This is a genomic window from Nocardioides sp. (assembly GCF_044226765.1).
Classification (GTDB): Bacteria; Actinomycetota; Actinomycetes; order Propionibacteriales; family Nocardioidaceae; genus Nocardioides.
The window spans coordinates 1-115,343 of sequence record NZ_JBGAGJ010000002.1; the positions used below are offsets into that span (position 1 = coordinate 1).

The following is a 115,343-nucleotide window of genomic DNA, read 5'->3' on the forward strand; positions in this document are numbered from 1 at the left end:
AACCTCCAGACCATCGCCGAAAGCCTCAACACCAAGTGCGGCGGCCGGGCCTGGGTCTTCGTGACCTCCCAGGAGGACATGGACAAGGTCGTCGGTGACCGCACCAAGCAGCAGGGCAATGACTTCTCCAAGATCCAGGCACGGTTCAAGACCCGCGTCCACCTCACCAGCGCCGACGTCGAGGAAGTCATCCGCAAGCGCCTGCTTGAGAAGAACGACGACGGAGCCGCCGCGCTCCGAGAGATCTACGCCTTCGAGTCGGCCAACTTCAAGACACTGTTCGATTTCGTCGACGGCGCGAAGAAGTACCGCAACTACACCGACGAAGAGCACTTCGTCGGCACCTACCCATTCGTCAGCTACCAGTTCCCACTCTTCCAGGCCGCGATTATCGGGATCTCCGACCACAACGCCTTCGAAGGCCGCAACAGCTCCGTCGGTGAGCGGTCCATGCTCGGCGTCGTCCAGGACGTCGCCAAGGTCGTCGGCACCGGCGAGCTCGGAACGCTGGCCACCTTTGACCGCATGTTCGAAGGCATCCGCGCCTCGCTCAAGGCACAGGCCCAGCAGCAAATCCTCGTCGCCGAGCGCAACCTCGACAACGAGCTGGCCATCCGGCTCCTCAAGGCACTCTTCCTCGTCAAGTACGTCGAGAGCTTCCAAGCCACCGCCCGCAACCTCACCGTGCTCGTCTACGACCGCTTCGGGCTCGATCTGCCGGCGCTAGCCGAGGACGTCAAGGAAGCGCTCGCCGAGCTGGAGCGGCAGACCTACATCCAGCGCAACGGCCAGGTCTACGAGTACCTCACCAACGAAGAGCAGGTCATCGAGGAGGAAATCAAGAACGTCGACATCGACGCCTCCGAGGTCAGCTCCCAGCTGTTCAAGGTGCTCTCGGTCGAAGTCATCAGGACCAACAAGATCCGCTACGCCAAGAACGGCCAGGACTTCCCGTTCGGGTTCAAGCTCGACGACCAGGTCCACGGACAGCAGAAGGAACTCTCCGCCCACTTCATCACCCCGGACTACCCCTACACCGCGGACGAGACCCGGATGCACAGCGCCGGCAAGGACGAGCTGCGGGTGGTGCTTGACCCCGACGAGCGCGTGCTGACCGACCTGCGGCTGCTTCTCAAGACGGACAAGTACATCAAGCGCAAGCGCACCAGCTCACTCTCAGCGATCGAAGAGCAGATCCTCCAAACCAAGGCGACCCTCAACCGTGAACGCGAGAAGGAACTCGCCCAGCGCATCCAGACCGCCGTCGGCAAGGCAGGGCTGATCATCAACGCAGCCGACGTCCCCGCCAGCTCGACCGACGCACTCGGACGAGTGACAGAGGGCTTCCAGGAACTCATCAGCCGCACCTACACCCAGCTCAAGCTGCTCGGCGGCATCACCTACAGCGAGCAGCAGGTGGCGGGCGCCGCGAACCCCGACAGCGGCCTTTTCGACGCCGACGCACTGATGAAGATCGACCAGGCCGCCCAAGAGGTCCTCTCGACGATCCTGCGCAAGACCGGCCAAGGCGAACAGGTAACGATGAAGACGATCGTCGACACCTTCCAGGCCAAGCCCTACGGATGGGACCTCGCCTCGATCGAGGTCATCGTGGCCTCCTTGGTCGGCGCCTCGAAGGTAACGCTGACGATGGATGGCAACGTCCTCAAGCGGACCGAAATCGCAACCGCGCTGCGAAACACGCAGAAGCACGGCCACCAGGTCATCGCGGCGCAGAAGACGTTCGACGAGCGCAAGGTCGCAACCTTCCGCAAGTTCTGCATCGACTTCTTCGACGAGCCCAGCGCTCCCAAGGACCCACTCGAGCTGGCCCGCCATGGCGGCGACAAGCTCAAGGGCAAGCTCGACGAGATGCGGGCCGCCTTGAACGTCTCGCGCTACCCGTTCGTCCAGCAGCTCGGCGGCCCGATCGACCTGCTGGAACAGGCGGTCGGCAAGAGCGACGACTGGTACCTCAACGACTTCGACCTCGGCGACGACCTCCTCGAAGCCAAGGACCACGTGATCGACCCGATCCAGTCCTTCGTCAACGGACCACAGCGGACGATCTACGACGACGCCGCAGCTCTCCTCACCACCCACGCCAGCAATCTCAACTACCTGCCCTCGGGCAGCGATGAGGCCATCAAGACTGCGCTCGCCGACCCCAACGCCTTCCGTGGCAGCAAGATGGCCCAGCTCAAGCAAGCAACTGACGCCTTGCGAGGCCAGATCGACAGTGTTGTTGCGGACAGTCGGGCGGCGGTCGCCAGCACCGTGGAGCGCCGCCGCAGCGAGCTCACCGACACCGCGTATTACGCGGCCGCCACATCGGAGGCCCAGCAGCGCGCCGTCCAGCGGATCGACCAGACGCTCGCCCGGATCGCCACCGAGAACCAGGTCGCGCTCATCCAGCAGATCGGCTCGAACTTCGAGTCCAGCGAGTACCCGGGGCTACTCGACCTACTCGCATCGTCGCCGGCGACCCCGAGCCCCGATCCAGAGCCGGTCAAGCAGACCGTCTCTGTGAAGACCGTCCTGGTGCCAGGTGCGTCTGGAGTCCTCGAGACCGAGGCAGACGTCGACAACTACCTGACCGCCCTGCGCAGCGCGCTCATTGAGACCTTGAACGACGGAAAGCGAATCACCCTCTGATGGAAACCGCACCGCTGAAGAACTTCGCGACCTGGGCACGTACCGCGCTCATCCGCGAGGTCACCGCCCGCGTCGCTGCCGTGCTCGCCCCAGGCTCATCGGAGCGCGTCGAGCAGGCCAAGGCGGTCTATGCCCTGGAGAGGGCCGTCACCGCTGCCGGCGGCGGCGATGAGGGTCGCTCGGCCGTCGCAGACAAGGTCGCCTACACCTGGTTCAACCGGATCGTCGCGCTTCGCTTCATGGATGCCAACGGCTACACCGGCATCGGCGTCGTCTCTCCCCAGGCCGGCGTCGAGGTCGGCCAACCCGAGATCCTCGCCGAAGCCAAGCGCGGAGTTATCGACACCGAGGTCGCGAGTCAAAAGACCTGTACGGCGGTCGCCGCGCTTCTTGACGGCACGCGCGCAAGCGCCAGCCCCCAGGGCGAGGCATATGCACTCCTGCTGGCCGACTACTGCCGACACTGGAACCGCGCCATGCCTTTCATGTTCGAGCGCGAGGGCGACTACACCGAGCTGCTCATCCCGGCCAACCTGCTCGCCGACGACTCAGTCCTTAACCGCTCGGTCAAGGTACTTACCGAAGAGGTCTGCAGGGACGTCGAGGTTATTGGCTGGCTCTACCAGTTCTACATTGCCGAGCGGAAGGACGAGGTATTCGCCGGGTTCAAGAAGAGTAAGAAGGCGGGCGCCGGAGAGATCCCCGCCGCCACCCAGCTTTTCACCCCGCATTGGATCGTCCGCTACCTCGTGGAGAACTCCCTAGGCCGACTCTGGCTGCTCAACCGACCGTCGTCTGGCCTGGTTGACCAAATGGAGTACTACCTTGCACCTGTCGAGGAGGTGACAGACTTCCTCAGGATCGCCAAGCCCGAGGACCTCAAGGTCATCGACCCAGCCTGCGGCTCGGGCCACATGCTCACCTACGCGTTCGACCTCCTGTACTCGATCTACGAGGAGGAGGGATACGGCCCCGCCGAGATTCCTAGCCTCATCCTCACCAACAACCTCTACGGCACAGAGATCGACCCGCGCGCAGGGGCCCTCGCCGCGTTCGCGCTCACGATGAAGGCCCGCGCCAGACAGCGGACGTTCTTCACCAAGCAGGTCGAGCCGAACATCTGCGTGCTGGAGCCCATCTCGTTCAGTCCAGACGAACTCGACTTCCTCCGCACTAAGGATGGGGATCGCCACGCTGAAGAAGCCTTCTGGAATCAGCTTGCCGAGGCGGACACCTTCGGCTCATTGATCCAGCCTGACCCCGACATCACGTCGCAGTTGGCCGCCCATCTGGCGACCTTCGACCACGGGGATGAGTTGCTGAGGGCTGAGACCATCGAGCGGGCACACCGGCTGGTTTACCAAGCAGAGTTCCTCCTTCCTCGGTACGGCGTTGTCGTCGCGAACCCGCCTTACATGGGCAGCAGCAACATGGGTCCGCTCCTCGCGGGCTTCGCCAGGGAGAAGTATCCGGCCGCGAAGTCGGACCTCATGACGATGTTCATCGAGCGCGCGGCGTCACTGGTGCCTGAAGGCGGCGTGTTCGCGATGATCACGCTCGCCAGCTGGATGTTCAATCAAGATGCGGCGAACTTTCGCAAGGACCTCCTGGGTCGTTCGACAATCTCGTCCCTCCTGCACCTAGGGCGAGGAATCTTCGGCGTCGACTATGGAACGGTCGCCTTTGCCGCCACCCGCGGTCACGACGACCGGTCCGTCGGCGTCTACCGCAAGCTGTACGACGTCTTCTCCAGTGTCAGGACGCCCGAGGAGATCAGGGACCTATTCCTGGATCACTCACATGCTTCATACCTTGTTGCGCAGCATGCGATCGAGTCCCTGCCAGGGAAGGCGTTCGCATACTGGGTCGACCGCGAGGTCGCCGACGCCTTCAGCCGCTGCGGTCCGATTGGAAAGCGCTTCTCCTCAGGGAATGGCATCACGACGTCCGACAACGGACGCTTTCTCCGGTACTGGTGGGAGGTCGGCGCCCGCGACGTTCGCACAGAGGATTCCAATGGGCCGTGGGTGCCGATCAACAAGGGAGGTCCGTACCGGAAGTGGTCGGGCAACAGAGAGTTCGTTCTTGACTGGCGCCACGACGGCAAAGAGCTTTTCGACCTGCGGCCTACAGCGACGATGCGGAACGTAGACAAGTTCTTTGCCCCATCCGTCAGTTGGTCGGATGTGTCTATCGGGTCCGTGGTTGGGCGAGCATACGGAGCCGAGTACGCGTTCGACGCCTCTGCAAATTCGGTGTTCCCCCAGAAGCTCGAGGACCGCCATGCGCTTCTCGCGTTCTTGAACACCCGGGCAGTTGCAGAGATCTCCCTACTCCTCAACCCGGGTACTCATTTCAAGATCGGCAACTTCGAGGCGCTCCCCGCCATGCTGCGTTCGGATCCAGATCTGGTCGGAGACGTCGAGGAACTGATCGGCATTTCAGACGAAGATCTCAGAACTACCGAACTTGATCGAACCTTCGAGCGGGATCAAGTAGCCCACTACGGGGTGAGTGTCGAGGCGTCAATCGAGAGGGTGCGTGGCGACTGGGAGAAGCGCATCTCACGCATGACCGAGCTAGAGGAACGAAACAACAGGCTCGTTGCTTCGGCAGAGTCGCTCCCGGCACGAATGGCTGAAGCACCTACACCTGAAGATGTCACCCTACGGAACAACCCAGAGTTTGAGTTTCGCAAGTTTGAACGCGGGACCAGGATTGAACTCGATACGAGGGCCAAGATCGACAACCTCGTGTCGTACGCGGTCGGATGCATGTTTGGGCGCTACAGCCTGGACGAGCCCGGGCTGATCCTCGCTGACCAGGGCGCGACGTTGCAGGACTACCTCGCAAAGGTCCCGTCGCCCACGTTCATGCCCGATACCGACAACGTGATTCCGATCGTGGATGGCGAGTGGTTCGAGGACGACATCGTGGAGAGGTTCCGGACGTTTCTTCGCGCGGCGTTCGGCCAACAGCACTTCGAGGAGAACTTGCGGTTCGTCACTGAGTCTCTTGGCTCGAAGAACCTGCGCGACTACTTCGTAAAGTCCTTCTACAAGGATCACGTCCAGCGGTACAAGAAGCGGCCGATCTATTGGTTGTTCTCTAGTCCCAAGGGCTCGTTCAACGCGCTCATCTATATGCACCGCTACTCGCCATCGACTGTGTCGACGGTGCTCAATGAGTACCTACGAGAGTTGCAGGCCAAGCTGAAGGCGAGCCTGGAGCACGCCGACCGCTCCAGCAATGCGAAGGAGGCCGACCGGCTGCGCAAGGTCTTGCTGGAGCTCGATGAGTACGAGCACGACGTGCTCTACCCCCTCGCCTCGCGGAACGTCGCCATCAACCTCGACGAGGGAGTGAAGACGAACTACCCCAAGCTCGGAAGCGCATTGAAGAAGATCGCCGGCTTGGAGGCGAGCGAATGAGTGACGTCGCCAACATCAAGCCGCACCTGGAGCGCCGCTTCGTTGACCGCCGAGTCGTGTTCTGGCACGACCCGCAGGGTCAATACGCCTCCGTCGTCGACAGCCTTGGCCTGCCGGGTGTCACGACGCTACGCGTCGCAAACGACGAGTACGCCGTCAAGTACCGACTGCTGCACGAGCAGCCCGCTGACAAGTTCTTGATCTACCGATCGGGCCCGCTGCCAGCGGGCGTCGGGAACTGGCTCTTGGATCTCGAACTCGCGTACGGCGTCTTCACCGCAGACCGGAGCTCCTTGGTCTCGGAAGAGCTCGGTCTGACCGCCGAAGGCATCGACGCGGTCGTGGCGCGGCACGAGAAGTTCTTCAACGCGGGGAAGCGCGTCGAGACCCTCAAGGGTCTGCTCACGGCCGACGATGACGTGGCCCGCCTTCGCGCCAAGATGTCCGCGGTGGTGCTCGGGCAGAAGGAGCACAGCCTCCTTGAGATCATGCGGACGCTCTTGGTTGAGAAATCCAAGGGCCAGCACTCCAAGTACAACGCCCTCGGCGATCTCGAGCTCGCGGACTTTCTCTGGCTCGGTGCGGCTTCGATCTACGGCTACGAGTCGACCGCACCGAGTGTCGATGACTTCGTCTTGTGGATGTTCCGCGCGGCTCTCGGAGGCTTCAAGTCCGACCGCCCTGGGGGGCTGCAGAACATTCAGCTCGACTTCGCCAGCTTCCGCAACGATCGCCGCAGCCAAGCCGCGATGTCGATCCTCGCCAAGCAGGCATCGGCAGACCTCGACTACACGGCGAGCATCGAGAACGCGACGTTCCGAGATCTCGTCGCGGATGACCTGTTCGAGGAGACCGACCGCAAGATCATTGCGGACCTTGCTCGAGCGGTCACGGAACAGACTGTCACCGCTCGTGAGGTGGCCGATGTCGTCCGGGCCCGCCAGAGCAGCGTGTGGATCGATGGTTACCGCCAGCTGTATGCGGCGATCGACGCGGCCGCCGACCTGCTGTCGCGGCTGAGCACGATCGATTTCACGATCTCGGCCTTCGACGAGGGACTTGAGCGCTACCGGAGCGACTGGTTCCGCATCGACCAGCTCTACCGCCAGTTCACCTACGCGCGCCGCTCCTTCGAGGGACCGAACCCACTCGACGCGTTGCGAGACCTCGTCGAGAAGACGTACACCAACAAGTTCGTCTACGAGCTCGGCAACGCCTGGCAGAAGCAGGTCGACGCAGCAACCAGCTGGCAGTCGGTCGTCCTGCGCTCCCAGCGGTTGTTCTACGGCGACTACGTCGAACAACTGCTCCGCGAGGACAAGAAGGCCGTGGTCATCGTCTCCGACGCCCTCCGATACGAGGTCGCCGACGAGCTACGCTCCCGCATCCGCCAGGAGGACCGGTTCAACGCCGACCTCGAGGCCGTCCTCGGCGTCCTGCCGAGCTACACCCAGCTCGGCATGGCCGCGCTCCTGCCGCACCGCACTCTGAAACACTCCGTTGACGGCAAGACGGTGCTCGCCGACGGCCTGCCCACCAACGGGGTGGGCCCTCGCTCGAAGGTGCTCGAGGCCGTGGGCGGCAGTGCCATCCAGGCTGAGACCTTCCGAGCCCTGACCGCCGACGAGCGGCGGGACATGTTCAAGAACAACCGGGTTCTGTACATCTTCCACGACGTCATCGACGCGATCGGCGACAAGCCGGGCACCGAGCGCCGGGTGTTCGAAGCCGCCGAGCTGGCGCTGGCCGAGCTGGTGGACCTGGTCAAGAAGACCGCCAACGCCAACGCCACCAACATCTTCGTAACTGCCGACCACGGCTTCCTCTTCCAAGACGAGGCACTGCCCGAGCAGTTCTTCCTCTCCGAGAAGGCACACGGCGACAAGATTCTCGTCGCCAACAAGCGCTATGTGCTCGGTCACGGGCTGAAGGTCGACGACGCCTTCGCCACGTTCACCGCTGAGCAACTCAATCTCGACGGCGACATCGAGGTCCAGATTCCCAAGTCGATCCACCGCCTCAAGCTCGCTGGCGGGGGAACACGATTCGTCCACGGCGGTGCGACTCTGCAGGAGATCGTCGTACCGGTGCTCGTGATCAACAAGAAGCGCAAGAGCGACACCCGCCTGGTCAACGTGAAGGTTCTCCCGGACACCGACAAGATCACCACCGGCCAGCTGGTCGTGAAGCTATTCCAGGCGGAGCCCGTCAGCGACAAGGTGCAGGCCCGCGTGCTGCGCGCGGGGCTGTACGTGGGGGAGACGCTGATCTCCAACGACCCGCCGCCGGTGCTGACCTTCGACTCCTCCTCTCCCGAGCAGCGGGACCGTTACCAGAGCGTCCAACTGCTGCTCAACCAGGACGCCAACGACTACAACAACCGCGCCGTCGAGCTCCGCCTCGAGGAGCTCATTCCCAACACGAACCAATGGCGTGTGTACGAGAAGGCGATGTTCACCCTCAAGCGCTCCTTCACCTCGGACTTCGACTTCTAAGGGCGGCCGACATGACTGAAGAGACCGATCTCGACGTGATCGCCGCCGACCTCCTCCTCGACGGCAACATCGAGGGGCAGACGGAAGATCAGACCCCCGAGCAGACGGCGCTCGACAAGAAGATCAACCAGCACTTTGCCGGCCTCGTGGTCCGCAAGGACCTCGTCAAGGCCGTCAAGGGCAACGCGATCGTGCCCTCCTACGTCCTGGAGTACCTCCTTGGCCAGTACGCAGCCTCGGACGACGAAGCCACCATCCAGGCTGGCATCGACTCGGTGCGCAAGATCCTCGCCGACCACTACGTCCAACGGAACCAGTCCGAGCTGGTGAAGTCGACGATCAAGGAACGCGGGCGCTACAAGATCATCGACAAGGTCTCTGTCTCTCTCAACGACAAGGACGATCGGTACGAGGCAGAGTTCTCGAACCTCGGCATCAAGGGAGTAGTCGTGGAGTCGGCCACGATCAACGCTCACCCCAAGCTCCTCGTCGGCGGCGTCTGGTGCATCTGCGACATCGACTACTTCCATTTCGACGACGCCCGCGTCGTGCCCTGGCAACTCGGGTCGCTGAAGCCGATTCAGCTCTCGAACTTCGACTTCGACAGCTACACCACCTCGCGCCGTGAGTTCACCACCGACGAGTGGATCGACCTGCTGATCCAGTCGATCGGTTTCAACCCTGCCCTGTTCGGACGTCGCGCCAAGCTCATCCAGCTCGTTCGCCTGATCCCGTTCGTCGAGCGCAACTACAACCTCGTCGAGCTCGGCCCCAAGGGCACCGGCAAGTCACACATCTTCTCGGAGTTCTCACCCCACGGCATGCTGATCTCCGGGGGAGAGGTAACCGTCCCCAAGCTCTTCGTGAACAACTCCAACGGTCGCATCGGCCTGGTCGGATACTGGGACGTCGTCGCATTCGACGAGTTCGCAGGCAGGAAGAAGCGCACCGACAAGGCGCTCGTCGACATCATGAAGAACTACATGGCGAACAAGTCGTTCTCGCGCGGTGTGGAGACGCTCGGCGCAGAAGCGTCGATGGTCTTCGTCGGCAACACGTCCCACAATGTGCCGTACATGCTGAAGCACTCCGACCTGTTCGACGAGTTGCCCGAGAGCTATCACGACGCGGCGTACCTCGACCGCCTCCACCACTTCATCCCGGGCTGGGAAGTCGACACCATCCGCGGAGAGATGTTCTCCGAGGGCTACGGCTTCGTCGTCGACTACATTGCCGAAGTCCTCAAGTCGATGCGCAACGCGGACTACTCCGACCGCTACCAGCAGCACTTCACGCTGGGTTCGGACATCTCGACCCGCGACCGGGACGGCATCCACAAGACCTTTTCCGGACTGATGAAGATCCTCTACCCCCACGGGGAAGCGACCCAGGAGGAGATCGAGGAGACCCTGCGGTTCGCCATCGAGGGCCGCAAGCGCGTCAAGGACCAGATCCTCCGAATCGACGCCACCATGGCCGAGGTCAAGTTCGGCTACCTCGACAACGACGGCGGCTGGCACCCTGTCACCACCCTCGAAGAAGACGAGTACCCCACGCACTATCACCGCACCCGCCACGCCGAGGGCGCCGACGCCACCGACTCAACCGGCGAGGAGGGGAGCGGCGCCACCGCCAGCGCGGCCGACGGGGTTGCGGGCACTCCCGTTAAGCCGGAGCTGTACGCCGGGCACCGCGAATACCAGGAGAACCAGCGCGGCGTCTCCTACGCCACCGTGCTGATCCCGTATCTGCGGGGGGCTACCGAGATCACCCTCACCGACCCCTACATCCGCCAGTTCCACCAGGCGCGCAATCTGATGGAGTTCGTGGAAGCGCTAGCCGCGGTCAAGGACCCGGCCGACGAGGTCGAGCTCAAGCTCATAACCACCGAGTCCTCCGACGGCCCCGAGAAGGTCCAGAAGCAACTGGAGTTCCTGCTACGCGTCAAGCAGGCCGCAGCCGTCGCGGGCATCACCCTCGACGTCGAGCTCAGCGACACCATCCACGACCGGTCGATCCGCGCCAACTCCGGCTGGCGCATCAATCTCGGCCGCGGCCTCGATATCTTCCAATTCGTCTCTAACGACACCTTCGACATCGCCGCCAAGATTCAGCAGTACCGTCAAGTCAAGGCCTTCGGCATTACCTACATCAAGGAGCCGACGACCCAGCCGATCGACTAACTCCTCCTGGGTGAGCATGATCGGCTGGCTTCACGCGCACCAATGTGGCCGCGGCGGCTCCCGTCTCATTCGATCTCACGCAACTGGCACGGACGGGAGTTGATGAGACGGGAGTAGCCGGCCGCTGGCGTCCTAGTGTGGGCGCATGACCGACGACGGGCTCTCCTCGGCTGACGACCTTCTCCCAGAGGACCCAGCTGAGATGCTCTTGGGCGCGGTCGGCTTCGACGCACTCAGCCCGACCGACTTCGAAGAGTTCTGCTTCGACCTGATGTCAGAGACGGGTTTCGTGAACGTCGACTGGCGGAAGGGGACGCCCAAGGAATCCTCGCCGGCCGATCGCGGGCGCGACATCGTGGCTCAGCTCGAACGCCGCGACGTTGACGGGCACCAGTATCACGAGACGTGGTTCGTCGACTGCAAGCACTACACACGTGGAGTGCCGCCCGAAGCGTTACAAGGGACGATCGCCTGGGCCACGGCCGAGCGGCCGGACACGGTGCTGTTTGTTGCCTCAGGATTCTTCACCAACGGAGCGAAGGACTGGATCTCGAGCTTCAACCAGACGAGGCCGGCGTTCCGCGTGAGAACGTGGGAAATGCCGCAACTGCGGAGGCTGCTGGCTGACCGGATGGATCTCGCGTTCAGGCATCAGGTTGAGACGTCTGCGCTGCGTCGTGTCTCCGAAATCATGGCGGTCGAACACGAGCTGTTCGATCGGCTCTGGTACGGGCGCTCGGAGGCTTCGATTGGTGACGAGCGCCCCGAGGGCTATTCGGCGGAGATCTGGGCGACAGCACAGGCGGCCGCCCGCCGAATTGAGGAACAGTACGGAGTCGACCTGCTCCGCAAGGACACCGAGACTCAGTTCGACTGGGGGATGCTCTCCGGGAAGATCTCTGCGATCCGCTGGGTTCTCGGGGCCGAATGGGACTTCCTCGACAGCTAGTGACGGCGTTCGACCGTGCCAAGACCTCCTAGTGTTAGACATCGAGAGGGCCCGTTCCCGGAGACCATGAGCGGGTCGACCTCTGTCGCTGCGGTAGTCAGTCAACTTGCGTTGCTGGACTGGCGCCCGCTAGCCCCGAGAGGGTTGCTCGAGTTCTGTGTCAGCCTCTTTGCCCGCGTGGCGCCCGGCTGCAAAGGCCGCATCCACTGCTGCACGGGTTCGCTCCGTGCTGCTGGGCATGAGATGGGTGTAGGTGCGCAAGGTGAACCCGGGGTCGCTGTGGCCGAGGTATTCGGACACGGCGCGAATCGATTCGCCGGCGTCTAGCAGCACGGAGGCGTACCAGTGGCGTAGAGCGTGCATGCCGTTGTCACGCGATTGCTCGATGCCCACATGGGCTTGGCCGGGCTTCCAGAGCCGTGTGTTGAAGTAGTTGCGATTGAGGGCAGAACGCTCGCGTGTGGTGAGTATGAGCCCTGCGCTCGACTTCTTGTCCGCCTGGGGCGTTTGAAGCGCCCCAGGTTTGATGCCGCTCCTGTTTGAGTCCAGGAGGATGAGCAGCATGCCGAAGAAGATCGATCCTGCGGTCAAGGCGCGGTGCGTGCGGCAGGTGCTGGATCACCTGGCCGAGTACCCGTCGTTGACCGCGGCTGCTGAGGCCGTCGCGCGACGCGAAGGGCTGGGCAAGGAGACCGTTCGTCGGTGGGCGGTCCAGGCCCAGGTCGACGGCGGTCAGCGTCAGGGCGCCACCAGCGAGGAGCTGGCTGAGATCCGCGAGCTGAAGGCGAAGGTGCGCCGGCTCGAGGAGGACAACGAGATCCTTCGCCGGGCCTCAATTTTCTTCGCGGGGGAACTCGACCCCCGCAATCGCTGATCGTCGCCTTCATCGACGAGCTGCGTACCGAGGGCCACGCGGTCGAGTCGATCTGTCGGGTCCTGCGCGAGCAGGGCTGCCAGGTCGCCGCGAGGTCCTACCGGCAATGGGCACGCACCAACCGCCGGCCCGCAGCGCGCACCATCAGCGACGCGATGGTCATCAACCTGGTGCGCGACATCGTGTGGCAGGTCGACCACCAAGGCGTGCGCAGGATGACCCCTGAGGGGCTCTACGGGCGCCGGAAGATGACCGCCACGGTGCGCCGACAGTCGCCTTGGGTCTCACCTGGGTCGGTGGATCGGGCGATGCGATCCCTAGGCCTGCAAGGGGTTCGACGCTCCAAAGGCATCCGGACCACGATCCCGGGCAAGGACGGCAACCGTGCCGGTGACCTGCTGGACCGCGACTTCACCGCCGTGGCTCCGAACCGGACCTGGGTCATGGACTTCACCTATGTCCGCACCTGGGCCGGGTTCGTCTACGTCGCCTTCATCCTCGACGTCTTCGCCCAACGGATCGTGGCGTGGAACATCGCCTCGACCAAGGCCGTCGAACTCGTCGACGTGCCCCTGAGGATAGCGCTGTGGCAGCGCGGCCGCGAGGGCCACCCCGTCGTGCCAGGTGAACTCATCGGTCACGCGGATGCCGGGTCTCAGTACACCGCGATCGCGTTCACCGAGCACCTGGCCGAGGAAGGGATCCGACCCTCGATCGGGTCAGTGGCAGATGCCTACGACAACGCTCTGATGGAGTGCGTCATCGGGCTCTACAAGACCGAGTGCATCCGCACCACGATCTTCCACGCCGGCCCCTACCGCACCCTCGGCGACGTCGAGTACGCCACCGCCGGCTGGGTTGACTGGTACAACAACAGGCGCCTGCACTCGACCCTTGGGATGATGACCCCCGTGGAGTTCGAGCAGGCCCACTACGCGACTTTCAACCGAGAGCCGCAACCCGTATAGGACCGGCAGAGAACCTGGGGCGCTTCAGTTCCCCACGGAAGCGTAATGCTCCGTCGCGGGTAGGTAGCGAGGTGGTTGCTGAGTTCCGTCGCGACGCTCTCGGGCAAGGGGACGGTTCGGGTCTTGTCGCCCTTCGGCAGGCCAAAGACCAGGCGGTTGCCTCCGAACACCTTGACTTGCCGCCTGACCTCCACAACTCCGCGGAGGAAGTCGACATCCTCGACCGCGAGCCCAAATACCTCGCCTTGGCGTAGTCCCAACCCCGATCCCAACGTGACTGCGATCCTGTACTGCGGCGGAAGCGCGTCGTGCATGGAGGAGACCCACGCGGTCGGCCAAGGCACCACCTTGCGGCGCGACGTTGCGGGCCTTGTCACTGAACTCGCTTTGCACGGATTCTTGGCAATCATGTCGTCGTCGACCGCAGCCGAGAAGATGGCAGACACGTTAGAGAAGATGACGCGCCGGTAGGTCTCGGCCATCTCCATCGACCGTAGGAGCTTCTGGATGGTCGACGGCTTGATCTGTCGCAGCTCGAGGTGTCCTAGCGTCGGGAACACATGGAGCCTGAGTCGCAATTCGGTCGCCTCGTAGGTCAGCGGACTGAAGGTCCGACTGTCGAGCCACTCCTCGGCATAGGCGCGAAATGAGATCCTGCCTGCGTCGACATCAAGGTAGGTTCCACGAAGTTTGTCCGCCTCGACCGTGTTGCGGAACGCAACCGCCTCGGCCTTGCGTCGGAAGGTCTTACGACGCTGCCGCCCCTCGGGATCTCGGTAGTTGACGACGTAGCGAGGGCTGCCGTCGTCGGATGGTCTCCCAGAGCTAATGCTTGCCATGGCAGCCCTCGGCAGCGTCGGACCGGGTGACCAAACATGCTGATGAGCATCTGCTCGCTGGTGGCGATGGAGTCGATTCCGGGTCAGGCTGATGGCCTGTCGGTATCACTGATTCTCCTCGAGTCGCACCGTCCAATTGATCACGGTTGCTGCCCGCCAGCGCAGGTGCTTGCCGACACGGAAGCCGGCCGGGCCGTAACCTGTCGTCCGCCAGGAGTAGATGGTCTGCTTTGTCACGCCAAGATAGGAAGCGACATCGTCGATGTCCCACAGTTCTTGGGCCTCGACCAGCCTGGGTGCCCGGCTTCCGCGGTCTCCGCGCCGCCGCGGCCCAAAGATTCCCGGTTCCATAGCCGGCACGTTCGAGTTCGTTGCCATCATCCAGCCCCTCCTCGCGGCGTTGACGGACAGTTGGTCTACGGGCACCTATGTCCGACGGCGGCATGGGAGCGATCACGTCGGCGGAAACGATGTGGCAGCAAGATGACTCGGGCATCGCGGCGGTGGTTGCCCAACTGTGCGATGCCAGGCTGGTGGCTCGGGCAACCGACCCGTGCCGCGACCTACCCGAAGAGTCCCCTGAGGACCGTGTGGCAGGAGATGGCGCTACCCAAATTTGTACCGGATTTGTAACAGACGAGCGGCTACCAACAGCAAACGCCGCCGAACGACCAAAAGGTCGCTCGGCGGCGTTTGTGCAGGTCAGCGGCTGTTCTTTGCGGTCGTTCGGCGTTGCTGAATGACCGCAGCCGGAGGCCCGGTTAGATGTCGTAGTAGAGCTCGAACTCGTGCGGGTGCGGGCGCAGCTGCACGGGGGCGATCTCGTTGGTGCGCTTGTAGTCGATCCACGTCTCGATCAGGTCGGGCGTGAAGACGTTGCCGACGGTGAGGAAGTCGTGGTCGGCCTCGAGGGCGTCGAGCACGGCGCCGAGGGAGGTCGGGACCTGGTCGATCTCGGCCATCTCGTCCGGCGGGAGCTCGTAGATGTCCTTGTCGATCGGGGCCGGCGGCTCGACCTTGTTCTTGATGCCGTCGACACCGGCGAGCATCAGCGCCGAGAACGCGAGGTAGGGGTTCGCCGACGGGTCGGGGAAGCGGCACTCGACGCGCTTGGCCTTCGGGTTCGAGCCCGTGATCGGGATGCGGACCGAGGCGGAGCGGTTGCGCGAGGAGTAGACGAGCGAGATCGGGGCCTCGAAGCCGGGCACCAGGCGGTGGTAGGAGTTCACCGACGGGTTGGTGAACGCCAGCAGCGACGGGGCGTGCTTGAGGATGCCGCCGATGTACCAGCGGGCGACGTCCGACAGACCGCCGTACCCGGTCTCGTCGTAGAACAGCGGCTCGCCGTCCTTCCAGAGCGACTGGTGCACGTGCATGCCCGAGCCGTTGTCGCCGAAGATCGGCTTCGGCATGAAGGTGACCGACTTGCCGGCCTCCCACGCCGTGTTCTTGATGAGGTACTTGAACTTCATCACGTCGTCGGCGGCCTTGAGCAGCGTGTCGAACTTGTAGTTGATCTCGGCCTGGCCGGCGGTGCCGACCTCGTGGTGGGAGCGCTCGACGAGCAGTCCGCAGGCCTCGAGGTTCTTCACCATGTCGTCGCGCAGGTCGCCGTAGTGGTCGTACGGCGCCACCGGGAAGTAGCCGCCCTTGAACCGGGTCTTGTACCCGCGGTTCTCGCCCTCCTTGCCCGAGTTCCACCAGCCCTCGACCGAGTCGATGTGGTAGTAGCCCTCGTTGGCGGTGGTGGAGTAGCGGACGCTGTCGAAGATGTAGAACTCCGCCTCGGGGGCGAAGAAGGCGGTGTCGGCGATGCCCGTGGTCGAGAGGTACGCCAGCGCCTTGCGCGCGATGTTGCGCGGGTCGCGCGAGTAGGCCTCGCCAGTGATCGGGTCGTGGATGAAGAAGCTGAGGTTCAGCGTCTTGGCGGCCCGGAACGGGTCGACGAACGCCGTCGTCGGGTCCGGGAACAGCGCCATGTCCGACTCGTTGATCGCCTGGAAGCCCCGGATGGAGGAACCGTCGAAGGCGAGACCGCTGTCGAAGACCGACTGGTCGAACGACGAGACCGGGACGGTGAAGTGCTGCTCGATGCCGGGCAGGTCGACGAAACGGACGTCGACCATCTCGACGCCTTCGTCCTTGATGAACTTGAGCAGCTCGTCGCTGTTCTGGAACATTCGGTCCTCCTTGGCTGCACGCTCGGGTCAGCCCTGATGTTGCCTTCGTACGGAAGGGGCCGGGGCGACGCTGCTCCGACGGTGCTCGCAACGTATGCACGGGCAGTTTCTCGACCGTATCCGGTTTGTTTCCGCGATGTAACAGGTGCCCGGCCTCCGGTCGTGTGACGTTGCCGCCTACGCTTGCGGGCGTGCCGACGTTCGCCACGCTGCCCTACGACACCGCGTCCTGGGGACGCCGCGTCCTGGCGCTGGTGGTCGACTGGCTGGCGTGTCTGGCGGTCGTGCTGCTGTTCGTCGGGCCGGCGTCGTACTTCGCCACCGGCAGCCCGGACCAGTGGTTCACGCTGCTGCTCTTCGTGCTTGAGTCGGCGCTGCTGACCTCCACGGTCGGGGGCTCCTTCGGCAAGCTGGCGACCCGCCTGCGGGTCGTCCGGGTCGAGGACGGCGGCCGGGTGGACCCCCTGCGCGCGCTCGCGCGGGCGGTGCTGGTCGCCCTGGTGATCCCGCCGCTGGTCTTCCGCCCCGACCGGCGGGGCCTCCACGACACCGTGGCCGGCTCGGCGACGGTCACGCTCGACGTGCTGAGGTCCCGGGACCAAGTGCCCTCGTGATGGTCCCTTCGGGCCACGGCGCGCCGCCGTCCGGCGCCCTAGCCTGAGGGCATGCGCTCCCTTCCGGTACGCCGGACCGCGGCCGTGGCCGCCGTCCTGGTCGCCCTCGCCGGGCTGACCTCCTGCAGCAGCAGCGACGACTCGACCGCGACGGACTCGTCCGGTGGGTCCTCCACCTCGTCCAGCGGGTCGCCGTCGGCCGACGCCTCCTCACCCACCGCGGGGGAGACCCTCGACCCCGCGACCTTCGTCGACGACGTGCTCGGGAGCGTCGAGGACGCGACGACCGCCCACCTGACGATGACGACCACGGGCGGGTCCGACGCGATGACGATGGAGGGCGACGTCGACTACAGCGCCAACCCGCCCGAGATGTCGGTGACCATGACGAGCTCGGCGGACAGCAGCCAGCAGATCGGGCTGCGCATCGTCGACGGCGTCATGTACATGCAGATGGCCCAGCTCGGCAACGGCAAGTGGCTGAAGATGGACCTCAACGGCAAGAACTCGCCGCTGAGCGGCGGCCTGATGGACCAGCTGGACCCCGGGGCCGGTCTGGACGCGATGAAGGACTCCATCGACGACGTCACCTACGTCGGCGAGGAGGACGTGAACGGCGAGACGCTGCAGCACTACACGATGAAGGTGCGCAGCAAGGCGTTCATGGACCTCCAGAACGGCTCGTCCGCCGGGTCGCAGCTGCCCAGCCTGGTCACCTACGACGTGTGGACCGACAGCGACGGCATGCTGCGCCAGACCCAGATCGACATGGGCAAGCTGGGCTCGGTGACCGTGGCCATGTCGGACTGGGGCGAGCCCGTCGACATCTCCGCGCCGCCCGAGTCGGACATCATGCAGATGCCCGACGGCATGTCGATGGACGGGCTGACCGGCCAGAGCTGACGGCCGGCTGGGCACGGCGAGGTAGCGTGCGTGCATGACGCGAACTCTCGGTGCTCGCCGTGCCCTCGCCGCGCTCGCCGCGGCGCCCCTGCTCGTCGCCGGACTGGCCGCGTGCGGCTCCGAGGGCGGTTCTGGCTCGCAGGCCGAGGAGCCCGCTCCGGCGGCAGCCGCGGTCCTGACCGGCCTGCACGAGGGTGACCAGGTCGACCCGCAGGAGTTCGTCGCGACGGTGAAGGACGGCCTGGACGCCAGCACCACCGCTCACACGCAGATGACGATGGACCTCGGGTCCAGCGGCGCCATGACCATGCAGGGCGACGTCGACTACACCTCGACGCCGCCGAGCATGGCGATGACGATGAAGCTGCCAGCAGGCGCGGGCGTCGCCGGCTCCATGGACGTGCGGTTCGTCGACGGGATCTTCTACATGTCGATGGGCGAGCTGACCCAGGGCAAGTTCTGGAAGATAGACCCCTCCGACCCGAAGGGCCCGTTCGCCGCGATGGGTCTCGGCACGATGATGGACCAGCTCGACCCCGCGAAGGCGATGACGGCCATGGAGGACGGCGTCTCCTCGGTCGTCTACGTCGGCGACGAGGACGGCCTGGGTCACTACCGGATGACGGTCGACCTCCAGAAGGGCATGCAGGCTCTGGGGAGCCAGCTGCCGAAGGAGCTGACCTCGCAGATGCCCAAGACGCTGTCGTACGACGTGTGGCTGGACGACCAGGGCCGCTTCTCCAAGATGCGCATGGACGACCTGCCCGTCGGTCCCGGGGCGAAGGGCTCGATGGAGATGACGCTGACCGGCTGGGGCGAGGACGTCGACATCGAGGCGCCGCCGGCCGACCAGGTCACGACGATGCCGGACTTCGGTTCGATGGGGGCATCCACCCCGAGCGCCTGAAGCCGCTGGTCGAGCTCGTCGAGACCCGCGTACCGGTCTGGGGCGGTGACCGTCGGGGCTGAGGCCGTGGGTCCGTCACGGGGTCTCGACGGGCGCTCGCTGGCGCTCGCTGCTCGACCACCGGGGGGCGTACCCCCGCGGGGGTCTCGACGAGCTCGACCACCGGGGGGCGTGCCCCCGCACCGGTCGCAGGTGGTCAGCGACCCCGCATGTTCTGGCGCATGCCCTTCATGCTGGTCGGCACCGGACCCTTGGGCAGCGGGATGTTGGAGCGGTTCGCGTCCAGCGCCTTGAGCCGGTTGAGGATGTCGGTCATCTCGGCGGGCTTGACGGCCTTGCCGAGCTTCTGGATGTGCTTGACCAGCTTGGGCAGCGGGACCTGGCCCTCACCGTTGCCGCACACCACCTCGTGGATCGGGACGTCGGCGACGACGCGCTCGTGCTTGCGGTGCTCGTTGGTCATCAGCTGGCGCAGCCGGTTGGGGTTGCCCTCGCCGACCAGCACGATCCCGGGCGGTCCCACGACCCGGTGCACGATGTCCTGCTGCTTGTTGAACGCCACGACCGGGTCGGTCTTCCACCCGCGCCGCAGCATCCGCAGCGCTGCCGCGGCCGCACCGGGCTGGCCCTCCATCTGGGCGTAGGCCGCCTTCTGGGCCCGCTGGCCGAACACGATCATCGCCAGCAGGATGCCGAGCAGCAGCGCGCTGACGACGGTCACGATGACGCCGATGACCCCGTCGGTGGGCAGCAGGAGCCAGAAGACCGCGAAGCCGGCCGCCGCGCCCAGCAGGAACGAGCCGAGCAGCCACGGCACCAGGCGCGAGTCGGTGCGCCGGGCCATCTTGAAGGTCTCGACGAACTGCGCGGTCCGGCTCATCTTGTCCGGGTCGACGGGCTTGGGGTCCTTCGCCATGGTCTGCTGCTGCCTCGTTCTGCTCGTGTGGGTCTGTGCTCGCGGGTCAGGAGCTCTCGACGAGCCCGACCGCCGGGCCGACGCCCGCGCGGGCGTCCACGGCCTGACGGTACAGCCGTCCGGCGCGGTACGACGAACGCACGAGCGGGCCGGACAGCACGCCCGCGAACCCGATCTCCTCGGCCTCGGCCGCGAGCTCGACGAACTCCTCGGGCTTGACCCACCGCTCGACCGGGTGGTGGCGCACCGAGGGCCGCAGGTACTGGGTGATGGTGACCAGCTCACACCCCGCGTCGTGCAGGTCGCGCAGCGCCTGGGAGACCTCCTCACGGGTCTCGCCCATGCCCAGGATCAGGTTCGACTTGGTGACCAGCCCGAAGTCCCGCGCCGCGGTCAGCACCCCCAGCGACCGGTCGTAGCGGAACGCCGGCCGGATCCGCTTGAAGATCCGCGGCACCGTCTCCACGTTGTGAGCCAGCACCTCCGGACGCGACTCGAACACCTCGGCCAGCAGGTCCGGCTTGCCGTTGAAGTCCGGGATCAGGTTCTCCACCCCCGTCCCCGGGTTGAGCTCGTGGATCGCGCGCACCGTCTCGGCGTACAGCCACGCCCCACCGTCGGGCAGGTCGTCACGGGCCACGCCGGTGATGGTGGCGTAGCGCAGCCCCATCGTCTGCACCGACTCCGCGACCCGCCGCGGCTCGTCACGATCCAGCGGCTGCGGCTTGCCGGTGTCGATCTGGCAGAAGTCGCACCGCCGCGTGCACTGGTCACCACCGATGAGGAACGTCGCCTCCCGGTCCTCCCAGCACTCGAAGATGTTGGGACAGCCCGCCTCCTGGCACACCGTGTGCAGCCCCTCGGACTTCACCAGGCCCTGCAGGTGCTTGTACTCCGGGCCCATCTTGGCCCGGGTCTTGATCCACTCCGGCTTGCGCTCGATCGGAGTCTCGGCGTTGCGGACCTCGAGCCGGAGCAGCTTGCGTCCATCGGAGGAGGGGGCTTGCGTCACGTGGACCGAGTCTACGCGGCGGGGCCAGCCCGGCTCAGGGCACGTCCCGCCGCCGGAAGGACGCCACCGACGCTGCTGCTGCGGCCACGAGCGCGACCCCGTAGTACCCCATCCCGTGCCACAGCGACAGGTCGTGCACCGGGCGGCAGTCGACGCCGTCCGGGACGACCCCGCCGTTGCAGGCGGCCGGCGGCTCGACCCAGTAGGTCGTGCCGTTCTTGACGATCGCGGACACGTTCTTCTGCGGCTGCCACTGCTCGCCGAGGGAGACGGCGGCGATGACGATGCCGCCGGCCACGGCGACTCCGAAGAGCACGCCGACGGTCGCGACGGTGCTGCGCAGCAGCATGGTCAGGGCGTAGCCGCCGAGGGCTGCGGCGGTCGCGAACGCCGCCCCGCGCCACCCGTAGGCCAGGGCGTCACCGAGAGCCCCGGGACGCAGCGGCAGGTCGCGGGAGCGGACGACGGCCCACAGGGTCAGCCAGTACGCCGCGCTGACGACTGCCGAGACCACGAGGCTCACCAGCGTCACCGCGACCGCCTTGGCGACCCAGATCCGCGTCCGCCGGCTCTCGAAGAGCAGCTGGTTGCTCATCGACCCGCTCGCCCAGTCGTGCCCCACGAACGTCGTCGCGGCGAGCACCAGCAGCGCGGTCAGGACGGCCACCACGCCCATGCCCGAGCCGCCGCTGCGCTCGCCGGCGAGGGTCAGCTGCTCCCGACCGGTGTACCAGCCGACGATCCGGTCGGTGCACTGCTGCTCACCGGCGCGGGCGGGCAGGCCGAACCGGCGCGGGTGCTCGGCGCACTGCGCGATCTCGTGCGCGTTGTCGTGGGCGACCTGCGCGACCTCGGACTCGCTCACCGGCCGGGTGGCCCACACCCGGGACGCGGCGATGAGGGCGGGCACTGCCACCGCGAGCAGGAGGAGCACCAGGACGGCGCGGCGCCACCGCAGCCGGGTCAGCTCGACCCCGACCAGCCGGATCACCGGTCGGCTCCCAGCTCGGTGCCCGCGGTCAGCTCCAGGAACACCGACTCCAGGTCCCGGCGCAGCGGCGTCAGCTCGGTGAGCCAGATGCCGGCGGCACCGAGGGCCTGGGTGACCGCCGCAGGGGTGTCGGTCTCGACGACCAGCCCGTCACCGACCTCGAAGCCCGCCTCGGTGAGCACCCGCCGGGCCGCCGCGGCGTCGGGGGCGCCGACGCGGTACGCCGTGCTCCGCCCGACCAGCTCGTCGACCGGTCCGGACGCCAGCAGCCGGCCCTGGCCGATGATCGTGGCGGAGGTGCACACCTGCTGGACCTCGGCCAGGATGTGGGAGCTGAGCAGCACGGTCACCCCGGACTCGCCGAGCCCGCGGACGGTCTCGCGGATCTCGCGGATGCCGGCCGGGTCCAGGCCGTTGGTCGGCTCGTCGAGGATGAGCAGCTCGGGCTCCTTCAGCAGGGTCGCCGCGATCGCGAGGCGCTGCTTCATGCCCAGCGAGTAGGCCTTGTAGCGGTCGCGGTCGCGCCCGGTGAGGCCGACGGTCTCCACCGCGGCGTCGACCCGGGACGCCGGCACGCCGATGGACCGGGAGAGCAGCAGGAGGTTCTGGCGGCCGGTGAAGTTCGGGGAGAACTTCGGGCTCTCCACGACCGCACCGATCCGGTCGAGGACGGCCGGGAGCCGGGCGGGCACGGGCTCACCGAAGAGCCGCATCTCCCCGGCGGTCGCCCGGGCCAGCCCGAGGAGCATCCGGATCGTCGTGGTCTTGCCCGAACCGTTGGGCCCGAGGAAGCCGTGGACGCCGCCGGCGGGCACCGCGAGGTCGAGCCGGTCGACCGCGACCCGGCGTCCGCGGCGACTGCTGAACTCCTTGCGAAGCCCCGAGGTCTCGATGACGAGCTCAGTCACCGGCGAGAGGCTACGGCGTGAGGAGCTCGATCCGGGGATGGCGCGCGGGGTCGGGGCGCGGGTCGTAGTCGGGGGTCGCGTCGTAGGGGGTCCAGTCGAGGTAGCGGCGCAGCTGCTCCTCGACGTACGGCGTCGCCTCGGCCACGGTGACGTCGCGGCCGAGCTCGCGGCTCAGGGACGTGACGCCCGCGTCGGCGATGCCGCAGGGGACGAACCGGTCGTACCAGGCGAGGTCCACGTCGCAGTTGAGCGCGAAGCCGTGCATGGTGACGCCCCGGCTGACCCGGATGCCGAGGGCGGCGATCTTGCGCTCGGGGCCGTGGTCGTCGGCGCGCAGCCACACGCCGCTGCGACCCGGCACCCGGGCGGTGACGACGCCGAGGTCGGCGCACGCGCGGATCAGCGCCTCCTCGACCCGGCGCACGTAGTCGACGACCTTGACGTGGTCGGGCAGCGTGAGGATCGGGTAGCCGACCAGCTGCCCGGGGCCGTGGAAGGTGATCTTGCCGCCCCTGTCGACGTCGATGACCTCCGCGCCGCCGGGGTCGGCCGGGCGCTCGTGCGGCTCGGTGCGCTTGCCCGCGGTGAAGACCGCCGGGTGCTCGAGCAGCAGCACCGTGTCGGGGCGCTCGCCGGCGACGACCTGGGCGTGCACGTCGCGCTGCAGGTCCCACGCGGCGCGGTAGTCGACCAGACCGGCGTCCTCGAACCTCACGACCCCGAGCCTACGTGGCGGCCGAGGAACGCGAGCTGCGCAGCCAGCATGCGGCGCCAGTACGCCGGGTCGTGCGCGCCCGGCTCGAACGTGCTCGTGACGTCGACGCCGGTGTCCTCCAGCGAGCGGACGTAGTCCTGGACGTCGCGGTAGAACGGGTCGCCGGTCCCGATGTCGACGCGCACCGGGATGCCGACGAGGTCGTCCTCGTGGCCGACGACGCGGTAGCGCTCGTACTCCTCCGGCCCGGAGAAGCCCGAGCGCGACGCGTCGGCCGGGTCGCTCCAGATCGCTGGGCTCGAGGCCACGACCGCGGGGACGCGCGCCGGGCCGAGGAGTCCGGCGAGCCGCAGCGCGCCGTACCCGCCCATCGACCAGCCGATCAGCCCGACCCGCCGGGTGTCGACGCCACGCTGCTGCAGGAGGGGGAGCAGCTCGTCGGTGACCATCGCCGAGGCGTCCTCGCCGTCGGGTCGCGGGTGCCAGTAGGACCTGCCGCCGTCGGCCGCCGCGATCAGGAACGGCGGGACGCCGTCCCGGACCGCCGCGGCGAGGAACCGGTCCAGCCCGAAGGACGGGCCGAGCAGCGAGGTGTGGTCCTCGCCGAGGCCGTGGAGGGCGACGACCAGCGGCAGGTCGCGCACGGCGTGGTCGCCGGGCGGGTGGATCAGGCACCACCCGGTCTCCGCGCCGAGCCGCGCGGTCGAGACGAAGCTGCCCGAGTCGACCCGTCCGGGGACGACGTCGGGGACCTGTCCCGCGGCGCCGTTGAGGTGCAGGGTCGACTGGAGCCAGGGCCGGCCGGGCAGTGCACCCTGCTCGACGCCGTACGCGGCGCCGGCGACGACCGCGGCACCGGCGGCGGTGCCCCCGAGGAGGAGCGCGCGGCGGCTCAGCACCCGGTCAGTCTCCCAGGCCTGTGGACGACCGGCGGGACGACCCGCGGAACGGGGTACGAGGTGGGGGTGGTCCTCCTCCCGCTGCTGCTGCCCACTGCGCTCGCCCTCACCCCGGTCGAGGTGCTCGACGCCTGGGACGAGCAGCGAGCGGCCGCGTGGTCGGCCGGTGACGTCGCCGGGCTGCGGTCGCTCTACACGCCCGGCTCGGCGGCCGGCCGCGCGGACGTCACACGCCGGCGCGGCTGGTGCTCGACGTGACCGACCGTCTCGTCGGCGGCGTCACCGTGCCGGGCCGGGTGGCCCTGCCGGTCGACCGGCCGAGCCGGCACCGCGTCGTGCTGCGGCGGACCGCGGGGGAGTGGCGGGTGGTCAGCTCAACGCCGCCCTGACCACCTCGTGCACGGTGGCGTCGCGGAAGGTATAGCCGGCTCCCTCGAGCACGGCGGGCCGGGCGTTGACCGAGCCCAGCACCTCCGAGGAGAGCTCGCCGGCGCCGGTGCGGACCGCGAAGGCGGGCGCGGCGAGGAACGCCTTGCGGCCGACCGCGCGGGCCAGCGCCGCGGTGAACTCGGCGTTCGTCGGGGTCTCGGGGCAGCACAGGTTGACCGGGCCGCTCACGTCGTCGTGCTCGGCGAGGTGGACGACGCCGCCGACCCAGTCGTGCAGCGAGATCATCGGCATGAACTGTCGACCGTCACCCAGCCGCGTCCCGAGGCCGAGCCGGAACAGCAGCCGCAGCTGCTTGAGCGGCGCGGCGCGGCGGTCCATCACCGGCGCGGTGCGCAGGAACGCCACCCGGGCGCCCGCGTCGACGGCCGCCGTAGCCGCGTCCTGCCACTCGTGGGAGACGTCGGTGAGCAGGCCACCGTCACCGGCGGCCGAGTCCTCGGTCAGGACCTCGGCGCCGCGGTCGCCGTACCAGGAGATGCCGTTGCCGGCGAGGTAGGCCGGCGTCCGCTCGGCGTCCGCGATCGCCTGGGCGAGCACCCGGGTGGTGGTGACCCGGCTCTCGCGCAGCTCCCGGGCCCACTTCCCGGAGTGTGGGTTGCCGGCCGTCGGCGCGCCCGCCAGGTTGACCACCACGTCGGCGGCCCCGACGACCTCACGGTCGTAGACCCCGGCGTAGGGGTCCCAGCTGGACTCCCCGGCGCCGGCGGCCGGTCGGCGTACCAGCGCCACCACGGTGTGGCCGCGCCGGCGCAGCTCCTCGGACAGGTGGGTCCCCAGGAACCCGGACGCCCCGGCGATCACGACGTTCAGCGGCATGGGCCCAGCCTCTCAGACCGACCCCAGCCGACCGCCTCCTCGGGGTGCCTGCTCTGGGGACGTCATACGGGGTGGCTGTCTGGGCGACCAGGTCGGATGACTGTGAGGATTCCGTTGGCAGCCTGATGGTGCTGGGCTGTGGGTCGAGGGCTGCGGGTGTGACCCGTCGGATGACTGGCTTCGTGCCCTTGGGGCGACTTGTCCGCTCGTGGTCCTCGGCCCCGGCCCGGGTCGGAGTAGCTGGCCTGATCAGGAGCTTGACCGTCGGGTGTTGACCCACCCGTCGTGTCTCATCACAGTCCTGCCGATTTCTCCGCCCGGACCGGATCCACATCCACTCCCAGGCAAGGAGGAACGCATGACCAGTCTGACCGATCTAAGTGATCTGGTCGACGTCGTGATCGGCGTCGACACCCACGTCGACACCCACGCCGCGGCCGCCATCGACGTCCGCACCGGTGGGGTGCTCGACGAGATCACCGTCGAAGCCAACGCCGAGGGCTACGCCCAGCTGGTGGAGTTCGCTGACCAACACGCGGTGCTGCGCGCCTGGGCGATCGAGGGCACCGGCTGTCACGGCGCGGGCCTGGCCCACCACCTGGCTCGCGGTGAGGAGCTGGTCATCGAGCTCGACCGTCCCGAGCGGGCCCAACGCCGCAACGGGGAGAAGTCCGACCCCCTCGACGCGGTCCGTGCTGCCCGCGAGGCGCTCGCGCGACCCCGGTGGGGCACCCCGCGCCAGGGCGGGGAACGCCAAGCCCTATCGGTGCTGCTGGCTGCACGACGCTCCGCGGTCCAGGCCGGCACCGACGCACAGCGGCAGGTGTTCAGCCTGGTCATCGCTGCCCCCGAGCAGATCCGTGACCGGTTCCGTGGCCAACAGCTGCCCGCGATGATCAAGACTGCCGCTGCCCTGCGAACCCACGCCTCCTGGGACACCGAGACCACCACCACGGTCACCGCCCTGCGGTCCCTGGCCCGCCGCGCCCAGGCCCTCGCCCAGGAGGCCGCCGACCATCAGAAGGCGATCAAGACCATCGTCGGCCGGTGGCGACCCGACCTGCTCGCGCAGCCCGGCATCGGACCCATCGTGGCCGCGACCGTCCTGTGCGCCTGGTCCCACCCCGGTCGCATCCACTCCGAAGCCGCGTTCGCCAAGCTCGCCGGCGTCGCCCCCATCAAGGCCAACAGCGGCAAGATCACCACCCGACACCGGCTCAACCGCTACGGCGACCGCCAACTCAACAGGGCCCTGCACACCATCGCGCTCTCACGCATCCGCTACGACCAGGACACCCGCGACTACGTCGCTCGCCGCACCACCGAAGGCAAGACACCACGAGAGATCAAACGATGCCTCAAGCGCTACATCGCCAGAGACCTCTACCGCCTACTCGAAAACCGCCCCATCACCACTTGACGAACCATAGGAGCGTCGTCCCGCGCCGGCCCGGGGGACGTCATGCGGGGTGGCTGTCTGGGCGGCCGGGTCGGATGACGTCCCGCGCCGGCCCCCGGGACGTCATACGGGGTGGCTGTCTGGGCGACCAGGTCGTATGACGTCCCGCGGACTCGCGACGGCTCAGACCTCGAACTGGCCGGACTCCAGGCGCTGCTTGACGTCGCGCAGGAACCGGCCGGCGTCGGCGCCGTCGACCAGCTGGTGGTCGTAGGTCAGCGACAGGTAGACCATGTAGCGCACCGCGATCGTCTCGCCGAGGTTCGGGTCGTCGATGACGACCGGGCGCTTGACGACCGCGCCCGGGCCGAGGATCGCGACCTGCGGCTTGTTGATGATCGGGGTGTCGAACAGGGCGCCGAAGCTGCCGAGGTTCGTGATCGTGAAGGTGCCGCCGGACAGCTCGTCGGGGCCGATCTTGTTCGTGCGGGTGCGACCGGCCACGTCGGCGATCTTCTTCGCCAGCCCGGCCACCGAGAGGTCGCCCGCGTCCTTGATGACCGGCGTGAGCAGGCCCTTCTCGGTGTCCACGGCGATCGCGAGGTGCTCGCGGTCGAAGTAGGTGACCTCGCCCGCCTCGGTGTCGATCGTCGCGTTGAGCGACGGGTGCACCTTGAGCGCGTCGATGGCGGCCTTGGCGAAGAACGGCAGGTACGTCAGCTTCACGCCCTCACGCGCCAGGAACTCGTCCTTGGCGGCCTCGCGCAGGCGGGCGATGTTGGTGACGTCGACCTCCATCACCTGCGTGAGCTGCGCCGAGGTCTGCAGCGACTCGACCATCCGGGTCGCGATGATCTTGCGCAGCCGCGACAGCTTCTCGGTCTGGCCGCGCAGCGGCGACGGCGTCGCGGCGGGAGCCGGCGCCGAGGCCGCGGGCGCGCCCGCGGCCGGCTGGGCGGCCGGCTGCTGGGCCTGCTGGGCCTTGGCCGCGGCGTCGAGCACGTCCTGCTTGCGGATCCGACCGCCGACGCCGGTGCCGGTGACCGTGGCCAGGTCGACCCCGTGCTGGGCGGCCATCTTGCGCACCAGCGGGGTGACGTAGCCCGGGCCGTCCTCGCCACCACCGGCCGGGGCGGCAGCAGCCGACGAGGTCTCGGCGGCCGGGGTCACCGGCGCCGCCTCGGGCGCCGACGCCGGGGGCGGCGTCGACTCCTGCTTCGCGGGCTCCGGCTCCGGCTCGGGCTCCGGCTCGGGCTCTGGCTCCGGCTCCGGCTCCGGCTGCTTCTCCTCCGCTGCCGGGGCCGCCGGGGCGGCGTCGCCGGAGCCGATCACGGCCAGCTCGGCGCCGACCTCGACGGTCTCGTCCTCCTGGACCTTGATCTCCAGCAGCGTGCCGGCGACCGGCGAGGGGATCTCGGTGTCGACCTTGTCGGTGGAGACCTCCAGCAGCGGCTCGTCGACCGCGACGTCGTCACCGACCTGCTTGAGCCAGCGCGTCACGGTGCCCTCGGTGACCGACTCGCCCAGCGCGGGCAGCGTCACCGCGGTGCCGTCGCCCGCCGCGGGCTTGGCCTCAGCGGCCGGCTTCTCGGCCTCCTCGGCGGCAGGAGCGGGTTCCTCGGCGGCCGCGGGCTCCTGGGCCTGCTGCTCCTCGGGCTCCGGCTCGGCTTCCGGCTCCGGCTCGGCCTCCGGCTCGGGCTCCGGCTCCGACTGCTCCTGCGCGCCGTCACCACCGGTGGACTCGCCCTCGTCGCCGATCACGGCGAGCACCGCGCCGACCTCGACCGTGTCGTCCTCGTTGGCCTTGATCTCCAGCAGCGTGCCGGCGACGGGCGACGGGATCTCGGTGTCGACCTTGTCGGTGGAGACCTCCAGCAGCGGCTCGTCGACGGCCACGGAGTCGCCGACCTGCTTGAGCCAGCGGGTGACGGTGCCCTCGGTGACGGACTCGCCGAGCGCCGGGAGGTTGACTTCGGTGGCCATGGACTTCCTTCGTTAGTGGGGTGGAGCGTCGTTCAGGAGTGAGCGTGCAACGGCTTGCCGGCGAGCGCGAGGTGCGCCTCGCCGAGGGCCTCGTTCTGGGTGGGATGGGCGTGGACCAACGGTGCCACGTCCTCGGGGTACCCCTCCCAGTTGTAGATCAGCTGCGCCTCGCCGATGAGCTCCCCGACGCGGTCGCCCACCAGGTGGACACCGACGACGGGGCCGTCCTTGCGACGGACCAGCTTCACGAAGCCCTGGGTCTTGAGGATCTGGCTCTTGCCGTTGCCGCCGAGGTCGTAGGTGACGGTCTCGATGCCGTCGGCGCCGTACGTCGACGCGGCGGTCGCCTCGTCGAGGCCGACCGAGGCGACCTCCGGGTGGGAGTAGGTGACGCGCGGGATGCCGGCCTCGTCGACCGGCGTCGGGTCGAGCCCGGCGATGTCCTCGGCGACGAAGATGCCCTGCTGGAACCCGCGGTGGGCCAGCTGCAGGCCCGGGACGATGTCGCCGACGGCGTAGACGCCCTTGACGCTCGTGCGGCAGCGGTCGTCGGCGAGCACGAACCCGCGCTCCATGGCGACGCCCTGCTCGTCGTACCCGAGGCCCTCGGTGACCGGCCCGCGCCCGACCGCGACGAGGAGCAGCTCGGCCTCGAGCACGTCACCGCCCTCGACGGTGACGGCGACGCCGGTGTCCGTGGACTTCACGCTCTGGAAGGGCGTGCCGGTGCGGAATGCGATCTTGCGCTTGCGGAACGCCCGCTCCAGCGCCTTGGACGACGCCTCGTCCTCGGCGGCGACCAGGCGGGGGAGCGCCTCGACGATGGTGACCTCGGCGCCGAAGGATCGCCACACGCTGGCGAACTCGCAGCCGATCACGCCGCCGCCGAGCACGATCACCGAGGCGGGCACTCGGTCGAGCCGCAGCGCGTGCTCGGAGGTGATCACCCGCTCGCCGTCGACCTCGAGACCGGGGAGCGTCCGCGCGTAGGAGCCGGTGGCCAGCACGACATGGCGCCCGGTCCAGGCCCGGCCGTCGACGGTGACCTCACGAGGACCGGTCAGCCTCCCGGCCCCCTCGACCACCGTGATGCCGCGGCCCTTCACCAGGCCCGTGAGCCCCTTGAACAGGCGCGAGACGACCCCGTCCTTGTAGGCGTTGACGCCGGCCATGTCGATGCCCTCGAGGCTGGCCCGGACGCCGAACTGCTCGGAGTCGCGCGTCTGGTCGGCAACCTCGGCGGCATGCAGCAGTGCCTTGGTCGGGATGCACCCGACGTGGAGGCAGGTGCCCCCCAGGTTGCCCTTCTCGACCAGCCCGACCGACAGGCCCAGCTGGGCCGCGCGGAGCGCGCATGCGTAGCCGCCTGAGCCCGCACCGAGGATGAGCACGTCGAAGTCGGGTTCGGCCACGGGGCCATCCTTGCACTTCTGCTCAACGTGTCCACGGCACGGGTTCGGTACCTGCGAGTAGCAGGACTTGGCACACTGGAGCCATGGGATGGATGGACCGGTTCCGCGGTGGGCCGAAGATGCGCAAGCCGTCGGGTGACGGCTATCGGACCGGCTCGACCAGCGTGCGCGCCTCCGACGCGACCGACGTCGAGCACCTGCAGAGCTGGCTCGCCGCCCGCGCCGGGGTCGAGGGGTTCGTCGAGCCGCGCACCGCGGTCAGCGACGTGACGCTGCTGCTCGTCGCCCACGACGGGGAGTGGACCCGGCGACGGGTGCCGTCGGTGAAGTGGGCGCACGACTTCTGCAACCGCAGCTCGGTGCCGTCGTACGACGCCGCCGTCGTCGGCATCCCGCAGCGGATGCGCGACTACAACCGCCGCAAGAAGCTGATGGGCGACGCCTGACCGGACTCGCGCCGTCGGGTCGCGGTCAGCGGGCCGCGAGGGCGCGGGCGTGGTCGACCAGGGTGGCGACAGCCACCCCGGTGCCACCGGCCGTGACGTGTCCCCAGGCGCCGCCGGAGTTGAACGACGGCCCGGCGATGTCCAGGTGGGCCCAGGGGATGCCGGCGGTGAACTCGCGCAGGAACGCCGCGGCGTAGAGCCCGCCGCCCCAGCGGATCCAGTCGTGCTGGGCGAGGTCGGCCACCTTGCTGGAGGTGATCCGCTCGCGCATCACCTCGGGGATCGGCATCGGCCACATCTCCTCGCCGGCGGTCGCGGCGGCGGCGAGCACCTCGGCGACCACGTCCTCGGAGCCCATCACGCCGGACACCCGGTCGCCGAGCGCGACGACCATGTGGCCGGTCAGCGTCGCGACGTCGACGATCGTGTCCGGGCCCGCCTCGGTGGCGCGGACCAGCGCGTCGGCCAGGACCAGCCGCCCCTCGGCGTCGGTGTTGAGCACCTCGACCGTGCGGCCGCCGTACATCGTCAGCACGTCACCGGGCCGGGTCGCCGACCCCGAGATCATGTTCTCGGCCATGGGCGCGTAGGTGCTGACCCGGACGGGCAGCCCGAGCTCGGCGATCGCGAACGTCGCCTGCACGACGGCGGCGGCGCCGGCCATGTCCGACTTCATCTCGTTCATGCTCGCCGCCGGCTTGATCGTGAGGCCGCCGGAGTCGAAGGTGATGCCCTTGCCGACCAGGGCGAGGTGGTGCTTCGCGCCCCGGGGGGAGTAGCTGAGCTCGACCAGCCGCGGCGGTGCGCTGGAGCCGGCCCCGACGCCGAGGATGCCGCCGCACCCGAGGTCCGCGAGCTCCTTCTCGTCCAGCACGCGGAGCTTCACCTTCGGCGCACCGCGGCCCGAGGTGAGCGCTCGGTGGGCCGTGACGACCGCGTCGGCGAACAGCGGGGGCGTGAGGTCGCCGGGAGGCGTGTTGACCCAGTCGCGGGTGGCAGCGACCGCGCGCGACACGACCCGCGCCTCCTCGAACGCGGTCAGGGTCTCCTTGCGCCGGGCACCCGGGCTGAGCACGACGACGTCGGCGGGTGCGGTGTCCTTGCTCGGCTTCTTGTACGTCGTGAACGTGTACGCACCCAGCTCGTAGCCCTCGGTCACCGCGCGGACCAGCTCGGGGCCGTCGGCGGGCAGCGCCAGCGCCACCGACGCCGCGTTGGTCACCGAGCGCGCGGCGACGCCGGCCGCCCGGCGTACCGCGGCCGCGTCCGCCATCCTGCCCAGGCCGACCAGCACGAGCAGGGGAGTGGCCAGGGTGTCGCCGGTCGGGACCTTCGCGACCTCGCCGGTCTTGCCGGTCACGCCGAGGGTGGCCAGGAGCGGGCGCAGCCTGCGTCCGTAGGCCTTGGCGACGTCGGCGCCGCCGTCGGCGAGCTCGGCGCCCTTCGCACCCTGGACGACACCGACCACCACCGCGTCGCACCGGGTCTTGGCAGGACTGGCGCTGCGCAGCGTGTACGACGTCACGGGGGCAGGATAGAAGGTCTGCGGCTGCGATAGGTTCGCGCACATGGCCGAGCTCCTCCAATCACCCCTCCACGACCGGCACGAGGCCCTCGGCGCCAAGCTCGCCGAGTTCGGCGGCTGGGCGATGCCGATCGAGTACCCCACGGGCGTGGTCAAGGAGCACACCGCGGTCCGCGAGTCGGTCGGCGTCTTCGACGTCAGCCACCTCGGCAAGGCCACGGTGGAGGGCCCCGGCGCGGCCGACTTCGTCAACCGCACGCTGACCAACGACCTGCGCCGGATCGGCCCCGGCCAGGCGCAGTACACCCTGTGCTGCGACGACGCCACGGGCGGTGTCGTCGACGACCTGATCGCCTACCTGTACGACGACGACCGGGTGCTGCTGGTGCCGAACGCCGCCAACACCGCCGAGGTCGTGCGCCGGCTGCAGGTCGAGGCCCCCGACGGGGTGGTCGTGACCGACCGGCACCGCGACTACGCGGTGCTGGCGGTCCAGGGCACCCGGTCCGACGAGGTCCTCACGGCACTCGGGCTGCCGGTCGGTCACGACTACATGTCGTTCGAGGAGGCGTCCTTCGAGGGAGAGACCGTCGTGGTGTGTCGCACCGGCTACACCGGTGAGCGCGGCTACGAGCTGGTCGCGCCGAACGCCGTCGCCGGGTCGCTGTGGGACGCGATCCTCGCCGCGGGGGAGCCCTTCGGGATCCTGCCGTGCGGCCTGGGGGCGCGCGACACGCTGCGCACGGAGATGGGCTACCCGCTGCACGGCCAGGACATCTCGCTCGACGTCACCCCCAACGAGGCCCGCCTGGGCTGGGCGGTCGGCTGGACCAAGGACGCCTTCTGGGGACGCGACGTGCTCACCGCCGAGCGCGCGGAGGGACCGAAGCGGGTGCTGCGCGGGCTGGTCGCCACCGGGCGGGGCATCCCGCGTCCCCACATGAGCGTCAGCCTCACCCCCGACGTGCTGCTCGGCGAGGTGACCTCGGGCACCTTCTCGCCGACGCTGCGCAAGGGCATCGGGCTGGCCCTGGTGCCGTCCTTCGTCGCGCCCGACGCCGAGGTCGGCGTCGACGTCCGCGGTCGCCGCGAGGTGTTCCAGCTGACCAAGCCCCCGTTCCTCGACCCGTCCGTCCGGGAGTCCTGAGATGAACCTGCCCGAGCACCCGCCGACGTTCCGGCAGCCGACGGCCGTCGACCGCCCGTGGTGGTGGCGGCTCGAGGACGGCACCGGCGCCGAGGTGACCGTGACCGGTGACCTCGCGGACCAACGCTTCGCCTCCCAGGCGGACGCCGAGTCCTGGGTGGGCGAGATCTGGTCGGACCTGGCCACCGAGGGCGTGGACGCCGTGACGCTCTTCGAGCACGACCGACAGGTCTACGGCCCGATGTCGCTGCACGCCTGACGCTCCGGGTCGAGGATGTCCTCATGTCAGGGCAGGACGCCGACTTCACCGCCTACCTGGCGGCGCGGTGGGCGCCCCTGGTGCGCACGCTGGTGCTCCTCGGCCTGCCGCAGCCGGTCGCGGAGGACGCCTGCCTGACCGGGCTCGCCCGCTGCCGGGAGGCGTGGCGAGACCTGCGCGAGCTCGAGGACGTCGACGTGGAGGTCCACCGCGCGGTCCTCGACGCCCGCCCGCGCGGCGAGGTGGGGCCGGTGGTGCTGCCCGTGCCCGAGGAGCCGACCGAGGCGGAGCGGCTGCGCGAGCTGCTGCAGCGGCAGCTGTCCGGTCTCACGGCCGAGGTGCGCGAGGCGATCGTGCTCGACCGGGCCGCCGGCCTCGACCGCGTGCAGGTCGCCGACGTGCTCGACGTGCCGCTCGGCACGGTCGACCGCCGCGTCGCCGACGCCCTGGCCGAGCTGGACCCGCGACTGCGTGCCGAGGACTCCGTCCACGCGGCGGCCGCGACCATCGACGTGCGGCCGCCGCCGTACGACGAGGTGGAGGCGCGGGTGGGCGAGCGGCGTCGGCGCCGCTGGCGGGTGGGGCTCACCGTGACCACCGCGCTGGTCGTCGTGGCCGGGATCGGCGTCTGGGCCAGCACCCGGAGCGCGGCTCCGCCGACCCCGCCGCTGCACGTCGTCGCCGAGCGCAACCCGGTGGGCACGGCCTGGTACGCCGCCGGCCGGCTGCACCTGCGCGCGGTGGTCGTCGACCTGCCCGATGTCACCGATGCCGCGGCCGTCGGGGAGAGCGTCGCCTATGTGGACCAGGACGGCACCGTGGGGATCGTCGACGGCACCGGCGAGCGCGCGGTCGTCGGGTCGGCGGTGCCCGGATCCACGGTGCTCGGGTCGGGTGGTGACGGGTGGGTGGTCTGGCTGCACCCGGAGCCGACCGGGGTGCGCATCGTGGTCTGGTCGACGATCACCGACGCCGTCGTCGCGACCCGCGTCGTCTCCGCGGGCACCGAGCTGGTCGCCATCGACCAGAGCCGCGTGTTCACGCAGTCCGGCCCGGACGTCCAGGTCTGGCTGCCGACCGAGCGCGGGGCCGGAGTGACTCGACTCGGTGGCCGCGACCTCCTGGCGGTCGGCTACGACACGGAGGTCTACCAGCACGGACGTCGGATCCGGGTCGTCCGCTCCTACGCCTCCCTCGCGTTCGGCCGACCGGGCGTCGGCGCGATCCTCTCGGGGGACGCCTTCCAGCTCCTCACGCGCCGCCCCGGCTCGACCGGGCCCGGGACGGCGTACACCCCGCTGCTCTACGACGTCGGTGACGGCGAGCCGCACCCGACCGGGATCGCCCCCGACGAGCGGGTGCTCGACGCGGCCTTCGAGGCCGGTGACGGCGTCGACTACTTCGTCGTGAAGGCGGCCGACCAGGGTGCGGCGATCGGCGGCGGCCCGGGCACCCTGCCGATCCTGCGCCAATGCAGCCCGAGCCGGGACCACCTGGAGCCGGTGGTCTGCCACGACGTCGCGCCGGTCCCGGCCCGGGGCGGCACGCCGTTCTTCGCGGACTGACCTCGCCACCCGACCTCGCCACCCGACCTCGCTACCGTCGACCCCATGCGCTTCAGCCAGGTCGACGTCTTCTCCTCCGAACCGCTGCGTGGCAACCCGGTCGCCGTGGTGCACGACGCCGCAGGCGTCACCGACGAGCAGATGGCGGCGTTCGCCCGCTGGACCAACCTGTCCGAGACCACCTTCCTCCTCCCGCCGACCACGCCGGACGCCGACTACCGGCTGCGGATCTGGACCCCGGGGGGAGAGCTCCCGTTCGCCGGGCACCCCACGCTCGGCAGCGCGCACGCGTGGCTGGGAGCCGGAGGCGTGCCGGCCGCCGGCGCCGAGGACGTGGTCGTGCAGGAGTGCGGCGCCGGGCTGGTGCGGCTGCGGCGGCAGGACGGCCGGCTCTCCTTCCTCGCCCCGCCGCTGGTGCGCTCCGGCCCGGTCGACGACGCCGACCTGCGGGCGATCGCCCGGGCGCTCGGGATCGACCGGGCCGACATCGTCGACAGCGCCTGGGTCGACAACGGACCCGGGTGGGTCGGGGTGCTGCTGGCCGACGCCGACGCCGTGCTGGCGCTGCAGCCCGACTGGGCGGCGTTCGGCGGCCTCGACATCGGCGTCGTCGGCCCGCACGCCGCCGGCGGCCCGGCCGACGTCGAGGTGCGGGCGTTCTGCCCCGGCCTCGGCATCACCGAGGACCCGGTGACCGGATCGCTCAACGCCGGGCTCGGTCAGTGGCTCGCGGGCGACCGGCTGCCGTCGTCGTACGTCGCCGCCCAGGGCACGGCCCTGCAGCGGTCCGGCCGGGTGCACGTGAGCCTGGTGGGGCCTCGTGGGACGGGTGAGGTGTGGGTGGGGGGCGACACCCGCACCACGGTGTCCGGGACTGTCGACCTCTGACGACTAGGGTCGACCTCGTGCAGCAGTACCTCGAGCTCCTCCAGCGCGTCCTCGACGAGGGCGTGGAGAAGAGCGACCGCACCGGCACCGGCACGCGGTCGGTCTTCGGCCACCAGATGCGCTTCGACCTGGACCCCTCGACCGGCGGAGGCTTCCCGCTCGTCACCACCAAGAAGGTCCACACCCGCTCGGTCTTCGGCGAGCTGCTGTGGTTCCTGCGCGGCGACACCAACGTGAAGTGGCTGCAGGACCGCGGCATCACGATCTGGGACGAGTGGGCCGACGACGACGGCGACCTCGGACCCGTCTACGGCTACCAGTGGCGGTCGTGGCCGACCCCCGACGGCCGACACGTCGACCAGATCGTACAGGTGGTCGACCAGATCCGCGTCAACCCGGACTCGCGGCGCCACATCGTGTCGGCCTGGAACGTCGCCGACATCCCGGACATGGCGCTGGCGCCGTGCCACACGATGTTCCAGTTCTACGTCGCGCCCCAGGAGTCCGGCCCCGGCCGGCTCTCCTGCCAGCTCTACCAGCGCTCGGCCGACGTCTTCCTCGGCGTGCCGTTCAACATCGCCTCCTACGCCCTGCTCACCCACATGGTCGCGCAGGTGACCGGCCTCGAGGTCGGCGACTTCGTGCACACCCTGGGCGACGCCCACCTCTACCTCAACCACCTCGACCAGGCGCGCCTCCAGCTGACCCGCGAGCCGCGGCCGCTGCCGCGCCTGGTGCTCGACCCGTCGGTGACCGAGCTCGACGCCTTCGACCTCGAGCACATCGCGGTCGAGGGCTACGACCCGCACCCGGGCATCAAGGCGCCGATCGCGGTATGACCTCGGCAAGGTCCGCGGAGTGAGCAAGCGCGTCGTCATGGTCGCGGCCGTCGCCCGCAACCGGGTGATCGGCAACGGCCCGGACATCCCGTGGCGGGTGCCGGGCGAGCAGGCGGAGTTCAAGCGCCTGACGATGGGCGAGATCCTCGTGATGGGGAGGACGACGTACGAGTCGATCGGCCGGCCGCTGCCCGGCCGCACCACGATCGTGCTCACCCGCGACCGGGAGTGGTCGGCCGAGGGGGTCCTGGTCGCCCACTCGTTCCTCGACGCCCTCGCCCGCGCGGCGCTGCTGCCCGGCGAGGTGATCGTCGTCGGGGGCGCGCAGGTCTACGCCGAGGCGATGCCCCTGGCGAGCGAGCAGATCATCAGCGAGATCCCGCTGGAGCCCGAGGGTGACGCCTTCTACCCCGAGATCGACCCCGCGCAGTGGGAGGTCGTCGACCGGGAGCCGTTCGAGGGCTACGAGCGGGTGACCTGGCTGCGGCGCTCGCGGCTGTGACAGCGAGCGGTCGCCCGCTCCGGGGGATCCGCCGGGGCGGCAGGAGTCGTATCGTGGCCCGATGATCGAGATCATCGAGGACATGCCGGCCGGCACGATCGGCTTCCGCGCGAGCGGCAAGGTCACCGACGAGGACTACCAGGCCGTCCTCGTGCCGGCGGTGAGGACGGCGCTCGAGGCCGGTGAGGTGCGGCTGCTCTACGTGCTGCCCGAGGGGACGTCGTACTCGCCGGGCGCCATGTGGGCGGACACGAAGCTCTGGGCCGGCAACCTGCGCGGGTGGAAGCGCTGCGCGATCGTCACCGACGAGGACTGGCTCGAGAACGCGGTCAAGGCGTTCGGCTGGATGATGCCGGGCAAGGTCAGGGTCTTCGACGACGACGTGGACGACGCCAAGGAGTGGCTGGTCGAGGAGGACGACGACTGACCGCTGCGGCCGACCACGTAGCGTGAGGCGCATGGAGCTGCGCGTCTTCACCGAACCCCAGCAGGGAGCCACCTACGACGACCTGGTCGCCGTGGCGCAGGAGGCCGAGGCGCTCGGCTTCGGGGCGTTCTTCCGCTCCGACCACTACCTCGGCATGGGGACCGAGGGGCTGCCCGGCCCGAGCGACGCCTGGGTCACGCTGGCCGGGATCGCCCGCGAGACCAGGGCGATCCGGCTCGGCACGCTGATGACCAGCGCGACGTTCCGGCTCCCCGGCCCGCTGGCGATCAGCGTCGCGAACGTCGACCAGATGAGCGGCGGCCGGGTCGAGCTCGGCCTCGGCGCCGGCTGGTTCACCCAGGAGCACAGCGCCTACGGCATCCCGTTCCCGGACGCCGGTGAGCGCTTCGACCGGCTCGAGGAGCAGCTCGCGATCGTCACCGGGCTCTGGTCGACCCCGCCGGGGAAGCGGTTCACCCACGAGGGCGCCCACTACACCGTCACCGACAGCCCGGCCCTGCCCAAGCCCACCCAGGAGCGGATCCCGGTCCTGGTCGGCGGGCACGGCAAGCGGCGTACGCCGGAGCTCGCCGCCCGCTTCGCCGACGAGTTCAACATGCCGTTCTCCAGCGTGGAGGACACCCGGGTGCAGTTCGCCCGGGTCCGCGAGGCCTGCGAGCGGAGCGGTCGTGAGCCGGGCTCGATGGCCTGGTCCAACGCGCTGGTCGTCTGCGTCGGCGCGGACGAGGCGGAGGTCGGACGCCGGGCGGCGGCGATCGGCCGGGAGAAGGACGAGCTGCGCGAGAACGGCGTCGCCGGCACGCCCGAGGAGGCCGTCGAGAAGATCCGGCGGTACGGCGACCTCGGGGCCGAGCGGATCTACCTCCAGGTCCTCGACCTCGCCGACCTCGACCACCTCCGGCTCATCGCCCGTGACGTGATGCCACACCTGTGAGCGATAGCCTGGGCACATGACGTCCGCGCCCGCCGCTCCGTTCGGCCACGTCCTGACGGCGATGGCCACCGCGTTCCACGACGACGGCTCGGTCGACCTCGAGGGCACCGCCCGGATCGCCACCCACCTCGTGGAGCACGGCCACGACGGCGTCGTGGTGTCGGGCACCACCGGGGAGTCGCCGACGACCACGACCGAGGAGGACGGCGCGATCCTCGCCGCCGTCAAGGACGCGGTCGGCGACCGCGCGTCGATCGTCGCCGGGGTCGGGACCAACTCCACGGCCCACTCCGTCGAGCTCGCCGAGCAGGCCGCGAAGATCGGCGTCGACGGGCTGCTGCTCGTCACGCCCTACTACAACAAGCCCGGGCAGGCCGGCGTCCTCCACCACTTCCGCTCGGTCGTCGAGGCCACCGACGTCCCCGTGATGCTGTACGACGTCCCCGGCCGCACCGGTACGCAGATCGCGATGGAGACCTACGAGCAGGCGATCGGCTGGGAGCCGGTGGTCGCCGTCAAGGACGCGGTCGGCGACTTCGCGCGCGGCGTCGAGCTCACCCGGCTGGGCTACGCCGTCTACTCCGGCGACGACGCCAGCAACCTCGGGTGGCTGGCCCACGGCGCCGTCGGGTTCGTCTCCGTCGTCGGCCACGCCGCAGGGGACCAGACCCGGGCGATGGCCGAGGCCTTCTGGGCCGGCGACCACGTGCGCGCCCTGGAGATCTTCGGCAGCCTGCTGCCCGCCATCCACGCCGTGATGGGCGTGCCCAACTACGGCGCCACCACCGCCAAGGCAGCACTCCAGCTGCTCGGCGTGCTCGACAACCGCAACGTGCGCGGCCCACTCGTGCCGCTGACCGATGACGAGGTGGCAGCCCTGCGTGAGGGGCTCGCTGCCTCCGGCCTCCTGTAAGGAGCTAGATGAGCCACCCACACCCCGAGCTCTCCGCACCGGCAGACCTGCCGGAGGGAGGGCTCCGAGTCATCCCCTTCGGCGGCCTCGGCGAGGTCGGCCGCAACATGACCGCCTTCGAGCACGCCGGCCGGTTGCTGCTGGTCGACTGCGGGGTGCTGTTCCCCGAGGACCACCACCCCGGCGTCGACCTGATCCTCCCGGACTGGTCCTCCATCCGCGACCGCCTCGACGACATCGAGGCGCTGGTGCTGACCCACGGGCACGAGGACCACATCGGCGCGACGCCGTACCTCCTGCGCGAGCGGCAGGACATCCCCCTCGTCGGCTCCAAGCTGACGCTGGCCCTGCTCGGCAGCAAGCTGCGCGAGCACCGGCTCAAGGAGACCGTCCACCACGAGGTCAAGGAGGGCGACCGGATCCGGTTCGGCCCGTTCGACCTCGAGTTCGTCGCGGTCAACCACTCCATCCCCGACGCGCTGGCCGTCGCGATCCGCACCGGCGCCGGGATGGTGCTGCACACCGGCGACTTCAAGATGGACCAGCTGCCGCTGGACCGCCGCATCACCGACCTGCGCGCGTTCGCCCGGCTGGGGGAGGAGGGGGTCGACCTCTTCCTCACCGACTCCACCAACGCCGAGACGCCGGGCTTCACGCCGGCGGAGAAGTCGATCACGCCGGTCATCGACCAGGTCTTCCGCGACTCCGAGCGCCGGATCATCGTCGCCTGCTTCGCGTCGCACGTGCACCGAGTGCAGCAGGTGCTCGACGCGGCGTACGCCCACGAGCGCCAGGTGGCGTACGTCGGCCGCTCGATGGTCCGCAACATGGGCATCGCCCGCGACCTCGGCTACCTGCGGGTCCCGCCCGGCGTCCTGGTCGACGCCAAGGACCTCGCGGACCTGCCCGTCGACCGCCAGGTGCTGATCTCGACCGGGTCGCAGGGCGAGCCGATGAGCGCGCTGTCGCGGATCGCGCAGCGCAACCACAACTTCGTGCACATCGAGTCCGGCGACACCGTGCTGCTCGCCTCGAGCCTGATCCCGGGCAACGAGAACGCGGTCTACCGGGTCATCAACGGCCTGGCGCGCTGGGGTGCCCGCGTGGTCCACAAGGGCAACGCGCTCGTGCACGTCTCCGGCCACGCCAGCGCCGGCGAGCTCCTCTACTGCTACAACGTCGTGCAGCCGCGCAACGTCCTGCCGGTGCACGGCGAGATGCGGCACATGCTCGCCAACGGCGAGCTGGCGCGGGCCACCGGGGTCGAGAACGTCGTCGTCGCCGAGGACGGCGTGGTGGTCGACCTGGTGGACGGCGTCGCGTCGATCGCCGGCAAGGTCGACTGCGGCTACGTCTTCGTCGACGGCTCCTCGGTCGGCGACATCACCGAGTCCGACCTCAAGGACCGCCGCATCCTCGGCGAGGAGGGCTTCATCTCGGTGATCGTGGTCGTCGACTCGGTCAGCGGCAAGGTGTCGGCCGGTCCCGAGATCCACGCCCGCGGGTTCGCCGAGGACGACTCGGTCTTCGACGAGCTGAAGGACCCGATCTGCGACGCCCTCGACGCGCTGATCGCGGAGGGCAGCACCGACAGCTACCAGCTGCAGCAGGCGGTGCGCCGGATCGTCGGCCGCTGGGTCAGCAACACCCACCGCCGCCGCCCGATGATCATCCCGGTGGTCATCGAGGCGTGACGGCTGGGGCGTGGGATGAATCCCCGGTCAGCCGGGGATTCATCCACCCGGTCAGGGAGTTCATGACGTTGTCAGGGGTTGCAACCCCCGACAACGTCAGGTCTCCCCGGTCAGCCGGGGATTCATCCACCCGGCCCCGACACGCACCCCTGTGATGCGTGTGACGGGAGTGGCTGCTGCGTAGGGTGGTACGCATGGCGACCCGTACGTCTTCCCCGCCGGGGTCGCGGAGCAGGAGCACGTCCTCGACCAGGACCGCGACGACGTCGCGGAGCACCGGCCGAGGGGGCACCAGCACCCGATCCCGGAGTACCAGCCCGAAGCGCAAGCCTGCCCCGAAGAAGAAGCCGGCCCGCAAGCCAGCGTCGCGCCGTCCGGCGCCGCGGGCGGTGCGCAACGGCCCGGGGCCGGTGTCGCGGTTCTTCGCGATGCTGTTCCGCGGGGTCGCCGCCGTCTGGCTCGCCGTCGCGCACGGCGTGGGAGCGGTCGCCCGCAGCATCGGGCACACCGCCCGCGACCTGGAGCCCGAGCACCGTCGTGATGGCATCGGACTCGCCCTCTTCGGCTCCGCGGTCGTCGTCGCCGCGGCCGTGTGGTGGCAGCTGCCCGGGTCGGTCATGGACGCGACCCGCACCATCGTCGAGGGGTCGGTCGGCAAGGTCGGCTTCCTCGTCCCCCTCGTGCTGCTGTTCATCGGCTGGCGCACCATGCGCGACCCCTCGCAGCACGGTCCGGTCGGCCGCCAGGTCGTCGGCTGGTCGCTGCTCGGCTTCGGCCTCCTCGGCATCGTCCAGATCGCGGCCGGCAACCCGCAGCCCGACATCGGCGACACCTCCGACCTGCGCACCGCCGGCGGGGCCGTGGGGTACGTCGTCGCCAGCCTGCTGCTCGACCTGCTCCGCTCCGAGTACGTCGTCGTGCCGCTGCTCGCGCTGCTGGCGTTCTTCGGCGTCCTGATCATCACCGCGACGCCGCTCTACCAGGTGCCGGTCAAGCTGGCCCACGCCCGCGACCGGCTGCTCGGCCGCGCCCCCGTCGAGCAGGGGGACCCCGATGCCACCCAGGCGATGGCGGCGACCCGCCCGCGCCGCCGGCGCGGCGCCGCGGCCGACGAGGTCGACCCCGACATGGGCAACCCGGCGTACGACAGCCCGGTCCTCTCCGACCGTGAGCTGCGCAAGCGCAAGAAGAACCTGGAGACCACCGACGACGGGCTCGACATCTTCGCGCCCGACCCGGTCGAGGCCGTCGCCCCGGACGCCGTGGAGACCGGTCTCGACAAGGTCGACCACCGCGAGCTCGAGCCGCCTCCGCACAGCCCGCTGCCGCCGCGGGTGGAGCAGCTGGCGCTCTCCGGCGACATCGCCTACTCGCTGCCGGCCAACGAGGTGCTCAAGCCCGGCTCGCCGCACAAGCCGCGCTCCAAGGCCAGCGACGCGGTCGTGGACCGGCTCACCCAGGTGATGGAGGAGTTCGGCATCGACGCGCAGGTCACCGGCTACACCCGGGGCCCGACCGTCACCCGCTACGAGGTGGAGCTCGGCCCCGCCGTGAAGGTGGAGAAGGTCACCGCGCTGTCGAAGAACATCGCGTACGCCGTCGCCAGCGCCGACGTGCGCATCCTCAGCCCGATCCCGGGCAAGTCCGCGATCGGCATCGAGATCCCCAACACCGACAAGGAGATCGTCTCCCTCGGCGACGTGCTCCGGTCGGGGACGGCCCGCGCCGACCACCACCCGATGGTGGCCGGGCTCGGCAAGGACGTCGAGGGCGGGTTCGTGGTCGCCAACCTCGCCAAGATGCCGCACCTGCTGGTCGCCGGCGCCACCGGCTCGGGCAAGTCGTCGTTCATCAACTCGATGATCATCTCGATCCTGATGCGCTCCACGCCCGACGAGGTGCGGATGATCATGGTCGACCCCAAGCGGGTCGAGCTGAACGCCTACGAGGGCGTCCCGCACCTGATCACGCCGATCATCACCAACCCCAAGAAGGCCGCCGAGGCGCTGGCGTGGGTCGTGCGCGAGATGGACATGCGCTACGACGACCTGGCCAACTTCGGCTTCCGTCACATCGACGACTTCAACAAGGCGGTGCGGGCCGGCAAGGTCACCGTGCCGCCGGGCAGCGAGCGCGAGCTCACGCCGTACCCCTACCTGCTGGTCGTCGTCGACGAGCTCGCCGACCTGATGATGGTCGCCCCGCGCGACGTCGAGGACGCCGTCGTCCGGATCACCCAGCTCGCGCGGGCGGCGGGCATCCACCTGGTGCTCGCGACGCAGCGGCCGTCGGTCGACGTCGTGACCGGTCTGATCAAGGCCAACGTGCCGTCGCGGCTGGCGTTCGCGACCTCGAGCCTCGCCGACAGCCGGGTCATCCTCGACCAGCCCGGCGCCGAGAAGCTGGTCGGGCAGGGTGACGGTCTGTTCCTGCCGATGGGCGCCTCGAAGCCGGTGCGCGTGCAGGGATCCTGGGTGACCGAGGCCGAGATCCACCAGGTCGTCAACCACTGCAAGACCCAGCTCGAGCCGTCCTACCGCGAGGACGTCACCGCCCCGGCCCAGAGCAAGCGCGAGCTCGACGACGACATCGGCGACGACATGGACCTGGTGGTCCAGGCGATCGAGCTGGTCGTGTCGACGCAGTTCGGCTCCACCTCGATGCTGCAGCGCAAGCTCCGCGTCGGCTTCGCCAAGGCGGGCCGGCTGATGGACATCCTCGAGAGCCGGGGCGTCGTCGGTCCCAGCGAGGGGTCCAAGGCGCGCGACGTGCTCATCAAGCCCGATGAGATCGATGCCGTGATCGCGACCCTCCAGGGGGAGATGTGAGCAGCTACAGCACGGACCTGCAGGAGCGCACCGAGACGGCGGTCGAGGTCCGCGGCGACACCCGCGTCACCGCGGTCGTCGGCGCCCTCGCCTCGGTCGTGGCGATCGCCTACCTGGCGCGCGTCGTCGGCGGTGGCGGATGGCTCGACTGGGCCCTGATGCTGGTCGTCGGCGCGGTCGCCGTCGCCCACCTCCAGGCGCTGGTCGACGCGCGCGTGCCGCTGCTGGTGGTCGACGCCCAGGGCGTCCGGCTGCGCCGGGGCCGCACCTGGCACGGCCTGCCGTGGAGCGACATCGAGTGCCTCGAGCACGAGCCGCGTCGCGGGCTGCTCCACGACGGCCGGGTGGTGCTGGTGCCCCGCGACCCCGACGCGGCGCCGCTCGCGGTGCGGCTGACACTGTCGACCCGGGTGGTCGGCGCCGACGGCGACCTGACCGCCGCGGTCGGGCGCCTCGCCGCGGACCCCGCCCAGGTCGTGGAGATCGTGGACGCGCAGCCCGACGAGGCACCGGAGGTCGTCGCGGACCTCGACGAGCACCCCCTCCCGCTGGACGAGCCGGTGGACGTCGCCGCGGAGCTCGACCACGACCACGGCGACGACCACGACGACGACCACGACGACGAGCGCCCGTCTCGGCTGCGCGACCCGCGCCCGGCGATCGCCCGGGGGATCGGGTACGTCGCCGAGCACCTGCGGCTGCGGCTGCCCCCCGTGGAGGAGCCGTCCGAGCCCGAGCCGGCCGTCGACGTACCGCCCCTGGTCGCCGGCAGCGCGCCGCTGCCGCTGCGCGACCCGGTCGGCGGCGTGCGCGCCGAGATCCGCTCCGACGTGCGCTTCGAGGGCGCCGCGGCGCTCCAGACCGACCCCGCCGACGACGAGGACGAGACCACCCGGGCCCTGCCCGAGGCGGTCGTGCTGCGGCGGGGTGCGGAGGACCCGGAGCGGGACCTGGGGGAGAAGACCGTCGTCTGGGACCACCGGGTCACCCCGATCGCGACGCCCGGCCCGTCGGTCGAGCCGCTGGTGATCGACGACCTGGCGCCGGCGCCGGCCCCCGACCCGGTGGTCGGGCCCGAGATCGCGGCGGCCCGCACCCGGCTGTCGTTGACCGTCGACGACCTCGCCACCCGCACCCGGATCCGTCCGCACGTGATCGAGTCCATCGAGGTCGACGACTTCGCGCCCTGCGGCGGCGACTTCTACGCCCGCGGCCACCTGCGCACGCTGGCGCGGGTCCTCGGGATCGACGCGGCCCCGCTGCTGGCGGCCTACGACGAGCGGTACGCCGACGCGCCCATCGACGCCCGCCGGGTCTTCGAGGCCGAGCTCGCCACCGGGGAGGGTGGTCCGATCCGCGGCACCCGCGGCGGCCCGAACTGGTCGGTGCTGGTCGCCGCGGTGATGGCGGTCGTGCTGGCCTGGTCGATCGTGCGGCTGCTCACCGACAGCCCCGTGGAGCTGCACTCCACCCCGGTGCTCAACGGCTCGCCGTCGGGGTCCTCCAAGCTCGCCCCGGCCGTCCCCGTGGTGCTCGACGCCGCGGCCGGTGGCGCCCACGTGGTCGTGCGCGACGGCGCCGGCCAGATCGTCTTCAACGGCGACCTGGCCTTCGGCGACAGCCGCACGGTCAAGGCCGCACCGCCGGTGCGCGTCCAGTCCTCCGACGGCGGCCTGAAGGTCACCGTGGACGGACAGGACCGCGGGCCGCTCGGTGCCGACGGCCAGCCGGCCCAGAACACCTTCGCCGCCGCCCAGTAGGTGACCCCGTCGACGCGACCCGGTCGTTCGCCGAGTAGGAGCCCGCGCCCCGGGTTGCGATACTCGGGGGATCATGACGACTGACGCGCCGGCCCTCCTCTCCGTGGCGATGGTGACCCTCGGGTGCGCCCGCAACGAGGTGGACTCCGAGGAGCTGGCCGGCCGGCTCGAGGCCGACGGGTTCCGGCTGGTCGACGACCCGGCACAGGCCGACACCGTCGTGGTCAACACCTGCGGGTTCGTCGAGCAGGCCAAGAAGGACTCGGTCGACACCCTCCTGGAGGCCGCCGACCTCAAGGGCACCGGCCGCACCCAGGCCGTGGTGGCCGTCGGCTGCCTGGCCGAGCGCTACGGCAAGGAGCTGGCCGACTCCCTGCCCGAGGCCGACGCCGTGCTCGGCTTCGACGACTACCCCGAGATCGCCGACCGGCTGCGCGCGATCGTGGCGGGGGAGACCCACGCCGCGCACACCCCGCAGGACCGCCGGCTGCTGCTGCCGATCACCCCGGTGGAGCGGTCGCTGTCCACGACGCCGGTGCCCGGGCACGCCTCCGGACCCGCGTCGGTGCGCCGGCGGCTCGACCCGGGTCCGACCGCGGCCCTCAAGCTGGCCAGCGGGTGCGACCGGCGGTGCTCCTTCTGCGCCATCCCCGCCTTCCGCGGCTCGTTCGTGAGCCGGCGGCCCTCCGACGTCCTGCAGGAGGCGCGCTGGCTGGCCGGCGAGGGCGCCCGCGAGCTGTTCCTGGTCAGCGAGAACTCCACCTCCTACGGCAAGGACCTCGGCGACCTGCGCCTGCTCGAGACGCTGCTGCCCGAGCTGGCCGCGGTCGACGGTGTCGACCGGGTCCGCGTCTCCTACCTGCAGCCGGCCGAGACCCGGCCCGGGCTGGTCGAGGCGATCGCGACGACACCGGGCGTCGCGCCGTACTTCGACCTGTCCTTCCAGCACGCCAGCGCCGGCGTGCTGCGGCGGATGCGCCGCTTCGGCGACCCCGAGAGCTTCCTCGGGCTGCTCGAGCAGGTCCGGGCGCTGGCGCCCGAGGCGGGCGTGCGCAGCAACGTGATCGTCGGCTTCCCCGGCGAGAGCGAGGACGACCTCGAGACGCTGTGCGACTTCCTGGTCGCGGCCCGGCTCGACGTCACCGGCGTGTTCGGCTACTCCGACGAGGACGGCACCGAGGCGGCGTCGTACGACGGCAAGCTGGACGCCGACGAGGTCCGGGCGCGCACCGAGCACGTGAGCGCCCTGGTCGAGGAGCTGACCGCGCAGCGCGCCGCGGAGCGGGTGGGCGAGACGGTCGAGGTGCTCGTCGAGCAGGTCGACGGTGGGACCGTGGAGGGCCGGGCGGCCCACCAGGGACCCGAGGTGGACGGCTCGACCTACCTGGCGGGCGGCGCCGACCTGAAGACCGGCGACCTGGTTCGGGCCGTTGTCACCGGCTCGGAGGGCGTGGACCTCTACGCTGAGGTCCTGTGACCGAGGCGACGCGGGCCCAGCCGAGCAACTGGAACGTCCCGAACGTCCTCACGACCCTGCGGATCGTGATGGTCCCGTTCTTCGGGTGGGCGCTGTTGGTCGACGGCGGCGACTCGATCACGTGGCGCTGCGTGGCCAGCGTGCTGTTCGTCCTGGCGATGGTCACCGACAAGATCGACGGCGACCTGGCGCGCAAGCACGACCTGGTCACGAACTTCGGCAAGATCGCCGACCCGATCGCGGACAAGGCGATCACGGGCATGGCGTTCATCGGGTTGTCGATCGTGGGTGACATCTGGTGGTGGGTCACGATCATCGTGCTGCTGCGCGAGTGGAGCGTGACCCTGCTGCGCCTCTCGGTGCTCAAGAAGGTCGTGATCGCGGCCGCCGACCTCGGGAAGATCAAGACGACCTTCCAGGCGGTCGCGCTGGGCTTCCTCTGCCTGCCGCTGCGCGACCCCGACCTGCCCTCGGGCCTGCAGGTGCCGTGCGAGGTGCTGTTCTACGCCGCGCAGGTGTGCCTGGCGGTCGCGGTGGCGCTGACGATGTGGTCGGGGTGGGAGTTCTACCGCGACGTGTGGAAACAACGGGCAAATCTTCGCTCCACCTGATCGTCAGGGGTGGATTTTCGGTCGCCCGATGAGGTTGGGTAGCGCCGTCACACCACATCAGGACGATCATCAGGACGAAAGGTCCGCCACCGTGCCCTCCACTTCTCGGGCGCGACGGGGCATCCGTGCCCTCGTCGCCACCTCCGGGCTCGCCCTCACGGCGACGTCGCTCGCTCTCGTCGGCCCACCCGCTCAGGCCGCCGCCACCCCCAACGTCTACGTCAACGTGGTCGCCACCAACGACTTCCACGGTCGCATCCGCTCCAACGGCGTCGAGGCCGGGGCGGCGGTGCTGGCCGGCGCTGTCGACCAGATGCGCGAGACCTGGCCCAACACGGTCTTCGCCGCTGCCGGCGACCTGATCGGCGCCTCGACCTTCGAGTCGTTCATCGCCCACGACAAGCCCACCATCGACGCGCTCAACGCGGCGGGGCTGGACGTCTCGGCGGCGGGCAACCACGAGTTCGACCAGGGCGTGGACGACCTGGTCGACCGGGTGATGGCGCCCTACGACGCCGATACCAACCCCTACGGCGGCGCGGAGTGGAAGTACCTCGCCGCCAACGTGATGGTCAAGGACACCGGCGACCCGCTGCTCGACCCGTCGTTCATCAAGGTGTTCAACGCAGGGGCCGGCAACGAGGTCAAGGTCGGCTTCGTCGGCGCCGTCACCGAGCACCTGCCCGAGCTCGTCTCGCCGGCGGGGATCGCGGACCTCGACGTCACCGACATCGTCGACTCGGTCAACGCCGAGGCCGACCGGCTCAAGTCCGAGGACCACGTCGACGCGGTCGTGATGCTGGTCCACGAGGGCGCCGGTTCGACCGACTGCGCGACCATGGACGACGACCCGACCTCCGACTTCGGCAGCATCGTCACCGGCGTCGACCCCAACGTCGACGCGATCGTCTCGGGGCACACCCACCTGGCCTACAACTGCAAGTTCCCGGTCGCGGCCTGGCAGGCCGACGCCAACCACCCGGTCAAGGAGCGCCCGGTCGTCTCGGCGGGCCAGTACGGCTACAACCTGAACCGGCTCGGGTTCAGCATCTCGCCGGACGACAACAAGATCATGGCGATCAGTCAGTACCTCATCCCGCTGACCGAGTGCGTCAGCGCGTGCGGCACCTCCGGCGCCGCGTTCGCGCCGGTCTACCCGGCGGACCCCGACGTCAAGAGCATCGTCGACGCGGCCGTGGCCGACGCCGACGTGAAGGGAGCGGTCAAGCTCGGCGAGATCGCCGACGGGTTCAGCCGTGCGTACCGACCCAAGAGCGGCGGCGGCACCGAGGAGAACCGCGGCGGCGAGTCCACCCTGGGCAACCTCGTCGCCGAGGTGCAGCGCTGGGCGACCCAGTCCGACACCTTCGGCGGTGCCCAGATCGCGTTCATGAACCCCGGTGGGCTGCGCAAGGACATGGTGGGCACCGGGAGCTACCCCTCGCCGGTCACCTACAAGCAGGCCGCCGACGTCCAGCCGTTCGCCAACACGCTGGTCAACATGACGCTGACCGGTGCGCAGATCAAGACGGTGCTCGAGCAGCAGTGGCAGCCGGCCGGTGCGTCGCGCCCGTTCCTGCGCCTGGGCACCTCGCAGGGCTTCCGCTACACCTATGACCCAGCGGCCCAGACGGTCACCGGGATGTGGCTGGACGGCGACCCGATCGACCCTGCAGCCGACTACTCGGTCACCGCGAACTCGTTCCTGGCCGCGGGCGGTGACAACTTCACCGAGTTCGCCAACGGGACCGGCCGGCGCGACACCGGCCAGGTCGACCTGCAGGCGATGGTCGACTACCTCGAGGAGTTCGGCACCGACGCCGACCCGCTGCCGGTCGACTTCAGCCAGCACGCCGTGGGTGTCGACTTCCCGGCCGATGCGCCGGCGGCGTACGCCCCGGGTGACCAGGTCACCTTCACGGTGTCATCCCTGGCGATGTCCGGTGCCGGCGACGAGCAGGACGGTCAGCTGGGCGTCCAGCTCGACAGGGTGGACGCCGGGACGGTCCCGGTCGACAACTCGGTCGCCGAGGGCACGCCGTACGACGAGTCCGGCACCGCGGCCGTGACGGTCGACCTGCCCGCGGACGCCGTCACGGGTCCGCACGTCGTCACGCTCACCGGCGCGACCACCGGCACGACCGTGACGGTGCCGCTGACCGTGGCCACCGCACCTCCGCCGCCGCCGGCGACCAAGATCGACTCCACCACCACGGCGTCGTCGACCCCGGCGGTGGTCGTCCGCCGCAAGACCAGGCCGATCATCCGGGTCTCGGTCTCCACCGAGGAGGGTCGGGCCAGGGGCACCGTCCGGGTCACCGTGGCGGGCCGGGACTTCCGGCTGGCCCTGGTCAACGGCCGGGCCTCGGTCCGTCTCCGGCCGTTCGCGAAGGTCGGCCGCAAGGAGGTCAGGGCCACCTACCTCGGCAACAGCACGACCAAGCGGTCGACGACTCCCGCGTCGGGGCCGGCCCACGGTCGGCCCCGACGCGTCTCCCCCCACAGCTGAATTCTCGGAAGGTTCTCCATGTCCCAGACGTCTCGGGCGTCGCGGCGGGTGCTGGCGGCTGCCGCCGGCCTCGCGGCGGCGGTCACCGGCACCGCCCTGCTCCCGTCCGCCCCCGCCAACGCTGCCAGCACCGGTCTGGTGATCAGCGAGGCCTACGTCAACGGCGGTTCGACCGGCGCGGCCTACACCAACAAGTACGTCGAGCTCTTCAACCCCACGGGCACTGCGATCAGCCTGAGCGGGCTCTCGGTCCAGTACCGCGCCCCGGGCAGCAGCGGTGCCTCGACCACGACCGTGCCGCTGTCCGGGACGGTCGCCCCGGGCGGCTACTTCACGCTCCAGGGCGGCAGCAACGGCACCAACGGCAGCGCCGTTCCCGGCGTCGACCAGACCTCCTCGCTGAACCCGGGGGCCGGCGGCGGGACGATCACCCTGGCGAGCGTCACCACGGCCGTCGACCCGTCGACCTCGTCGAGCGTCGTCGACAAGCTGGGCTGGGGGACGAGCAACACGCCGGAGGGCACGGCGGCGACGGGCAACAGCGTCACGCTGAGCCTGCAGCGGTCGGCCTCCGGCGCCGACACCGACGTCAACAGCGCCGACTTCCAGGCCGCAGCACCGACGCCCGACGCGGTCAACGCGGGTGGGACCCCGCCGTCGACAGACCCGACCGACGTCACCATCGCGCAGGTGCAGGGCACCGGTGCCACCTCGCCGCTGGTGGGCCGGCAGGTGGTCACGCGAGGGGTCGTCACGGCGGCGTACCCGACCGGTGGCCTCAACGGGTTCTTCCTGCAGACCGGGGGCACCGGCGGGGACCCCGACGCGACCCCAGGTGCCTCGGACGCCGTATTCGTCTTCGGCTCGACCGCGGCCGGCCAGGTCTCGGTCGGCGAGTCCGTCGAGGTCGCCGGCACGGTGAGCGAGTTCGCCGGCCTCACCGAGATCGGCTCGCCGACCGTCACCCAGCTCGCCACGCCGCTGCCGGCGGTCCACCCCCGGGCCACGAGCGTGCCGGCGGCGGCAGACCGGGAGGCGCACGAGGGTGAGCTGTTCGCCCCGACCGGGCGGTTCACGGTGACCGACACCTACTCGACCAACCAGTACGCCGAGATCGGGCTCGCCGCCGGCGACCACCCGCTCGTGCAGCCCACCGAGGTGGCCGACGCCCAGGACAAGCCTGCGATCGCGGCGATCGTGGCGGACAACGCCGACCGCGGCGTCGTGCTCGACGACGGATCCAGCATCAACTTCCTGCCGTTCGACGGCGGTCCCGCGCAGGACATCCCGCTGCCCTGGCTGACGCCGGAGCGGTCCATCCGTGTCGGCGCGGCCGCCGAGTTCACCGGTCCGGTGGTCCTCGACTACCGCAACGGCACCTGGAAGTTCCAGCCGACCCACCAGGTCACCGGCACCGGGACCGACGTGGCCACCTTCGAGGACACGCGACCGCAGAACCAGGCGCCCGGCGACGTCGGCGGCGACGTCCGGCTGGCGACGTTCAACGTGCTGAACTACTTCAACACCACGGGCACGGCGTACGAGGCGACCCACCCGGGGGCGTGCGACTTCTACGTGGACCGCGACGACGACCCCGTGACCGTCGACGACTGCGGCCCGACCGGCCCGCGCGGTGCGGCCCAGGATGACGACCTGGCTCGGCAGCAGACCAAGATCGTGACGGCCATCAACAAGCTCGGCGCCGGCATCGTGTCGCTGGAGGAGATCGAGAACTCGGTCGCCCTCGGCGAGGCGGACCGCGACGACGCCCTCGCCTCGCTGGTCGACGCCCTCAACGCGGCCGCCGGCGCCGGCACCTGGGCGTTCGTGCCCTCGCCCCCGGCGTCCGAGCTGCCGCCCCTGGCCGAGCAGGACGTGATCCGCACGGCCTTCATCTACCAGCCGGCGACCGTGACCCCGGTCGGTCCGTCGCAGGTCCTGGTCGGCAGCACGGCGTTCAGCAACGCGCGTGAGCCGCTGGCCCAGGCGTTCAAGCGCCGTGGGGCCCCGGACAGCGACGCGTTCGCGGTCGTGGTCAACCACTTCAAGTCCAAGGGCTCCGGGACGCCCGACCCCGACGGCCAGGGCAACGCCACTGCAGACCGGGTGGCGCAGGCCGAGGCGCTGTGGCCGTTCGCGCAGCAGTTCGCGGCCTCGCGGGGCACCGACAAGGTGTTCCTCACCGGCGACTTCAACTCCTACACGCAGGAGGACCCGCTGCAGGTCCTCTACGCGCACGGGTACACGAACCTCGGCTCGACCACGAGTCCGGGGGAGACGACGTACTCCTTCGACGGGCTGTCCGGCTCGCTGGACCACGTGCTCGCCAACGACGCCGCCCGCGCCTGGGTGACCGGCGTGGACGTGTGGCAGATCAACGCGGAGGAGCCGGTCGCCTACGAGTACAGCCGCGACAACTACAACGCGACCGACTTCTACCGGCCCGACCAGTTCCGCGCCTCCGACCACGACCCGGAGGTCGTCGGGCTGGACCTGCCCGAGGTGGGTCCGGTCGCGTCCACCGTGACCGCGCCGGACGTCACCGCGGTGTACAGCAAGGAGCCCGTGCGGATCCCGGTCGAGGTCAGCGCGGACGGCGTCGTGCCGACCGGCACCGTGACCGTGTCGAAGCGTCACCGGGTGCTCGGCACGGCGACGCTGGAGGACGGGTCAGCCGTCGTGCGGCTGCCCTCCAAGTGCCTCAAGCGCGGCACCTACACCCTCACGGTGTCCTACTCCGGTGACGAGGACGTGCTGGCGGGCTCGACGGAGGTGACGGTCCGGGTCACCAACCCGGCCGGTCACTGAGGGTGGGACAGCAGGAGCAGGTGGATACCGTGGTCGGGTGACCGACCTCGAGAAGCGTGTGCACCTGCTCCTGCGCGCCGCCGGCACGACCGTGGCGACCGCCGAGTCCCTGACCGGCGGCCGCCTCGCGGTGGCGATGACCGACACCCCGGGCGCCTCGGAGACGTTCCTCGGCGGCGTGGTCACCTACGCGACCGAGCTCAAGGCGTCCGTGCTCGAGGTCGACCAGCAGGTCATCGAGGACAAGGGGGTCGTGTCGCCCGAGTGCGCGAAGGCGATGGCCTCCGGCGTCCGGGCGCTGACCGGGGCGACGTACGGGCTCGCCACCACCGGCGTCGCCGGGCCCACCGAGCAGGAGGGCAAGCCGCCGGGCACCGTGTTCGTCGGCATCGCCGGGCCCGGGCTGGTCGAGGCCGTGGCGCTCGAGCTGTCCGGCAAGCGGGCGCAGATCCAGGAGCGCACCGTCCGCGAGGCGCTGACGGCGTTCGAGGCCGTCCTGCGACGGGAAGATCCGCCCCTCGGGTAGCGTTGCTGCTACGTACCTGAAGGGAGACGTGCATGGTGCTGTTCCGTCGGCTTCTCGGCGACGTGCTCCGCGACCTGCGGATGCAGCGTGGACTGACCCTGCGCGAGGTGTCGGCGGAGGCCCGGGTCAGCCTGGGCTACATCTCCGAGATCGAGCGGGGACAGAAGGAGGCCTCCTCGGAGCTGCTCGCCTCGCTGTGCGCCGCCCTCGACGTCCCGCTCTCCGACGTGCTGCGCGACGTCTCCGACCTCGTGGCGCTCGAGGAGGCCGCGGCCGGCCTGCTCCGCATCCCCGTCGCCGCGCCCCGGGCCGGCGAGGTCGTCACCTCCGCCGCCTGACGCCCTCCGTCCTCGTCCCCGGTCGCCGTCTGTCGCTCCGGGACGTCATGCGAGGTGGTTGTCGGGGCTACCACTACGTATGACGTCCCGGGAGGACCGGCGAGTCAGCTCGGACGTCAGCGCGGCGGCTGGCAGGAGGGGCACCAGTACCCGACCCGGCGCTGCTCGCCGAGCTCGGCCCGCTCGATCGGCGTGCCGCAGCGCAGGCAGCGCTCGGTGCCCCGACCGTAGACCCAGAGGCTGTGCCCGCGGCGCTTGTCGCCGGTGGTGCAGATCTGGGGGAGCTGCTTGTTCTGCACCAGCACCCGGTGGGCCAGCCGGACCAACCGCTGCGGGTCGGCGACCACGCGCACCGGGGAGCGGGGGTCGTAGCCGGTCAGGAAGCACAGCTCGCTGCGGTAGATGGTGCCGATCCCGGCCAGGTTGCGCTGGTCGAGCAGGGCCTCGCCGAGCGGGCGGTCGGGGTCGGCGGTGAGCCGGCGGACCGCCTCGTGGTCGTCCCAGTCCGGGCCCAGCAGATCGGGCCCGAGGTGACCCACGACGTCGTCCTCGCACTCGCGCGGCAGCAGCTCGACGATCCCGAGCTGGAAGCCGACCGCACTGCGGTCACCGGCGTCGAGCACCACCCGGGCGAGGTGCGCCGGCTTCGACCAGCGCTCGCCGCGGCGGTAGGTCCGCCACGAGCCCTCCATCTTCAGGTGGGTGTGTAGCGTCCAGTCGCGGTCGTGGCTGATCCGGGTGAGCAGGTGCTTGCCCCGCGACACGGTCTCGACGACGGTGCCGCCCGCGAGGTCGGCGGTCGCGTGCTGGGGCACCCGGAAGTCGGTGCGCGTCAGGGTGCGGCCGTCCAGCGCCTGCGCGAGCCGCTGGGCGGTGCGCCAGACCGCGTCGCCCTCAGGCACCGGCCGACCTCAGCCGCAGCCCCTTCGGCGTCGCGACGAACCCGGCCGACTGCAGCGCCTCGCGCAGCGGCGTGGACCCGCTGCCGAGCAGCTGCTCGCCGTCGGCCTTCTCGACGGTCATCCGGCCCAGCGAGCCGCGCCGGGCCGCCTCCGCCAGCGACGCGGCGGCCGGTCCGAGCACGTCGGGCTCCTCGGACCAGGTGAGCAGGGTCCGACCACCGCGCTCGACGTACATCGCGAGCCGGCCGTCGACGAGCACGACGATGGCGCCCGCCTTGCGACCGGGCCGGTGGCCCGTCCCGGCGGTCGAGCCGGTCGAGACCGGCCACCCGAGTGCGGCGCCGTACGGGTTGGCGGGGTCGGTGGCGGCCAGCGCGACGGCGGTGGGCTTGGCGTCGTCGGGCACCTCGGAGAAGGTGCGCAGCCGGTCGACCGCTCCGGCGGTGCCGAACTGGGCGGCGCCGAGGCCGGCGACGAAGTAGCCGCGGCGGCAGCGGCCGGAGTCCTCGAACGCCGAGAGCACCTGGTAGACCCCGGCGAAGCCACCGGGTACCCGTTCGCTGACGACCGCGCCCCGGGTCACGACACCGTGTCGCTCCAGCAGCCGCTCCGCGGTCGCGGTGGAGCGGCGGGTGGCATCCGTCTCGACCGCAGGCAGCAGCGCCCACCGGCCTGCGGTCTCCGGCGGGCCGGTGCGCGCGGGTCCGGCACCGGGGCGGCGTCCGAGCCGGGGCGGCGGCCGGCGCGAGCGGTGGCTCGGTGTGCCGCTGCGGGTCAGCGCACGCAGCGGGGTGAGCGTGTCGTTGCTGATCCGCCCCGCCCACACCAGGTCCCACAGCGCCGTGGACAGCGCGGCGTCGCTCGTCGCCCCCACCTGGCCGGCGAGCTGGCGGAAGAACCAGGCACCGCCGGGCGCGAGCGCCTCGAGGACCGCCTCGTGGAGCTCGCTGTGCTCGAAGGGCGAGGGCTGGGGCAGCGTCAACGGCGCCTGGTCGGCGAGGTGGAGCGACACCCAGCCGTCGGAGCCGGGGAGGGCGGCGTGCCCGGCCCAGAGCACCTCGCCGGAGGCGGTGAGCTCGTCGAGGTACGACGGCTCGTAGTCGCGCACCCGCGCGGCCAGCACCAGCGGCTCGAGCGCGGAGGCCGGCACCGGGCAGCCGGCGAGCTGGTCGACCACGGCGAGCACGCCGTCGACGCCGCGGTGCCCCCGCGTGCTGGAGCCGGGGACGGCGACGTGCTGCCACGCGGTCAGGAAGCGGCCGAGGGTCTCCGGCTCGACCGGCTCGATCTCCTGGCGCAGTCGGGCCAGGGACCGGCGGCGGAGCCGTCGCAGCACCTCGGCGTCGCACCACTCCGTGCCGCTGCCCGAGGGTCGGAACTCGCCGTCGAGCACGCGGCCGTGCGCAGCCAGCCGCTGCAGGGTCAGCCGGACGACTGCGCTGCCGAGGCCGAGCCGGCCGGCGACGTCGTCGACGGTGAACGGTCCGTGCGTGCGGGCGTAGCGCCCCACCAGGTCGCCGAGCGGGTCGTCGACGGGGTCCGCGAACACGTCCGGCGTGCCCGGTGGCACCGGGACGCCCAGACCGTCGCGCAGCCGGCCGACGTCCTCGATCGCTGCCCAGCGCTCCTCGCCGGCCATCCGCACCTCGACGACCCGGCGGGTGTCGGCCAGCGTGCGCACCCACTCGTCGACCGGTGCACCCGGGACGCTGCGGGCGGCGACCTCGGTGGTGCTCAGCGGACCGAGCAGGCGGACCAGGTCGGCGACGCCCTCGGCGTCGCGGGCACGACGGTCATCGGCCGTGCGTTGCAGCTCCGCCTCGACCTCGGCGAGCACCTCGGGGTCGAGCAGCTCGCGCAGCTCGGCGCGGCCGAGCAGCTCGGCGAGCAGGCCCTGGTCGAGGGAGAGCGCGGCCGCCCGGCGCTCGGCGATCGGGGAGTCGCCCTCGTACATGAACTGGGCGACGTAGCCGAAGAGCAGGCTGCGGGCGAACGGCGAGGGCTGGGTGGTCGACACGTCGACCACCTGCACCTCACGCCGGTCGACGCCGCGCATCAGGGCGACCAGCGACGGCAGGTCGTAGACGTCCTGGAGGCACTCGCGGACGGCCTCGAGCACGATCGGGAAGGACGGGTACTTCGACGCGACCTCGAGCAGCACCGCCGAGCGCTGCCGCTGCTGCCACAGCGGCGACCGGCGGCCGGGGTCGCGGCGCGGGAGCAGCAGCGCGCGCGCCGCGCACTCACGGAACCGGCTCGCGAACAGTGCGGAGCCGCCGACCTCCTCGGTCACGATCGTCTCGATCTCGTCGGGCTCGAACACCACCACGTCACCGGTGGGCGGCTCGGCGTCGGTGTCGGGGATGCGTACCACGATGCCGTCGTCGGAGGCGACCGCCTGGCCGTCGACGCCGTACCGCTCGCGGAGCCGGGCGTTGATCGCCAGCGCCCAGGGTGCGTGGACGGGCGTGCCGTACGGCGAGTGCACGACCAGCCGCCAGTCGCCGAGCTCGTCGCGGAACCGCTCGACCAGGACGGTCTGGTCGCTGGGCAGCAGGTTGGTGGCGTCGAGCTGCTCGTGGAGGTAGGTCACCAGGTTGCCGGCGGCGTACTCGTCGAGGCCGTCCTCGCGGGCCCGCGCCTCGGCGCGCTCTCGCGGGAGCGCGCCGAGCTCGCGGGTGAAGGCGCCGATCGCGGCGCCGAGCTCGGCGGGACGGCCGAGGGCGTCGCCCTTCCAGAAGGGCAGCCGCCCCGGGATGCCCGGGGCGGGGGTGACCAGCACCCGGTCGTGGGTGATGTCCTCGATCCGCCAGCTGGTGGCGCCGAGGGCGAAGACATCGCCGACCCGGGACTCGTAGACCATCTCCTCGTCGAGCTCGCCGACCCGCCGGCCCGTTCCTTCGCCGACCAGGAACACGCCGAAGAGGCCCCGGTCGGGGATGGTGCCGCCGCTGGTGACCGCGAGCCGTTGGGCGCCCGGTCGGCCGGTGAGGGTGCCGGTCACCCGGTCCCAGACGATCCGCGGGCGGAGCTCGGCGAACTCGTCGGAGGGGTAGCGGCCGCTGAGCAGGTCGAGGGTGGCGTCGTAGGCGCTGCGCGGCAGCTGGGTGAACGGCGCGCTGCGGCGGACCAGGTCGAAGAGGTCGTCGACCGACCAGGCGTCGAGCGCGGTCGCCGCGACGACCTGCTGGGCGAGCACGTCGAGGGGGTTGGCCGGCACCCGCATCGACTCGATGGCGCCGGTGCGCATCCGCCCGACCGCGACGGCGGTCTGGGCGAGGTCGCCGCGGTGCTTGGGGAACAGCACCCCGCGCGAGACCTCACCCACCTGGTGGCCGGCACGCCCCACGCGCTGCAGGGCGCTCGCGACGCTCGGCGGGCTCTCGATCTGCACGACCAGGTCGACCGCGCCCATGTCGATGCCGAGCTCGAGGCTGCTGGTCGCGACCACGCAGGGCAGCCGCCCGCGCTTGAGGTCGTCCTCGATCAGCGCCCGCTGCTCCTTCGACACCGACCCGTGGTGCGCCTTGGCGATCACCTGCTCCGCCCCGTGGCTCTGGCCCGACTGCGCCATCACCTGTGCCGGGCTCTGCCCGTCCTGCTCGACCGCGCCGCCGGCTCGCTCGGTCGCGATCTCGTTGAGCCGGGCGGTCAGCCGCTCCGCGAGCCGCCGGGAGTTGGCGAAGACGATCGTCGAGCGGTGCTGCTCGACGAGGTCGACCACCCGCTCCTCCACGTGCGGCCAGATGCTCTGGGCGCGCTGTGGCTCGTCGGCGTCCTCGTCGTACTCCTCCGGGGCGGTCATGTCCTCGACCGGGACCACGACCTGCAGGTCCCACTCCTTCTCGGAGGGGGGCGCGACGATGTCGACCGGTGCGCTGCCGCCGAGGAACCGCGCCACCTCCTCCAGCGGTCGTACCGTCGCCGACAGCCCGATCCGCTGGGCCGGCCGGTCCAGCAGCGCGTCGAGACGCTCGAGGCTGACGGCGAGGTGGGCGCCACGCTTGGTGCCGGCGACCGCGTGCACCTCGTCGAGGATGACGGTCTCGACGCCGCGCAGCGACTCGCGTGCCTGGCTGGTCAGCATCAGGAAGAGCGACTCGGGCGTCGTGATCAGGACGTCCGGGGGACTGGTGCTCAGCCTGCGCCGGTCGGCCGCGGGGGTGTCGCCGGAGCGTACGCCGACGGCCACTTCGGGCACCGGCGACCCCAGCCGCTCAGCGGTGTGGCGGATGCCGGTCAGCGGTGCGCGCAGGTTGCGCTCCACGTCGACGCCGAGCGCCTTGAGCGGTGAGATGTAGAGGACCCGGCAGCGCCGCTGCCGGTCGTCGGGCCGTGGCTCGGTCAGCAGCCGGTCGATGCTCCACAGGAACGCGCTGAGCGTCTTGCCCGACCCCGTCGGTGCCACCACCAGCGCGTGCCGGCCGGCCGCGATGGCCTCCCACGCGCCCGTCTGGGCAGGCGTCGGCTCGGCGAACGCGGCACCGAACCAGGTGCGCGTCGCCTCGCTGAACATCTCGAGCGGTCCCGGCACCCGACCATCTTCGCTCACGGCACCGACAGTGGACCGGTGGACGGTCGGCCGGCGCGGACGTCGGCCCGTGCGGACGTCTCTTCGGTGGAGTCCTTGCGCCACGAGCCGGGCGGGCACGTAGATTGTCCCGCGGCGCCGCCCGGGCGCCCCCCGACCTCATCGGAGGCTCCATGGACCACCGGCGTCTGCTCGCCATCGCCACCGCCGTCGCTGCCCTTGGCGGCCTCACCTACGTCGCGGCCCCATCGGTCGCCGCGCACGGCAGCTCGGGACCGACCGGTGGGCGATCCGCCACCGGCGCGCAGTCGACCGAGCGGTACGTCGACTCGCCCCTCGGCAACGGCCTGGCCCGTCTGGTCGCCGAGAAGACCGCCGGCACCAGCGCGCTGAGCGGCTCCGGAGGCCTGCGCATCGACCAGTCCTCGACGGTCGTGCGCGACGCGCAGGGCCGCGTGCTGGTCGACCTGACCCCGCGGGCCGGCGCCGACCGGGCCGCCCTGCGCCGCAGCGCGGTCGCGCTCGGCATGGTCGTCACCGCGACCGACCCCGGTCTGGGCGTCCTGGAGGGCTTCGTCCCGGTGTCGGCGGTGCCGAGCCTGTCCGTGCTGCCGGGCACCGGCACCCTCGCCCAGGTGCTGCGCCCGCAGACCCACGCCGGCTCGACGACGACGCAGGGCGTGAACTTCCAGCGGGTGAACAAGGTGCTCGCCCAGGGGATCAGGGGTGCCGGCATGACGATCGGCGTGCTCTCGGACTCCTACGACACGGCCACCGAGGACGTGTTCGGCGACCCGCTGACCGACCACGCCGCCCAGGACGTCGCGTCGGGCGACCTGCCGGGTGTCGGCAACCCGCAGAACTCCCAGCCCGTCGTCGTGGTGGACGAGGGCCCGCCCGATGCCACCGACGAGGGCCGCGCGATGCTCCAGATCGTCCACGACATCGCACCGGACGCGAAGCTGTGCTTCGCCCAGGCCGGCGAGGGCCAGGTCGGGTTCGCGAACAACATCCGCGCGCTGGCCGACAAGAGCGGCGACTGCGGCGCCGACGTGATCGTCGACGACGTGGGCTACGGCGACGAGACGCCCTACGCCGACAACCTGATCAGCGACGCGATCAACGACGTGACGGCCGACGGCGTCACCTACTTCTCCGCGGCCGGCAACGGCGGTGACCACCAGGCGTGGAGCGCCCCGATCCACCTGGTCAGCAAGAAGGCCGGCGCCCGCGGCACCAACCTGGACTTCTCCGCCGTCGACCCGGCGCTGTACGCCGGGGGGCTCGAGGACATGGACCCGGGCGCGGGCACCGACGTCGGGCAGACGATCAACCTGGACCCGAACGCGGGCGCCCAGATCCTGCTGTCCTGGAACGACCCGGTCGACCTGAACGGCGCGAGCGTCGGTGCTCCCTTCCTGAGCGACAGCGGCACCCTGACCGACGCGAACACCGCCGACGGGGTCACCTTCGAGTTCACGCCGACGCCCGAGCAGCAGGGCAAGGAGGTGCTGGTCACCACCGACGGCGTGCCGTCCGGGGGCGTCGACCTGATCCTCGACCTGAAGAAGCCCGACGGCACCGAGGTCGGGCCGGTGGACACCGGCAGTTCGCCGGAGCGCCTCGCGACCACGCTCGACCAGTCGGGCACCTACACGATCACGGTGAGCGGCTACGACGGTGCGACCGGCGACTTCACCGTCGACATGAGCCCGGTCGTGGCGCCGTCGAAGGTGACCACGGACTTCAACCTGCTGATCTTCGACTCGCAGGGCCACTACCTGGGCGTCGCCGGTGACGACAACACGCTGTCGGGCCGCCCGCAGGAGGTGCTGCCGATCGGTGGCCTCTCGAGCTTCCAGATGGTCGTCGCCCGCGCCACGACCGGCAGGACGGACGTCTCGCGGATGTCATACCAGATCTGGGGCGAGGGCTACGTGGGTGAGCACTACAGCCCGACCGCCGTGTCGATCGTGGGTCACCCCGCGGCCGCCGGCGCGGTCGCGGTCGCGGCGTATGACCCGTTCAAGTCCTTCCTGCCGGAGTCCTACACGTCATACGGCGGCCGGATGCCGGTCTACTTCGACTCCGCCGGCAACGCCTACGCGAAGCCGCAGGTGCGCCAGAAGCCGGACGTCGCCTCGACCGACCGGGGCAACACCACGTTCTTCGTCGCCGACGACACGCGGGACCCCGACTCGTTCCCGAACTTCGGCGGCACGAGCGCGGCCGCACCGCACGCGGCGGCCATCGCCGCGCTGGTGCTGGAGAAGGCCGGCGGTCCGGGGTCGCTGACGCCGGCCCAGGTCCGCAACCGGCTCGAGCGGAGCGCGTTCGCCCACGACCTCGACCCCTTCCGCGCCCACGGGTCCACGAGGGGCCTGACGATCACCGCGGTCGGCGACCAGAGCGACGAGCGCAACCTGACGCCGGGGTCGTTGGCGGACCGGTCGTTCTTCCGGGTGAAGTACACCGGCGCCAAGCCGTTGCGGTCGATCGTCCTCGACGCCCGGACCGCGAGCCCGACGTCGCTGCGCGGCCTGGTCTTCGACACCCGCAGGCTCGCCCAGCGAGGGGACTACCGCTCCGGAGGCTTCCCCTTCGCGGTCGGCACCGCCCACGGCATCCGCAAGGGCCAGATCCACGCCAGCTTCTCCGGCCATCCGAAGGCGCTGCCGAAGGGCGTCTACACCACGCTGCGGCTCTCCTTCACCAAGCCGTTGCACCGTGGCCAGGCGTTCACGTTCGGCGTCGACCGCGACGCGGCCGAGTGGTCGCCCTCGCTCCTGTCGATCGAGGGCAACGGCGCCGACGAGCTCGGCGGGGCGGTCGCGATGCCGAGCGGTCAGCGGCTGACCCAGGGCATGCGGTTCACCGCGACGACGACCTCCGGCAAGAAGTGGGCCGGTCGCTTCGTCAACCGACTCGGACGCGGCTGGACCGGGGTCGACGGCTACGGCGTGGTGAACGCCGAGCAGGCGGTCCTCGGCAACTAGCCGCCTCGCGAGCACCGGGAGGACGGGAGCAGGCGGGCGGCGCCCGCCCGCTCCCGTCCGCGCCCGGCTGCTGCGTCGTCCGTTCACCCCACCCGGGGTGACCGGCCGGCACTACGGTGAGGCCATGCAGACCCGGGCGAGGGGATGGGACGCCGACGTCCTCGTGGTGGGCAGCGGGTTCGGGGGTGCGGTCACCGCGCTGCGCCTGGCCGAGGCCGGGCACCGGGTGACGGTGCTGGAGAAGGGCCGACGGCTCACCGCGGACGACCTGCTCCGGGCCCGGCGGGACCCGCGCGCGTACCTGTGGCAGCCCGGCGCCGGCCTTCGCGGCTTCTTCTGGCAGCGCATCTTCCGTCACGTCGCGATCATCGGCGGCACCGCCGTGGGCGGTGGCTCGATCGTCTGGGCGGGAGTCCTGCTCGAGCCCGGTGACGACTTCTACGACGCCCCGGCGCTGCGCCGGCTGGGCATCGACCGCGCCGGGCTCGCCCCCCACCTCGCCGAGGCCGCCCGGATGCTCGGCCGGGTCGACTGCCCGCACCACGGCAGGATGGACACGTACCTGGAGCTGGCCGCCCAGACGGTCGGCGCGGGCTCGACCTTCGGACCGGTGCCGAGCGCGATCCACTTCGGCGAGCCCGGGGTGACCGAGCCGGACCCGTTCTTCGGCGGTGAGGGTCCGGAGCGCACCGGGTGTCGGTTGTGCGGCGAGTGCCTGCTCGGCTGCCCGTACGGCGCCAAGAACGACCTGACCCGCAACTACCTCCACCTGGCCGAGCGGCGCGGGGCCACGATCAGGGCCGAGTCCGAGGTCACCTCGCTGCGCCCGTGGCGCGGCGGCTACCAGGTCGAGACCCGGCACCCGTGGCGGCGGGGAGGGCACACCACCCTGACGGCGCCTCGGGTGGTGCTCGCCGGCGGGGTGCTGGGGACCGTCGAGCTGCTGCACCGGTGCCGCGACGAGCTCGGCACCCTCCCACACGTGTCGGACGAGCTCGGCCGGCACGTGCGCACCAACTCCGAGGCGCTGACCGCGGTGCTGCAGCCACCCGGCGAGGACCTCTCGCGCGGCCCCACGATCTCCAGCCACTTCCACCCCGACCCGCGCACCCACGTCACCCAGAACCGCTACATCGGTGGCTGGCACATGCGGGCCCAGCTGGGCCCGATGGTCGACGACGACGACCGGGGGCGCCGGGCCAGGCGGGTGCTGGGCGCGCTCGCGCGGCACCCGGTGGCCCAGGCCCGGCTGGTCGGGGCGCGCGACTTCCTGAGGCGGCTGACCGTCCTCACCACCATGCAGCGCCACGACAGCGAGCTGGCCCTCGACCTGCGCCGGTCGCCGTGGCAGCCGTGGCGCCGGGTACTGCGCTCACGGGTGACCGACGGCGTACGCCCGCCGAGCAACCTCCCCGTCGCCAACGCCGTCACCCGGGCCTTCGCCGACGCGTCCGGCGGTCGCCCGCTCAACCTGGTCGGCGAGTCGGTGGGCGGCCTCTCGGTGACGGCCCACGTCCTCGGCGGCGCGGTGATGGGCACGAGCGCCGCCGACGGAGTGGTCGACGCCAGGCACGAGGTGTTCGGCCACCCCGGTCTCTACGTCGCCGACGCCAGCGTCATCCCCGCCAACGTGGGCGTGAACCCGTCGCTGACGATCACCGCCCTGGCCGAGCGGTTCGCGACCACCTTCCCCGCGCCGGACGCTGCCTTGCCCGGTCCGACGGAGGTCGGTCCACCGGCCCGGGCGAGCGTCCGCTCCCTCGCGCGCCTGTGGCCGACGCTGCCCGCCGTGGAGACCGATGCGGTCCTGCACGACGCCGCCGGGGACCTCGAGGCCTCCTTCGTCGCCCCGCTCACCCGCGTCGCGCCGCCCGGACTCGGCGTGCTCGGCCTCCGGCGCTGGCACGGGAAGCGGTTCCGCCGGACCGCCGCGGGCGACGTCACGGGCATGAACCTCGTGCGCCGCGGCAGCGGCCTCGCCGAGGTCCTCCCGATGACCCTCGCGCCGGGCACCTCCCTGGCCGACGGCCGGCCGGCGCTGGTCGTCTCGTACGCCGCCGACGCCCCGTTGCCGTGGCGCTGGGTGCGCGACGAGCTGCGCGCCGGGCCGGACGGGGTGGTCGTGGCGATGACCTTCGTCGACCTGCCAGGCCTGCGCCGGCTCGGCGGCACGCCGTTCCTCCTGACGCCACGTAGCGTCGGGCCGTGCCCCGACTGATCCACCTCAACGGTCCGTCACGGGTCGGGAAGTCCACGCTGGCGCGTCGGTACGCCGACGACCACCCGGGCACCCTCGTGCTGGACCTCGACGTGCTCGCCGGACTGGTCGGCGGCTGGCGGCAGGACTTCTCGGCCGCGCTGGAGACGGCCCGAGGGCACGGACGCGACCTCCTCCTGCGGCACCTGCGCTCGGGACACGACGTGGTGCTCCCGCAGCTGGTGACCGTCCACGACCGCGACCCGGACCCGGCCTTCGAGGCGGCGGCGGCGTCGGTCGGCGCGGCGTACGTGCAGGTCGCCCTGCTGGCCGACGACGACGAGCACCTCCGACGCCTGCGCGGCAAGCGGCCGGCCTCGGAGGTCGAGGCCCTGGTCCAGGTTGCCCTCGACGATCCCGCATCCGACCTGGTCGGCCGGATCCGGCGTCATCTCGCCGACTACCTGGCGCATCGCCCGGACGTCATCCGCATCGACACGACGGAACTCGGCGAGGACGCGACCTACGGGCGTCTCCTCGACGCGCTCGCGCTGGGCAACGGAGGTGGCGGGTCGTGTGCCTGACTCGGCGTCGCTGTCGGCGCGCCAGTCACCGCCAACGACCGGATCAGGCGAGATCCGGGCTTCCGGGCCTGCAGCGGTGACTCAGCCACCGATCGGCTGCACGAAACGGTGGCCGACACACCGCTGGCCCGACCGTCTCGACACCGGCGACGGCCCATGACCCCGTCGAACAGGAGGATGCCGGCGAGGACCGGCAGTAGCCAGCGCCAGGCGAGGGGAGCCAGCTGCTCTCACGCGCGCCGCACCCACCGGGTCCAGGTCCAGCTGCCGTCCGGCCGGTTGGGGGCCAGGTCGGCGTCGCTCCCGATCTCGGTGATCACCCGGGCCCGGAGCGCGCCATAGCCGCCGTGGCGGAGGCACCGCGAGGGGATCGAGATCCGGATCCGGTGGTGGTCGGCGTCCCACCTCACGACCAACCCGCCGCAGCGTCGCCGGTGGGGCAGGCCCAGGAAGCGGTTCCTGTCACCGCTCGCTAGGTGGTAGCTCAGCACCGCGGCGACGGTTCGGGCCTGCCCGCCATGCCTCTCCTGCAGGAGCAGGCCGAGATCGCCGTGCGCGACGCGCAGGACGGAGATGGTGGCCTCGAGGGCGCGGTGGCGGTTCGCGAGCTTCACGTCCGTGATGTCGAGCGCGCGCCCCTTCAGGCCGTCGCCCGCCGGGTCAGGTGTGTGCTGCGTCTGCGCGTGCGCCGTTGCCGGGAGCAGGAGCATCCACGCCAGGAAGAGGGCAGCGGCGACCTTGCGCATGCGCCCAGTATGGGCCGGCGGACCCGGGGCGTCTCGGACGACCACGCCGTCCCTGTCGCACCACCAGCGAAAGTGATTGGGTCGTGTGCCCGACAACTACCCAGGGGTCGGTGTGAAGCACACGACCCCTCGCCCCGGCGACCGCCCGCGGCGCCCGATGGGACGATCGCAGCATGGACGTGACCCACCTGACCACCGACGAGCTGCTGACGACCACCCGCGCGGTGCGCAGGCGGCTCGACCTGGACCGGCCCGTCCCGCTGGAGCTCGTCAAGGAGTGCCTCGAGCTCGCGCTCCAGGCTCCCTCGGGCTCCAACCGCCAGTCGTGGGAGTGGGTCGTGGTGACCGACCCGGAGCAGCGGGAGCGCCTGGGGGCGTTGTACCGGCGGGCGCTCGAGTCCTACCTGACCTCGGCGCACTCCGCGGCGCAGCTGTTCGCGGACGACCCGGAGCGTGCTCCGGTCCAGCGGCGGGTCGGGGACAGCGTCGCCTGGCTGGGGGAGCGGATCGGACAGGTGCCGGTGCTCGTCGTGCCCTGCCTGCGGTCGACGACCGGAAGCCTCCCGCCGGGCAACCAGGCGGGGTTCTGGGGCTCCCTCCTACCGGCCGTCTGGAGCTACATGCTGGCCGCCCGGAGTCGCGGGTTGGGGACCGCGTGGACCACCCTCCACCTGGCGTACGAGGACGAGGCCCGCACGATCCTCGACCTGCCGGACGACGTGCACCAGGCCGCGCTCATCCCCACCGCCTACTACACGGGCAGCTCGTTCCACCCGGCTGCCCGCCAGGGCCTCGAGAGCGTTCTCCACCTCGACCGGTGGTGACCGCGCTCGCATCGCACCGGGACTACTGACGGCGCCCGGTCGGGCTATGGCTCGCGGCGCCGGTGCGGGGTTACGTTCCCGAGATGATCGGCCGGCGCCGCGCGGCGCTCCTCGGGTGGACCCTCGCCGGCGCGCTCGGCGCCGTGACCCTGGTGGCCGTGCCACCGGCCGATGCGAGCACGACCCTGAACAGCTGCGACGAGACGAAGCTCCGCGACGCGGTCGCGGCCGGAGGCACGATCACCTTCGGGGTCACCTGCTCGCCGATGCTGATCACGGCCGCGATGACCGTCCCGTCCGGCCGGACGGTGACGATCGAGGGCAACGGTTCGACGCTGGACGCCCAGTCGACGAGCCGCTTCTTCACCGTCACCGGCGGCACGCTGACCCTGCACCAGCTCACGCTGAGGAACGGAGCGGTCGTCGGTGCGAGCGGCACCACGGGTGCGGCCGGCGCGGCCGGAGCGCCGGGCGCCAACGGCGCGGCCGGCTCGGACGGCGACGTCGGCACCTGCAGCGGCTCCACCGGAGAGGCCGGCGGGGCGGGCGCTCCGGGCAAGGCGGGAGCACCCGGCGGAGCCGGGAAGCCCGGCACCGCCGGCGCGAGCGCCGAGGGCGGTTCGATCCGGATCACCGCCGGCGTCGTCACCCTCGACCACGTGACGATCCGCGACAGCTCGGCCGTGGGCGGCAACGGCGGGAGCGGAGGACGCGGCGGCGACGGCGGCACCGGCGGCCGGGGTGGTGACGGCGGGGACGGTGCCGAAGGGTCGAACATCGCCCAGAAGTGCATCACCGGCGGCCCCGGCGGCAAGGGTGGCAAGGGTGCGAAGGGCGGGGCGGGCGGCCCCGGCGGAGCGGCGGCTGCCGGCGGCCTCGCCCGCGGCGGCGCGATCAGCAACGCCGGCACCCTCACCCTGGTCGCGACCACGCTCACGTCCAACGAGGTGATCTCCGGCTCCGGTGGCAACGGAGGTGGCGGGGGCAACGGTGGCACCGGCGGACCGGGCGGCGACGGCGGCTTCGGTGGCGCGGGGGCCAGCGGCGACGGTGGCGACGGTGGCACCGGAGGGGCGGGCGGGGGCAGCGGCACCAGCGGCGCCGGTGGTGAGGGCGGCCCGTCCGCGCCGGGCGCGCCGGCCGCGGGAGGCGACATCTACAACACCGGCACGCTCGTGATCAGCGGCGGCTGCCAGCTCACCTCGGGCTCGGTGCACACCGGGAGCGGTGGGTACGGCGGCGGCGGTGGTGCCGGCCAGACGACAGTGCCCGCCCGCGGCGGCGACGGTGGTGGCGGCGGGGTCGGCGTTGTCGGCTCCAAGGGTGACCCCTACCCGGGCGGCGAGGCCGGTCCAGGAGGAGCGGGCGTCGACGGCGGCGCCGGCGGCCTGCCCGCACCTGGCTCAAAGGGTGGCTCGGCCGAGGGCGGCAGCATCGACAACCGCGGCTCGCTGCGCGTCGAGGACTCCAGCGTCCAGGGCACGGTCACGGCCGGCACGGGCGGTGGGGGCGGCCAGGCCGGCGCGGCCGGTGCCGGCGGGTTCGGCGGGTCCGGTGGCGACGGCGGTGGGGGATCGGTCAACGGTGGGTCGGGTGCCGCCGGCGGGGCCGCGGGTCCCAGCGGTGCCACCGGCGCGACCCTGCCCGGTGCCGCGCCCGGCGCAGGCGGCGACGCGGCCGGCGGTGCCGTGGCCAACCGCGGGACGGCGGAGGTCCGGTCGACCCCGGCGGGCCGGGCCGGCCTCAACGGTGCCGCCTACGGCGGTGGCGGCGGCCCGGGCGGTCCGGGCAGCAGTGCCGTGCTCTCGTCGGGCACGATCGAGCGGCAGCCCGGCGCCGGCGGCGCCCCGACCCCCGGTGGTGCCGGTGGCGACGGCGGCAGCGGCGGCGCCGGTGGCGGCGGCGGCCCCGCCGGGCCGCTGTCCGGCGGAGGAGCGGGTGTGTCCGGCGGCGCAGGTGGTGCGGGTCGCGGCGGAGGGCTCGCCGGCTTCGAGCCTGGCAGCGTGACGGTCTTCGACGCGTTCCTCTCCGGCTCGGCCTCCGGCGGCGCCGGAGGCTCGGGCGGGAGCGGCGGCAGCGGTGCCGGCGGCTGGGACGACAACGGCGACGGCGGCTACGCCGGGCCGTCGAGCGCGGGAGCCCCACCTGGTCCGGCCGACGACATGGGCGACGTCGGCGGGTGGGGTGCCGGGCCCGACGGCACGGACGGTGCCTCGGGCTCGGCCGGTGGGGCAGGCGGCCAGGGCGGCACCGGCGGGCCGGGTGGCGTCGGCCAGGGCGGTGCCCTCTACAACACCGGCAGCCTGCTTGCCCGGTCCAGGGACGACATCGCCTACTCCGACCGCCTCGTCGTCCAGGGCGCGTACGCCGTCGGCGGTGACGGCGGCGCGGGCGGCGCGGGCGGGGCCGGCGGCCAGGGTGGTTACGGCGGCGCGGCCGGGAACGGGGTCGGCGGCGGGAGCGCCGGAGCCCCTGGCGGCGCCGGGTCCGGCGGCTGGGGCGGCCACGGCGGCAAGGGCGGCACCGGCGGGGCCGGTGGTCCGGCCGCGGGCGGCGGGATCTACAACTCCTCGGCGGACTGGTCGCTGCACGCCGGCTGGATCTACGGCAACGTCGCGAACGGTGGCCACGGCGGCGCTGCAGGTGCCGGCGGCAGCGGCGGCTACGGCGGCGACGGCGGCCTCGGTGGCTCGGGGGGCCAACCGCTGGATGCGGGGTCGGCCGGGATCGACGGCTCGGCCGGTGGCGCCGGCGGCAGGGGTGGCGACGGTGGCGACACCGGCCCCGGCGGCCCGGGCGGTTCGGCCGCGGGCGGCGGGACCTTCACTACGCAGCCGGCCGTGGACTACGTGTTCAACGACTACGCCGGCGACGCGGTCGTCGGCGGCGCTGGAGGCTTCGGCAGGGCCGGCGGCACGGGCGGCCTCGGCGGCAAGGGTGGCAGCGGCGGAGGCGGCAGCGACGGGACCGAGCCGCCGAACGGTGACGAACAGCACCCCGGACACGGCGACCCGGGCGCCAACGGGGTGAACGGCGCCAACGGTGCGCCGGGGGGCGACGGCCCGGCGGGTGCGCCCGGGACCGCCGACCCGGCCGGCAAGCTCTGCGCCGGACCGTGCGTCCAGGCGCCACCGCTGACCACCGCGATCCCCACGGTCGCCGGTCGCGCGCGGGTCGGATCGACGCTGACCGCCAAGCCCGGAGGGTGGGGCCCCGACCCGGTGACGTTCACCTACCAGTGGGTCGCGGGGGAGACGCCCATCACCGGAGCGACCGGCCCGACGCTGCTGCTGCGCGCCGCCCAGCTGGGTGCCCGCATCACGGTGACGGTCAAGGGCAGCAAGGACGGCTACGCCCCAGCGTCGCGCACGTCGGCGCCGACCGCGAAGGTCGCTCGTGGCCTGATCACCCCCGCAACCCCCCGGACCACCGGCACGCCGAAGGTCGGTAGCACCCTGAAGGCGCTGCCCGGCACCTGGCGGCCCCCGGGGGTGACCCTGCGCTACCAGTGGTACGCCGGCAGCACGGCGATCCGGCACCAGACGACCCGCTCCCTACGACTGACCGCAGCACTGATCGGCAAGCGGATCGTGGTGCGGGTGACCGGGAGCAAGGCCAGCTACACGACGGTCTCGCGGTCCTCCCGCCCCACGGCAGCGGTCACCCGCTGAGCCGCCACGCCGTTCGGGTCAGACCTGCCCGCGCCGGAGCGGTCGCTCAGCCCGGGGCTCGCGCCGCCCGGCGGCGCTGCACCGCCGCGCCGGCCGCCAGCCCGGCGACCGCGGTGAGCCACCCGGCGACCACGTCGACGACGTAGTGCTCGCCGGTGTAGACGAGGGTGAGCGCCATCAGCACGACGTAGAGCGCGAGCGCGGCCCGCCACCACCGGCCGACCAGCGGCCCCAGGAAGCCGGCGACCAACAGCGCCGCCCCCGCGTGCAGCGACGGCATCGCGGCGACCGGGTTGCTCTCGCCCTGGCCCAGCGCGCTCACCCGGGCGATCGGGTCGAGCTGCAGGACGTGCCAGCCGAACCGGGAGATCCGGTCCACCGGGCCGATCTCGCCCTGCGCTGAGGCCAGCCACGGGGGAGCGGCGGGGTAGAGCAGGTAGCCGGCGACCCCGACGACGGTGAAGGTCAGCAGGGCCGTCAGCCAGGGGGTGAACCGGTCGCGCGCCCGGAACCAGACGTAGGCCGTCAGCAGCGGGATCGAGACGAAGTGGGTCACGTAGACCAGGGCCGCGACCGCGTCGTACCAGTGCGTCGACCCGTCGACCAGGTGCTCCTGGAGCCACACCGACGGCACGACGCCGAGGACCGCACGGTCCACCGACGCAGGCCCGGAGACGTGCAGCCCGATGCCCAGCCGGTTCGTGCCGCCCAGGCCGCCCTCGGTGAGCGGGCCGCTGACCCACTGCGCGAGGGCGTAGGCGAGCAGGATGACGCTGAGCGGCGACCAGGCGATGAGGAGCTGCGCGACCGGGCCGTGGCGCGAGGATCCGCCGCCGACCTCCACCTCCCGAGCGGTGTCGTGGGCCGTCATCTCCGCAGGCGCCCCCGGAGAGCCTCGATCCGAGCCCGGTTGTAGCGCTGGATGACGATGAACGGCAGGTTGACCAGCACGCCGTAGGTGATCAGCAGCGTCGCCGGCAGCGGCGGGTTCCACAGCACGAAGAGCGGCCCGCAGGCCATCGCCCACCAGTGCGCGAGCTCGGCCCGCCGCGTCTCGCGCGCGAAGAGCTCGAGGCCGGCGGCGTCGTACGCCGGCAGCGCGCGCTTGCTGTGTCCGCCACGGAACAGGTCGCCCGCCTCCGGGAGCCGGTCCTTCCAGCGGTGGATGCGCAGCCGGCGGCGGTAGAACCGCCCGCCCTGCTCGAAGGGCCGCAGCCGCAGCAGCCAGCCGTCGTGCTCGAGCCGGCGGTCGGGCCGCCGGTGCGCGGCGTAGCCGGTGGCGGTGTGGAAGAAGCCCCAGGCGGCGACGTCGACGACGATCGTCAGCGGCACCGGCATCACGAAGTCGAGCATCAGGCGCCCTCCCCGGCCGACCCGCGGCCGAGCCGCACCTCCCGGCCGCGCCACCGCACCGACCGGCGCACGCCGGTGCGCACCAGCGACCGGACGAAGACCAGGTCGAAGAAGACCAGCGGGACGGGGAAGAGCGCCCAGGTCCACCACCGGAACGAGCCGAGCCGGTGCAGCAGCCAGCCGAGCTGCCCGGCCACGACGACCCAGCCGACCGCCCAGAGCAGGTGGCTCCCGTCGCCCAGCGGCAGCTCGCTGCCGGTGGCGACCTCGGCCAGGGCGAGCGGCCCGCCGAGCGCGACGGCGTGCTGCAGGAGCACCCACGCGACCGTCGCGATGCCCGGCCCGAGCGTCATCGCGGACGCGCCCGAGGCGAAGTTCTTGGTGAACCCGTCCACGAGCTGGTGCAGGCCGCCCGGGTAGCTGCGCATCCGGACCGACGCGCCACCGACGGCGCCCCGGACCGGTAGTCCGGCCCGGTGGTAGGCCGCCGCGAGCTCGGCGTCGTCGAGCACCTCGGCGCGCACCGCCGCGTGGCCGCCGGCGTGCTCGTAGGCGGCGCGGGCGGTGAGCAGGCAGGGGCCGAACGCCATCGGCCGGCCGGTGGGGCGCCGGCGGAACGCGCCGCTGGCGAGCACCGAGACGGCGTTGAAGTAGGAGGCCAGCTGCTCGTAGGGCCGCACCGCGGTGTGGAAGGGCTGCACGGTCACCAGGCCCGGGTACCCGTCGTGGATCTGGAGCAGGCCGGCGAGCGCGTCGGGGGCGAGCGTCGTGTCGGCGTCGAGGAAGAGCAGCAGGTCACCGGTCGCCGCGGCCGCCCCGACGTGGCAGGCCCACGCCTTGCCGGTCCAGCCCGGCGGCGGGTCGCCCGCGGGCAGCACCGTCGCGCCGGCGGCGCGCGCCACTGCGGCCGTCCGGTCACGGGACCCGTCGTCGACGACCACCACCTCGCGCACCGCGACGGTCAGCGCGCGCACCGACGCCAGCAGCGCGGGGAGCGACGCCTCCTCGTCGCGCGCCGGCACGACGACCGACACCCGCCCCGCCGCGTCGCTGCGCCCCGCACCCCGCGGGGGCGTCCGCAGGTCGGCGACCAGCCACCACCCGGCCAGGACCCCGGCCAGCAGCAGGAGGGCGCGGAGCAGGTCGCTCACATCCGGGCCTGGTCCAGTGCGGTCACGACCAGCGGCATGCCTCCGCGCGGGTGCACCGCGACCCGCGCCTCGGGCTCCGGGCGGGTCCAGCCGGCCGGCACGTCGAGGCGGTACGCCGTCAGCAGCCGCGCCAGCACGATCACCATCTCCCCGAGCGCGAACTCCCGGCCGATGCACAGCCGCGGGCCCTGCCCGAACGGGAGGTACGCCGGCGGCGGGCCGCTGAGGCCCAGGAACCGCTCGGGCCGGAACGCGAGCGGGTCGGGCCAGGCGTCGGCCCGGCGGTGCACCAGCCAGGGGCTCACGATCGCGAGCGTGCCCGCCGGCACGGCGCGGCCGCCGACGACGTCCTCGCCCAGCGAGCGCCGCGAGACCACCCAGGCCGGCGGGTAGAGACGCAGCGCCTCGTCGACCACGGCGCGGGTGAAGGGCAGCGTGTCGCGGTGGCCCAGCAGCGAGACCGGGCCCGGATGCGCGGCGAGCTCGCGGCGCACCCGCTCCTGGGCGGGCTGGTCCTCGGCGAGCAGCATCAGCGTCCAGGCCATCGCGGCGGCCACGGTCTCGTGGCCGGCGATCACCATGGTGACCAGCTCGTCGCGGATCTCGGCGTCGGTGAGGCCGCTCTCGAGCAGGAGCCCGAGCAGGTCGTCGCCGTAGGTGCCGTGCTCCGAGCGTCCGCGGTCGCGGCGCTGGGCGATGAGGTCGGCCGAGATCGCGTCGAGGCGCCGGCGGGTGGTGCGCAGCCGCAGGTTGGTGCGGGTCGGTGCCCAGGCCGCGGTCGGCAGGACCGACCGGCCCAGCCGCACCACGATGTCGGCCGCCTCCGAGGTCGCGTCGAGGAGCCGCTGGGCGTGGCCGGACAGGTCGGTGGAGAAGAGTGCCCGGCCGACGGCGTCCAGGCCGATCCGGTGGGTGAGCGCGGCCACGTCGACGGCCCCGGTCGCCGGACCGCCGAGCCGCGCGCCGATCGCGGCGTCCGCGGCCGCACGCACCTGGTCGCTGACCGCCTCCAGCCGCTGGTGGTGGAACGCCGGGGCGGCCAGTCGCCGGTTCTCGATCCAGGTCGGCTCGGCCGAGGCCAGCAGGCCCGGTCCGGTGACCCGGCCGAGCGCGGCGTACTGCACGGTCTGCTTGCCCCAGCTGCGCGCGGAGGTCTGCAGCACGTGCCGGACGTCGGCGGGGTCGTTGACCAGCAGCGCGGGCGGCCCGGGGACCGGGAAGGCCACCAGGTCGCCGTACTCCTGCTGGACCCGGCCGAGGAAGGTCAGCGGGTCGGCGCGCACCGACCGGAACGCCCTGGCCATGTCGACGGGGGTCGGCCCGGCCACGCCGATGTCGGTCGGGCGGGCGGCCTGCAGGCGCTCGGAGAGCGTCATGCGCCGGTCCCACTGCCGGGCTCCCGGAGCCGGGGGTCCTGGCGACGGCCCAGCCACACCCACGCCACGCAGGTGGTGAGCACGAGCGCGAACCCGAACGCGAGGTCCTCGACCGGCGCATACACCAGTCGACCGTCGCCGACGGGCACGATGTGGCCGCTGCCGAGGATCGCGTCGGGGTCGTAGCGCACGATGCCCCGGCCGGTGAGCCAGCCGTTGGTGAGGAGCTGGAAGACCACGATGATCGCGTACGCCGACCACCAGGTCGCCGTGCTCGTCAGCCTCGTGCGGGCGACCCACCGGTCGAGCACCAGCGCCGCGACGACGGCCACGGCCGCGAGGGCGGTGTAGGTCATCGCGCCCCCTGCCGTCTCGCGCGGACCACCCGGACCGACTCGTAGGTGAGGATCGAGACGAACGGGATCACCACGAAGAACGAGATCTCCTCCAGCGGCAGGCCGCCGACGCGCCAGCGCAGCGTCTGGGCGGCGTCGAACCACCAGTGCCCCGTGTCGGTCGCCCACAGGTCCCACACCAGGAAGGGCAGCCCGCCGGCCAGGATCGCGAGCACCAGCCGCAGCGGCTGCTGCAGCACCCGCAGCCGGAACACCACGATCAGCGGCAACGTGCCGACCAGGCAGAACGCCAGCATGCCGACGTAGGACCACTGCTCCATGCGACCCGCTCAGCCGCCCACCGGCAGCGCCGAGCGGTCCCCGGTGAGCCGCTTGAGCACCAGCTCCGCGCTGATCAGGCACATCGGCAGCCCGACGCCCGGCACGGTGGTGGCGCCGGCGTAGAACAGCCCGTCGACCTTGGACGACACGTTGCCGGGACGGAAGAAGGCGCTCTGCCGCAGCGTGTGCTCGAGCCCGAGCGCGCCGCCCTGCCAGGAGTTGTAGCGCCGTGCGAAGTCGTCGGGACCGACCGTGTAGCGCACCCGGATCCGCTCACGGAGGTCGTCGATGCCGGCCCAGGCGGCGACCTGGTCGATCGCCGCGTCCGCGGTGCGCTCGACCAGCTCCGAGCCGGTGCCGTCGAACCCGCCCGACCCGATCGACACGTCGGCGGGCACGGGGACGAGCACGAAGAGGTTCTCGCAGCCCTCGGGCGCCACGGTCGGGTCGGTCTCCGACGGCTTGCAGACGTAGACCGACGCGGGGTCGGGCACCCGGCTCTCCGTGCCGAAGATGTCGCCGAAGTTCTGCTCCCAGTCCGCGGTGAAGAACAGCGAGTGGTGCGGCAGCTGCGGCAGCCGGCCCTCGACGCCGAGCATCGCCAGGACCGCGCCGGGCCCGGGGGAGCGGCGGCGCCAGCCCTCCTCGGGGTGGGTCTGCAGGTCGCGGGGCAGCAGGGCGGTCTCCAGGTGGTGCAGGTCGGCGGCGCCGACGACGACGTCGGCAGGGATCGTACGGCGGGTGCCGTCGCCGCCGTCCACCTCGACCCCCGTCACCCGGGGCCGGCGACCGCCGGGGTCGGGCTCGGTGCGGATCGCCGTCACCGGGGAGCCGGTGTGGAGCCGGGCGCCGTGGCGCTCGGCCAGCGCGGCGATCACCTCGATCAGGCGGGTGAAGCCGCCCTGCGGGTAGAGCACCCGGTCGCCGAGGTCGAGGTGGCTCATCAGGTGGTACATGCTCGGCGCCCGGCTCGGCGACGAGCCGAGGAACACCGCGGGGTAGCCGAGCACCTGGCGCAGCCGCCGGTCGGCGAACCGCGACGCGACGTGGCTGCCGAGGGAGCGGGTGAGCAGCCGGGCGAGCCGCGGGCTGCGGCGGACGACCTCGCTGTTCAGCAGCGACGACGGGGCGTCGAAGTTGTTGTAGAGGAACCGCCGCAGGGCGATGTCGTAGGTGTCCTTCGCCGAGCGCAGGTAGGCGTCGAAGCGGGCCCCGGCGCCGGGCTCGATCGACTCGAAGAGCGCCCGGTTGTGCGCGACGTCGGGCCGCACGTCGACGGACCGGTCGTGCCCCTCGAAGAACACGCGGTAGCTCGGGTCGAGCACGGTCAGGTCGAGCTCCGCCTCGGCGGTGGTGCCGAGCAGCTCGAAGAAGTGCTCGAACACCTCGGGCATGAGGTACCACGACGCACCGGTGTCGAAGCGGTAGCCGTCGCGCTCGACGCTGCCGACCCGCCCGCCCAGCTCGTCGTTCTTCTCCAGCAGGTCGACGCTGTGGCCGCGGGAGGCCAGCAGCGCGGCGGTGGCCAGGCCGGCGATGCCGCCGCCGACGACGACGACGCGCCGGGCGCCGGGGGCGCCGGAGGTCGCAGGGACGGGGGACCCGCCGTGGACCGAGACGCTCATCCGCGGCCTCCGTAGAACGCGCCGGCGACCAGGCGCAGCTTGACCGGGTCGGGCACCCGCACGCGGGCACGCCGGATCTCGGCAGCAGGAGTGCTGCGCAGGCGGGCGGAGAGCTCGGCGAACACCGCGTGCGCGACGTGCACGGCCCGGCGGCTGCTGGCCGGCAGGTCGGGGATCACCGCTGCCGCGGCGGCGAGGTCGGCGTCGATGTCGTCGAGGATCCGGTCGCGGTCGGCGTCGGTGAACCGCTCGACGTCCAGGCCCGGGAAGTAGCAGCGGTGCAGGGTGTCGTGGTCCTCGGCCAGGTCGCGCAGGAAGTTCACCTTCTGGAAGGCCGCGCCGAGCCGCTGGGCGCCGGGGGCGAGGCGGGCGTAATCGCGGTCGCGGACCGCGGCCGGCCGCTCGAGCAGGAACGCGCGCAGGCACATCAGGCCGACGACCTCCGCGGAGCCGTAGACGTAGGTGTCGAAGCTGGCGCGGTCGTGGACGGTCGTGGTCAGATCCATCCGCATCGAGGTGAAGAACGGGTCGACCAGGTCGGTGCCGATCCCGGCCGCGATGGCGGTGCGCGCGAAGGCGTGCACGACCAGGTTGGCGCTGTAGCCGCTGACCAGCGCCTGGTGGACGTCCTCCTGCAGGGTGGTGAGCATCCGGTCGCGCTGGTCGTGGGTCAGCGCCGGGTCGGGGTTGTCGACGATCTCGTCGGCGACCCGCACGAGCGCGTAGACGTTGCAGACCTGGGTACGGACCGGCTTGGCCAGCAGTCGCGACGCGAGCCCGAAGGAGCTGGAGTAGCGGCGGATGACGACCGCGGCGCTGCCCTCGGACACCTCGTCGTAGAGAGAGGCGGCGGGCCGGCGACTCGCCAGGATCGGGCTCATGCCGCGACCTCCTTCGCAGCGGGTCCGGCCGGAGCGGCGGGCGAGGCGTCGTCAAGGTCGGCGAGGCACGCCGCGAGGGCGGGTACGGCGTCGACCGGCACGCCGAGCTCGGCGAGGACCTCGCGGGCGCCGACGAGATGGGCCTCGACGAGCTCCTCGACGAACCGTCGCGAGCCGGAGGCGGTCAGGAGCAGCCGGGCCTCGGCCAGCTCGTCGTCGGTGAGCTCGCGGCCGACGTACGCCTGGAGGGCGGGCCACTCGGGGGTGGTCGTCGCGTGCACCAGCAGGGGCGTCTGCTTGCGGGCGCGCAGGTCGCTGGTGGCGCTCTTGCCGGTGCGCGCAGGGTCGCCGAAGACGCCGAGCAGGTCGTCGACGAGCTGGAACGCGACGCCGAGCATCCGGCCCGCCTCGCCGAGCCGCGCCACCACCGCCTCCGGAGCGCCGGCGAGCACGGCGCCGGCCTGCAGCGGGAGCGCGAAGGAGTAGGCGCTGGTCTTCTGCTCCTCCATCGCCAGGCTCTGGGGCACGGTGGCGGTGTCGAGGTGGAGCGAGAGCCGCACGTCGGTGAGCTCACCGGCGGCGGTCGTGTGCAGGGCGGCGTCGAAGAGGTCGAGGAGCCGACCGACGACCTCGGCCGGCGCGCCGCAGGTGGCGACGGCGCGGATCGTGGCGGCGAGCGCCAGGTCACCGGCGAGGATCCCGGCGGCGTGCCCGAGCGCGGTGGCGTCGGCGGAGGAGGCGCCCGCGGCGAGCGCCTGCGTGGCGAAGGTGCCGCTCACGTTGAGCCGACCCCGGCGCACCTGGTCGCCGTCGATCACGTCGTCGTGGATGACGAACGCGGTGTGGAGCAGCTCGACCGCGGCTCCGACCTCCGCGGCGGCGGCCGGGCTGGTGCCGCCCAGGGCGTCGTGGGCCGCGGTCACGAGCGCGGGGCGGAAGCGCTTGCCGCCCTCGGTCGCCGCCGCGACGGTCTCCCACAGCCGGCCGTGGTCGGGGTCGGTCGCCGTGGCCCGGGCGCGGCTCTGCGCGAGCAGCCGCTCCAGCGCCTCGTCGGTCGGGCTCATCGGGCACCTCCGGGCCAGCTCTCGACGCCGTGCAGCTGCGCGTGCTGCTCGAGCAGCCACGGACTGAGGGTCCACGGCGCCGCCGTCACGGCGGCCTCGAGCTCGGCGGGGGTGATCCACCGCCATTCGGCGACCTCGTCGGGGTTCGGGGCCAGCGACCGGGCGTCCTCGCAGGTCGCCATGAAGACCGGGCAGACCTCGTTCTCGACGACGCCGCTGGCATCGACGGCGTGGTAGCGGAAGTCCGGGAGCAGCGGCGTCAGGTCGCGGACGGTCGTCCCGAGCTCGTGGGCCGCGTGCCGGCCTACGGCGTCCGCCATCGACTCACCCGGTCGCGGGTGGCCGCAGAAGGAGTTGGTCCACACGCCCGGCCAGGTGCGCTTGGTCACCGCGCGGCGGGTCATCAGCAGCCGGCCCTCGCCGTCGAAGAGGTAGCAGGAGAAGGCCAGGTGCAACGGCGTGTCCGCGCTGTGCACCTCGGCCCGAGCGGCTGTCCCGACGGGTCCCCCGTCCTCGTCCAGCAGCACCACGACGTCGACTGATGGGTCCACGTGGCCACCTCCCGCTATGATCGCTAGACAATCTAGCGAATGACCATGAGGGTACCCACATGCGTCCAACCGGATCCTTTCCGGGCTCCACCCCGTACGCCGCGGGGGAGCGGGAGCTGCTGCACGCCGTGAGCGAGCTGGTGCGCGTCGACCGCGAGATGCGGCGCGACCTGGGCCGGCGGATGACGCTGGGGGAGACCGACCTGCGGGCGGTGCGCTACGTGATGGCCGCGACCCGGGCCCAGCGGTCGGCCACGCCGCACGAGCTCGCCGAGCACCTCGGCATCTCGACGGCGGCGACCACGACCCTCCTGGACCGGCTCAGCGCCGCGGGGCACCTCGAGCGGGTGCCGCACCCGACCGACCGGCGCTCCAAGGTGGTCGTGGCCACGCCGCACGCCTACCAGGAGGTCGGCAGCCACCTCGGCGCGACCCATGACCGGATGCGCGCCGCCGCGGCGCGGGTGCCGGAGTCGGCGCGGCCCGCCCTGCTCGCCTTCCTCGCCGACATCACCGCCGCGATGCGCGAGGAGCCGGACGGGTCCTGACCTCGCGTCCTAGGCTGGGTGCATGCCCGACGACCCGATCGCCTACACCGCGCTCCAGCCCGGCACGCCGGTGGAGACCGCGGACGGCCAGCAGTTCGCCACGGTGCGCACGGTCCTGGTCGACGAGAAGGTCGCCGTCTTCGACGGCATCGTGGTCGAGACGGCGCAGGGCGCCCGGTTCGTCGACGCCGACCAGGTCGGCCGCATCTACACCGGCCGCGTCTGCACGACGCTGACGGCGGACCAGGCGGCCGGCCTGCCGGCCCCCGACGGCTCGAACCTGATCGACATCACACCGGGCCGGTCGGTGCTGGGCCGGATGTTCGGCCGCCGCCGCTAGCCGTCTCGGCAGCCGTCTCGGCAGCCGTCTGTGCCGAGAGCAGCAGCAGCCGGTTGAGCAGGTCCGCGGAACGGGCCACCTGCTCGCGATCGCCGGTGACCAGCAGGTCGAGCAGGAGGCCGCGGGCGGCGCCGAGCGCCAGCCGTGCGTGGGTCTCGGCCTGGTCCTCGGGGATGCCGATCGCGCGGCAGAGCTCGACGACGGGCGGCAGCCAGCTCGCGATCAGCTCCTCGCGCAGCGCCGCCGCGTGCTCCCTGCCCTGCATCGCGTGCGCGGCGAGCTCGAAGAAGAGCGGGCCGTAGCGCAGCGTCGCCTCGACGGTCTCCTCCCAGTAGGCCGCCGCCGCCGCCAGCGGCGGCAGCTCCTGGTCGTAGGTCGCCGTCATCACCGCGCGCTGCCGGGCCTCGACCTCGCGGGTCACCTCGGCGAGCAGGCCGTCGCGCGAGCCGAAGTGGTAGATGAGCATCCGGTGGCTGGTGCCGATCGCGTCGGCGATGCCGCGCAGGCTGGTGTCGCCGATGCCGTGGCGGCCGAAGTGCTCGATCGCGGCGTCGAGGAGGCGGTCGCGGGACGTGGTGTGCTGGGAGCCGGCAGGGGTCATGCGGCCGGCGCGCCGGTGACGCGGGCGGCGAGGCTCGCGGCCTCGAGCTCGATGTAGCGCTGGGTCAGGCCGCGCCAGAGGAGGGCCGCGACCGCCCCTGCCGGCCCGTGCTGCTCGATGCTGAGCGTGACCGTCGATCCGGCGCCGTCCGGGACCACCTCGTGCCGGCCGGTCGTGGTGATCCCCGGCCCGGTCGAGCGCCACGTGAAGAGGCGACCCTCGACGAGCTCGACGACCTCCCAGTCGGCCCGGGGCAGCCGGGGCTGGCGCACCCGCGCCCGCGAGCCGAGGGTGAAGGGTCCGTCGTCGAGGCGCTCGACGCTGTCGACGGTCGGCAGCCAGTCGGGCCAGTGGTCGACGTCGGCCAGCACCTCCCACACGAGGTCGGTGGGGGCGTCGATGTGGCGACTGGTGACGAAGAGCCGGCTCATGTACCAGATGGTACATCGATCGTCAGGTCGCGGCGAGGAGCAGCACGACGTCGGTGAGGGCGATCAGCACCGCCGCGACGAAGGGCACCCGGCCGCGGCCGAGGAGGACCGCCGCGGTGAGGACCACGACGACCGCCAGGCCGACGAGGGACGCCGGGTGCCCGATGCCGGCGCCCAGGGCGAGCAGCAGGGTCGCGGCGAGGAGCACCGCGGCCGCGACCCGGGGGATCAGCCGGGCGCCGAGGCGGTGCGGCAGGCCGCGGACACCGGTCCGCTCGTCGTCGTCGAGGTCGGGAAGGACGTTGAGCAGGTGCGCCGCCACGCCGAGCAGCGCGCCCACGACCGGCAGCCACCACGGCGGCCACTGCGGCGGCGAGTCGGCCAGCGAGACGAAGACGACCAGGCCCCCGAAGGAGAACGCGTAGGGCGCCCACGACCACACGGTCGACTTCACCCCGAGGTTGTAGCCCCACGCCGAGGCGACCGCGGCCAGGTGGACGGCCCCCGCGGCCCAGCCGCAGGCGAAGGAGAGCGCCACGACCGCGACGACAGCGAGCACGCAGGCGACCAGGACGGTACGACGCGCGACGGCGTCGCTCGCGAGTGGCTTGTCCGACCGCCCGACCGCCCGGTCGCGCGCCTCGTCGAGCAGGTCGTTGGACCAGCCGACCGAGAGCTGGCCGGCGAGGACCGCCAGCGCGACCAGCAGCACCCGCTGCGCCGGGAGCCCGTCGGCGATCGCGAGCAGGGTGGCCAGCGCGACGACGGCCAGGCTGGGGCCGATGTGGGCCGCGCGGACCAGCTGCCTCATGCGGGCCGGGCCAGCTGGTCGACCGCCGCGGCGAACACGCCGGGCAGCCGCGCCGCCGCGGGCACCAGCCGCTCGCGGACCGCGGTCGAGCGAGTGGCCGTCACCAGGCCCTGGGTCAGCAGCTCGTGGCGCCAGCCGAGCCGGCGTGCGGTGAGCTCGTAGCCCGCCGGCCGGTCCGCCCGGACCGCGGCGACCGCCGCGGCGGCCTGGGCGAGACCGAGCGCGATGCCCTCGCCGGTCAGCGCGTCGACGTACCCGGCGGCGTCACCGACCAGCAGCACCCGGCCGGCCACCCGGCGGCGGGAGCGCTGGCGCAGCGGACCCGCGCCACGGACGTCGGAGACCGCCGGCCCGTCGAGCCGGTCGACCAGCGCCGGGAACGACTCCAGCAGCGCCGACCACGGCCGGCGCTCGCGGGTCAGGATCGCCACGCCGACCTCGCCGGACGACACCGGCGTCACGTAGGCCTCGCCGACCCGGGACCAGTGCACCTCGACGAACGAGGTCCACGGCGCGACCGCGAGGTGCCGGCGCTGCCCGTAGCGGCGGCTCCGGACGGCCGGCCGGTCCAGCCCGAGCAGCCGCCGGACGGGGGAGTGCAGGCCGTCGGCGGCGACCAGGTAGCGCGCGGGCTCGCCGTCGACGACCACCCGGTCGCCGATGTCGCGTACCGAGGAGACGGCGCGGTGGAGGACCGGCACGCCGGCCGCGTCGACGGCCGCGGCGAGGGCCGCGTGGAGCGTCGTACGCCGGACGCCGAGGCCGCTCCCGCGCCGGAACGGCGCCTCGGCGGACCGGCCGCCGCGGGCGTCGACGTAGCGGATCCCGGAGATCGGGTGCCCCTGCGGGCGCACCCCGAGGTCCGCGAGCGCGGCGGTGGCACCCGGCATCAGGCCCTCGCCGCACGCCTTGTCGAGGACGCCGGTCCGCGGCTCGAGCACCGCGACGTCGAGCCCGGCGCGCGCGGCGTGCAGCGCGGTGGCCAGGCCCACCGGTCCGCCGCCGGCGACCAGCAGGTCACGCATCGACCGGACCGGCGACCGGGGCCGGCAGCGTGGCCAGCGCGGCGTCCTCGACGCGGATGCGGACCGAGAGCAGCACGGCGTTGGCGACCGTGAAGACCACCGCGGTGATCCACGCGAGGTGCACCATCGGCAGGGCGACGCCCTCGACGACGACCGCGACGTAGTTGGGGTGCGGCAGGAACCGGTAGGGGCCACCGGTGACCGGGGGCAGGCCGGGCACGACGATCACCCGGGTGTTCCAGCGGCGGCCCAGGGTCGCGATGCACCACCAGCGCAGCGCCTGGGCCGCCACGACGAGCGCGAGCATCGACCAGGCCAGCGCCGCGGGCACGTCGGGCCGCACCACCCAGGCCTCCACCAGCATCGCCACCAGGAAGCCGGTGTGCAGCACCACCATGACGGGGTAGTGCCCCCGGCCGGTCTCGCGGCCGCCGTGCGCCATGCTCCAGGCGGCGTTGCGCTTCGACACGACCAGCTCGGCCACCCGCTCCAGCCCGACCAGCAGGACCAGGACGGTGAACGCCGTCAGGCCGGTCATGCGGCCGCCGTGTCGTCCGCGGCGGGGTCGGCGGGGTCGGCCGCGCGGACCAGCACCAGCTCGGAGCAGAAGCCCGGTCCCAAGGCCATCACCAGGCCCCACGACCCGGGCCGGGGCGGCCGGTCGCGCAGGGTGTCCTCGAGGACGTGGAGGACCGAGGCCGAGGAGAGGTTTCCGATGCGGGCCAGGGAGTCCCAGGTCAGCTGCACCGCCTCCCGGGGGACGTCGAGGGCCTCCTGAAGCGCCTCGATCACCTTGGGGCCACCGGGGTGGCAGACCCACCACTCGACGTCGGCGCGGGTCAGCCCGTGGTCGCCGAGGAAGCCGTCGACGTCGTCGCGGATGTAGTGGCTCACCACCGTGGGCACCTGAGCGTCGAGCACGATCCGCAGGCCGGTGCTGGTCACGTCGAACCCCATCGTGCGTGCGGAGTCGGGGTAGAGCCGGCTGCGGGTGTCGACGACGTCGATCCCGGCCCCCGGTCCGGGACGGCCGCGGCCCACGACCGCCGCGGCACCGTCGCCGAAGAGCCCGCTCGCGACCAGGTTGGGCACCGACATGTCGTCGCGCTGCACGGTCAGCGAGCAGAGCTCGACCGCGACCAGGACGGCGACGTCGTCGGGGTGGCCGGCCAGGTAGTCGTGGAGGCGGGCGAGCCCGGCTGCGCCTGCCACGCAGCCGAGCCCGACCAGGGGCATGCGCTTCACGTCGGGGCGCATGCCGATCTGGGAGGCGATCCGCGCCTCGAGCGTCGGGACCGCCAGGCCCGTCACCGTCGCGCAGATCACCAGGTCGACGTCGGTGGGCGTCAGGTCGGCGGCCTTGAGCGCGTCGACGACGGCGCGCGAGCCGAGGGCCACCGCGTGCTCGATGAACAGGTCGTTGGCCTGGGTGAAGTCACCGAGGCCGGCGTACTCCGGCAGCGGCAGGGCCAGGCTGCGCTGCTCGACGCCCGCGTTGCGGTGGAAGCGGCGCAGCACCCGCTCGTCGAGCCCGCCGCCCTGCGCGATCACGTCGACGAACGCGTCGGTGATCTCCTCCTGGGGGTAGCGGTGCTCCGGCAGCACGCCGGCCACGGACACGATCTGCAACGGGTCACGCCCTTCCGGTGGTGGCGAGGGCGCGGGCCAGGGAGGTCGCGAGCCGCGGCGTGATCCGCCCGTCGCCCAGGCCGAGCTCGACGAGGTCGTCGAACGCGCCGCGGTCCCGGGCGGCCGCCCGGATCCCGGCGTGGACGATCGCGGGCCGGCGGGTCAGCCGGGACGCGGTCCACGTGTGCTTGAGGTGCCGGCCGAGGGTGTGGCGGACGTCGGCGCGGTAGCCGGCCGCCGCCTGCCGCGGGGCGCCGGCCGCGACCGCTCCGGCCGCGGCCCGGCCGGCGAGGAGCCCGGTCGCGACGGCGTAGTAGATGCCCTCGCCGGTCATCGGGTTGACCAGGCCGGCCGCGTCGCCGGCCAGGAGCACCGGGCCGTCGGGCTGGTCCCAGCGCCAGCCGGAGAGCGGCAGGTGGTGGCCCCGCCAGGCGGTGCCGTCCGCGACGTAGCCGGGCAGCAGCTCGTCGAGCTGCTCGAGCAGGAGCGCCCGGGTCGGTCGCTCGTGGGCGTCGCGGTCCACGAGCTCGCCGTACCCGACGTTGGACCATCCGTCACCCCGGTCGAAGGCCCAGGCGTACGCCGGCTGCCGCCGCTCGCAGTACCGGATCACCTGGCGACCGCTGCCCGGACCGGGTGTCGGCGCGTAGCCGCGGATCGCCAGCGCGCGCAGGCCCTGCTTGGCTCCGCTCACCGAGGACCGGACCACCGACTCGGCGCCGTCGGCGCCGACGACGACGCGGGCCCGCAGGTCGTCGTCGAGGACGACCCCGCCGCTCGTCGTGCGGACCCTGGTGACGCGACGGCGTCGCAGCACCGCCCCGGCGGCGACCGCCTTCTCGACCAGGCGGGCGTCGAAGACCTCGCGCGGGATCACCCACACCGAGCGCGCCATCGTGCCCTCGACCGCGTGGTCGCCGCGGGAGAGCTCGAGCCGGTCGACCGGCGTCCAGCCGTCGGTGACGTCCTCGGCGCCGACCTGGCGCAGCACGTCGGCGACGTGGGGCGCGATCCCGTCACCGCAGCACTTGTCCCGCGGGAAGCCGGCCCGGTCCAGCAGCAGCACCCGCAACGTCGGCTCGGTCCGCAGCGCCGCCAGCGCGGCCACGCTCCCGGCAGGTCCCGCGCCGACGACGACGAGGTCCCACGGGTCGTCGGATCCCTCCGCCCGGGTCATGGCGCCACGGTAACCAGCCGCCGCAACCGGTAGTCGGGTGCGGGTTCGTGCCGGGGAGTGGATGAATCCCCGGTCAGCCGGGGATTCATCCGGGGTTGTCAGGGAGTTCATGACGTTGTCGGGGGTTGCAACGGCCGACAACGTCATGAACTCCCTGACCGGCTCGGTCCGGGCGGGCCGCCGGGCCGCCTGGCACCATCGCGGCATGCGGTTCTGCCTGCTGCCCAGCCCGCTGACCGTCCCGGCGGTCGCGGAGCCGCTCGCGGAGCGGCTGCGCAGCCGCGGCCATGAGGCGGTGGTCGCGCCGGGCGGAGCGACGGACGTGGCCGAGGTGCTGGCGGGCTTCGTCGCCGCGGCTCGGGGTGCCGACGTGGTGGTGCCGCACTCCAACGCGGGCCGGTTCGGCCCGGCCGTCGCCGACGCGGTCGGGGCGACGCTGGTCTGCCTCGACGCGCTCCTGCCGGGCCCGGAGCCGCACCCGGACTGGGTCGAGGTGCTCAGCTCGCACGAGCAGCCGGACGGGCTCCTCGCCCCCTGGTCGACCTGGTGGCCGCGCGCCGACCTCGAGGCCGTGGTGGGGGACCACAAGGACCTGCTCACCACCGACGAGCCCCGCGTGCCCCTGCGCCTGCTCCTCGAGCAGCCACCCGCGCCGCCCGGCTGGCTCGGCCGACGCTCGGGGTACGTCGCCTTCGGCCCGGCGTACGCCGACCAGGCCGCGACCGCCGAGACGCACGGCTGGGAGGTGCGCCGCCTCGACGGCGAGCACCTCCACCTGCTCACCGCTCCCGACGAGGTCGCCGACGCGATCCTGGACGTGCTCGACGGCCTCAGGGACACGCACGTGACCGAGCTGGTGGGCGTCTACGACGCCGACGGCGGCCTGCTCGGCGAGGCGGCCTACCTGTGGGGCCGGATCCGCGGGTCACGGCACTGCTCCCTGTGCGACATCACCCACTCGCCGTGGCGCCGCAAGCCGGCGTGGGACGCGATGGTCGCTGAGCTGGAGGTTCCGGTCCGGCTGCTGCACCTCAACGAGCTCGACGACGAGCTGGCCGGGGTCGTGGGCCGCGTCGGTGCGCCGGTGGTGCTCGGCCGGGCGGGCGACCGCTGGAGCGTCGTCGCGAGTGGCGAGGAGCTCGACGCGATGGGCGGCTCGGTCGACCGGCTGGGTGCGCTGCTGCGCGAGCGGTGGGGGCAGGGTGCCGGCGCGGACCCGACCTGACGGGGTGTCGTGCCCGGCCGGGTCCGTTCGTGGCATGGGTGAGGACCACCCGTCAGAGAGGACCTGACCATGCCGCACCCCATGCCGCACCCCACGCCGCTCGCCCGCCGGATGTACGACCTCACGGAGCCGATCTCGCTGGTCAACTTCTTCTCGCCCGAGCCGAACGAGGCGATGGCCGAGCTCGGGCTCCGGGGCTACTGGGACGGCTACTTCGCCGGCCGGGCGGCCCCGCTGGGCCGGGCGCCGGCCGCCGTGGTGCACGCGGCCTTCTACAACTTCGCCGACGGTGAGGTCGCCCGCCACATCCCACGGGTCTGGGACATCACGACACCCGAGGCGGCGCACGCCGCCCGCCAGCGGGGCTGCGAGGCCGCGCTGCGGCACATCCTCGGCGACCTGGCCGAGACCCCAGGGCTGGTGCGCGCCGCCGACCTCCTCACCGTCGCGGCGGCGGGCGCGCCGACCGAGGGCCGGGTCATGTACGCCGCCCTCCGCGCGCTCCCGGTGCCCGAGGAGCCCGTCGCCCGCCTCTGGCACGCCGCCAACACGCTGCGGGAGCACCGCGGCGACGGCCACATCGCCGCCCTGCTGTCCGACGGCATCGGCGGGACCGAGTGCCACGTGCTCGGCGCGCTCGACGCCGGGGTCCACCCGGCCGAGTCCTTCGGTCGCATCCACCACCTCCCGCCGGCCCGGCTGGCGCAGGTGATGGACGGCCTGCGCGACCGTGGCCTCCTCGACGCCGCCGGCCGGTTCACCGACGCAGGCCGCGCGACCAAGGACCGGATCGAGGCGCTGACCGACGCGCTCGCCGAGCCGCCGTACGAGTGCCTGACGACCAGCGAGGTCGAGGAGCTGCTCGCCGCGCTCGAGCCACTCTCCGCGAGGCTGCGGGAGACCGGGTCGAGCTCGGAGGCGGTGTGAGCGTCGAGGACGGCCGCTGAAAAAGTCCGGGTCGGGATGTCGAAACCTGGGGACGCCGCTCGACGTCCGTGCGCAACCCACCACACCAGCAACCAGGAGGAGTGATCCAGATGCCGCGTTTCATGGGATTCGTGAGGATGGAGGAGGGCATCGGCACGCCCCCGCAGGAGCTGTTCGACGCGATGGACACCTACATCGGCGAGCAGGCCGCCAAGGGCGTGTTCCTCGACGGCGGCGGGCTCTACGGCACCGAGGACGCCGTGAACTTCGTGGTCCGCCAGGGCGAGGTGACCCGGGTCGACGGTCCGTACGCCGAGGGCAAGGAGGTCGTCGGCGGCTGGGCGATCATGGAGTACCCCTCGTTGGAGGACGCCGTCGCCGACCAGCGGGACTTCGCCGAGCTGCACGCGAAGTACTGGCCCGAGGTCACCGTGATCTCGACCCTGCGCCAGATCTCCGACGGCCCGGACGCGCCCGGCGACTGAGCGTCACCCGCAGCCGGGCTCACTACGCTGGCCCGGTGCCGGCAGAGCCCAGGACGGACCCCACGGAGGCGGTCCTCGCCGCGTGGCGGGCCGAGTCGGCCCGCCTCGTCGGCGCCCTCACGCGGATGACCCGCGACGTCGACCTCGCCGAGGACCTCGCGCAGGACGCGCTGGTGGCCGCGCTCGAGCAGTGGCCGGCCACCGGCGTGCCCGACAACCCCGGCGCGTGGCTGATGACCACCGCCAAGCGCCGCGGCGTCGACCACTTCCGGCGCGCCGACACGCTGCGCCGCAAGGTCGCCGAGCTCGCGCACGACCACGGGGGAGAGGAGGACGCGGTGCCCGACCTCGACGCCCAGGTCGACCACATCGAGGACGACGTCCTGCGGCTGGTCTTCCTGACCTGCCACCCCTCCCTGACCCCGGAGTCCCGCGCCGCGCTGACCCTGCGCCTGGTCGGAGGACTCACCACGGCGGAGATCGCCCGCGGCTTCCTGGTCAGCGAGTCGACGATGGGCCAGCGCATCTCGCGGGCCAAGAGGACGTTGGCCACGGCGCACGCCGAGTTCGAGCTGCCCGCGGGGGAGGAGCGGGTCGACCGTCTCGACGACGTGATGGCCGTGATCTACCTGGTCTTCAACGAGGGCTACAGCGCCACCGCCGGGGACGACTGGATGCGCCCCGACCTGGTGCACGAGGCGATCCGCCTCGCCCGGATGCTCTCCGACCTCGCGCCCGAGGAGCCCGAGGTGCTCGGGCTGCAGGCGCTGCTGGAGATCCAGGGCTCGCGGACCGCCGCGCGGCTCGACGAGCACGGCGCACCGGTCCTGCTCGAGGCCCAGGACCGCAGCCGGTGGGACCAGCTGATGATCCGGCGCGGGCTGGGCGCCCTGCAGCGAGCCGAGCAGCGCGCGGCGCGCGGACACCCGGTCGGTCGGTACTTCCTCCAGGCGTCGATCGCCGCCGAGCACGCCCGGGCCGCTCGGGCCGAGGACACGGACTGGCGCCGGATCGCGACGCTGTACGACGTCCTCGCGACCGCTGCCCCTGGTCCCGTCGTCGAGGTCAACCGGGCGGTGGCCCACGGTCGTGCCTTCGGACCCAACGCCGGCTTGGCGGTGCTCGACGCGGTCGACCCCGCTGCGCTCGGTGACTCACCCCTCGTCGCGAGCGTGCGCGGCGACCTGCTGGAGCGGGCCGGGCTCCACGCGGAGGCGAGCAGGTCGTTCGCGCAGGCAGCCGCGCTCACCCGCAACGAGGGTGAGCGCGGCGTGCTGCGCCGGCGGGCCGACCTCAACGACGCGGCATCGCCGCCGGGCTGAGGTCGGGCTCGTCCGACTCCTCCGTCGCCCGCTTCTCGATCGAGAGGTGGGGCAGCACCCGGTCGAGCCAGGCCGGCAGCCACCAGTTCGCGCGGCCGAGCAGGGCCATCGTCGCGGGGACGAGGACCATGCGCACCACCGTGGCGTCGACCGCGACGGCCACCGCGAGCCCCAGGCCGAGCATCTTCAGCGACGGGACCGGGCTGGCCACGAAGCTGAGGAACACGGCGACCATGATGAGGGCGGCCGAGGTGACGATCCGGCCGGTGCCGGCCAGGCCGCGCGCGACGGACTCGGTGTTGTCGCCGGTCCGGTCGTACTCCTCCTTGATCCGTGAGAGCAGGAACACCTCGTAGTCCATCGAGAGCCCGAAGAGGATCGGGAACATGATCACGACGATGATCGAGGTGATCGGGGTCGGGCCGTCGAGACCGAGCAGCTCCGCGCCCCAGCCCCACTGGAACACCGCGACGAGGACGCCGTAGGCGGCGCCGATCGACAGCAGGTTCATCACCGCGGCCTTGAGCGGCACGGCGATCGACCGGAAGACCATCATCAGCAGCAGGAACGACACGGCGATGACGGCGCCGATGAACAGCGGCAGCGTCCGGCTGAGCTGGGCGTTGAGGTCGTCGGTGGTGGCGGTGATGCCGGTGACGTACACGCCCGCCGGGATCGCGTCCCGGACGTGCTCGATCGTGGTGGAGGTGTCCGGGTCGGCGGGGCCGGTCGTCGGGGTGGCGGTGAGGACCACCGTGTCACCGTCGGCGGACGTCAGGGGCGCGCCCACGGCGCTGATCCCCGGGACCGCGGCGACGTCGCGGACGACGGCCGCCGTGTCGGTGGCGTCGACGCCGGTGCCGCCGAGATCCATGACGATCGTCAGGGGTGCGTTGATGCCCTCGCCGAAGCCCTCGGTCAGGAGGTCGTAGGCCTGCCGGTGGGTGGTCTCCTCGGGGGCGTCGCCGGCGGCCGGGAAGGCGGTCTGCATGGCCAGTGCCGGCGCGGCGACGGCCAGGAGGGCCACGACGGCGGCGACCAGGTAGGGCCACGGGCGGGCCGAGACGCGGTGCCCGAACCGCCACCAGACCGTCTCCTCCACCGGGGCGACGGTGCGGTGCCGACGGCCGATGCGGCCCTTGTCGATGCGGTCGCCGAGGAGGCTGAGCAGCGCCGGGAGCAGGGTGGTCGCGGCGGCGACCGCGGAAGCCACCATCAGCGCGGTGGCCAGCCCGATCGAGGTCAGGACGCCGACGCCGGTGATCGCCAGAGCGGTGGTGGCGACGACCACGGTGCCGCCGGCGAACACGACGGCGGCGCCGGACGTGCTCATCGCGGCGCCGAGCGCCGTGCGGTTGTCCTGCCCGGCCGCCCGGTTCTCGCGGTAGCGAGCGACCACGAACAGGGCGTAGTCGATGCCGACGCCGAGACCGACCAGCCCGGCGACCGGGATGGCGGAGACCGACACGGTCATCGGTCCGGCGAGCAGGGTGATCGCCCCGATCGCGGCGCCCACCGAGACCAGGGAGAGCCCGATCGGGAGGACGGCCGCGACGGCGGTGCCGAAGACGACCAGGAGCACGACGAGGGCGACGAGGAGGCCGATGCCGACGTGCCCGCTGGTGCTGTCCTCGGAGTTGAGGAACACGGCGTCGCCGCCCAGCTCGACGCGCACGTCGGGCGCGTCGAGGCCGGACACGGCGTTCGAGAGGACGGTGAACGCGGGCTTGCCCATCTCGCGCTCCGGCACGTCGAGGGTCAGCTCGGCGTACGCGATCCTGCCGTCGGCGGAGATGGTTCCGGCGGCGTACGGGTCGGCGACCGACTCGACGTGCTCCAGGGCGGCGACCTGGCTCAGCACGGCGGCGACGCCGGCCCGGTCCTCGGCGATCGTGGTGCCGTCCTCGGCCTCGAGGACGACGACGGCCTTGCCCTTGGCGGCCTCCGGGAAGTGCTCGTCGAGCAGGGCTATCGCCCGGGCGCTCTGGCTGCCGGGGGCGGAGAAGTCGTCGGCGAAGGTGCCGCCTGCCGTGGCAGCGAGAGCGAGCAGCGCGGCCAGGGCGACCACCCAGCCGGCGACCGTCCGCCAGGGGTGTCGCGCGCTGGCCATGGCGACGGCGTGTGTGAATCGGTCCATGATCGTGCCTTTCGGGTGCTGACTGTCGTGGGTGCGGTGCCGCCGGGTCCTGCGGTGCGAGAGCTCGGTGCGGCCCGGTGCGGCCCGGTGCGTCGACGGGGAAGCTAGGTGGCGAGGTGGTGAGCGGTCGTCACCACACGTGGTGAGCAGGGTGGTGATTCGCTGCCCGGCTGGAGTGCAACCCCTGGGGACGCCGAACGCCCCGGCCCCCATCGGGGGCCGGGGCGTGCCCGGGGTGGGTCAGGGCGCCGGGTCAGGACGCCGTGCGTCGGGTCAGGAGGCGGACCCGGACGCGGTGCAGTCGCGGCATGATCGCGTAGATCACGATCGGGACGGCGATCGTGGCGAGGACAAAGGTGCGCAGGACCGGGTTGGTGTCCTTCAGGGCGGGGCCGATCGTCAGGTTGATCAGGGTCAGCGTCGGGAAGACCGCGATCCAGATCATCAGGGCGAGCTGGTGCTTGGTCGGCGGTCCGATGGGGTTGAGCGGGATCTCGTGGTGGCTGGTCGGTGGGGTGGACATGGCAGTGCTCCTGTACGGGTGTGGTGGATCTGCTTCGTGGGGGGAGAGCGCCTGGTGCGCTCCGGCGGCTCAGACCGGGAGGCCGAGCCGGAAGTTCGCGACGGCGATCGGGAGGTCCTCCTCGACGAGGTCGTTGTTCACGGCGATCGCGGCGGCCGACCCCTCGCCGGCCGCCGTGACGACCTGCGCTCGCGCGTTGACGGCGTTGCCGGCGGCCCAGACCCCGACGACGCTGGTGGCGCCGGTCGCGTCGACGGCGACGCCACCGTCGTCTCGGGTGGCACAGCCGAGGTCGGTGAGCAGCGCGTCGTGGGCGGCGAACCGGGGCCGGACGAAGACGGCCGACCGGGCGACGACCTGGCCGGTGGACAGCCGGACGCCGACGAGACGGTCGTCCTCGACGACGAGGTCGGCGACGGGTGTGTCGACGACCCCGATGGCACGGGCGACCAGCTGTTCGCGCTGCTCGACGCTGAGCGTGTCGCCGTGGGTGAACAGGACGACGTCGTCGGACCACTGCCGCACGAGGTGCGCGTGGGCGAGGGTCTGCTGGAGGGTGGCCGGTCCGCCGGCCAGCACGCCCAGGGGCTGGTCGCGGACCTCGTAGCCGTGGCAGTAGGGGCAGTGGAGCACGTCGCGGCCCCAGCGCTCGCGCAGGCCCGGCACGTCGGGGACCTCGTCGCCCAGTCCGGTCGTGACGATCACCCGGCGCGTGAGGAGGGTCGAGCCGTCCGCGAGGCCGACCTCGAACCGGCGGCGGTCCAGCCGGCCGACCGGGACGGGGGTGATCCGCGTGACGGTGCCCGGGACCAGGCGGACGCCGTACCCGGCGACCTCGCGGCGTCCGCGGGCGAGCAGCTCGGCGGGCGGGAGCCCGTCGGACCCGAGGAAGCCCTGCATGTGTGCGGCCGGTGCGTTGCGCGGCTCGCCGGCGTCGACGACCGCGACCCGCCGCCGGGCGCGGCCCAGGACGAGGGCGGCGGAGAGCCCCGCCGCGCCCCCGCCGACGACGACCACGTCGTGCTCGATGGTCGCGCCGGTCGGGTCGGTGCGCTCGGTGCCGTCGGACGGGGTCTGGGTGTGGGCCATGTCAGGAAGGGTGGCGGCACCCGGCCTCCGCCATCAACGGTTGTTGCCGTTTCCGGGAACGGCGCGGTGCAATGGGCTCGTGGAGACGCAGGTGGGCCCGGTCGCGGCGGCCCTGGAGACGGTCGGTCCCCGGCTGAGGCGGGTCCGCGAGCAGCGCGGCCTCACCCTCACCGAGGTGGCCCAGACCACAGGCATCTCCAAGAGCACGCTCTCCCGGCTCGAGAACGGGCAGCGGCGACCGAGCCTGGAGCTGCTCCTGCCGCTCGCAACGACCTACCGGGTGCCCCTGGACGACCTGGTCGGTGCGCCCGAGGTCGGCGACCCGCGGATCCGGCTGAAGCCCCGGCGGGTCAACGGGCGCACGGTGCTGCCGCTGACGGGTCCGGGTGGCATCCAGGCGTGGAAGATCGTGATTCCCCGGGGCCTGTCCGACCCCGAGCCGCGGGCCCACGACGGCTTCGAGTGGCTCTACGTGCTCTCGGGCCGGATGCGCCTGGTGCTCGGCTCCCAGGACCTGGTGCTGGGCGTCGGGGAGGCCGCCGAGTTCGACACCCAGGTGCCGCACTGGTTCGGCAGCACGGGCGAGGGCCCGGTCGAGGTGCTGAGCATCTTCGGGCGCCCCGGCGAACGGATGCACCTGCACGCCGAGCACGACATGATGGACTCCGCGCACTGACCTGGACCCTGGACGGAGTCCCGTGGCCGACCCCGTGGTGGAGACCAAGCTGGTCCCGCCGCGCCCACGCCGGGACGCGGTCGCCCGCCCCCGGCTGGCCGCCTCGCTCGCGCGGGCCGAGGACTCCGCCGTCACCCTCGTCTCGGCGCCGGCCGGGTTCGGGAAGACCACGCTGCTGGCCGGGTGGCTGGCCGCCGTCGACCACCCGGTCGCCTGGGTCTCCCTGGACGAGCGGGACCGACGGCCGTCGTCGTTCTGGACCTACGTGCTGACCGCTCTCGACCGGGCGGTCCCGGGCTCGGCCGCCGCGGCGCTCACGCTCCTGGGCTCGGGTCGCTCGGACATCGAGGTCGTGCTCGCCGGCGTGGTCAACGAGCTCAGCGTCGACGCCGCGGAGGTCACCCTCGTCCTCGACGACTACCACCTGGCCGACGGTCCGGACGTGGCCGACGGCATGGGCTTCCTGGTCGACCACCTGCCGCCCCAGCTGCGGCTGGTCGTCAGCACCCGGGTCGACCCCGCGCTGCCGCTGCCGCGGCTGCGGGCGCGGGGCGAGCTGACCGAGATCCGGGCGAACGACCTGCGCTTCGACACCGACGAGGCCGCGGCGTACCTCAACGGGGCCAACGGCCTGGGCCTGCCGCCCGAGGCGCTCGCCACGCTCGAGGCGCGCACCGAGGGGTGGGCAGCCGCCCTCCAGCTCGCCGCTCTCTCCCTGCGCGACCGCGACCGCGCCGACGCGGCCGGCTTCATCGACCGCTTCGCCGGGGACGACCGGTTCGTCGTCGACTACCTCGTCGACGAGGTCCTGGACCGCCAGCCCGAGGACGTGCGCGGCTTCCTCCTCGACACCGCCGTCCTCGACCGGCTGACCGCGGGCCTGTGCGACGCGGTCCACGCCGGCGTGCCGGGCGGCGCGCGGCAGATGCTGGACGCCCTGGAGCGGCAGAACCTCTTCCTCGTGCCGCTGGACGACCACCGCACCTGGTACCGCTACCACCACCTCTTCGCCGACGTCCTGCGCGCCCACCTCGCCCAGACGCGACCCGGCGTCGCGGCCGAGCTGCACCGCCGGGCGAGCCGCTGGTTCGCCGAGCACGGCGACCTGGAGGAGGCCGTCCGGCACGCCCTGCGCGCGGGTGACTCCGCGACGGCCGCGGAGCTGGCCGAGGTCGCGATCCCGACCCTGAGTCGGGAGCGGCGCGAGGACGTGATCCGCGCCTGGGTGGACGAGCTGCCCGACGAGGTCGTCGGCGACCGGCCGGTGCTCGCGATCGGACTGGTCGGCGGGCTGATGTCCAGCAACGACTTCCCGCGGGTGGAGGGGCGCCTCCAGGAGCTCGAGCGGATGCTCGCCCGGCCGCGCGCCGAGCTGGTGGTCGTCGACCGGTCGCAGCTCCCCTCGATCCCGGCCAGGATCGAGATGTACCGGGCGGCTCTTGCGCTGGTCGCCGGCGACCCCGGCGCGACGATCGAGCGCGCCGGTCGGGCCGTGGCCGCCGCCCCGGAGGGTGACGACCTCACCCGCGCGGCCGCGTCGGCGCTCTCGGGCCTCGCGTCGTGGACGACCGGGGACGTCGTCGCCGCCCACGACGCGTACGTCGCCAGCGCGACCGGCCTCGAGCACGCCGGACACGTCGCCGACGTGCTCGGCTGCGCCCTCACCATCGCCGACATGGAGCTGGAGCTCGGCCGCCTGCGGGCCGCCGAGACGACGCTCCGCGACGCCCTCGCGCTCGCCGAGGCGCACCCGCCGGGCGATGCCGGGCGCGGGGGTGCTGCCCGGGTGCTGCGGGGCACCGCGGACATGCTCGTCGGGCTCAGTCGCGCCGCCTGGCACCGCGACGACCTGGCGGCGGCCGCCGACCTGCTCCGCCGCGCCGACGCACTCGGCGAGTCGGCCGGGCTGCCGCAGCACCCCTACCGCTGGCGGGTCGCGCTCGCCCGGCTCCGGGCCGCCGAGCACGACTGGGCGGTGGCTCTCGCCCTCCTCGACGATGCCGAGCGCGTGTACGTCGGCGACTTCTCCCCACCCGTCCACCCGATCCACGCCACCCGAGCGCGGGTGCTGGCCGCCTCGGGCGACGTCGACGCCGCGCTGGCCTGGGCGCGCGACCACGGGCTCGGTGTCCACGACGACCTCACCTACCTCGACGAGTACGCACACCTCACCCTGGCCAAGGTGCTGCTGGCCCAGCACCGGGCCACCCGCGGGTCGGCGCCGCTGCGGGACGCGGCGACACTGCTCGACCGGCTGCTCGCGGCGGCCGAGGCCGGGTCGCGCGACGGGGCGGTCATCGAGATCGAGGTGGTGCGGGCACTGACGCTGCAGGCCGGTGGCTCGGAGGAGCAGGCGCTCGCGGCGCTCGAGCACGCCGTGGAGCTCGCCGAGCCGGAGGGATGGAGCAGGTTCCTGGTCGACGCGGGCCCGGGGCTGGGCCGGGTCGTGGCCACCCTGGCCCGGCGACGGCCGTCGTCGGGCTACCTGCGGGACCTGGTGGCCCGCACGGCCGAGCCGGCCCGTACGCCGGCCGCGCCGACCGCCCCCGAGCCGACCGGCCTGCTGGACCCGCTCAGCGAGCGGGAGCTCGACGTCCTGCGGCTCCTCGGCTCAGACCTCGACGGTCCCGCCATCGCCCGCGAGCTGGTCGTCTCGCTCAACACGGTGCGCACCCACACCAAGCACATCTACACCAAGCTCGGCGTCAACAACCGGCGTGCCGCGATCGGTCGCGCCCTCCAACTCGGGCTGCTGACCGGCGGCAGCCGGGGCTGACGCGAAGATCACCACCCGGGTCACCACATGATGTGACGACTGCTCACCAGGCCCGTTCCTACCGTGCGGAGCACCGAGCCGAGCACGAGGAGCAGCGCCGTGGACACCCCGCACGCACCGACCAGCTACGAGATCCGCCTCCAGGGGCGTCTCGACGAGCGCTGGGCCGCGTGGTTCGACGGCATGACCGTCAGCCACGAGCCCGGCGGCGTCACCGTGCTGGCGGGTCCGGTCGCCGACCAGGCGGCCCTGCACGGCCTGCTCGCCCGGCTCCGCGACCTCGGGCTGCCCCTGGTGTCGGTGACCCCGGTGGGTCCGGCCGGCAGCGACGAGGGGCCGGGCCGATGAGCCGGGCGGCCGCCCTGGTCCCGGTGCCCCTGCTCGCGCTCAGCGTCGTCCCGCTGACGGCCGGGACGCTGCGGTTGGTCCAGCTGGCCGGCGGTCCGCAGGTGATGCCTGCCGACGACCGCTTCACCGGGTTCCCGGTGGCGCTGGTCGCGCACATCCTCGGCGCCGCGGTGTTCGCCGTCCTCGGGGCGTTCCAGCTCGTGCCGGGGTTCCGGCGCCGGCACCTGACGTGGCACCGTCGAGCCGGACGCGTCGTCGCGGTCGCCGGGCTGGTCGTCGCCGGCTCCGCGCTGTGGCTGACCGTCGGCTACGCCCCGGAGCCCGGGACCGGTGAGCTGCTGTTCGTGCTGAGGCTGGTGTTCGCGACCCTGATGGTCGTCGCGGTCGTCCTCGGCGTCCGCGCCGTCCGGGCGCACGACCTGGCCGCGCATCGGGCCTGGATGATCCGGGCCTACGCGATCGGCCTCGCCGCCGGCACCCAGGTCTTCACCGAGGGGGTCGGCGGAGCGGTCCTCGGCACCGGCGAGCTGGCCGGCGACCTCGCCAAGGGCGCCGGGTGGGCCCTCAACCTGGCCGTCGCCGAGTGGGTCGTCCGGCGACACCCGGCACCCCGGCCCGGTCAGGCGCGGCGGCCCGCCGTACCTGGGCCGGAACCGTCCCGAGCGCCTAGCCTGTCTCGGTGAGCGACGTGCTGGACGAGGGACCGTTCTTCCACGGGACGAAGGCCGACCTGCAGGTGGGGGAGCTCCTCACCGCGGGCTTCCGGTCGAACTACCGCCCCTCGATCGTGATGAACCACATCTACTTCACGGCGCTGGTCCGCGGCGCCGGCCTCGCCGCGGAGCTCGCGGCGGGGCAGGCGGAGCCGCGGGTCTACCTCGTCGAGCCGACCGGGGAGTTCGAGAACGACCCGAACGTCACGGACAAGAAGTTCCCCGGCAACCCGACCCGGTCCTATCGCAGCCGGGAGCCGATCCGGGTCGTCGGCGAGGTGACCGACTGGCCGCGCCTCACCCCCGAGGAGCTCCAGGCCTGGCGGGACCGGCTGGCGGTCATCGAGGAGCAGCGCGGCGAGATCATCAACTGACCCCGCGTCACCGGAGCGCCTGGGCGAGCATGACGATGATCCCGCTCGGCCCGCGCACGTAGGTCAGCCGGTAGACGTCCTCGTAGGTCGCGACGCCCCGCAGCGGGTGGCATCCGTGCCGTGCGGCGATCTCGAGCGCCTCGTCGAGGTCGTCGACCGAGAACGCCACGCGGTGCATCCCGATCTCGTTGGGCTGCGTGGGCTCGGTCTCGATCGCCTCGGGGTGGAGGTACTCGAAGAGCTCGAGGCGCCCCTGGCCGTCCGGTGTCTGCAGCATCGCGATCTTCGCGTGGTTGCCGTCGAGCCCCACCGCCGTGTCGGTCCACTCCCCACTGACCTCGTCCCGCCCGAGGACGGTGAGGCCGAGGTCGGTGAAGAAGGCGATGGTGGCCTCGAGGTCACGGACGGCGATGGCGACGTTCTCCAGCTTGATCGGCATCGCACGACGTTAACCCGTGTGCACCGATGAGGAGAGTCGTCGAGAGTGGTCTGAGCACACGTCAGGTGGACCAGGCTCTGCACACCGAGGGAGATCATCCGGGATGAGACCGCTGCGGTACTCGATCAACGTCACGCTCGACGGCTGCTGCCACCACGAGGCCGGGCCACCTCCCGACGAGGAGTCGATGCGCTACTGGACCGAGGCGATGCAGCGCGTCGATGGCCTGATCTTCGGGCGGGTGACCTACGAGCTGATGGAGTCCGCGTGGCGGCGGCCGGCCTCCGGGACCTGGCCCGACTGGATGGACGAGTCGGAGGTCCCGTTCGCCGAGACGATGGACCCCCTGAGGAAGGTCGTCGTGTCGAGCACGCTCGACGGCGTCGACTGGAACGCCGAGCTCCTCACCGGCGACCTCGGCCAGGCGGTCCAGGCGCTCAAGGACGAGCCGGGCGAGGGGCTCTTCGTCGGCGGTGTGACGCTGCCCCTGGCGCTGGCCGACCTGGGCCTGATCGACGAGTACGAGTTCCTCGTGCTGCCGACGCTGGCCGGCCACGGCCCCACGCTGCTGTCGGGCCTGCGTGAGCGGATCAGCCTCGAGCTCGTCGGCCGGCACGAGTTCCGCTCGGGGGCGGTGGCCCTGCGGTATCGCCCCGCGCAGCCGACGGCCTGACCGACTCCGTCCAACACCTCGGGCGCGGGGTCGTCCGTCACGAAGGCCGGGATCCGCGGCCGGTGCTCTACAGTGGTCGTGTTGAAGGGACGGCCTGCGAGTCGTCCTGGCCGCGCACGTAGTCGCGGCTCGTATCCCGTACTCCTGGTTTTCGGTTCGCTGGACATCAGCACGCATGGATGTCTTCAGCGGCTCGAGGGCATGCCGCTCTCAGCACCGAACAAAGGGAACAGATCATGGCTCAGGGCACCGTCAAGTGGTTCAACGCCGACAAGGGCTTCGGCTTCATCGCGCAGGACGGCGGCGGCGAGGACGTGTTCGTGCACTTCTCCGCCATCCAGTCCAGCGGCTACAAGTCGCTCGAGGACAACCAGAAGGTCGAGTTCGACCTCGCCCAGGGCCCCAAGGGTCCCCAGGCGGAGAACGTCCGCATCGCCTGACCTCAGACGAACGGCCCCGACCGCTGTGCGGTCGGGGCCGTTCGCGTCTGCGGTCCAGACCCCTCCGGCCGGTTCGGTCGACGGGTGGCGACGCCCGATCTGCAGCGGCTGCGGCAGGTAGCCCCGCGGTCCCGTCACCTGGAGGCCTTTCGTCCCTGGGGTGCACGGCCTCCTGGTGGTGTGCTCGACGGTATGAGGACGAGTCGATGGCTTCCGGCGGTCGTCGTGCTGGTCGGCGGGCTGCTGACGGGATGCGCCGCGGGCGCGAACCCGATGATGGCTCCGCAGCCCGGACCCGCTGCGGGTGCCGGCGCACACCGGATGATGGGTCACGCGGCCGGGCACGGCCCGATGGGCATGATGGGCTCGCGGGGCGTGGGCTGGAGAGCCAGCGGGCGGTTCACCTGCCAGCCTCCGGCAGACCTCCCGGGCACCGTCGTGCACGTCATGGTCGGCGACATGGGTGGCCGGCACTCGGGCGGCATGATGGGCCGGCAGCACCGCGGCTGGCCCATGATGGGTGCCGCGATGATGGGCGGGCACATGATGCTCCACGCCTTTCCCGCCACCGTCCCGGCCGGCCAGGTCAGCTTCGTGGTGGCCAACATGGGGACCAGGACGCACGAGATGGTCGTCCTGCCGCTCGCCAGGGGCCAGCAGGTCGGTGACCGGGCCGTGGGTGCCGACAGGCGTGTCGACGAGGCCGGGAGCCTGGGCGAGGCGTCCGCGAGCTGCGCTGCGGGCGAGGGCGAGGGCATCGAGCCCCGCGCCGTCGGCTGGGTCACCCTCGACCTCGCCCCCGGGCGGTACGAGGTCGTCTGCAACCTCCCCGGGCACTACGCCTCGGGCATGCGGCAGCTGCTGACGGTCTCCTAGCGGTCCCGCCGGTCCGTTGCGCCCGGTCGTCTGCGCAGGCGCTGCACCGCCACTAGGGTGACCGCCGTGGACCTCGAGGTGAGCCGGGCCGACGTACGCGAGACGCGGCTGGTGGACCAGCCCGTCCCCGAGCCGGCGGAGGGGCAGGCGCTGCTGCGGGTGGAGTCGTTCGGGCTGACCTCCAACAACATCACGTACGCCGTGTTCGGCGAGGCGATGCGCTACTGGGACTTCTTCCCCGCGTCCGACCCGGCCTGGGGGCGGGTGCCGGTGTGGGGGCACGCGCACGTGGTGCGGTCGCATCACCCCGACCTCGCGGAGGGGGCGCGGTTCTACGGCTACCTGCCGGCCGGCACCGACCTCCTGGTCACGCCGTCGCGGGTCACCGACCGGGGCTTCGTGGACGCATCGCCCCACCGCGCCGACCTGCCGGCGGCGTACCAGGCCTACCGGGACGTGCGGACCGACCCGATCCACGCGGACGACCTCGAGGCCGTGCAGGAGCTGTTCTTCCCGCTGTTCATCACCTCGTTCATCACCTCGTTCCTCGCCGACGACTTCCTCGCCGACGAGGGGCTGCTCGACGTCGACGCGGTGGTGCTGTCCAGCGCGTCGTCGAAGACCGCGCTCATCGCCGCCTACCTGCTGCCGCAGCGCGACGGGGTCCACGTCGTCGGCCTGACGTCGGGTGGCAACCGCGACTTCGTGACGGGCCTCGGCGTCTACGACACGGTGCTCGACTACGCCGAGACCGCGCAGCTGCCGGGGGAGCGCGCCGTCTACGTCGACTTCTCGGGGAGCGGGGAGGTCCGCCGCGACGTGCACACCCGGTACGGCGACGGCCTGGTCTTCAGCTCCGTCGTCGGCGCGACCCACTGGACCGAGATGGCGGCCGGGGGCGAGCGGCTCCCGGGCGCCCGGCCGACGTTCTTCTTCGCGCCCGACCGGGTCGTCAAGCGGACCGCGGACTGGGGGAGCGCGGCGCTCGACCAGACGGTCGCCGACTCCTGGCACCCGTTCGCCCGCTGGGCCTCGGAGTGGGTGCAGGTCGACCCGGTCTCGACGCCGGAGGGGCTGCGGACGGCGTACGTCGACCTGGTCGATGGTCGGATCGACCCGGCCGGAGGCACGATCGTCACCCTCTGAGGGGTCGGCCGGGACGGTCCGGACCCGCCCGCCCGATCCGTCGAGGTGCTGGTCCGCAGGCTCCACGGCGAGTGGCGTAGGACACGAGCACGAATCCGTGCCGACTGGTGACGATCGGCACTTCGACGCACGGGCCGGATCGGTCAGTCTGGAGACACAGGACGAGGCAGTGGGGGGAGGTACCCCGTGGCAGCCGTTGAGACCATCTCGTTGCGGCACTCCGTCGCCGTGTCGAACCTGTTCGTGCTCCTGCTGGGCGTCTCGCTCCTCGCGCCGCTGCTCAGGCTGCCCCAGCTCGTCACCGGGTCGATCGTCAACGCGGCCCTCCTGGTCGCTGCGGTGGTCCTGGGCCCACGTGCCGCGATCAGCATCGGCCTGCTGCCCAGTCTCTTCGCAGCCGTGTCCGGCCAGCTGCCCCCTCCGCTGGTGCCGTTGGTGCCGCTGATCGTCGTCGGCAATGCCCTCTTCGTGATGGTGTTCCACCTGGTCCGCCGGCGCGGCTGGTGGCTGGCGGTGGCGGCGGCCTCGGTCGTGAAGTCCGGCTGGCTGCTCGGGGCGACGACCCTGCTGATCATCACCACCGGTCTGCTCGCCGGACCCGCGGCTGGTGTCGCGCTCGGCGTGATGGGCTGGCCCCAGCTGGTCACCGCGATCTGCGGAGGGACGATCGCCTTCGCGGTCCTCAGGTCTTCGAGGCAGCGGTGAGCATCGAGGTCACGCTGGTCCGCGACGAGCGTGTGCCGGCCGGCCGGGTGACCGTCACGATTCCTGAGGGCGCAACGATCAAGCAGGCCGCAGACCTGGCCGGCGTCGACTGTCCGACCTTCTGCGCGCTGCGCGAGGTCCCCCCGGGCAGTGACCGGGCGCCGTGCTCGTCCGGCAGCTGTGGCCTGTGCCAGGTCGAGGTCCGGCGTGCCTCCGGCGAGACCGTCAGCGCGTACGCGTGCCGCTACCCGCTCACGGCGGATGAGGACGGTGCCGTGATCACGGTGCACAGCGCACGCCTGGACCGGGGCCGGGATGCGGCCGCGGCTTTCATCGCCCTGCAGCACCGGGCCTTCTGCGTCACCTGCCCCCTGGGGGCCGAGCAGTGCGAGCTGCGCGCGATGCTGGCCGGCCACGACCTGCGCCTCGATCGGTTCCCGCGCCCGGACCGCCGGCCCGAGCCACCGGACGAGAGCCACCCCGTGCTCGTCCTCCGGCCGGACAACTGCGTGCTCTGCCGCCGCTGCGAGACCATCTGCCCCGTCGGCGCGATCCAGTTCAGCGGGCGCGGTCACGACACCCGGGTCCTGATCGACCCCGATCGCTGCGTCAGCTGCGGGCAGTGCACCCAGGTGTGCCCGGCAGCGGCGATCGTCGAGAAGCCCGCGATCGAGCAGGTGCACCGGGCCCTCGCGGACCCGGACACGTTCGTCACCGTGCAGGTCGCCCCCGCGGTCCGGGTCGCCGTCGGGGAGGCCTTCGGCGTCGCGCCGGGCACCAACCTGATCGGGAACCTCTACGGCGCCCTCCGGCTCCTGGGCTTCGACGCCGTGTTCGACACCGACTTCTCGGCCGACCTGACCGTCGTCGAGGAGGCAGCCGAGCTGGTGGGCCGGCTCGACGGCCACGGTGCGCTGCCGATGATCACCAGCTGCTGCCCCGGCTGGGTCCGGTACGTCGAGATCTTCTGGCCGGACCTCCTCCCACACCTGTCCACCTGCAGGTCGCCGCAACAGATGCTCGGTGCGGTCACCAAGAGGTGGTGGGCCCACCAGGCCGGCCTGGACCCGTCGACCGTGGTGAGCGTGTCCGTGATGCCGTGCACCGCGAAGAAGCTCGAGGCCGGACGCGAGGAGATGGCCGACGGTGGGCTCCGCCACGTGGACCACGTGCTGACGACCCGCGAGCTGATCCGGATGCTGAAGGCCGCCGGTCTGCGCCTGCCCGACGTGCCCGAGGGCGCACCGACCCCGATGCTGTCCGAGAGCACCGGCGCCGGGGTGATCTTCGGGGCCACCGGGGGAGTGCTCGAGGCGACACTGCGCACCGTCCACGCCATGGTGACCGGCACCGAGCTGTCCGACCCCGAGGTGCGTGCCGTGCGCGGGACGGCCGGGATCCGCAGTGCCACCGTGGACCTCGCCGGACGGTCGATCGAGGTCGCCGCCGTCCATGGGCTGCACAACCTCCCACCCCTGCTGCAGCAGATCCGCGACGGGTCGACGCCGTACACCTTCATCGAGGTCATGGCCTGCCCGGGCGGGTGCGTCGGCGGCGGTGGGCAACCCCATGGCTTCGACATGACGGTCCGTCGAGAGCGGGCGGCCGGCCTGTTCACCACCGATGCCGACCTGCCCGTCCGGCGCTCCCACCAGAACACCGAGGTCGCCGCACTTCGCGCCGCGCTCACCGACGACGAACGGCGGCGGCTGCTGCACACCCGTTACCGCCCGCCCCATCGGTGTCGATGATCCGGGCCGCTCGCCAGCGCCAGCATCTAGGCTCGGTGGCAAGGACCTGACCGCTCCGTCATCGCCTGCCGGCGAAGGCGGTCGGGCCCACGGACCACGGGGGGACGCGGTGACAGCTATCCAGGCACGACCGAGACGACGGCACGCCCCGAGCGCGGCGCTGGCGACCGCCGCATGCGCGCTGCTGGTGGGTGGTCTGACCGGTGCGGGCACCGCATCGGCAGAAGCGAGACCTCACACCACCCTGGGGAGGTCCGACTTCCCGACCATCGGCGCCGTGGCCAAGCAGTACCCGCACTTCCGCGGCGGCAGCGTCGACCTGTTCCGGTCCAGCCGGCAGGCCACCGACCTCCCGTCGGCCGACTGCACCGGCTACGACACCTCCAGCGTGCGGGTGCAGCGCTCCCGGATCGCCGACTACCTCATGCGTGGCGGCGAGACCGCCTACTTCCACGGGCTCGCCGACCCGACCGTTGCGGTCTACCTGTATGCCACGCCTGCTGGCGCAGCGGGTGCCCTCACCGAGCTGCGTCACGAGCTCGGGCGCTGCTGGGGCACCCACGGTGACAGCAGCTACGCGGTCACCTACCAGTCGCGACCGATGCCGAAGCTCGGCGCCGACCGGCTGGCCTACCGCCGCACGACCCAGCAGGCCGGCATGGGCAAGGACTACGCCGCCGAGACCTGGGTGCGCGACGGGCGGTTCCTCGTCAACACGAGGGTCCAGCTCGACCCTGCCCCGCCTCGACTCCAGCCGTTGTACGGCCTGTCCCGTGCCGCGGTCGCCGCAGCCGGTCGCTGATTGACGGATCGGGCACGCACTCGCAGGGCAGGGGCGGGCCAGCGGTGTGTTGGCCACCGTTTCGTGCAGCCGATCGGTGGCTGAGTCACCGCTACGGGGCCAGCCGCCCGGATCTCGGCGGATCCGCCAGCTCGAGCGCCTGCTTCACCTAGGCGTGTGTCATGACGTCGTCGGCCACGAGGACGGCTTGGACGAGCTCGGTGAAGGCCCCGGTCGGGATCCCGAGCTCGTTCTCGACGACCGGTCCGACGATGGTCGCGAGCTCGTCTCGTCCGATCAGGTCGAGGATGTGCATCATCGCGACCATGCCGTCGAGCACGAGGATGATCCGCCATGCCGTGGCACGCGGGTCAGGGCAGGTGAACTGCTCCTGCTCGACACCCGCGCGGACGAGACCCTCGACGTGGGCGAGGTAGTCCTCGCTGAGCGCCTTGGCGCGCTCCCGCAGCTGCGAGTAGCGCCAGGCCGTGCTGAGCGCGTCGTTCCAGATGCGCTGGTCGGGCGAGAGGTTGGCGACGGTCAGGGCCAGGGCGACCTTGGGCGTGGCTCCGTCCGAGATCTCCTGCAGCTGCTTGAGCGAGGAGTCCGCCCACGAGCCGAAGGACTCGGCGAGGAGCTCGTCCATGCTGGGGAAGTAGTGGTGGATGAGCCCGGGCGCGACGCCGGCCTGCTCCGCCACGTCCCGGACGCTGATGGCGTCGAGCCCCTTGTCGGACCCGATGGCGATGACGGCATCGAGGATCTCGCGGCGACGGACGTCGGGCGACTTGCGCTTCTGAGCACCTGTCACGACTGATCCCTTCGTGCTGGTTGATCGTCCAACAACACTACTGCCTACGCGGAACACGGCCGGGGACTGACTTTCGGCGAACCGCTTGACACCCCGGTTCTCGTTCAGCACCATGACCATACCTGATATTGGTCGACCGTCCAATAAGGAGTCGTCGTGCGCAAGGTCCTGACGCGGAAGCGTGTTCTGGCAGCCCTGGTGGCCGTGGTGGCGACCACTGTCGTGGCCGGGTGCGGCGGCACCGCCGCGGATGCCCCGTCGTCCAGCGACGCCACCCCGACCGCCGGGGGAGACCTCGTGATCGTGCAGGGCAAGGGCACCAAGACCCTCGACCCGGTGGCAGCGGTCTCGCCGGAGGACATCGCACCGATGTACCAGCTCTACGACACGCTCTACCGCCTCTCCGCCGACGGTCAGGACCTGGAGCCGTCACTCGCGACCGCGGCGCCCACGACGTCTGCCGACGGCACCGAGCTGACGATCCAGCTGCGTGACGGCGCCACCTTCTCCGACGGCTCGCCGGTCACCGCCCAGGACGTGAAGTTCTCCCTCGACCGGGCCCGGAACGCGGACGGGGCCTTCTCCTTCCTCCTCGGCGCCATCACCAAGGTGGCCGCCCCGGACGACCGGACGGTGGTGATCACCACCAGCGAGCCGAGCGCGACGCTCGTCCCGGCCCTGGGCTCGTGGATCGCGTCGGTCCTGCCGGCCGACCTCGACGGCAAGACGGACAAGGACTTCTTCGCCGACCCGGTCGGGAGTGGTGCGTTCGGCCTCGACGAGTGGGACCGCGGTCAGTCGCTGCGGCTGACGAAGAACGACGACTACTGGCAGCCGGGCAAGCCGCTGCTCGACTCGGTCCAGTGGACGACCGTGCCCGACGCCAACACGCGGGTCTCCCAGGTCCAGAGCGGCCAGGCGGACGTCGCCAGCGACGTGCCCTTCTCCCAGGTCTCGTCCCTGCAGTCGGCTGCGGACGTCACCGCCGGCACCTTCCCGGCGGCCTACACGACGATGCTGATCTTCAACCAGGAGTACGGCCCGTTCGCCGACGTCCACGTCAGGAAGGCCATCGCCCAGGCCATCGACCGTGACGCGATCACGGAGAGCACGCTCTTCGGGGCAGGCGTCGCCGCGTGCTCGCTGGTCCCGCCGGCCATGCGGTTCGCGTCCGAGCCCGACTGCCCGACCTACGACGTCGACGCGGCCAAGGCCGAGCTCGCGAAGTCGGCCTACCCCGACGGCTTCGACGTCGAGCTCACGATCGACAACCTGCCGGAGTCCTCGACCGTGGCCCAGGCGGTCCAGTCCCAGCTCGCCGAGCTCGGGATCGACGTCAAGATCAAGGTCGTCGACTCCGGTGAGCTGTACACGGTCTACGGCCAGGAGGCCTACCAGATGGGTCTCGCCGCCTGGGCATCGGACATCGCCGACCCGGACGAGCAGCTCTCCTACATGCTCGATCCGGCCGCCGGTGGCAACGCCTACTACACGGGCTTCGACGACTCCGAGGTCAACCGGCTGATCCAGCAGGGCCGCACCACCCTCGACGACAGCGCCCGGGCGAAGGACTACGCCCAGGTGCAGCAGATCGTCGCCGACCAGGTCCCGCAGCTGCCCATCTCCCACCGCGAGAACGCCTACGTGTGGAACCGCGACCTCGCCCAGTTCGAGGTGAACCCCATGGGGATGATCGACCTGGCCAGCGTCGGGTACGCGCAGCAGTAGCCGACCATGGGCAGTCCGACATCGATCCACCGGTTGCTCCGTGCGCTGGTCGCGATCCTGCTGGTGGTCGTGGTGACGTTCCTGTTCGTCCACATCGTCCCGGGCGACCCGGCGCGAGCGATCCTCGGCCCCCAGGCCTCACCGGCCTCGGTCGCCGCGCTGCAGGACAAGCTGGGCCTCCACGACTCGCTGCCGACCCAGTTCGCCGACTACGTGTCCGGACTCGTCCGCGGTGACCTCGGGACCTCGGTCGCCCAGGACGTGCCGGTCACCACGCTGATGGCCGATCGCACGGCCCCGACGGTGGCGCTCATCGCGTATGCCGCGCTGCTGACCGTGCTCCTCACCGTCCCCGCCGCGGCCCTCGCGGCGCGCCGACCCGGGTCGGCCGTCGACCACGCGGTCCGCACCGTGCCGCTGCTCGGCCTCGGGCTGCCCGCGTTCTGGTTCGCGCTGGTGCTCATCCAGTTCTTCGCCGTCCGGCTCGGCTGGTTCCCGGCCGGCGGGTACGGCGACACCCCGCTCGAGCACCTCCACGCCCTGACCCTGCCGGCGCTGGTGACCGCGGTGTCGATCCTGCCGTTCACGATCCAGAGCCTCCGCGTCGCGATGATCGAGGCCCACGACGCCGACTACGTCGCCGCCGCCCGGGCACGGGGCGTGCCCTCGCGCCGGATCTTCACGCGCTACGTGTTCCGCAACGCCTGCATCCCGGCGGTGGTGGTCCTCGGCCTCAACATGGGCTGGCTGATCGGCAACACCCTGATCGTGGAGAAGGTCTTCGCGATCCCGGGCATCGGGTCGCTGCTCGTGGACTCGACCCTGTCGCGGGACTTCCCGGTCGTCCAGGGGCTCGCGCTGGTCATCGCCCTCCTGGTCATCGGGACCAACCTGCTCACCGAGGTCGCCCGGATCGGCCTCGACCCGCGACTGCGGATCGCGAAGGAGGCGATCCGATGAGCGCCGGCGTGGTGGCGGTCGCGCCGTACGAGCGGCGGCGGGGCTCCCGGCTCAACGCGACCCTCGTCGCTGCGCTCGTGCTCCTGGGGGTCATCGGGGTCGCGGTGCTCGTCGTCCCCTTCTTCCTGCCCTCGCCCACCCAGCAGGACCTCGCCGACATCCTGGCGCCTCCGTCGCGCGGGGCGCCGCTGGGCACCGACCAGCTCGGGCGCGACGTCCTGGCCCGGGTGCTGGCCGCGATGCGGCTCGACATCGCGATCGGTGTGGCCGCGCTCGTGGTGCCCTTCCTCCTGGGGTCCGTGCTCGGTGCGCTGGCCGCGTGGCGGCGCGGCTGGCTCGACGAGGTGGTGGGCGTCGTCGGTGACGTCGTCCAGGCGTTCCCCTACTACCTGTTCATCCTGGTCCTCGCGTTCTTCCTCGGGGCGGGCGTGCCGAGCATCTTCGTCGCCGTCGCCGCCATCGCCTGGGTGTCCTACATGCGCATCGTCCGGGCCGAGGTGCAGTCGGCGATGCGGCAGGACTACGTGCAGGCCGCCGTCGGCGCCGGCTACTCCGAGCGCCGCGTGCTCCTGCGGCACGTGCTCCCGAACGTCTTCCGCCAGCCCCTGACCTACGCCGTCACCGACGTGGTCGTGGTGATCGTCAGCACGGCCACGTTGAGCTACCTCGGGGTCGGCGTGACCCCGCCGACGCCCGAGCTCGGCGCGATGGTCGCCGACGGCCAGCAGTTCGCGACCGTCCGCCCGCTCCTGACCCTGGCCCCCGGGTTCGCCATCGTGGTCATCGGGGCCGCGCTGGCGCTGCTGGGCAACGGTCTCTCGCGACAGCTGGACGAGTCATGACCGCGCCGGCGCCGCTGCTCGAGGTCACCGGTCTCACCGTCGAGATCGACGGTCCGGACGGGCCGACCTACCCGGTGCAGGACGTCTCGGTGCGCGTCGGGCAGGGGGAGGTCGTCGGGGTCGTCGGCGAGTCGGGTTGCGGCAAGAGCACCTTGCTCCGCGCGATCGCCGGCGTGCTGCCGCGTGGCCTCACGCCGGTCGCCGGCGAGATCAGGCTGGACGGTCGCTCCATCGACCGCCGGTCCGGTGCGGTCGCCATGATCTTCCAGGACCCGATGACAGGACTGAACCCGGTGATGACGGTCGGCGCCCACGTCACCGAGGTGCCCCGACGACGCGACGGCCTCGGCAAGGCGGAGGCGCGCGACCTCGCGGTCCACCTGCTGCGCGAGGTCGGGATCGAGGACGCCGAGGACCGCCTCGGGGCGTACCCCCACCAGCTCTCCGGTGGCCTGCGGCAGCGGGTGCTCATCGCTGCGGCCCTGTCGGGCGACCCCGAGCTCCTGATCTGCGACGAGCCGACGACGGCGCTCGACGTCACGGTCCAGGCGCGGTTCATCGCCCTCCTGCGCCGCATCGTCGCCGACCGCGGCATCGGCATCCTCTACGTCACCCACGACCTCCCGCTCCTGGGCACGATGTGCGACCGCATCAACGTCATGTACGCCGGCCAGGTGGTCGAGCGCGGCGCCACCGCGGACGTGCTGCAGAGCCCGACCCATCCCTACACCGCGGCGCTGCTCGCGGCGGCACCGCGCCTGGACGCCCGTGCGCACGCGCTGGCGAGCATCGCCGGCCACCCACCGCGGCTGACGGCCGACCTCAGCGGCTGCCGGTTCGCCCCCCGGTGCGCCTACGCCGCCGATGGCTGCTCGAGCGCCCGCGGGCTTGGCGCCGAGACCCTTGGGCACCAGTCGGCCTGCGTGCGAGCCACGGAGCTCGTCCCGCTGACGGACCGGGGTGCGTCATGAGCGTGGTGGAGGTGCGGGGACTCCGGGTCGAGTACGACCAGGGCGGGCGCCGGCGCGGCTCGTCCCCGTCGTCCCGACTGGCGGTGCAGGACGTCGACCTCACGCTCGATCGCGGGGAGATCCTGGGGATCGTCGGCGAGTCCGGCTCGGGCAAGACCTCGATCGCCCGCTGCGTCGCGGGCTACCAGACCGCGACCTCCGGGACCGTCTCGGTCGACGGGCAGGTGTTGACCGCGCGCCGCGACCAGCGCGACCGGCGGCGGGTGCAGATGATCTTCCAGGATCCCTACTCCTCGCTGAACCCCGCGATGACCCTGCGCCAGGCGCTGCGCGAGCCCATCGCCGTGCACGCCCTGCGACCCGGGCCGGAGGTCGACCAGCGGGTCGAGGAGCTGATGACCCTCGTCGGGCTGGACCTGGTGCACCTCGACGCGAAGCCGCGCCGCCTCTCCGGCGGCCAGCGCCAGCGGGCCAGCATCGCCCGGGCCTTGGCGTTGGAGCCGGAGGTGCTGGTCGCCGACGAGCCCGTCTCCGCCCTGGACGTGTCGGTGCAGGCCGTGATCCTCAACCTGCTCGCCGACCTGCGCTCGACCCTCGACATGTCGATCCTCTTCATCTCCCACGACATGTCGGTCGTCGCACACCTCTGCGACCGGGTCGCGGTGATGACCAGCGGCCGCATCGTCGAGACCGGTCCGGTCGACGACGTCTTCCGCTCCCCCCAGCACCCCTACACCCAGGAGCTCCTGGCCGCGGTCCCTCCACACCCGTGGAGCGCGGCCGGTGGAGCCGACACACCCATGCCCACCTCCACGTCCGACCACTGAAAGGGACGCCCCCATGCGAGTCGCCATCGACGCCGGTGGCACGTTCACCGATGTCGCGATCATCGACGATGCCGGCCACCTCTCCTCCCACAAGGTGCTCAGCCACCCGGAGGACCCCGCGATGGGCATGCTCCACGCCCTCGACGAGAGCGTGCGGGTCGAGGACGCCTCGGCCGTCGTCAACGGCACGACGGCCGGGCTCAACGCGGTGCTCGCGCGCACCGGCGCCCGGGTCCTGGTGGTCACCACGGCCGGCTTCACCGACGTGGTCAGCATCGGGCGGGCCCACCGGGTCGACGTCTGGGAGCTGCGCTACCCGCACCCCGAGCACCTGGTCACCCCCGACGACATCTGCGCGGTCGACGAGCGGGTGCTGGCCGACGGCACGGTCGAGCGCCCCCTGTCGGTCGAGGACCTGCAGGTGGTCTCGGCGCGGATCGCCGCCGAGGGGATCCGGTCGGTGGCCGTCTGCCTCATCCACGCCACCAGCAACCCGGCCCACGAGCGCGCGGTGCGTGACTTCCTCACCGCCGAGCACCCCGGGCTGAAGATCTCGGTGTCGCACGAGGTCGCCCCCGAGGTGGGCGAGTTCGAGCGGTTCTCCAGCACCATCGTGAACGCGTACGTCGCCACCACCGTCGGCGAGTACCTCTCCCGGGTCACCGAGGGTCTGACCTCCCGTGGCTACGACCGGCCGCTCCTCGTGATGCGCTCGAGCGGCGGCGTGACCTCCGCCGAGAGCGCCCAGCGCCGACCGATGCAGACGCTGCTGTCGGGCCCGGCGGGCGGGGTGATCGGCGCCCAGGCGATCGCCCGCCACCTGGGCCGCTCCCACCTGCTGGCCCTGGACATGGGTGGCACCTCGCTGGACGCGAGCGTGATCGTCGACCAGCGCCTCGGCGTACGCGCGGACCTCGACATCGCCGGGATCCCCGTGCTGATGCCGGTGGTCGACCTGGTCACCGTGTCGGCGGGTGGGGGATCCATCGCCTGGGCGCAGCACGGCGCGCTGCACGTCGGACCCCAGAGTGCCGGGGGCTCGCCGGGACCGGCCTGCTACGGCCTGGGCGGCACGCAACCGACGGTCACCGACGCCAACGTCGTCCTCGGTCGGCTCGGCCACTCCGCCCTCGCCAACGACGCGATCTCCCTGGACCGGCACGCGGCCGTCGAGGCCCTGGGCCCGTTGGCCGCCGAGCTCGGGCTCACGGTCGAGGCGCTGGCGCAGGCCATCGTCGACATCACGGACGCGCGGATGTCCGACGCGCTGCGCACGCTGACCGTGCGCCGCGGCCACGACCCGCGCGACTTCGCGATCCTCGCCTTCGGTGGCGCCGGCCCGCTGCACGCGGCCGCGCTGGCCGACGAGCTGGGGATCACGTCGGTCGTCGTCCCGCCGGCCGCCGGCGTCTTCTCCGCCTGGGGCATGCTGCACGCCCCGGTGCGCCACGACCTCTCCGAGCCGCTGCTGGTCGCGACGGGCGATCTCGCCGACGCCGACCTCGAGGAGGTGCACGCCCGCCTGGTCGCCACCGCGCGCGACCTGGTCGCCACCGACGGCGTCGACCCGGACGCCGCGGACTACATCGCCTCCGTGGACATGCGCTACGCCGGGCAGCAGTTCAGCATCGGTGTCGAGCTGCCGGTGGGGTCGCCCGTCGGGGCGTGGGACAAGCTCTTCCGCGAGCGCTACGAGAGGACCCACGGGACGGTGGCGGGCCACCCGGCCACGGAGTTCGTCAATGCTCGGCTGACGGCCGTGGGCCCCGACGTCGGTGGGTACGCCGCCGCCGAGCAGCTCCCCGAGAGCGTCGCGACGACCGGCACGGTCATCCACGACGGCCACCCGGTCGAGGCGGTCCTCTGCAACCGCGGCCTCCTCGGCGAGCGCAGCGACGGTCCCGCCGTGGTGAGCGACCCCGGCTCGACCATCTACGTCCCCCCCGGGTGGTCGGCGGCCGCCGGCCCGATGGGCACCGTGCTGCTGAGCAGGATCGAGGAGCGACCGTGACCAAGCCGGACCCCGCCACCCTGGAGATCATCCGCAACCGGCTGCTGGCGGCCGCCGAGGACATGCGCGTGACGCTGGTGCGCTCGGCGTACACGCCGACCATCTACGAGAGCGAGGACTGCGCGATCGGCCTCCTGGACCGCAACGCCGAGGTGATCGCCCTCTCGACGGGACTGCCCATCTTCCTCGGCAACCTCGGGCAGGCCGTGGTCGAGTCGGTCAAGCTGCGCGGTGGCCCCCAGTCGATGCGCCCGGGCGACGTCTACCTGCTCAACGACGCCTACCTGCAGGGCGCCCACATGCAGGACTGCACGTCGTTCGCCCCGATCTTCGCCGGCACCGAGCTCATCGGGTACGCCGTCGCGCGGGCCCACATGGTCGACCTCGGCAGCAACGAGCCCGGTGGTGGCATGGCGTCCACGAGCATCTTCCACGAGGGCCTGCGTCTGGGTCCCGTGCGGATCTTCGCCGACGACCAGCCGTGCGAGGACATGTTCGACGTGCTGCGCCGCAACACCCGCAGCAAGGACGAGCTCGTCGGCGACGTGCTCGCCATGGCCGCCGCCGTCCGTGCGGGGTCGTCGCGGCTGGGGGAGATCGTCGAGCGCTGGGGCATGGAGACCTTCGACGCGGCGTGCGCCGCGATCTTCGAGTACAGCGAGCAGGAGACGCGGGCGGCGATCCGGGCCATCCCGGACGGCACGTACCTCGCCTCGGGGGCCATGGACGACGACGGGATCGACGTCGGGGTGCCCGTCGTCATCTCGGTCGCCGTCACGGTCGCGGGCGATGAGATCAGTGTGGACCTGGCCGGGACCGGCCCGATCGTGCGGGGTGCGATCAACTGCGGGGTCGCGCAGACGGTCTCGTCGGTCCGGGTGGCGCTGCGGCTCCTCATCGGGGGGAGCCGGCCGCCCGACGGCGGGACCTTCCGGCCGGTGTCGGTGACCGTGCCGCGGGGTTGCTTCCTCTACGCCGAGGAGCCGGCCGCGTGCGGCAACTACGCAGCGTCGGCCGTGCTGCTGATGGACCTGGTGATGCGGGCGCTCGCCGACGCGGTGCCGGAGCGCGCCTGTGCCGGACAGTACGGCGACACGATCAGCGAGATGGTGTGGACCGACTCCTCGGGCAAGCACCTGATGCTCGGTGAGGCGCATGCCGGCGGGTGGGGCGCGGGGGAGGGCTACCACGGTGCCGACGCGACGATCGACCTGACGAACGGTCAGTTCCGCAACTTCTCCGTCGAGCTCCTGGAGTCGCGCTACCCGGTGGTGATCGAGGAGTACGGCTACCGCGAGGGCTCGGCCGGCGCGGGTCGCTTCCGCGGCGGCCGCGGCATCGTCCGCCGCTACCGGCTCGAGGAGCCGGCGCTCCTCTATCTGTGGATGGACCGCGTGCACACGCCGCCGTGGGGCCTGGACGGCGGGCAGGACGGCGCGACGGCGTTCGCCCGGCTGCGCACGGCGGACGGGGTCGAGGACGTCCTCAAGTGCGAGGGGCGCCAGCTGCAGGCCGGCGACGAGGTGACGATCTACACCGCGGGTGGCGGCGGGTACGGCGCACCGGTCGCAGAGCCCACG

Annotated in this window: 101 protein-coding genes (1 of these 101 running past the window's edge); 62 read left to right on the forward strand and 39 right to left on the reverse strand. The window is 72.1% G+C overall.

Annotated features, from left to right (window positions below):
- The 5 genes from brxC to ACILRH_RS04835 form a co-directional block, all read left to right on the forward strand.
- Positions 1 to 2,655 (forward strand): BREX system P-loop protein BrxC (brxC, locus tag ACILRH_RS04815; RefSeq protein ID WP_395691219.1); only part of this gene is annotated, 2,655 nt, incomplete at its 5' end.
- On the forward strand, positions 2,655 to 6,086 hold the full coding sequence (gene pglX / locus ACILRH_RS04820) for a BREX-1 system adenine-specific DNA-methyltransferase PglX (RefSeq protein ID WP_395691220.1): 3,432 nt from the start codon (positions 2,655 to 2,657) through the stop codon (positions 6,084 to 6,086). The genes brxC and pglX, both read left to right, overlap by 1 nt.
- A complete protein-coding gene (gene pglZ, locus ACILRH_RS04825) occupies positions 6,083 to 8,581 on the forward strand; it encodes a BREX-1 system phosphatase PglZ type A (RefSeq protein WP_395691222.1) in 2,499 nt (832 codons plus the stop codon). Before pglX ends, pglZ begins: the two co-directional genes overlap by 4 nt.
- A gap of 11 nt (positions 8,582 to 8,592) precedes the next feature.
- The gene (gene brxL, locus ACILRH_RS04830) at positions 8,593 to 10,764 is read left to right on the forward strand and encodes a BREX system Lon protease-like protein BrxL (RefSeq protein ID WP_395691224.1); all 2,172 of its coding nucleotides are present in this window, start codon (positions 8,593 to 8,595) and stop codon (positions 10,762 to 10,764) included.
- Positions 10,765 to 10,909: 145 nt separating this feature from the next.
- Entirely contained in the window at positions 10,910 to 11,713 is an 804-nt protein-coding gene (locus ACILRH_RS04835; protein ID WP_220138485.1) for a restriction endonuclease, read from the forward strand.
- A 129-nt stretch (positions 11,714 to 11,842) separates the two neighbouring features.
- Here the strand turns inward: ACILRH_RS04835 and ACILRH_RS04840 are convergent, their stop codons facing one another.
- The gene (locus ACILRH_RS04840) at positions 11,843 to 12,277 is read right to left on the reverse strand and encodes a tyrosine-type recombinase/integrase (protein WP_395691226.1); all 435 of its coding nucleotides are present in this window, start codon (positions 12,275 to 12,277) and stop codon (positions 11,843 to 11,845) included.
- Between ACILRH_RS04840 and ACILRH_RS04845 the strand changes: the two genes are divergently transcribed.
- Positions 12,276 to 13,555 (forward strand): IS3 family transposase gene (locus tag ACILRH_RS04845; RefSeq protein WP_395691228.1). Its coding sequence is split into 2 segments (ribosomal slippage): positions 12,276 to 12,549 and positions 12,549 to 13,555, totalling 1,281 coding nucleotides; the frame shifts between segments, so codons are not numbered across the junction. The genes ACILRH_RS04840 and ACILRH_RS04845 overlap by 2 nt on opposite strands.
- Here the strand turns inward: ACILRH_RS04845 and xerC are convergent.
- A complete protein-coding gene (xerC, locus tag ACILRH_RS04850) occupies positions 13,519 to 14,394 on the reverse strand; it encodes a tyrosine recombinase XerC (protein WP_395691230.1) in 876 nt (291 codons plus the stop codon). The genes ACILRH_RS04845 and xerC overlap by 37 nt on opposite strands.
- Before the next feature lie 105 nt (positions 14,395 to 14,499).
- Entirely contained in the window at positions 14,500 to 14,772 is a 273-nt protein-coding gene (locus ACILRH_RS04855; RefSeq protein ID WP_218279195.1) for an AlpA family transcriptional regulator, read from the reverse strand.
- 50 nt (positions 14,773 to 14,822) lie between these two features.
- Between ACILRH_RS04855 and ACILRH_RS04860 the strand changes: the two genes are divergently transcribed.
- Positions 14,823 to 15,137, forward strand: coding sequence for a hypothetical protein (locus ACILRH_RS04860; RefSeq protein ID WP_155993199.1), 315 nt, complete (start codon positions 14,823 to 14,825; stop codon positions 15,135 to 15,137).
- Between the two features lie 18 nt (positions 15,138 to 15,155).
- Here the strand turns inward: ACILRH_RS04860 and glnA are convergent, their stop codons facing one another.
- Complete coding sequence (gene glnA, locus ACILRH_RS04865) at positions 15,156 to 16,574, reverse strand: type I glutamate--ammonia ligase (RefSeq protein ID WP_395691233.1); 1,419 nt, start codon at positions 16,572 to 16,574, stop codon at positions 15,156 to 15,158.
- A gap of 191 nt (positions 16,575 to 16,765) precedes the next feature.
- Between glnA and ACILRH_RS04870 the strand changes: the two genes are divergently transcribed.
- The 3 genes from ACILRH_RS04870 to ACILRH_RS04880 are packed head-to-tail and all read left to right on the forward strand — an operon-like array spanning position 16,766 to position 18,998.
- Positions 16,766 to 17,188 carry an RDD family protein gene (locus ACILRH_RS04870; RefSeq protein WP_395691235.1) on the forward strand — a complete coding sequence of 141 codons (423 nt, stop codon included), beginning with the start codon at positions 16,766 to 16,768 and terminating at the stop codon, positions 17,186 to 17,188.
- A gap of 51 nt (positions 17,189 to 17,239) precedes the next feature.
- Entirely contained in the window at positions 17,240 to 18,091 is an 852-nt protein-coding gene (locus tag ACILRH_RS04875; RefSeq protein WP_395691237.1) for a DUF6612 family protein, read from the forward strand.
- A 34-nt stretch (positions 18,092 to 18,125) separates the two neighbouring features.
- The gene (locus ACILRH_RS04880) at positions 18,126 to 18,998 is read left to right on the forward strand and encodes a hypothetical protein (RefSeq protein ID WP_395691238.1); all 873 of its coding nucleotides are present in this window, start codon (positions 18,126 to 18,128) and stop codon (positions 18,996 to 18,998) included.
- A 196-nt stretch (positions 18,999 to 19,194) separates the two neighbouring features.
- Here the strand turns inward: ACILRH_RS04880 and ACILRH_RS04885 are convergent, their stop codons facing one another.
- The 6 genes from ACILRH_RS04885 to ACILRH_RS04910 are packed head-to-tail and all read right to left on the reverse strand — an operon-like array spanning position 19,195 to position 24,439.
- Positions 19,195 to 19,914 (reverse strand): DUF4191 domain-containing protein, encoded by a 720-nt coding sequence (locus tag ACILRH_RS04885; RefSeq protein ID WP_395691240.1) that lies wholly within the window; start codon positions 19,912 to 19,914, stop codon positions 19,195 to 19,197.
- A gap of 46 nt (positions 19,915 to 19,960) precedes the next feature.
- Entirely contained in the window at positions 19,961 to 20,926 is a 966-nt protein-coding gene (lipA, locus tag ACILRH_RS04890; protein WP_395691242.1) for a lipoyl synthase, read from the reverse strand.
- A 34-nt stretch (positions 20,927 to 20,960) separates the two neighbouring features.
- Positions 20,961 to 21,917, reverse strand: a complete 957-nt coding sequence (locus tag ACILRH_RS04895; RefSeq protein WP_395691244.1) for a hypothetical protein — start codon at positions 21,915 to 21,917, stop codon at positions 20,961 to 20,963.
- Positions 21,914 to 22,825, reverse strand: coding sequence for an ABC transporter ATP-binding protein (locus tag ACILRH_RS04900; RefSeq protein ID WP_395691246.1), 912 nt, complete (start codon positions 22,823 to 22,825; stop codon positions 21,914 to 21,916). Before ACILRH_RS04900 ends, ACILRH_RS04895 begins: the two co-directional genes overlap by 4 nt.
- Before the next feature lie 10 nt (positions 22,826 to 22,835).
- Entirely contained in the window at positions 22,836 to 23,540 is a 705-nt protein-coding gene (gene lipB, locus ACILRH_RS04905) for a lipoyl(octanoyl) transferase LipB (protein WP_395691248.1), read from the reverse strand.
- On the reverse strand, positions 23,537 to 24,439 hold the full coding sequence (locus ACILRH_RS04910; RefSeq protein WP_395691250.1) for an alpha/beta hydrolase: 903 nt from the start codon (positions 24,437 to 24,439) through the stop codon (positions 23,537 to 23,539). The genes lipB and ACILRH_RS04910 overlap by 4 nt, the downstream gene beginning before the upstream one ends.
- 66 nt (positions 24,440 to 24,505) lie before the next feature.
- Between ACILRH_RS04910 and ACILRH_RS04915 the strand changes: the two genes are divergently transcribed.
- Positions 24,506 to 24,697 carry a hypothetical protein gene (locus tag ACILRH_RS04915; RefSeq protein WP_395691251.1) on the forward strand — a complete coding sequence of 64 codons (192 nt, stop codon included), beginning with the start codon at positions 24,506 to 24,508 and terminating at the stop codon, positions 24,695 to 24,697.
- Complete coding sequence (locus tag ACILRH_RS04920; protein WP_395691253.1) at positions 24,694 to 24,828, forward strand: hypothetical protein; 135 nt, start codon at positions 24,694 to 24,696, stop codon at positions 24,826 to 24,828. The genes ACILRH_RS04915 and ACILRH_RS04920 overlap by 4 nt, the downstream gene beginning before the upstream one ends.
- Here ACILRH_RS04920 and ACILRH_RS04925 read toward each other — a convergent pair.
- A complete protein-coding gene (locus ACILRH_RS04925; protein WP_395691254.1) occupies positions 24,809 to 25,705 on the reverse strand; it encodes a TIGR01777 family oxidoreductase in 897 nt (298 codons plus the stop codon). The two genes, ACILRH_RS04920 and ACILRH_RS04925, sit on opposite strands and share 20 nt — an antisense overlap.
- Positions 25,706 to 26,063: 358 nt before the next feature.
- On the opposite strand from ACILRH_RS04925, the gene ACILRH_RS04930 reads away from it, so the two are divergent.
- Positions 26,064 to 27,125: an IS110 family transposase gene (locus ACILRH_RS04930; RefSeq protein ID WP_395690555.1), complete on the forward strand. Its 1,062-nt coding sequence runs from the start codon at positions 26,064 to 26,066 to the stop codon at positions 27,123 to 27,125.
- Positions 27,126 to 27,287: 162 nt separating this feature from the next.
- Here the strand turns inward: ACILRH_RS04930 and sucB are convergent, their stop codons facing one another.
- Positions 27,288 to 29,087, reverse strand: a complete 1,800-nt coding sequence (sucB, locus tag ACILRH_RS04935) for a 2-oxoglutarate dehydrogenase, E2 component, dihydrolipoamide succinyltransferase (RefSeq protein WP_395691256.1) — start codon at positions 29,085 to 29,087, stop codon at positions 27,288 to 27,290.
- A gap of 32 nt (positions 29,088 to 29,119) precedes the next feature.
- On the reverse strand, positions 29,120 to 30,499 hold the full coding sequence (gene lpdA / locus ACILRH_RS04940) for a dihydrolipoyl dehydrogenase (RefSeq protein WP_395691257.1): 1,380 nt from the start codon (positions 30,497 to 30,499) through the stop codon (positions 29,120 to 29,122).
- 83 nt (positions 30,500 to 30,582) lie between these two features.
- On the opposite strand from lpdA, the gene ACILRH_RS04945 reads away from it, so the two are divergent.
- Positions 30,583 to 30,945, forward strand: coding sequence for a hypothetical protein (locus ACILRH_RS04945; RefSeq protein WP_395691258.1), 363 nt, complete (start codon positions 30,583 to 30,585; stop codon positions 30,943 to 30,945).
- Positions 30,946 to 30,970: 25 nt separating this feature from the next.
- Here the strand turns inward: ACILRH_RS04945 and ACILRH_RS04950 are convergent, their stop codons facing one another.
- A complete protein-coding gene (locus tag ACILRH_RS04950; protein WP_395691259.1) occupies positions 30,971 to 32,470 on the reverse strand; it encodes a leucyl aminopeptidase in 1,500 nt (499 codons plus the stop codon).
- A 43-nt stretch (positions 32,471 to 32,513) separates the two neighbouring features.
- Between ACILRH_RS04950 and gcvT the strand changes: the two genes are divergently transcribed.
- The 18 genes from gcvT (at position 32,514) to ACILRH_RS05040 (ending at position 54,516) form a co-directional block, all read left to right on the forward strand.
- On the forward strand, positions 32,514 to 33,617 hold the full coding sequence (gene gcvT, locus ACILRH_RS04955) for a glycine cleavage system aminomethyltransferase GcvT (protein ID WP_395691261.1): 1,104 nt from the start codon (positions 32,514 to 32,516) through the stop codon (positions 33,615 to 33,617).
- Between the two features lies 1 nt (position 33,618).
- Positions 33,619 to 33,876, forward strand: coding sequence for a hypothetical protein (locus ACILRH_RS04960; protein ID WP_395691262.1), 258 nt, complete (start codon positions 33,619 to 33,621; stop codon positions 33,874 to 33,876).
- A gap of 23 nt (positions 33,877 to 33,899) precedes the next feature.
- Positions 33,900 to 35,441 (forward strand): sigma factor-like helix-turn-helix DNA-binding protein, encoded by a 1,542-nt coding sequence (locus tag ACILRH_RS04965; protein ID WP_395691264.1) that lies wholly within the window; start codon positions 33,900 to 33,902, stop codon positions 35,439 to 35,441.
- Between the two features lie 45 nt (positions 35,442 to 35,486).
- Positions 35,487 to 36,329, forward strand: a complete 843-nt coding sequence (locus ACILRH_RS04970) for a PhzF family phenazine biosynthesis protein (RefSeq protein ID WP_395691266.1) — start codon at positions 35,487 to 35,489, stop codon at positions 36,327 to 36,329.
- Between the two features lie 17 nt (positions 36,330 to 36,346).
- Positions 36,347 to 37,168, forward strand: coding sequence for a thymidylate synthase (locus tag ACILRH_RS04975; RefSeq protein WP_395691268.1), 822 nt, complete (start codon positions 36,347 to 36,349; stop codon positions 37,166 to 37,168).
- 19 nt (positions 37,169 to 37,187) lie between these two features.
- Positions 37,188 to 37,670 (forward strand): dihydrofolate reductase, encoded by a 483-nt coding sequence (locus tag ACILRH_RS04980; RefSeq protein ID WP_395691269.1) that lies wholly within the window; start codon positions 37,188 to 37,190, stop codon positions 37,668 to 37,670.
- 61 nt (positions 37,671 to 37,731) lie between these two features.
- Entirely contained in the window at positions 37,732 to 38,097 is a 366-nt protein-coding gene (locus ACILRH_RS04985; protein ID WP_395691270.1) for an STAS/SEC14 domain-containing protein, read from the forward strand.
- A 31-nt stretch (positions 38,098 to 38,128) separates the two neighbouring features.
- Complete coding sequence (locus ACILRH_RS04990) at positions 38,129 to 39,052, forward strand: LLM class F420-dependent oxidoreductase (RefSeq protein WP_395691271.1); 924 nt, start codon at positions 38,129 to 38,131, stop codon at positions 39,050 to 39,052.
- Between the two features lie 16 nt (positions 39,053 to 39,068).
- Complete coding sequence (dapA, locus tag ACILRH_RS04995) at positions 39,069 to 39,965, forward strand: 4-hydroxy-tetrahydrodipicolinate synthase (RefSeq protein WP_395691272.1); 897 nt, start codon at positions 39,069 to 39,071, stop codon at positions 39,963 to 39,965.
- Positions 39,966 to 39,973: 8 nt separating this feature from the next.
- On the forward strand, positions 39,974 to 41,659 hold the full coding sequence (locus ACILRH_RS05000) for a ribonuclease J (RefSeq protein ID WP_395691273.1): 1,686 nt from the start codon (positions 39,974 to 39,976) through the stop codon (positions 41,657 to 41,659).
- Positions 41,660 to 41,853: 194 nt separating this feature from the next.
- Positions 41,854 to 44,487 carry a DNA translocase FtsK gene (locus tag ACILRH_RS05005; protein ID WP_395691274.1) on the forward strand — a complete coding sequence of 878 codons (2,634 nt, stop codon included), beginning with the start codon at positions 41,854 to 41,856 and terminating at the stop codon, positions 44,485 to 44,487.
- Positions 44,484 to 46,247: a helix-turn-helix domain-containing protein gene (locus ACILRH_RS05010; RefSeq protein ID WP_395691275.1), complete on the forward strand. Its 1,764-nt coding sequence runs from the start codon at positions 44,484 to 44,486 to the stop codon at positions 46,245 to 46,247. The genes ACILRH_RS05005 and ACILRH_RS05010 overlap by 4 nt, the downstream gene beginning before the upstream one ends.
- A 73-nt stretch (positions 46,248 to 46,320) precedes the next feature.
- Positions 46,321 to 47,724 (forward strand): 30S ribosomal protein S12 methylthiotransferase RimO, encoded by a 1,404-nt coding sequence (gene rimO, locus ACILRH_RS05015; RefSeq protein ID WP_395691277.1) that lies wholly within the window; start codon positions 46,321 to 46,323, stop codon positions 47,722 to 47,724.
- A complete protein-coding gene (gene pgsA / locus ACILRH_RS05020) occupies positions 47,721 to 48,335 on the forward strand; it encodes a CDP-diacylglycerol--glycerol-3-phosphate 3-phosphatidyltransferase (RefSeq protein WP_395691278.1) in 615 nt (204 codons plus the stop codon). Before rimO ends, pgsA begins: the two co-directional genes overlap by 4 nt.
- 91 nt (positions 48,336 to 48,426) lie before the next feature.
- On the forward strand, positions 48,427 to 50,844 hold the full coding sequence (locus tag ACILRH_RS05025) for a bifunctional metallophosphatase/5'-nucleotidase (protein ID WP_395691279.1): 2,418 nt from the start codon (positions 48,427 to 48,429) through the stop codon (positions 50,842 to 50,844).
- An 18-nt stretch (positions 50,845 to 50,862) separates the two neighbouring features.
- A complete protein-coding gene (locus tag ACILRH_RS05030) occupies positions 50,863 to 53,652 on the forward strand; it encodes an ExeM/NucH family extracellular endonuclease (protein ID WP_395691280.1) in 2,790 nt (929 codons plus the stop codon).
- 37 nt (positions 53,653 to 53,689) lie between these two features.
- Positions 53,690 to 54,178, forward strand: coding sequence for a CinA family protein (locus ACILRH_RS05035; protein WP_395691281.1), 489 nt, complete (start codon positions 53,690 to 53,692; stop codon positions 54,176 to 54,178).
- A 32-nt stretch (positions 54,179 to 54,210) separates the two neighbouring features.
- Complete coding sequence (locus ACILRH_RS05040) at positions 54,211 to 54,516, forward strand: helix-turn-helix domain-containing protein (protein ID WP_395691283.1); 306 nt, start codon at positions 54,211 to 54,213, stop codon at positions 54,514 to 54,516.
- A 116-nt stretch (positions 54,517 to 54,632) separates the two neighbouring features.
- On the opposite strand, the gene ACILRH_RS05045 is transcribed toward ACILRH_RS05040, so the two are convergent.
- Both ACILRH_RS05045 and ACILRH_RS05050 read right to left on the reverse strand, forming a co-directional pair.
- Positions 54,633 to 55,418: a DNA-formamidopyrimidine glycosylase family protein gene (locus ACILRH_RS05045; protein WP_395691285.1), complete on the reverse strand. Its 786-nt coding sequence runs from the start codon at positions 55,416 to 55,418 to the stop codon at positions 54,633 to 54,635.
- Entirely contained in the window at positions 55,411 to 59,934 is a 4,524-nt protein-coding gene (locus ACILRH_RS05050) for an ATP-dependent helicase (protein ID WP_395692068.1), read from the reverse strand. Before ACILRH_RS05050 ends, ACILRH_RS05045 begins: the two co-directional genes overlap by 8 nt.
- 188 nt (positions 59,935 to 60,122) lie before the next feature.
- Here ACILRH_RS05050 and ACILRH_RS05055 point away from each other — a divergent pair, with 188 nt between their 5' ends.
- From ACILRH_RS05055 to ACILRH_RS05065, 3 genes are all read left to right on the forward strand, one after another.
- The gene (locus tag ACILRH_RS05055; protein ID WP_395691287.1) at positions 60,123 to 62,945 is read left to right on the forward strand and encodes a S8 family serine peptidase; all 2,823 of its coding nucleotides are present in this window, start codon (positions 60,123 to 60,125) and stop codon (positions 62,943 to 62,945) included.
- Positions 62,946 to 63,069: 124 nt separating this feature from the next.
- The gene (locus ACILRH_RS05060) at positions 63,070 to 65,163 is read left to right on the forward strand and encodes an FAD-dependent oxidoreductase (RefSeq protein WP_395691289.1); all 2,094 of its coding nucleotides are present in this window, start codon (positions 63,070 to 63,072) and stop codon (positions 65,161 to 65,163) included.
- Positions 65,151 to 65,726 carry an AAA family ATPase gene (locus ACILRH_RS05065; RefSeq protein WP_395691290.1) on the forward strand — a complete coding sequence of 192 codons (576 nt, stop codon included), beginning with the start codon at positions 65,151 to 65,153 and terminating at the stop codon, positions 65,724 to 65,726. Before ACILRH_RS05060 ends, ACILRH_RS05065 begins: the two co-directional genes overlap by 13 nt.
- A gap of 230 nt (positions 65,727 to 65,956) precedes the next feature.
- Here ACILRH_RS05065 and ACILRH_RS05070 read toward each other — a convergent pair whose 3' ends face one another.
- Positions 65,957 to 66,472 (reverse strand): hypothetical protein, encoded by a 516-nt coding sequence (locus ACILRH_RS05070; RefSeq protein ID WP_395691292.1) that lies wholly within the window; start codon positions 66,470 to 66,472, stop codon positions 65,957 to 65,959.
- A 173-nt stretch (positions 66,473 to 66,645) separates the two neighbouring features.
- Between ACILRH_RS05070 and ACILRH_RS05075 the strand changes: the two genes are divergently transcribed.
- Positions 66,646 to 67,296: a nitroreductase family protein gene (locus ACILRH_RS05075; protein ID WP_395691294.1), complete on the forward strand. Its 651-nt coding sequence runs from the start codon at positions 66,646 to 66,648 to the stop codon at positions 67,294 to 67,296.
- Positions 67,297 to 67,379: 83 nt separating this feature from the next.
- The gene (locus ACILRH_RS05080) at positions 67,380 to 70,967 is read left to right on the forward strand and encodes a hypothetical protein (protein WP_395691295.1); all 3,588 of its coding nucleotides are present in this window, start codon (positions 67,380 to 67,382) and stop codon (positions 70,965 to 70,967) included.
- Positions 70,968 to 71,013: 46 nt separating this feature from the next.
- On the opposite strand, the gene ACILRH_RS05085 is transcribed toward ACILRH_RS05080, so the two are convergent.
- From ACILRH_RS05085 to idi, 10 genes are read right to left on the reverse strand one after another with little or no spacing between them, the layout of a single operon-like run.
- Positions 71,014 to 71,838, reverse strand: coding sequence for a phosphatase PAP2 family protein (locus ACILRH_RS05085; protein ID WP_395691297.1), 825 nt, complete (start codon positions 71,836 to 71,838; stop codon positions 71,014 to 71,016).
- Entirely contained in the window at positions 71,835 to 72,320 is a 486-nt protein-coding gene (locus tag ACILRH_RS05090; RefSeq protein WP_395691299.1) for a hypothetical protein, read from the reverse strand. The genes ACILRH_RS05085 and ACILRH_RS05090 overlap by 4 nt, the downstream gene beginning before the upstream one ends.
- A complete protein-coding gene (locus ACILRH_RS05095; protein WP_395691300.1) occupies positions 72,320 to 73,471 on the reverse strand; it encodes a glycosyltransferase in 1,152 nt (383 codons plus the stop codon). Before ACILRH_RS05095 ends, ACILRH_RS05090 begins: the two co-directional genes overlap by 1 nt.
- Positions 73,468 to 74,847, reverse strand: coding sequence for a cytochrome P450 (locus tag ACILRH_RS05100; RefSeq protein WP_395691302.1), 1,380 nt, complete (start codon positions 74,845 to 74,847; stop codon positions 73,468 to 73,470). Before ACILRH_RS05100 ends, ACILRH_RS05095 begins: the two co-directional genes overlap by 4 nt.
- Entirely contained in the window at positions 74,844 to 75,203 is a 360-nt protein-coding gene (locus ACILRH_RS05105) for a lycopene cyclase domain-containing protein (RefSeq protein ID WP_395691304.1), read from the reverse strand. The genes ACILRH_RS05100 and ACILRH_RS05105 overlap by 4 nt, the downstream gene beginning before the upstream one ends.
- Positions 75,200 to 75,523 (reverse strand): lycopene cyclase domain-containing protein, encoded by a 324-nt coding sequence (locus tag ACILRH_RS05110; protein ID WP_395691306.1) that lies wholly within the window; start codon positions 75,521 to 75,523, stop codon positions 75,200 to 75,202. Before ACILRH_RS05110 ends, ACILRH_RS05105 begins: the two co-directional genes overlap by 4 nt.
- Positions 75,524 to 75,532: 9 nt before the next feature.
- Positions 75,533 to 77,149 carry a phytoene desaturase family protein gene (gene crtI / locus ACILRH_RS05115; protein WP_395691307.1) on the reverse strand — a complete coding sequence of 539 codons (1,617 nt, stop codon included), beginning with the start codon at positions 77,147 to 77,149 and terminating at the stop codon, positions 75,533 to 75,535.
- On the reverse strand, positions 77,146 to 78,030 hold the full coding sequence (locus ACILRH_RS05120) for a phytoene/squalene synthase family protein (protein ID WP_395691308.1): 885 nt from the start codon (positions 78,028 to 78,030) through the stop codon (positions 77,146 to 77,148). Before ACILRH_RS05120 ends, crtI begins: the two co-directional genes overlap by 4 nt.
- On the reverse strand, positions 78,027 to 79,094 hold the full coding sequence (locus ACILRH_RS05125) for a polyprenyl synthetase family protein (protein WP_395691310.1): 1,068 nt from the start codon (positions 79,092 to 79,094) through the stop codon (positions 78,027 to 78,029). Before ACILRH_RS05125 ends, ACILRH_RS05120 begins: the two co-directional genes overlap by 4 nt.
- Positions 79,091 to 79,645, reverse strand: coding sequence for an isopentenyl-diphosphate Delta-isomerase (gene idi, locus ACILRH_RS05130; protein ID WP_395691311.1), 555 nt, complete (start codon positions 79,643 to 79,645; stop codon positions 79,091 to 79,093). The genes ACILRH_RS05125 and idi overlap by 4 nt, the downstream gene beginning before the upstream one ends.
- A 59-nt stretch (positions 79,646 to 79,704) precedes the next feature.
- Between idi and ACILRH_RS05135 the strand changes: the two genes are divergently transcribed.
- On the forward strand, positions 79,705 to 80,193 hold the full coding sequence (locus ACILRH_RS05135) for a MarR family winged helix-turn-helix transcriptional regulator (protein ID WP_395691312.1): 489 nt from the start codon (positions 79,705 to 79,707) through the stop codon (positions 80,191 to 80,193).
- 22 nt (positions 80,194 to 80,215) lie between these two features.
- A complete protein-coding gene (locus ACILRH_RS05140; protein WP_395691314.1) occupies positions 80,216 to 80,533 on the forward strand; it encodes a hypothetical protein in 318 nt (105 codons plus the stop codon).
- Here the strand turns inward: ACILRH_RS05140 and ACILRH_RS05145 are convergent.
- The 7 genes from ACILRH_RS05145 to ACILRH_RS05175 are packed head-to-tail and all read right to left on the reverse strand — an operon-like array spanning position 80,484 to position 86,207.
- Positions 80,484 to 81,134, reverse strand: a complete 651-nt coding sequence (locus ACILRH_RS05145; protein WP_395691316.1) for a TetR/AcrR family transcriptional regulator — start codon at positions 81,132 to 81,134, stop codon at positions 80,484 to 80,486. The genes ACILRH_RS05140 and ACILRH_RS05145 overlap by 50 nt on opposite strands.
- Entirely contained in the window at positions 81,131 to 81,565 is a 435-nt protein-coding gene (locus ACILRH_RS05150) for an SRPBCC family protein (RefSeq protein WP_395691317.1), read from the reverse strand. The genes ACILRH_RS05145 and ACILRH_RS05150 overlap by 4 nt, the downstream gene beginning before the upstream one ends.
- Positions 81,566 to 81,587: 22 nt before the next feature.
- Complete coding sequence (locus ACILRH_RS05155) at positions 81,588 to 82,376, reverse strand: UbiA family prenyltransferase (RefSeq protein WP_395691318.1); 789 nt, start codon at positions 82,374 to 82,376, stop codon at positions 81,588 to 81,590.
- Positions 82,373 to 83,401: an NAD(P)/FAD-dependent oxidoreductase gene (locus ACILRH_RS05160; protein ID WP_395691319.1), complete on the reverse strand. Its 1,029-nt coding sequence runs from the start codon at positions 83,399 to 83,401 to the stop codon at positions 82,373 to 82,375. Before ACILRH_RS05160 ends, ACILRH_RS05155 begins: the two co-directional genes overlap by 4 nt.
- Entirely contained in the window at positions 83,394 to 83,939 is a 546-nt protein-coding gene (locus ACILRH_RS05165) for an isoprenylcysteine carboxyl methyltransferase family protein (protein WP_395691321.1), read from the reverse strand. Before ACILRH_RS05165 ends, ACILRH_RS05160 begins: the two co-directional genes overlap by 8 nt.
- Positions 83,936 to 85,021 (reverse strand): type III polyketide synthase, encoded by a 1,086-nt coding sequence (locus ACILRH_RS05170; protein ID WP_395692069.1) that lies wholly within the window; start codon positions 85,019 to 85,021, stop codon positions 83,936 to 83,938. The genes ACILRH_RS05165 and ACILRH_RS05170 overlap by 4 nt, the downstream gene beginning before the upstream one ends.
- A 13-nt stretch (positions 85,022 to 85,034) precedes the next feature.
- On the reverse strand, positions 85,035 to 86,207 hold the full coding sequence (locus ACILRH_RS05175) for a geranylgeranyl reductase family protein (protein WP_395691323.1): 1,173 nt from the start codon (positions 86,205 to 86,207) through the stop codon (positions 85,035 to 85,037).
- Positions 86,208 to 86,316: 109 nt separating this feature from the next.
- On the opposite strand from ACILRH_RS05175, the gene ACILRH_RS05180 reads away from it, so the two are divergent.
- From ACILRH_RS05180 to ACILRH_RS05195, 4 genes are all read left to right on the forward strand, one after another.
- Positions 86,317 to 87,432, forward strand: a complete 1,116-nt coding sequence (locus ACILRH_RS05180; protein ID WP_395691324.1) for a hypothetical protein — start codon at positions 86,317 to 86,319, stop codon at positions 87,430 to 87,432.
- Between the two features lie 69 nt (positions 87,433 to 87,501).
- Positions 87,502 to 88,359, forward strand: a complete 858-nt coding sequence (locus tag ACILRH_RS05185; RefSeq protein ID WP_395691326.1) for an SCO6745 family protein — start codon at positions 87,502 to 87,504, stop codon at positions 88,357 to 88,359.
- A gap of 137 nt (positions 88,360 to 88,496) precedes the next feature.
- Positions 88,497 to 88,844, forward strand: coding sequence for a YciI family protein (locus ACILRH_RS05190; RefSeq protein ID WP_395692071.1), 348 nt, complete (start codon positions 88,497 to 88,499; stop codon positions 88,842 to 88,844).
- A gap of 35 nt (positions 88,845 to 88,879) precedes the next feature.
- Entirely contained in the window at positions 88,880 to 90,166 is a 1,287-nt protein-coding gene (locus ACILRH_RS05195; protein WP_395691328.1) for an RNA polymerase sigma factor, read from the forward strand.
- On the opposite strand, the gene ACILRH_RS05200 is transcribed toward ACILRH_RS05195, so the two are convergent.
- From ACILRH_RS05200 to ACILRH_RS05210, 3 genes are all read right to left on the reverse strand, one after another.
- Entirely contained in the window at positions 90,138 to 92,303 is a 2,166-nt protein-coding gene (locus tag ACILRH_RS05200; RefSeq protein ID WP_395691330.1) for an MMPL family transporter, read from the reverse strand. The genes ACILRH_RS05195 and ACILRH_RS05200 overlap by 29 nt on opposite strands.
- 253 nt (positions 92,304 to 92,556) lie before the next feature.
- Positions 92,557 to 92,826, reverse strand: coding sequence for a hypothetical protein (locus tag ACILRH_RS05205; RefSeq protein ID WP_395691331.1), 270 nt, complete (start codon positions 92,824 to 92,826; stop codon positions 92,557 to 92,559).
- A gap of 69 nt (positions 92,827 to 92,895) precedes the next feature.
- A complete protein-coding gene (locus ACILRH_RS05210) occupies positions 92,896 to 93,915 on the reverse strand; it encodes an NAD(P)/FAD-dependent oxidoreductase (protein WP_395691333.1) in 1,020 nt (339 codons plus the stop codon).
- Between the two features lie 79 nt (positions 93,916 to 93,994).
- Between ACILRH_RS05210 and ACILRH_RS05215 the strand changes: the two genes are divergently transcribed.
- The 5 genes from ACILRH_RS05215 to arr all read left to right on the forward strand — a co-directional run bounded on the left by ACILRH_RS05215 (position 93,995) and on the right by arr (position 98,802).
- Positions 93,995 to 94,591, forward strand: coding sequence for a helix-turn-helix domain-containing protein (locus tag ACILRH_RS05215; protein WP_395691334.1), 597 nt, complete (start codon positions 93,995 to 93,997; stop codon positions 94,589 to 94,591).
- 22 nt (positions 94,592 to 94,613) lie between these two features.
- Positions 94,614 to 97,367: a LuxR C-terminal-related transcriptional regulator gene (locus tag ACILRH_RS05220; protein ID WP_395691335.1), complete on the forward strand. Its 2,754-nt coding sequence runs from the start codon at positions 94,614 to 94,616 to the stop codon at positions 97,365 to 97,367.
- Between the two features lie 99 nt (positions 97,368 to 97,466).
- Positions 97,467 to 97,715 (forward strand): hypothetical protein, encoded by a 249-nt coding sequence (locus ACILRH_RS05225; RefSeq protein ID WP_395691337.1) that lies wholly within the window; start codon positions 97,467 to 97,469, stop codon positions 97,713 to 97,715.
- Entirely contained in the window at positions 97,712 to 98,398 is a 687-nt protein-coding gene (locus ACILRH_RS05230; protein WP_395691338.1) for a DUF2306 domain-containing protein, read from the forward strand. Before ACILRH_RS05225 ends, ACILRH_RS05230 begins: the two co-directional genes overlap by 4 nt.
- Positions 98,395 to 98,802 carry an NAD(+)--rifampin ADP-ribosyltransferase gene (gene arr / locus ACILRH_RS05235; protein WP_395691340.1) on the forward strand — a complete coding sequence of 136 codons (408 nt, stop codon included), beginning with the start codon at positions 98,395 to 98,397 and terminating at the stop codon, positions 98,800 to 98,802. Before ACILRH_RS05230 ends, arr begins: the two co-directional genes overlap by 4 nt.
- A gap of 7 nt (positions 98,803 to 98,809) precedes the next feature.
- On the opposite strand, the gene ACILRH_RS05240 is transcribed toward arr, so the two are convergent.
- Complete coding sequence (locus ACILRH_RS05240; protein WP_395691342.1) at positions 98,810 to 99,241, reverse strand: VOC family protein; 432 nt, start codon at positions 99,239 to 99,241, stop codon at positions 98,810 to 98,812.
- 103 nt (positions 99,242 to 99,344) lie between these two features.
- Here ACILRH_RS05240 and ACILRH_RS05245 point away from each other — a divergent pair, with 103 nt between their 5' ends.
- The 7 genes from ACILRH_RS05245 to ACILRH_RS05275 all read left to right on the forward strand — a co-directional run bounded on the left by ACILRH_RS05245 (position 99,345) and on the right by ACILRH_RS05275 (position 105,634).
- The gene (locus ACILRH_RS05245; protein WP_395691343.1) at positions 99,345 to 99,914 is read left to right on the forward strand and encodes a dihydrofolate reductase family protein; all 570 of its coding nucleotides are present in this window, start codon (positions 99,345 to 99,347) and stop codon (positions 99,912 to 99,914) included.
- 236 nt (positions 99,915 to 100,150) lie between these two features.
- The gene (locus tag ACILRH_RS05250; protein ID WP_395691345.1) at positions 100,151 to 100,354 is read left to right on the forward strand and encodes a cold-shock protein; all 204 of its coding nucleotides are present in this window, start codon (positions 100,151 to 100,153) and stop codon (positions 100,352 to 100,354) included.
- Between the two features lie 192 nt (positions 100,355 to 100,546).
- Positions 100,547 to 101,230, forward strand: a complete 684-nt coding sequence (locus tag ACILRH_RS05255; protein ID WP_395691347.1) for a hypothetical protein — start codon at positions 100,547 to 100,549, stop codon at positions 101,228 to 101,230.
- 66 nt (positions 101,231 to 101,296) lie between these two features.
- Complete coding sequence (locus ACILRH_RS05260; protein WP_395691348.1) at positions 101,297 to 102,376, forward strand: DUF2855 family protein; 1,080 nt, start codon at positions 101,297 to 101,299, stop codon at positions 102,374 to 102,376.
- Positions 102,377 to 102,562: 186 nt separating this feature from the next.
- Complete coding sequence (locus ACILRH_RS05265; RefSeq protein WP_395691350.1) at positions 102,563 to 103,081, forward strand: hypothetical protein; 519 nt, start codon at positions 102,563 to 102,565, stop codon at positions 103,079 to 103,081.
- The gene (locus ACILRH_RS05270) at positions 103,078 to 104,832 is read left to right on the forward strand and encodes a [FeFe] hydrogenase, group A (RefSeq protein ID WP_395691352.1); all 1,755 of its coding nucleotides are present in this window, start codon (positions 103,078 to 103,080) and stop codon (positions 104,830 to 104,832) included. The genes ACILRH_RS05265 and ACILRH_RS05270 overlap by 4 nt, the downstream gene beginning before the upstream one ends.
- Before the next feature lie 277 nt (positions 104,833 to 105,109).
- A complete protein-coding gene (locus ACILRH_RS05275; RefSeq protein ID WP_395691353.1) occupies positions 105,110 to 105,634 on the forward strand; it encodes a hypothetical protein in 525 nt (174 codons plus the stop codon).
- Positions 105,635 to 105,782: 148 nt separating this feature from the next.
- Here ACILRH_RS05275 and ACILRH_RS05280 read toward each other — a convergent pair whose 3' ends face one another.
- Positions 105,783 to 106,424: a TetR/AcrR family transcriptional regulator gene (locus ACILRH_RS05280; RefSeq protein WP_395691354.1), complete on the reverse strand. Its 642-nt coding sequence runs from the start codon at positions 106,422 to 106,424 to the stop codon at positions 105,783 to 105,785.
- A 156-nt stretch (positions 106,425 to 106,580) separates the two neighbouring features.
- Between ACILRH_RS05280 and ACILRH_RS05285 the strand changes: the two genes are divergently transcribed.
- The 7 genes in view from ACILRH_RS05285 to ACILRH_RS05315 are tightly spaced (at most 13 nt apart) and all read left to right on the forward strand, a layout consistent with a single transcriptional unit that may run on beyond the window.
- Positions 106,581 to 108,152, forward strand: a complete 1,572-nt coding sequence (locus tag ACILRH_RS05285) for an ABC transporter substrate-binding protein (RefSeq protein WP_395691355.1) — start codon at positions 106,581 to 106,583, stop codon at positions 108,150 to 108,152.
- Positions 108,153 to 108,158: 6 nt separating this feature from the next.
- Positions 108,159 to 109,112 (forward strand): ABC transporter permease, encoded by a 954-nt coding sequence (locus ACILRH_RS05290; RefSeq protein ID WP_395691356.1) that lies wholly within the window; start codon positions 108,159 to 108,161, stop codon positions 109,110 to 109,112.
- Positions 109,109 to 109,954, forward strand: coding sequence for an ABC transporter permease (locus ACILRH_RS05295; RefSeq protein WP_395691358.1), 846 nt, complete (start codon positions 109,109 to 109,111; stop codon positions 109,952 to 109,954). Before ACILRH_RS05290 ends, ACILRH_RS05295 begins: the two co-directional genes overlap by 4 nt.
- Positions 109,951 to 110,925, forward strand: coding sequence for an ABC transporter ATP-binding protein (locus tag ACILRH_RS05300; RefSeq protein ID WP_395691360.1), 975 nt, complete (start codon positions 109,951 to 109,953; stop codon positions 110,923 to 110,925). Before ACILRH_RS05295 ends, ACILRH_RS05300 begins: the two co-directional genes overlap by 4 nt.
- On the forward strand, positions 110,922 to 111,752 hold the full coding sequence (locus ACILRH_RS05305; protein ID WP_395691362.1) for an ATP-binding cassette domain-containing protein: 831 nt from the start codon (positions 110,922 to 110,924) through the stop codon (positions 111,750 to 111,752). The genes ACILRH_RS05300 and ACILRH_RS05305 overlap by 4 nt, the downstream gene beginning before the upstream one ends.
- Positions 111,753 to 111,765: 13 nt before the next feature.
- Positions 111,766 to 113,763 (forward strand): hydantoinase/oxoprolinase family protein, encoded by a 1,998-nt coding sequence (locus ACILRH_RS05310; RefSeq protein ID WP_395691363.1) that lies wholly within the window; start codon positions 111,766 to 111,768, stop codon positions 113,761 to 113,763.
- Positions 113,760 to 115,343 carry the 5' portion of a hydantoinase B/oxoprolinase family protein gene (locus tag ACILRH_RS05315; RefSeq protein WP_395691365.1) on the forward strand. It continues 27 nt past the right edge of the window, so 1,584 of the gene's 1,611 nt are visible here — the first part of the coding sequence; its start codon is at positions 113,760 to 113,762; the stop codon falls past the right edge of the window. The genes ACILRH_RS05310 and ACILRH_RS05315 overlap by 4 nt, the downstream gene beginning before the upstream one ends.

Coding starts and splice junctions, on each gene's coding strand:
- ACILRH_RS05180 (WP_395691324.1), top strand. CDS start 86,317: ATGACGTTGTCGGGGGTTGCAACGGCCGACAACGTCATGAACTCCCTG.
- ACILRH_RS04885 (WP_395691240.1), bottom strand. CDS start 19,914: ATGGCGAAGGACCCCAAGCCCGTCGACCCGGACAAGATGAGCCGGACC.
- ACILRH_RS05145 (WP_395691316.1), bottom strand. CDS start 81,134: ATGACCCCTGCCGGCTCCCAGCACACCACGTCCCGCGACCGCCTCCTC.
- ACILRH_RS05110 (WP_395691306.1), bottom strand. CDS start 75,523: ATGGAGCAGTGGTCCTACGTCGGCATGCTGGCGTTCTGCCTGGTCGGC.
- ACILRH_RS05040 (WP_395691283.1), top strand. CDS start 54,211: ATGGTGCTGTTCCGTCGGCTTCTCGGCGACGTGCTCCGCGACCTGCGG.
- ACILRH_RS05190 (WP_395692071.1), top strand. CDS start 88,497: ATGGAGGAGGGCATCGGCACGCCCCCGCAGGAGCTGTTCGACGCGATG.
- ACILRH_RS04945 (WP_395691258.1), top strand. CDS start 30,583: ATGGGATGGATGGACCGGTTCCGCGGTGGGCCGAAGATGCGCAAGCCG.
- ACILRH_RS04855 (WP_218279195.1), bottom strand. CDS start 14,772: ATGGCAACGAACTCGAACGTGCCGGCTATGGAACCGGGAATCTTTGGG.
- ACILRH_RS04925 (WP_395691254.1), bottom strand. CDS start 25,705: ATGCCGCTGAACGTCGTGATCGCCGGGGCGTCCGGGTTCCTGGGGACC.
- ACILRH_RS05075 (WP_395691294.1), top strand. CDS start 66,646: ATGGACGTGACCCACCTGACCACCGACGAGCTGCTGACGACCACCCGC.
- rimO (WP_395691277.1), top strand. CDS start 46,321: ATGACGACTGACGCGCCGGCCCTCCTCTCCGTGGCGATGGTGACCCTC.
- ACILRH_RS05230 (WP_395691338.1), top strand. CDS start 97,712: ATGAGCCGGGCGGCCGCCCTGGTCCCGGTGCCCCTGCTCGCGCTCAGC.
- ACILRH_RS05140 (WP_395691314.1), top strand. CDS start 80,216: ATGCCCGACGACCCGATCGCCTACACCGCGCTCCAGCCCGGCACGCCG.
- ACILRH_RS05055 (WP_395691287.1), top strand. CDS start 60,123: ATGGACCACCGGCGTCTGCTCGCCATCGCCACCGCCGTCGCTGCCCTT.
- dapA (WP_395691272.1), top strand. CDS start 39,069: ATGACGTCCGCGCCCGCCGCTCCGTTCGGCCACGTCCTGACGGCGATG.
- ACILRH_RS05120 (WP_395691308.1), bottom strand. CDS start 78,030: ATGAGCCCGATCCTGGCGAGTCGCCGGCCCGCCGCCTCTCTCTACGAC.
- ACILRH_RS05245 (WP_395691343.1), top strand. CDS start 99,345: ATGAGACCGCTGCGGTACTCGATCAACGTCACGCTCGACGGCTGCTGC.
- ACILRH_RS05295 (WP_395691358.1), top strand. CDS start 109,109: ATGAGCGCCGGCGTGGTGGCGGTCGCGCCGTACGAGCGGCGGCGGGGC.
- ACILRH_RS05125 (WP_395691310.1), bottom strand. CDS start 79,094: ATGAGCCCGACCGACGAGGCGCTGGAGCGGCTGCTCGCGCAGAGCCGC.
- ACILRH_RS04960 (WP_395691262.1), top strand. CDS start 33,619: ATGAACCTGCCCGAGCACCCGCCGACGTTCCGGCAGCCGACGGCCGTC.
- gcvT (WP_395691261.1), top strand. CDS start 32,514: ATGGCCGAGCTCCTCCAATCACCCCTCCACGACCGGCACGAGGCCCTC.
- ACILRH_RS05150 (WP_395691317.1), bottom strand. CDS start 81,565: ATGAGCCGGCTCTTCGTCACCAGTCGCCACATCGACGCCCCCACCGAC.
- ACILRH_RS05300 (WP_395691360.1), top strand. CDS start 109,951: ATGACCGCGCCGGCGCCGCTGCTCGAGGTCACCGGTCTCACCGTCGAG.
- ACILRH_RS04835 (WP_220138485.1), top strand. CDS start 10,910: ATGACCGACGACGGGCTCTCCTCGGCTGACGACCTTCTCCCAGAGGAC.
- ACILRH_RS05000 (WP_395691273.1), top strand. CDS start 39,974: ATGAGCCACCCACACCCCGAGCTCTCCGCACCGGCAGACCTGCCGGAG.
- ACILRH_RS05255 (WP_395691347.1), top strand. CDS start 100,547: ATGAGGACGAGTCGATGGCTTCCGGCGGTCGTCGTGCTGGTCGGCGGG.
- ACILRH_RS04985 (WP_395691270.1), top strand. CDS start 37,732: ATGATCGAGATCATCGAGGACATGCCGGCCGGCACGATCGGCTTCCGC.
- pglZ (WP_395691222.1), top strand. CDS start 6,083: ATGAGTGACGTCGCCAACATCAAGCCGCACCTGGAGCGCCGCTTCGTT.
- ACILRH_RS05100 (WP_395691302.1), bottom strand. CDS start 74,847: ATGACGCTCTCCGAGCGCCTGCAGGCCGCCCGCCCGACCGACATCGGC.
- crtI (WP_395691307.1), bottom strand. CDS start 77,149: ATGAGCGTCTCGGTCCACGGCGGGTCCCCCGTCCCTGCGACCTCCGGC.
- pglX (WP_395691220.1), top strand. CDS start 2,655: ATGGAAACCGCACCGCTGAAGAACTTCGCGACCTGGGCACGTACCGCG.
- ACILRH_RS04880 (WP_395691238.1), top strand. CDS start 18,126: ATGACGCGAACTCTCGGTGCTCGCCGTGCCCTCGCCGCGCTCGCCGCG.
- ACILRH_RS04930 (WP_395690555.1), top strand. CDS start 26,064: ATGACCAGTCTGACCGATCTAAGTGATCTGGTCGACGTCGTGATCGGC.
- ACILRH_RS05210 (WP_395691333.1), bottom strand. CDS start 93,915: ATGGCCCACACCCAGACCCCGTCCGACGGCACCGAGCGCACCGACCCG.
- ACILRH_RS05200 (WP_395691330.1), bottom strand. CDS start 92,303: ATGGACCGATTCACACACGCCGTCGCCATGGCCAGCGCGCGACACCCC.
- ACILRH_RS04840 (WP_395691226.1), bottom strand. CDS start 12,277: ATGCTGCTCATCCTCCTGGACTCAAACAGGAGCGGCATCAAACCTGGG.
- ACILRH_RS05005 (WP_395691274.1), top strand. CDS start 41,854: ATGGCGACCCGTACGTCTTCCCCGCCGGGGTCGCGGAGCAGGAGCACG.
- ACILRH_RS05185 (WP_395691326.1), top strand. CDS start 87,502: ATGCCGCACCCCATGCCGCACCCCACGCCGCTCGCCCGCCGGATGTAC.
- ACILRH_RS05305 (WP_395691362.1), top strand. CDS start 110,922: ATGAGCGTGGTGGAGGTGCGGGGACTCCGGGTCGAGTACGACCAGGGC.
- ACILRH_RS04875 (WP_395691237.1), top strand. CDS start 17,240: ATGCGCTCCCTTCCGGTACGCCGGACCGCGGCCGTGGCCGCCGTCCTG.
- ACILRH_RS05080 (WP_395691295.1), top strand. CDS start 67,380: ATGATCGGCCGGCGCCGCGCGGCGCTCCTCGGGTGGACCCTCGCCGGC.
- ACILRH_RS05310 (WP_395691363.1), top strand. CDS start 111,766: ATGCGAGTCGCCATCGACGCCGGTGGCACGTTCACCGATGTCGCGATC.
- ACILRH_RS05165 (WP_395691321.1), bottom strand. CDS start 83,939: ATGACCGGCCTGACGGCGTTCACCGTCCTGGTCCTGCTGGTCGGGCTG.
- xerC (WP_395691230.1), bottom strand. CDS start 14,394: ATGGCAAGCATTAGCTCTGGGAGACCATCCGACGACGGCAGCCCTCGC.
- ACILRH_RS05205 (WP_395691331.1), bottom strand. CDS start 92,826: ATGTCCACCCCACCGACCAGCCACCACGAGATCCCGCTCAACCCCATC.
- ACILRH_RS05175 (WP_395691323.1), bottom strand. CDS start 86,207: ATGACCCGGGCGGAGGGATCCGACGACCCGTGGGACCTCGTCGTCGTC.
- brxL (WP_395691224.1), top strand. CDS start 8,593: ATGACTGAAGAGACCGATCTCGACGTGATCGCCGCCGACCTCCTCCTC.
- ACILRH_RS04970 (WP_395691266.1), top strand. CDS start 35,487: ATGCGCTTCAGCCAGGTCGACGTCTTCTCCTCCGAACCGCTGCGTGGC.
- ACILRH_RS05160 (WP_395691319.1), bottom strand. CDS start 83,401: ATGCGTGACCTGCTGGTCGCCGGCGGCGGACCGGTGGGCCTGGCCACC.
- ACILRH_RS05085 (WP_395691297.1), bottom strand. CDS start 71,838: ATGACGGCCCACGACACCGCTCGGGAGGTGGAGGTCGGCGGCGGATCC.
- ACILRH_RS05090 (WP_395691299.1), bottom strand. CDS start 72,320: ATGCTCGACTTCGTGATGCCGGTGCCGCTGACGATCGTCGTCGACGTC.
- sucB (WP_395691256.1), bottom strand. CDS start 29,087: ATGGCCACCGAAGTCAACCTCCCGGCGCTCGGCGAGTCCGTCACCGAG.
- ACILRH_RS05050 (WP_395692068.1), bottom strand. CDS start 59,934: ATGTTCAGCGAGGCGACGCGCACCTGGTTCGGTGCCGCGTTCGCCGAG.
- ACILRH_RS05030 (WP_395691280.1), top strand. CDS start 50,863: ATGTCCCAGACGTCTCGGGCGTCGCGGCGGGTGCTGGCGGCTGCCGCC.
- ACILRH_RS04860 (WP_155993199.1), top strand. CDS start 14,823: ATGTCCGACGGCGGCATGGGAGCGATCACGTCGGCGGAAACGATGTGG.
- ACILRH_RS05155 (WP_395691318.1), bottom strand. CDS start 82,376: ATGAGGCAGCTGGTCCGCGCGGCCCACATCGGCCCCAGCCTGGCCGTC.
- ACILRH_RS04990 (WP_395691271.1), top strand. CDS start 38,129: ATGGAGCTGCGCGTCTTCACCGAACCCCAGCAGGGAGCCACCTACGAC.
- ACILRH_RS05060 (WP_395691289.1), top strand. CDS start 63,070: ATGCAGACCCGGGCGAGGGGATGGGACGCCGACGTCCTCGTGGTGGGC.
- ACILRH_RS05250 (WP_395691345.1), top strand. CDS start 100,151: ATGGCTCAGGGCACCGTCAAGTGGTTCAACGCCGACAAGGGCTTCGGC.
- ACILRH_RS05070 (WP_395691292.1), bottom strand. CDS start 66,472: ATGCGCAAGGTCGCCGCTGCCCTCTTCCTGGCGTGGATGCTCCTGCTC.
- ACILRH_RS05240 (WP_395691342.1), bottom strand. CDS start 99,241: ATGCCGATCAAGCTGGAGAACGTCGCCATCGCCGTCCGTGACCTCGAG.
- ACILRH_RS05105 (WP_395691304.1), bottom strand. CDS start 75,203: ATGACCTACACCGCCCTCGCGGCCGTGGCCGTCGTCGCGGCGCTGGTG.
- glnA (WP_395691233.1), bottom strand. CDS start 16,574: ATGTTCCAGAACAGCGACGAGCTGCTCAAGTTCATCAAGGACGAAGGC.
- ACILRH_RS04965 (WP_395691264.1), top strand. CDS start 33,900: ATGTCAGGGCAGGACGCCGACTTCACCGCCTACCTGGCGGCGCGGTGG.
- ACILRH_RS05135 (WP_395691312.1), top strand. CDS start 79,705: ATGCGTCCAACCGGATCCTTTCCGGGCTCCACCCCGTACGCCGCGGGG.
- ACILRH_RS05290 (WP_395691356.1), top strand. CDS start 108,159: ATGGGCAGTCCGACATCGATCCACCGGTTGCTCCGTGCGCTGGTCGCG.